The organism is Pseudoxanthobacter sp. M-2, assembly GCF_046156265.1.
GTDB lineage: Bacteria > Pseudomonadota > Alphaproteobacteria > Rhizobiales > Segnochrobactraceae > CAMDHY01.
Map to the genome: position 1 here is coordinate 57672 of NZ_JAWDIR010000002.1, position 115343 is coordinate 173014.

A 115343-nucleotide genomic window follows, 5' to 3' on the forward strand; every position below is an offset into this window, starting at 1 on the left:
ACCACTGGGGCAGCGGCCGCAACTACCCGGCCGACTTCCACGACAGCTTCCGCCTGATGATGGACGACCCCGACACGGCCCTCGGCGCCCTGGTCCTCGACCGCTGGGTCGGCGGCCAGATCATGCCGCACTACCGCACGGTGGCGCTGGACGTGCAGGCGGCGACGGGCAAGCCGGTGTTCATCGTGTCGAACCACCAGGGTTCGTGCGGGGACGCGAGTGCCGTCGAGACGACGCGGGCGGGCGTGCCCGTGCTCGACGGCGTGCCGGCGTTTCTCACGGCAGTGCGGCTGGCGCTGGCGTGGCGGGACTTTCGGGGTCGGAGAGGGACCGAGACGTCAACGGATTTGCAGTCCGCTGATCCCTCCACCGTCGCCCGCTGGCGCGCGGTGCTGGGCAGTCCATCCGAGGAAAGGCAAGACACAACCCTCCCCCCTCGCGGGGGAGGTCGGCGCGCCGAAGGCGCGACGGGAGGGGGGGGCGCGCGGGAGCGCGGCGAACAGGACTCTCTCCACGAGCACGGCGCTGCCGAGGGACACACGACTGACGAGCTTGCGGCCGCCCCCCCTCCCTACCCTCCCCCGCGAGGGGGGAGGGTTCGCTCCGAGGGTGGGGAAACGGCTGAAGTTCACCTCGACGAAGCCGCCGCCCTCGCCCTGCTCGCCGACTTCGGCCTCCCCGTCGTCCCGCACGCCCTCGCGGAAACGGAGGACGACGCCACAGCTGCCGCCGCCCGCCTCGGCTTCCCCGTCGTGCTGAAGACCGCCACCCCCGGCATCGCCCACAAGTCGGACGTCGGTGGCGTCATCCTGAAGCTCGCCGACGAAGCCGCCGTCCGCACGGCCTACTGCGATGTTTCCGCCCGCCTCGGCCCCCGCGTGCTCGTCGCGGCGATGGTGACCGGCCCCGCCGTCGAGATGATCTTCGGGATGACGCGCGATCCGGACTTCGGGCCGATCGTGCTCGCCGGCTTCGGCGGCATCCACGCCGAGGTGCTGAAGGACGCCGCCGTCGCCAAGCCGCCGTTCGATGCGGCGGAGGCCCGCCGGCTCATGGACGGGCTCCGGCTCCGCCCGCTGCTCGACGGCGTGCGCGGCGCGCCGGCGTCCGACATCGACGCCCTTGCCACCGCCCTCGCCCGCTTCTCCGTCCTCGCCGCCGCCATCGGCGACCGGGTCGAGGCGATCGACGTCAATCCCGTGCTGGTGCGGCAGGACGGCGTCGTCGCCGTCGACGCGCTGATCGTGCCGCGGCGCGACTGAGCAGCGCCCGGCACTCGGCCGGAGCGCAAGGAACCGGGTTCAGGCCGGCCAGCCGCCTCTCACAAGGAACACCCCATGCACCTCGCCAAACTGCCGGACCTCGACAAGGCCGCCTGGGTCTCCCGCGCCGCCGCGCTTGGCTTCGAGACGCGCCTCTTCATCGACGGTGCCTTCGTCGACGCCGCCGACGGCGGCCGCTTCGCCACGGTGAACCCGGCGACCGGCGAGACGCTGGCGGAGATGTCCGCCGGCACCGGCGCCGACATCGACCGCGCCGTCGCCGCCGCCCGCCGCGCCTACAAGAGCGGCGTCTGGTCGAAGCTCGCGCCGCGCGACCGCATGGCGGTGCTTTATCGCTTCGCAGACCTGATCGAGGACAACGCCGCCGAACTCGCCCTCCTCGATACCCTCGACATGGGCAAGCCGATCGCCGACATGGTCGGCGTCGACCTGCCGGAGGTGGTGAAGACCATCCGCTTCATGGCCGAGTGCATCGACAAGATCGACGGCAAGGTGACGGCGACCGAGGCGGGCGTCCTCCATTGCGTGCTGCGCGAGCCGTTCGGCGTCGTCGGCGCCATCTCGCCTTGGAACTACCCGCTGCTGATGGCGGTGTGGAAGATCGCCCCGGCGCTTGCCGCCGGCAACACGGTGGTGCTGAAGCCGGCCGAGCAGGCGCCGCTGTCGTGCCTCCGCCTCGCCGCCCTGTTCGTGGAGGCCGGCGGCCCGCCGGGGGTGCTCAACGTCGTCAACGGCCTCGGCGAGGTGGCGGGCCGCGCCCTGGCGCTGCATCCGGACGTCGCCAAGGTGTCGTTCACCGGCTCGACCGAGGTCGGCAAGCTGATCCTGCAGTATGCCGGTTTGTCGAACATGAAGCAGGTGGCGCTGGAGTGCGGGGGCAAGAGCCCGCAGATCGTGCTCGCCGATGTGAGCGACCTCGAGCGCGCCGTGACGTCGGCGGTCAACGGCATCTTCGGCAACCAGGGCGAGGTCTGCAACGCCGGCTCGCGGATGATCGTCGACCGGAAAATCGCCGGCGACTTCGTCGACCTGTTCAAGGCGCAGGCGCAAGCCGCGTTCGTGCCCGGCGATCCGCTCGATCCGGCGACGCGGCTCGGCCCGCTCGTCACCGAGGAGCACAAGGGCCGCGTGCTCGGCTACCTGCAGGCCGGCCGCGACGAGGGCGCGCGAGTCGTCATGGGCGGCGACGCGCCGGACGGCCAGGGCGCCTACGTCAACCCGACGCTGTTTTCGGACGCGACGCCGTCGATGCGGATCGTGCGGGAGGAGATCTTCGGCCCCGTCGGCGCGGTCATCGCCGTCGATGGGCCGGACGAGGCGATCGCGGTTGCGAACGACACCATCTACGGGCTCGCCGCCGGCATCTGGACGTCCAACATCGACACGGCGCTGCGGCTCGTGCGCGAGATCGAGGCCGGCGTCGTCTGGGTGAACTCGTTCGACGAGGGCGACATGACGCAGCCGTTCGGCGGCTGGAAGCAGTCCGGCAACGCCCGCGACAAGTGCTTCGACAGCGTCGTTTCCTACACCCAGACGAAGTCCGCCTGGATCCGCCACCGCTGAGGGCGGGGCGGCGGCCTTACTCCGCGGCCTGGGGGGAGCGGCGGCCCGCGGGCGTCACCGGAAACGCCGCCGGCAGCGCCTCGCCGCCGTCGACGATGAGGCGCGTCACCAGCCGCGCATAGTCGGCGCGGCTGAGGGCGCCGCCGTCGCGGAACCACAGGTAGCTCCAGTTCAGCATGCCGAAGAGCGACATCGTCACCGGCTTGACGAGGGCCGGACGGTCGGCGAGGCGCGGCACCGCGGCGGCGACGGCGGCGGCGAAGACCGCGACGAGCCGGCGCTCCAGCTCGCGCAGCGCCTCCTGCTTCTCCTGCGGCAGCAGGCGGAGGTTGTTGATCTGCACCTGATGCTCGGCGTCGGCGTCGCGATAGGCGTCGAGCAGCGCGGTGCAGAGGGCGGCGAGCCGCTCCTCGGCAGGCGCGGCGGCCCGGTCGCCCGCGACCTCCTCCACCGTCTGGATGAGGTCTTCCAGGTGGGTGCGGATGACGTCGAAGAGCAGCTCGGCCTTGTCGCCGTAGTAGTGGTAGAGCAGCGCCTTCGACACGCCGCACGCCTCGGCGATCATCGAGATCGACGCTCCGTCATAGCCGTGGCCGGCGAACAGCTCCGCCGAGCGATCGAGGATCGCCTTGCGCTTGTCGTCGTAGTCGAGGGCCCGGCGTCTCGCCATTGCCGCTGGTTCACCTTGTCAGTGGCATCGCGCTTGTCGCGATGCAGCTTCGATACCAGCCGCCGGGGCGCGGCTGTCAACCATGACGCCCGGGCCTCGCCCCGGGCTTGAACGTCAAGTCTTCGGCCGCCGGTCGATGACTCGGCGCGCCTTGCCGGCGGAGCGCTCGAGCTTGCCGGGATCGGCGACGGCCACCCGCACGGTGACGCCGACGATTTCCTTGACGTGATGGCAGAGCAGCGCCGCCGTCGAGGCCCGCTCGGCGGCGTCGTTGTGGTCGGGGCGCGCCTCGACGTGGACGGTCACCTCGTCCATTCGTCCCTCGCGGGTGAGCTCGATCAGGTAGTGGCCGGACAGGCCCGGGCAGCGCAGCACCTGTTCCTCGACCTGGGTCGGGAAGAGGTTGACGCCGCGGACGATCAGCATGTCGTCGGAGCGGCCGGTGATCTTCTCCATCCGCCGCATCGAGCGGGCCGTGCCGGGCAAGAGCCGCGTCAGGTCGCGGGTGCGGTAGCGGACGACCGGCATCGCCTCCTTCGACAGGGACGTGAAGACGAGCTCGCCCTTCTCGCCGTCGGGCAGCACGGCGCCGGTCTCGGGGTCGATGACCTCCGGGTAGAAGTGGTCCTCCCAGATGTGCAGGCCGTCCTTGGTCTCGACGCACTCGTTGGCGACGCCCGGCCCCATCACCTCCGACAGGCCGTAGATGTCGACGGCGTGCATGGCGAAGGCGTCCTCGATCTCGCCGCGCATGGCGTCCGTCCACGGCTCGGCGCCGAAGATGCCGACCTTCAGCGAGGTCGTGCGCGGGTCGATGCCGCGGGCGCGGAACTCGTCGAGGATCGCCAGCATGTAGCTCGGCGTCACCATGATGATGTCGGGCGCGAAGTCCTGCAGGAGCTGCACCTGCCGCTCGGTCATGCCGCCGGACATCGGGATGACGGTGCAGCCGAGCCGCTCCGCCCCGTAGTGGGCGCCGAGGCCGCCGGTGAACAGGCCGTAGCCGTAGGCGACGTGCACCTTCATGCCCGCGCGGCCGCCGCTGGCGCGGATCGAGCGGGCGACGACGTCGGCCCACACCTCGAGGTCGCGCTGCGTGTAGCCGACCACGGTCGGCCGGCCGGTGGTGCCGGAGGAGGCGTGGACGCGGGCGACCTTCTCCTGCGGCACGGCGAACATGCCGAAGGGATAGTTGGCCCTGAGATCGTGCTTGGTCGTGAACGGGAACTTCGCGAGATCGGACAGCGTACGGAAGTCGTCCGGATGGACGCCGGCGGCGTCGAAGGCCTGGCGGTAGTGCGGCACGTTCTCGTAGGCGTGGCGCAGCGTCCAGGCGAGGCGGGTGTGCTGCAGGCCGGCGATCTCGTCGCGCGAGGCGGTCTCGATCGGCTCGAGGTCGCCGGGGCGGGGCGAGAGGTCCGGCAGCGAGCGGGGGGCGGTGGCGAGCATGGCGGTCCTCCTCGGGTGCGGTCCGCTTCTGGCGGCGGGTTCGGCGTCAGGTCGTCTCGGTCGGCAGGAAGCGGCCGCCAATGGTGCGCGAGTGGCCCCGGAACTCGGCGATCACCTCGCCGTCGCGGGAGATGCGCACGTCGTAGAGGCCGCTGCGGCCCTCGCGGACGCGCTCCACCGCCTCGGCCACCAGCCGGTCGCCGCGGCGGCCGGGCTTCAGGAAGCTGACCGAGCAGTGCGCGGCGACGGTGGGCTCGTCATAGGTGTTGCAGGCGAAGGCGAAGGCACTGTCGGCCAGCGCGAAGATGTAGCCGCCGTGGCAGGTGCCGTGGCCGTTCGTCATGTGGTCGGCGACCGTCATCGACAGCGTCGCCCGGCCGGGCGCGACGGCATCGAGGCTGATGCCGAGGCCCTGGCTGGCCTTGTCCTGCGACCACATCAGGTCGGCGCAGGCCCGCGCGACGGCTTGCGGGTCGCGGGCTTCGCTCACGCCTTCCTCCCGGTGAAGTTCGGCGGCCGCTTCTCCAGGAACGCCCGCACGCCCTCGCGATAGTCCGGCGTGCGGCCGGCCTCGCGCTGCAGGTCGCGCTCACGGTCGAGCTGGGAATCGAGGCCGTTGTCGGCGGACGCCGTCAGCGCCCGCTTCAGGAGGGCGTGCGCCTGGGTCGGCTGGGTGGCGAGGCGGGCCGTCAGGGTTTCGGCTTCCGCCAGCACCCGGTCGTCCTCGACTGCCTTCCAGATCATCCCCCACGCTTCCGCGGTGGCGCCGTCGATGGTCTCGGCGAGCATCATTGCGGCGCGCGCCCGGGCGTCGCCGATCAGCCGCGGCAGGAAGAAGGTGCCGCCGGAATCCGGGATGAGGCCGATCTTCGAGAAGGCCTGGACGAACTTCGCCGAGCGGCCGGCCACGACGATGTCGCAGGCGAGCGCGATGTTGGCGCCGGCGCCGGCGGCGACGCCGTGCACGGCGCAGACGACCGGCATCGGCAAAGCCCGCAGCTTGCGCACCAGCGGGTTGTAGAAGCGGTCGACGGTGGCGCCGAGGTCGGGCGTGACGTCCTCGGAGAAGCGGCGGTCGCCGAGGTCCTGGCCGGCTGAGAAGCCGCGGCCGGCGCCCGTCAGCAGGATCGCCCGGCAGTCCGAATCGTTCTCTGCGTCGACGAGGGCGGCCGCGAGCGCGCGGTGCATCGCCTCGTTGAAGGCATTGATCTTGTCGGGCCGGTTGAGGGTGAGGAGCCGCCAGCCGTCGCGCTTCTCGACGCGGACCGTCTCTTCAGTCTGGCCCCCGGACGTCGATCCCTCGGACGTCGTTCCCACGGACATGGCGCCTCTCCTCCTCGCCGGCTGCTCCTCCTCCGGCTTATCGGGGGGCGGCCGTGTCGTCGACGGGTCGGGGGGTCACGACGAACCCTCTTGAATTGACCAATCGTCCGGTTAATTATGTCGGCCATCGGGTGCAAGTCAACGGGATCGTCACCGACGGCTCCGGAGCGGCGCCGGCCCGATCGATGAACTGCCGGATGGCCCGTGGAGGCCCTCCGGCCGCCGGCCCGGCCATGACCGCGCCGGCGAGAAGAGTGAGCCGGGAGGCAGCATGTCGGACTTCTTCGAGGCGCACCGCGCCACCCTCGAGGCCGCCCTGTCGGCCGCCGAGACGCGCGGCTACTGGTCGGCCTATCCGGAATCGCCGAGCCCGCGCGTCTATGGCGAGACGGCGAAGGCCGAGGGCACCGCCGCCTTCGAGGCACTCCTCGACACGCCCTTCGAGCTCGACCAGCCGACCATCGGCGCCCGTGTCGGCGCCGAGGTGTCGCCCTATGGCCGCCCGCTCGGCGTCACCTATCCCGCCGCCGATCCCGATGCCCTCGTCGCCGCCGCGAAGGTGGCCGGCAAGGCATGGGCCGCGGCGTCGCCGGAGGATCGCGCCGGCGTCGCGCTGGAAATCCTCGCCCGCCTCAACAAGCAGAGCTTCCTGATCGCCGAGGCCGTCAGCCACACCACCGGCCAGTCGTTCATCATGGCCTTCCAGGCCGGCGGCCCGCACGCCCAGGACCGCGGCCTCGAGGCGGTGGCCTACGCCTTCGCCGAGATGAAGCGGGTGCCGGGCGCGGTGCGCTGGGAGAAGCCGGCCGGCAAGGGCACGGTGGTGCTCGACAAGGCGTTCCGCCTGGTGCCGCGCGGCGTCGGCCTCGTCATCGGCTGCGCCACCTTCCCGACCTGGAACGGCTATCCGGGCCTCTTCGCGAGCCTCGTCACCGGCAACGCCGTGATCGTCAAGCCGCACCCCGGCGCCATCCTGCCGCTCGCGATCACCGTGAAGATCGCCCGCGACGTGCTGACGGAGGCCGGCTTCGATCCGAACGTCGTGACGCTCGCCGCCGACACGGCCGAGGCGCCGCTGACGAAGGCGCTCGCCACCCACGCCGACGTCGGCATCGTCGACTTCACCGGCTCGCCGGTGTTCGGCCGCTGGCTGCGCGACAACGTCCGCCAGGCCCTCGTCTACACCGAGGAGGCGGGGGTGAACCCCGTCGTCATCGACGGCACGGCGAACTTCAAGGGCCTCTGCCAGAACCTCGCCTTCTCGCTGTCGCTCTATTCCGGCCAGATGTGCACGGCGCCGCAGAACCTGTTCGTGCCCGCCGGCGGCATCGAGACGGACGAGGGGCACAAGAGCTTCGACGAGGTCGCGGCCGGTCTCGCCAAGGCGATCGACGGGCTGCTCTCCGATCCCGACCGCGCCGCCGGCGTGCTCGGCGCGGTGCAGAACCCGGCGACGCTGGAGCGCATCAAGGCCGCCCGCGGGCTCGGCACGGTGGTGCGCGACTCCGCCGCCGTGGACGCGCCGGCCCTCGCGAGCGCCCGCACGGCGACGCCGCTGCTGCTGGCCGTCGATGCGGCGAACGAGGACGCCTACCTGGAAGAGCGCTTCGGGCCGATCGCCTTCGTCGTGAAGACCGCCGACACCGCGGACTCGATCGCCCGCGCCGCCCGTTCGGCGAAGACCCGCGGCGCCATCACCGCCGCGGTCTACTCGACCGACGAGGCGGTGATCGAGGAGGCCTCGGCGGCCTTTGCCGACGCCGGCGTGGCGCTGTCGGTCAACCTCACCGGCGGGCTCTACGTCAACCAGTCGGCCGCCTTCTCCGACTTCCACGTCACCGGCGCCAACCCGGCCGGCAACGCCTGCCTCACCGACACCGCCTTCGTCGCCGGCCGCTTCCGCGTCGTCGGCATCCGCACCCCCGTCGCCGCCTGAGCGACCAAGACCAAAAACAAGGCAAAAACCCCGTTTCGGAGGAAACCCGATGTCCAAGCTCGCTTCCCGCCTCCTCGGCCTCGGCGTCTCGGCGCTCGCCATTGCCGGCCTCGCCACCACGACGCTCGCCGCCGACCCGATCAAGATCGGCTCCGTGCTGTCGGCCACCGGCCCGGCCGCCTTCCTCGGCGATCCCGAGAAGCGGACGCTCGAGATGTATGTCGAGCGCATCAACGCCGCCGGTGGCGTGCTCGGCCGGCCGCTCGAGCTCGTGCTCTATGACGACGGCGGCGACGCCAACAAGGCGCGCACCTTCGCCACCCGCCTGATCGAGGACGACGCGGTCGTCGCCATGGTCGGCGGCACCACCACCGGCACGACGATGGCGATGATCCCGGTCTTCGAGGACGCCTCGGTGCCGTTCATCTCGCTCGCCGGCGCGGTCGAGATCATCGAGCCGGTGCGCGAATACGTCTTCAAGACGCCGCACACCGACCGCATGGCCTGCGAGAAGATCTTCGCCGACATCAAGGCGCGCGGCTTCACCAAGGTCGGCCTGATCTCCGGCACCGACGGCTTCGGCAAGTCGATGCGGGCGCAGTGCATGGCGGTGATCGGCAACTTCGGCATCGAGGTCGTCGCCGACGAGAGCTACGGCCCGACCGATTCCGACATGACGCCGCAGCTCACCAAGATCAAGAACGCCGCTGGCGTGCAGGCGGTGGTCAACCCCGGCTTCGGCCAGGGCCCGGCGATCGTCACCCGCAACTACGCCCAGCTCGGCATCGGCCTGCCGCTCTACCAGAGCCACGGCGTCGCCTCGAAGAGCTTCATCGAGCTCGCCGGCCCGGCCGCGGAAGGCGTGCGCCTGCCCTCGCCGGCACTCGCCGTGGCCGAGAAGCTGCCCGACACCGACGCCCAGAAGCCGGTCGTCGTCGAGTACAAGAAACTCTACGAGGAGAAGACCGGCCAGCCGGTGTCGACCTTCGGCGGCTACGCCTATGACGGCCTGCACCTGCTCGTCGCGGCCATCCAGAAGGCGAACTCCACCGAGCCCGACGCCATCCGCGACGCGCTCGAGGCCACCGCCGGCTTCGTCGGCACCAGCGGCGTCTTCACGATGTCGCCGACCGACCACATGGGCCTGAAGGTCGATTCCTTCCGCATGCTCGAGATCAAGGACGGCGACTGGACGCTCGTCGAGGCCGGCGGCTGATCCCGACGGACTGATCTGACCTCTGCGCGCCGCGGCCGACGCGGCGCGCGCTCCCTCCCGATCCGAATGCGGCGGCGAAACCGGTCATGGCGGAATTCCTGCAGTTCGCCTTCTCAGGGCTGACGGTGGGCGCGGTCTACGCGCTCGTCGCCCTCGGCTTCACGCTGATCTACAACGCCTCCGACGTCGTCAATTTCGCCCAGGGCGATTTCGTGATGATCGGCGGCATGTCGACGGTGTTCCTCTACGCCACCGGCGTGCCGCTGCCGCTCGCCGCCATCATCGCCATCCTGACGGCGGTGATCGTCGGGCTCTTGCTGCACCGCCTCGCCATCGAGCCGGCGCGCGGCGCCTCGCCGGTGACGCTGATCATCATCACCATCGGCGCCTCGATGTTCATCCGCGGCGTCGCCCAGATCGTCTTCGACAAGCAGTTCCACCAGCTGCCCGCCTTCTCCGGCGACCGGCCGATCGAGATCCTCGGCGCGACGCTCCTGCCGCAGAGCCTGTGGGTGCTCGGCGGCGGCCTCGCCGTGTTCGTGGCGCTGTGGCTGTTCCTGGAACGCACCCTCGTCGGTAAGGCGGTGCTGGCGACGGCGGCGAACCGCCTCGGAGCGCGCCTCGTCGGCATCAACACCGCCGTCATCCTGGCGATCGCCTTCGGCGTCTCGGCGGCGATCGGCGCGCTCGCCGGCGTGCTGGCGACGCCGATCACGCTGACGCGCTTCGACCTCGGCACCATCATGACGCTGAAGGGCTTCGCCGCGGCGATGCTCGGCGGCATGGGAAGCCCGCTTGGCGCCGTCGTCGGCGGGCTGCTGCTCGGGCTGATCGAGGCGTTCGGCGCCGGCTACATCTCCTCGGTCTACAAGGATGGCTTCTCCTTCATCGCCATCCTCGTCGTCCTCTTCGTCATGCCGCGCGGCCTGTTCGGCGGCCGCAGCGTCGAGCGGGTGTGAGATGACGGACACCACCGCCACCACACCGCCCGCCCGTCGGACGCTGTCGCCACGCCTGGTCTCCCTCGTCTTCGTGACGGTGGTGGTGGCGGTGCTGCCGCTCGTCTTCCCGTCGAGCTACTACCTCCGCGTCGCCTCGCTGGTGTGGACCTCGGGGCTCGCGGTGGTCGGCCTCAACCTTTTGATGGGGCTCGCCGGCCAAGTCAGCCTCGGCCACGCCGCCTTCCTCGGCATCGGCGCCTATGCCGTGGCGATCGGGCCGACGCACCTCGGCGTGCCGCCGATCCCCTCCGCGCTCGCCGGCATCGCGCTGTCCGCCCTCGTCGCCTGGATCGTCGGCAAGCCGATCTTCCGGCTGAAGGGCTACTATCTCGCCGTCGCGACGCTGGGCTTCGGCCTGCTGCTGGCGCTGGTGCTGACCAGCGAGAGCGCCTGGACCGGTGGGCCGGACGGCATGCCGGTGGAGCGGGTCGAGCTGTTCGGCTGGCGCGTCACCGGCGCGCTCACCTGGTACTGGATCACCGGCGTGGCGCTGATCATCGGCGTCGCGCTGGCGCTGAACCTCGAGGCGAGCCCGACCGGCCGCGCCCTGCGGGCACTGCACGACAGCGAGGTCGCGGCCTCCGTCGTCGGCGTCGACGCGGCGCGCCTGAAGCTCACCGCCTTCGTCGTCGCGGCCGTCTATGCGGCGACCTCGGGCGCCCTGCTCGCGCTGATGAACGGCTTCGTCACGCCGGACACCGCGAGCTTCATGCACTCGGTCGAGTTCGTCACCATGGTGGTGATCGGCGGCATGGGCTCGGTGGTCGGCGCCCTCGTCGGCGCGGCGATCCTGGTCGCCCTGCCGCAGGCGCTGACGGTGCTGCAGGAATACGAGACCGCCGTCCTCGGCCTCCTCATCATGGTGTTCATGATCTTCCTCCGGCAGGGCATCGTGCCGGGCCTCGTCGGCCTCTTCCGCGGGTTGCGGCGATGACGGCGACCCGCACCTCGAACGCTGCCGCCCTGGAGGTCGACGGCGTCGGCATCTCCTTCGGCGGCATCCGGGCCCTCGACGGCGTCAGCTTCCGCGCCCATCCGGGCGAGGTGTTCTCGATCATCGGCCCGAACGGCGCCGGCAAGACGACGCTGTTCAACATCGTCTCCGGTCTCTACCGGCCGACCTCGGGGCGGGTGCGCATCGCAGGCCAGGAGGCGACCGGGCTCGCACCCGCCCGCCTCGCCCGCCGCGGGCTGTCGCGCACCTTCCAGAACTTGCAGATCTTCTTCCGCATGACGGCCGCCGAAAACGTCATGGTCGGCCGCCACATGGCCGAGAAGACCGGCTTCCTCGCCGACCTCCTGTCGCTGCCCTCGGTCGGCCGGCAGAACCGCGCCACGCGCGCCGCCGCCCTTGCGCTCCTCGACCGCGTCGGCCTCGCCGACCTCGCCGACCAGCCCGCCGGCGCCCTTCCCTATGGCGCCCTGAAGCGCCTCGAGATCGCCCGCGCACTCGCCACCGAGCCGAAGGTGCTGCTGCTCGACGAGCCCGCCGCCGGCTGCAACGCGGTGGAGACCGAGGAGATCGACCGGCTGATCCACGCGGTCGCCGAGGGCGGCGTCGCCGTGGTGCTGGTCGAGCACGACATGAAGCTCGTGATGAAGATCTCCTCGCGCATCCTCGTGCTGGTGCAGGGCCGGCCCCTCGTCGTCGGCACGCCGGCCGAGGTGCGCGCCGACCCGCGCGTGGTCGAGGCCTATCTCGGCAGCCACGGGGCGACGGAGGCCGCACGTGCTCACGGTTGAGGGCCTGAAGGCGCGCTACGGCCGCATCGAGGCGCTGAAGGGCGTCGACCTCACCGTCGGCGCCGGCGAGATCGTCGCCCTCGTCGGCGCAAACGGTGCCGGCAAGACGACGCTTCTGCGCACCATCTCCGGCATCGAGCCCGCCGCCGCCGGCCGCATCGTCTTCGAGGGACAGCCGATCGAGCGGCTCGCCTCGCACGTCCGCGTGGCGCGGGGCATCTCGCAGTCGCCGGAGGGCCGGCAGGTGTTCGCGCCACTGTCGGTGGAGGACAACCTGCGCCTCGGTGGCTACCGGCGCCGCGATGGGGCTGCGGCCGCGGCGGCCGACCTCGAGCGCTGCTTCACGCTGTTTCCGATCCTGAAGGAGCGACGGCGGCAGGCGGCCGGTTCGCTGTCGGGCGGCCAGCAGCAGATGCTGGCGATCGGCCGCGCGCTGATGGCGGCGCCGAAGCTTCTCCTTCTCGACGAGCCCTCGCTCGGGCTCGCCCCGGTGATCGTCGACCAGATCCTCGCCGCCATCACCCGCCTGCGCTCCGAGGGCATGACGGTGCTGCTCGTCGAGCAGAACGCCGCCGCCGCACTCGCCATCGCCGACCGCGGCTACGTGCTGGAGCTCGGGCACGTGACGCTGACGGGCACCGGCCGCGCCCTCCTCGACGACCCGAAGGTGCGCGAGGCCTATCTCGGGGTGTGAGGGCGGGGTGGGTGTGAGGGCTGGTTGGTCTCCGCCGCCGACCGCGGCGGAGTCGTGCCCTGGCGGTGCCGACCACCGCCTCGCGCCTCCAACCTCTCCGCCGTCATCGCCCGGCTTGACCGGGCGATCCATCACGCGCGCAAACGCCGGCGTGGCACTTGGGATGGATGGCCCGGTCAAGCCGGGCCATGACGGGTGGGAGGGTTGTGATCGTGGATCACGGTGGACAGGCGCACCTCGTGATCACGGATCACCACCCGTCAGCCGCGGCAACGACAACCCGCTTCCAAACGTGATCATGGATCGCGGATCACGGTTCCACCCGGGTGGCGCCTCGCCCCTGCCGGCGCTAGGAACGTCCGCGAGCGGCGCGCGCGAGACGCCGCGCGAGGACACCCGGAGCCACCCGTGACGAATCCGTCCACCGACCATCCCGACGACGACACCTTCGCCGCCCTGATCGACGCCGTTGACCGCTTCGTCCGCGACCGGCTGGTGCCGATGGAGCGACAGGTCGATGAGGACGACGCGGTGCCGGCGGAGCTGGTCGCCGAGATGCGCGAGCTCGGCCTGTTCGGGCTGACGGCGCCGACCGAATATGGCGGCCTCGGCGTCACCTGCCGGCAGGAATGCGAGCTGATGATGGTGTTCGGCCGCACCTCGCCGGCCTTCCGCTCGGTCTTCGGCACCAACATCGGCATCGGCGCCCGCGGCCTCATCCTCGCCGGCACCGAGGAGCAGAAGCAGCGCTGGCTGACCAAGCTCGCCTCCGGCGAGATGATCGGTTCCTTCGCCCTGACGGAACCGGAAGCCGGTTCGGACGCCGCCGGGCTGCGCACCACCGCCCGCCTCGACGGCGACCACTATGTGCTGAACGGCGGCAAGCGCTACATCACCAATGCGCCGGTGGCCGACCTCTTCACGGTGATGGCGAGGAGCGTGGACAAGCCGGGAGCGGCCGGCATCAGCGCCTTCCTTGTCCCCGCCGGCCTGCCCGGCCTCACGGTCGGCAAGCCCGACCGCAAGATGGGCCAGCGCGGCGCCAAGACCGCCGACGTCACCTTCGACAACGTCCGCCTGCCGGTGGAGAACCGCCTCGGCGCGCCGGGCGAGGGCTTCCAGATCGCCATGCGCGTGCTCGACCGCGGCCGCCTCAACATCGCCGCCACCGCCGTCGGCAATGCCGGCCGCCTGGTCGAGGAGGGCGTGCGCTACGCCGCCGAGCGCAGGCAGTTCGGCAAGCCGATCGCCGAGTTCCAGCTGGTGCAGGCGCTGCTGGCCGACTGCGAGGTCGAGCGCCTCGCCGCACAGGCGCTGGTGCGCGCCTCCGCCGACGCCTACGACCGCGACGGCAAGGCGATCCTCGAGGCCTCGGCCTCCAAGCTCTACGCCACCGAGATGGTCGGGCGCGTCGCCGACCGCATCGTCCAGGTGTTCGGCGGCGCCGGCTACATGGCCGAGTACCCGATCGAGCGCTTCTACCGCGACGTCCGGCTGCTCCGCCTCTACGAGGGCACGAGCCAGATCCAGCAGCTCGTCATCGCCCGCGAGCTCGCGAAACGCCACGGCGTCGCCCCGCCGCGCTGATCGGTCGCCCGGCGGCGAAGGTCTTCCGCCTCACGTCGGGCTTTGCGGCGAACCCGCCGGCGCGCACCATCTTCGCGTGCCGGGCGCCTGAGAGGCGGGCGCTCGCGAGGGATCGTGCCGCCGATGACGCAGCCCCCCGAAACCGCCGACCTCGTGGCGCGTCTGCGCCGCCGCGAGCCGTCGGCGTGGCGGGAGGTGGTGCGCCGGCACCACGCGACGCTGGTGGCGCTCGCCGCCGGCATCGTCGGCAGTCCGGCGACCGCCGAGGAGGTGGCGCAGGACGCCTGGACGGCCGCCGTCGGGGCCATCGACGGCTTCCAAGGTTCGGCGCGCCTCACCACCTGGCTCGCCGCCATCGTGCTCAACGGCGCGCGGACGCGGGTGCGCCGCGATGTGCGGACGGTGCTGGTCGCCTCTTTCGAGGACGACGGCGATCCCCTCGACGGGCGCTTCGGCGACGACGGCCACTGGCAAACACCGCCATCGCTTGTCGACGACCGCGACCCGGAGCGCATCGTCGCCGGCCGGCAGCTCTGGGACCACGTCTCGGAGGCGATCGAGAGGCTCGCCCCGATGCAGCGCGCCGTTTTGCTCCTGTGCGATGTCGAGGAGGTCGAGGCCGCCGAGGTCTGCCGCCTGCTCGAGATCACGCCGCAGAACCAGCGGGTGCTGCTGCACCGTGCCCGCACGCGCCTGAGGTCGGAGGTCGAACGCCTGCTCTCGCCTCCTGCGCCGGCGAGACCACTCCCGGAGGGCTGACAGCGGCGATACCGCGCGGAGTGAGGCCGCCGCGCCTGAAGGCAGCCGGCTCTGCTCCCCGGGAGCAGGATATGCTCTAGGATCGCGCCGAACCGCAGCGGACCCCCTCCGCCACCTTCGAACCGCAGGCCGACGTGGACATCCTGATCTTCGCCGACGCCCGCCCCGGCCACTTCCGCCAGAGCGAAGGCCTCGCCGCCGCTCTGGCGCGACGGTCTGAGGTCCGCGTGCGACGCCTCGAGGTGCGCCCGCGGCCCGTCCTGAAGGGCACGCTGCTGCGCTGGCTCGTGCGGGCGCACATGCCGCTGGCGCTGTTGTTGCGGCTCGCGTGCGGGCTCGGGCCCGGAACGATCGGTCGGCCGGATCTCATCGTCTCCGCCGGGTCGGACACGCTGGCGGCGAACGTGCTCGCCCACCGGCTGACCGGCGCGCCAAACGTCTTCATCGGCACCATCCGTGACCTCGCCGAGGACGACTTCACCGCCGTGCTGACGACGTTCCCGAGCCAGGCGATGCGGCCGCGGCACGTGCTGGCCGCCAAGCCGACGCTGGTCGATCCCGACCGCCTGCCGCCGCCCCGCGCGATCGCCACCGCGAGCGACCTCGCCGGCGCCAGCCTCGCCGTGCTCGTCGGCGGCCCGACCCCGAGCCACCGCTGGAGCGACGATGACTGGACCGCGCTGGCCACCCGCCTCGGCGCCTTAGCCCGAGAGACGGGCGCGCGGCTTCTCATCACCACGTCGCGGCGCACCCCGCCGGAAGCCATCGCGGCGCTCGAGGCGCTCGCCGCGACAGGCGCCGTCGAGACCCTGGCGATCTTCGGCCGGGCTCCGGCGGTGCCGCTCGACCGCTTCTTCGGCGCCGACGCCCTCCTCGTCACGGACGATTCCGCGACGATGGTGTTCGAGGCGGTCGCCGCGCGCCGGCCGGTGGTGACGCTCGCCCCGGCCGACCGGCAGCCGACGCGGGACGACGAAGCCTTCGACGACCTGGCATCGCAGGGCCTGATCCGGCGGCTGGAGGTTGTGGCCGTCGCGCCACAGTCACTGGTGGAAGCGTTCGCCGCAATTCGGCCGAAGGCGGCGCATCCGGCGGAGTTGCTCCTCGCCGCCTTGGCGCCGTTGCTGGCTCCCGCGGGCCTCAACCCCGGCAAAAGCTCCGGAAACGCTGGCAGGACGGACGCCTGACCGCCACGTGTGTGGCAGGAGGTGCCGCAATCGCGCCCTTCTGTGGCCGGACTCCCACGGTCTCTACGACCCGGGCGGTGCCGCGGAACCCTTGCCGTGCGCTCTCGTTCCGGAGTGGCGCGCCGCGCCACAGGCCGAGGCCGATCGGCCGCCGCCGCTCCCGCTGTACCGCGTGCTTGGAGTCGAAGACATGAAACGACTGCTACTTTCCTCGGCCGCCCTGCTCGGCCTCGCCGGCACGGCGCTCGCTGCCGACCTGCCCGAGCCGGCGCTGACCGAAGTCACCCCCGAGGTCTACGGCCCGACCGTCTTCAACTGGACGGGCCCCTATGTCGGCGCCACCATCGGCTACGGTTTCGGCACCGCCGACACCCGCACTGGCGGCCGCTCGCGCGACATCGACCTCAATGGCGTGCTGGGCGGCATCTATGCCGGCTACAACTTCCAGGTTCACCCGAACTTCCTGATCGGCGCGGAGGCGGACTTCGTCTTCACCGGCCAGAGCGGTGACGGTCGCGTCGCCGGTTCGCGCATCACCCAGGACAACACCTGGATGTCCACGATCCGCGCCCGCGTCGGCGGCACCTTCGATCGCTTCCTGGTCTACGGCACCGGCGGTGTCGCCTTCGCCGACCTGAAGACCAAGGTTCGCGGCTCCGGCAGCGAGACGAAGAACAAGGTCGGCTGGACCCTCGGCGCCGGCATCGAGACGGCCTTCACCGACAACATCGTCGGCCGCCTCGAATACCAGTACGTCGACTTCGGCAGCGATTCGTCGAACTTCGGCGGCACGCGGGTGAAGTCGAGCTTCAACGACAACATCGTCCGCGCCGGCGTCGCCTACAAGTTCTGACACCTGCCGGCGGCGCCTAGCGGCGCCGTCACGACGATCCGGAGAGGCCCCGGCGGGAAACCGCCGGGGCCTTTTCCATTGTCGCCCGACGGTCCCGCGGGCGGCGCTGCATTAACTCCCGGTTCACCAAGGCTGCCAGCAATTCAAAGCAAATCTTGCAATGCCCGTTCGGCATCGCTTAATCATACGAAGCAATGGACACGCGTTTGGCAAGATGCTCGCCCGGCTGACACGTCGTGTCAGCTGAATTCTCCGAGCGGAGATTCCGTTCGGCGGGTGCACAGCGAGATCTGGTTCTGCCTATTGGAGTAAATGCTATGAAGCGTCTGATTGCCGCCGTGGCGGCTGCGACCGCGCTGGCGGCTTCGCCGGCGATCTCCGCCGACCTCTATGATCCCGTCGCCCCGGTGGCGCCGGAGGTCTATGGTCCGACGGTGTTCAGCTGGGCCGGCCCCTATGTGGGCGCCCAGATCGGCTACGGCTGGGGCGAGGTGAGCGGCCAGATCAAGGGCAGCCGCCGCGGCATCGACACCGACGGCGTCATCGGCGGCCTCTATGGCGGTTACAACGCCCAGCTGACGCCGAACTTCGTGCTCGGTGGCGAGGCCGACATCTCCTGGTCGGACATCTCCGGTGACCGCACCATTGGCGGCCGCAAGTACGAGGCGCGCACCGACTGGCAGGGCACCATCCGCGCCCGCGCTGGCGCCGCCTTCGACCGCATCCTCGTCTACGGCACGGGCGGTGTCGCCTTTGCCGGCAACAACATCAAGAAGCAGGCTCGCGGCAACGAGTCCCAGACGCACGTCGGCTGGACCCTGGGTGCCGGCGTCGAAGGTGCGATCACGGAAAACATCGTCGCCCGCGGCGAGTATCTCTACGCCGGGTACGGCAAGGAAAACTACAACAAGATCAACGTGAAAAACGTCGATCTCAACACCAATGTCATCCGCGCCGGCGTCGCCTACAAGTTCTGAACGAACTCCCAGTCATCGACGGAACGGCCCGGCGGCACCCCCGCCGGGCCATCTTCGTTGGTGAGGACCACAATGATCGTCCTGCGCGGAGCGATCGGACGACCGGTCAGCCGAGCGGGCTCGTCGCCTCGAAGGCGGGGACCGCGGCGGCGAAGGCATCGAGGAAGCGGACGAGCTTCGGATGGTCGCGGCGCCAGCGGCCGTCGAAGCGCAGGTCGAGATAGCCGAGGGCGCAGGCGAGCGCGATGCGCCCGACATCGGCCCGCTCCGGATGGGCGGGCGGCGCCTTCTCGAGCGCATCGAGCGCCCGGCTGACCTTGCCGTCCTGCCAGCGCACCCACTCGGCGTGGCGGCGCGCCTCGGGTCGGTAGCGGACCTCATAGATCTGCAGCAGCGCGGCTTCCATCATCGCGTCCGCCAGCGCCTGCAGCTTCAGCGTCGCGAAGCGCTCGGACGGGTCGGTGGGGATCAGCCGGCCACCGCCGGCGAGATGGTCGAAGTACTCGAGGATGACGCGCGAATCGTAGAGCGAGCTGCCGTCTTCCAGCACCAGCACCGGCAGCTTGCCCACCGGGTTCTCATTGAAGAAGGCGGGGTCGGGCGCTCGCACATCGGTATTCTCGAGGGTGAAGCGGTCGTCGAGGCCAACGAGAGCGGCGCCGATGCGCACCTTGCGGGCGAACGGCGACGGCGGAGCCGAGCGCAGCACGATCATCGGATCAATCTCCCTCGAAGGCGACGAGCGTGCGCACGGCGACGCCCTTGTCCCGCAGACGGTCCGCGCCGCCGAGATCCGGCAGGTCGACCACGAAGGCGGCGGCGACGACTTCGCCGCCGGACCGCCGGACGAGTTCGATCGCCGCGTCGGCGGTGCCGCCGGTGGCGATCAGGTCATCGACGACGAGAACCCGGTCGCCCGGCTTGATGGCATCGGCGTGGATCTCGATGGTGTCGATGCCGTATTCGAGCTGGTAGTCCTGGCCGATCGTCTTGGCGGGCAGCTTGCCCTTCTTGCGGATCGGCACGAAGCCGCGGCCGAGCTCGTGGGCGACGGCGCCGCCGAGAATGAAGCCGCGCGCCTCGATGCCGGCGACGAGATCGACGCGCGCGGTCAGGAACGGCCAGACGAGGCCGTCGACGGCGGCGCGCAGACCGACCGGGTCGGCGATCAGCGTGGTGATGTCCCGGAACTGGATACCGGGCTTCGGATAGTCGGGAATGGTACGGATCAGGTCCCTGAGATCCATGCCGCGTCCTTGATGGTGCCCTGCCCTGCCGGCGATCGTGGGGAACGACGGCGCCCGACGGGTCGTCCGGCTCCAGACGACACGCTCTTGTTATCGTTCATCCGTTAGACGGTGGCGGCGATGCCCACAAGCGCGGTAGCCGCATTCCCGCTATGCGTCGGCGTGGGTCCGGGCGTCAAGCCGGCCGGCCCGTGGCGTCCATTTCGCGGAAGACTTCCTCGGCGAGATGAAAGGCTGCGTTGGCCGCCGGCACGCCGCAGTAGATGGCCGCCTGCAGGATCACTTCCTTGATCTCGTCGCGGCCGAGGCCGTTGTTGATCGCGGCGCGGACGTGCAGGCGGAACTCGTCGGGCCGGTTGAGCGCGATCATCATCGACAGCGTCATGCACGAGCGGGTCTTGCGGTCGAGCCCCGGCCGCGTCCAGATCTCCCCCCAGGCGTAGCGGGTGATGAGATCCTGGAATTCGCTGGTGAACGGCGTCTTGCGGGTCTCGGCGCGGTCGACATGGGCATTGCCGAGCACGGCCCGCCGCACCGCCATGCCGCTCGCGCGGCGCTCGTCGTCGGTCATCGCTCCTCCCGGCGTGGATGCGGCCTCGCGGCCGCGTTCCAAGTGGAGCAAAGCACCGGCGACTGCAAGCGGCGCGTCACTCGGCGGCGTCGAGGACAGGGGCCGTCGCCCCGACGCCGGCCGGCGAGGCCGCGAGCCGCTGCAGCAGGGCCGCACGCCGTCCCGACGCCACGACCCGGCGCCCCTCCTTCACCGGGCCGTAGCCGCGCACGTCCTGGGGGAGGCGCGCGAGCTCGCACAGCAGGCCGTAATCAGCCTTGCCGATCCGCTCGAGGATGAGGGCGACGTCCACCCGGACCTCGTCGATCGCCGCCCGCTCGGCCCGCCGCTCGGCGGTGTAGCCGAACGGATCGAGGGCAGTGCCGCGCAGGCCCTTGCCCCTGGCGAGCCAGGCGAAGGCGGTGAAGATCCACGGGCCGAAGGCGCGCTTCTTCGGCCGCCCCGTCGCCGGATCGGGCCGCGACAGGATCGGCGGCGCGAGCATGACGCGAAGCCGCCGGCGATCCGAGAACTGCCGCTCAAGCCCGGCGCGGAAGGCGGGATCGGCATAGAGGCGAGCGACCTCGTACTCGTCCTTGTAGGCCATGACCCGGTAGAGGCTCTCCGCCACGTGGCCGGTGAGGCGGCCGCCGCCGGCCCCGTGCGCCGCATCGGCGTCGCGCACCGCGAGGGCGAGCTCGCGGAAGCTCCGCGCATAGGCGGCGTCCTGGTAGGCCTCGAGCTCGGCGGTGAGGAAGTCGATCCGCTCCTCGAGCCCCATCACCGGTACCACCGGCGCCTTCGGCAGGGCCGACAGGATGGCGTCGGGATCGGCGGCCAGCACCCGGCCGGCGTGGAAGGCCTTGATGTTCTTGTCGACGGCGGCGCCGTTCAGGCGGATGGCCGTCTCGATCGCCTCGATCGACAGCGGCAGCGCGCCATTCTGCCAGGCGAGGCCGACGAGCAGCATGTTGGTGAAGATCGCATCGCCGAAGACCGCCTCGGCGACGGCGACGGCGTCGACGCCGATGAAGTCGTGCGTCCCCTCGCGGAGCGTGCGCGCCATCTTGCCGGCGTCGAAGGAGAGCGTCTGGCGCATGGCGAACTCGGCCGTCGGCGCGACGTGGGTGTTGACGACGGCGAGCGTGCGGCGGCGATCGAGCAGCGCCAGGTTCTCGGTGGTGCTGGCGACGACCATGTCGGAGGCCACCAGGGCATCGAGCGTCGTCGGCGGGATGCGCGGCCCCTCGATCGCCGCGTTGCGGGCGGCGAAGCGGACGTGCGAGGTGACCGGTCCGCCCTTCTGGGCGAGGCCGGTCATGTCGAGGGTGGAGGCGTTGATGCCGTCGAGGTGGCCCGCCATGGCGAGCGTCGCGCCGACGGTGGTGACGCCCATGCCGCCGATACCGGCGACGAGCAGGTTGAGCGTGCGGTCGAGGGCCGGCAGCGTCGGCAGCGGCAGCTTGGCGGCGAGCCCCGCGACGTCGAGCGCCGCGCCTTCGGCGGCCCTGAGCTTCGCCCCGTCGACCCAGACGAAGGACGGGCAGAAGCCCTCGACGCAGGAGAAGTCCTTGTTGCAGCTCGACTGGTTGATCACGCGCTTCTCGCCGAAGGCGGTGGCGAGCGGCTCGACCGAAATGCAGTTCGACTGCACCGAGCAGTCGCCGCAGCCCTCGCAGACGCGCGGGTTGATGTAGAGGCGCTTGTCGGGATCGGGATAGAGGCCGCGCTTGCGGCGGCGCCGCTTCTCGGCCGCGCAGGTCTGGTCGTAGACGAGGACGGAGACGCCGGGATGGGCGGCGAGCTCCGCCTGGATCGGCATGAGGTCGTCGCGGTGCGCCACCGGCGTGCCCTCCGGCAGGTCGTGGCGGCCCTCGTAGCGCTCCGGCTCGTCGGTGACGACGACGATCTTCTCGACGCCCTCGGCGGCGAGCTGGCGGGTGAGGATCGGCACCGTCAGCGGGCCGTCGTGGGCCTGTCCGCCGGTCATGGCGACGGCGTCGTTGAAGAGGATCTTGTAGGTGATCGGCGCCTTGGCCGACACCGCCTGGCGGATCGCCAGGATGCCGGAGTGGAAGTAGGTGCCGTCGCCCATGTTGGCGAAGACGTGTTTGTCGTTGGCGAACGGAACCTGGCCGATCCACGGCACGCCCTCGCCGCCCATCGCCACCTGGCCGTCGGTGGTGCGGCCGGGGATCTCCGTCATGGCGTGGCAGCCGATGCCGGGCATTGCGCGGGCGCCGTCGGGCACCTTGGTCGAGGTGTTGTGCGGGCAGCCGGAGCAGAAATAGGGCGAGCGGCCGGCGCGCTCGGCGTGACCGGCCGCCCAGGCCGACTGCTGCACCATGCGGTCGGCGACGGCGCGCATCTCGGGGTCGGCGGCCGCCTCCGGCAGGAAGCTCATCAGCGCCTGGACGAGCTCGGAGGCGGTGAGCTCGAGGAGGTCGGTGAGGAAGGGGATGCCCTCCGGCGTCGTCTTGCCCCACACCGGCGGGCGGTGGTCCGACGGCCAGTGGTAGAGCAGCTCCTTCATCTGCGGCTCGATGAGCGGACGCTTGTGCTCGACGACGAGGACGCGCTCGAGGCCGCGGGCGAAGGCCGACAGCCCCTGCGGCTCGAGCGGCCAGGGCATCGCCACCTTGTAGACGGCAAGCCCGATGGCACGGGCGCGCCTGTCGTCGATGCCGAGCATGGCGAGGGCCTGCAGCAGGTCGCGATAGGCCTTGCCGGTGGCGACGATGCCGACGCGCGGACGCGGCGAGCCGAACGTCACGCGGTCGAGCCGGTTGCCGCGCACATAGGCCTTCACTGCCGGCAGGCGGACGTCGCGCAGGAGCCGCTCGGTCTCGAGCCGGTTGCCGAGCAGCAGCGCGCGGTTCATGTCGCCGCGCCGGCGCGGGTCTGCGTCGACGGGGTGGGCGAAGGCGAGGCGGCCGGCCGAGACGTCGACCATGCCGGAGGCGTCCATGGTGTCGGCGACGCAGATCATCGCCGTCCACAGCCCGGCATAGCGCGACAGCTCGAGGCCGTGCAGGCCGTAGTCGACGACATCCTGCAGGTCGGCCGGGTTGAGCACCGGCATCTCGGCGTGGACGAAGAAGAATTCGCTCTGGGCCGGCAGGATCGAGGACTTCGCAAGATGGTCGTCGCCGGCGAGCGCCAGAACGCCGCCGAGTGCCGAGGTGCCGCTGGCGTTCGCCTGCTTCAGCACGTCGCCGGCGCGGTCGACGCCCGGGGCCTTGCCGTACCAGACGCCGAAGACCCCATCGAAATCGGTGCCCTGGCCGTGCAGGCCGACCTTCTGGGTGCCCCAGACGGCGGTCGCGCCGAGCTCCTCGTTGACGCCCGGCTGGAAATGGATGTCGTGGGCGGCGATGAGCTTGCGGGACCGGGCGAGCTCCTGGTCGAGGCCGCCGAGCGGCGAGCCGCGATAGCCGGAAACGAAGCCGCCGGTGCGTTTGCCCGCGGCGCGGTCGAGCCGCACGCGGTCGAGGGCCACGCGGACGAGCGCCTGGATGCCGTTCAGATAGACGGGGCCGGCGTCGCGCACATACTTGTCGTCGAGAGTGACACTCCGGATCGGTACGGTCACCTGGCACCTCCGTTGCCACCGCGGTTCGCCGACGCCGGGCGAGCCCGACGTCTCCATGGCGAACCAAGATAATGCGGTTCGGCCGCGATTTCCGTGCTAACGTTCCGCCATATCCCTAGTTGCGTGCAAAAACCCTCCCCGATGAAGCCATCTTCCGAACGGATCACCCTCGATGCGGGGGATCTGCGCATCCTGCGTATCCTGCAGCGCGACGCCTCGCTGTCCGTCGCCGACGTGGCGCGCGAGGCCGGCATGAGCGCGACGCCGTGCTGGCGGCGCATCAAGCGGATGAAGGAGGCGGGCGTCATCCGGCGCATCGCCGCCCTCGTCGACCGCGAGGCGGTCGGGCTCGGCTTCGTCTCCTACGCCTTCGTCAAGCTCGCCCTGCCGAGCCGGGACAGCATGGAGCGCTTCGACCGCCTGATCGAGCGCTGGCCGGAGGTGGTGACCTGCGAGCGGGTGACCGGCGCCGTCGACTACCTGCTCAAGGTGGTGACCGACGACATCAAGACCTACGACGACTTCCTGCGCCTGAAGCTGCTCGACAACGAGCTCGTCTCGGACGTGCAGTCGCGCATCGTCGTCTCGACGGTGAAGGACACCGCGGCGCTGCCGATCCACGACCCCTAGCGGCGGCAGGCGGCGGACGGATGCGCGCCCCCGCCGCGGCGGCGGCATGCGCGCGTGCCCTATGATCGCGCCGCGCGATGTGGCATGTAGCCCCCGAGACGCCCTCGTGCGCCGCCCCGCGGCCGGCCTGTTCGGCCGCCCTCCGCCCGGTCGCGCCGCCCTCACCTCGTGGCCCCGGCGAAGACCGGATCAGCGCCATCGGGCGTCGAGGCGTCTCCCTGAGACTGTGCCCCCCGGGATCGCGGAGCGGATCGCCATGGCCTTCAAGCCGAACTATCGACAGCAGCGCAACGAGCGGAGCCGCTCCAAGGAACAGAAGAAGCTCGAAAAGCTTCAGAAGCGCGAGGAGGACGCCGCCAAGCGCAAAGGCGCGCCCGGGGAAGGCGACGTTGAGACCACCGACGACGAGGACGCCCCCGACGCGGGGACGAACTCGGCCAACAACCCGGAGACCTCCGATGGCCCGCAAGAAAACCAAGGTTGATACGAGCAGCGCCGTGCTGTTCGACGTGTTCTACGAGGACGGCCAGCGCACCTCGAACCGCAAGGTTCCCGGCACCGACCTCGGCGGCCTCGACGGCGACGAGCCGGCCCGCACCTACATCGAGGAGCAGGACCGCAAGATCGCCGAGATGAGCGGCAACCCGCCGCGCGTCATCAAGAAGATCGTCCGCTCCGGCAAGTGAGCGACGGCAGTTGAGTGCGCGCGGGCCCTGCCCGCCGCGAGCCCTCGGCTCCCGGGGACGAGGTCCCCGGGGCGCCCGGCGGCGGCGCCTCAGCCCCCGCGCCGCACCATCGCCCCGACGACATTGAGGACGAAGCGGGCGGCGACCATCGCCGACACTCCCGTCACGTCGAGCCGCGGCATCAGTTCCACCACCGACAGACCCAGCACCGGCCGCGTCGCCGCGACGTGGCGCACCAGCGTGGCGATCTCCGGGAAGAGTGGCCCGCCGGGCGTCGGCGCGTTGACGGCCGGCACCAGGCTCGGATCGAAGGCGTCGAGATCGAGGGCGATCAGCACCGGCAGCTCCTCCGGCAGGGCACGCAGCACGGCCTCGACGCCGTCGCGGCGAAAGACGTCCGCCGGCAGGATGCGGGCACCCCAGGCCGCCGCCGCCTCGACCTCCTGTCGCCGCGCGCTGCCGACGCCACGGGCGCCGACCTGCACGATCGACCGGACGAACGGCAACTCCGAGGCTCGGCGCATCGTGCTCGAGTAGCCGTCGCGCTCGCCGCCGATGCTGTCGCGCCAGTCGATGTGCGCATCGATCTGGAGGATCGCCAGCGGCCCCACCTCGGCGAAGCCACGGTGGAAGGGGATCGGCACGGAATCGTCGCCCCCGAGCAGCACCGGCACGGCGCCGCGGGCGACGAGAGCGGCGGTCGCCGCCTCGATCCCCGCCCGGTTGCCGGCGCCGTCCTCGGGCGTCGTTTCGACGTCGCCGCAATCGACGAGGCGCACCGGGCCGTCGCCGAACAGCGGGCCGCCGAGGTCGTAGTCCCAGTGGTCGAGGTTACTGCTCGACTGCACGGCGCCGCGCCGGATCGCCGCCGGCGCGTCGGCGCTGCCGGTGTCGAGGGCGTAGGCGATATCGTCGTCGGCGGGATAGGGCGTTCCGTGGCCGGCGCCGAAGACGGCGAAATCGCCGGCGTTCACCGCGGCGATGTCGCGATGCGGGACGCCGAGGAAGGTCGGATCGGCGGGCCGGAGCGAAGGGTTGGTCAAGACGAGGCTCCCTGAAACGGCGAACGCCCCACCCGCACGTCAGGTGCGAGAGGGGCGTTCAAATCTCACGATGGCCGCCGACAGGTCGACGGCGGCGCGGCGGCTATGTCGCCGCCGGCCGGGCGGCGATCAGGCCGCCTTCTTCTTGGCGGGCGCCCGCTTCTTGGGAGCCGGCGCCGGCGGCGGCTCGACCGGGGCGGCCTTGCGGCTGCGCAGCTGGCCGAGGCCGAGGCTCTTCGCCATCGCCGAACGGGTGGCGGCATAGTTCGGGGCGACCATCGGATAGTCGGCCGGCAGGCCCCACTTCGCGCGATATTCCTCGGGGCTCAGATTGTAGGCGGTGCGAAGGTGCCGCTTCAGCGACTTGTACTTCTTTCCGTCCTCGAGGCAGATGATGTAATCGGGCGTCACCGACTTCTTGACCGGGACGGCGGGAACCAGCGGCGCCGGGGCGGCCGTCGTCTCGCCCTGCACCGTCTTGTGGAGGGCGCTGTGAACCTGTCCGATCAGCGCCGGAAGATCGGCGGACTGGACATTGTTGTTCATCACATAGGCGGCCACGATATTGGCCGTCAGCGCCATAAGGTCGTCGGTATCGTCGGACATTTCAAACTCCGGGTACGAATCGGGACTTCTCGGAGCAGAAAATTGCTGAGGACGTCGCTAAAATCAAGGGTCGATCGTCAACTCTATAAAAATTCTCGAGTGGCGACTTGTTCTGTTTCAGCCCTACCTTGATCGCGCAGAGTTGGAAATCCGGACAATCTCGACGCGAACAGACCGCCAGCAGCGCGTCAAAGTCATGCATGGAAATCGCCGCGCGAACTAATCATGGCGACATCGCGGCTGCGGCACCGGGCGGCGCGCATCGAGGATCACGGACAACAGAATGCGGCCTCAATACTGGTAAGACCAGAAATTCCGTCAACGCGGGTCGGGCGGCGTCAGATACGCTCCGACCATGCCCCCGTCGATCGGGATCGCCTGGCCGGTGATGTAGGAAGCCTCGTCGGACGCGAGGAATGCGGCGAGTGCGGCGATCTCTTCCGGCAGCCCGAAACGGCCCATCGGGATGTGGGCGCGACGGACCTGGTAGGCCGCCTCGTCCCGGACGATCTGCGAGGCCATCGCCGTCGCCGTGACGCCCGGCAGGACGGCGTTGACGCGAATGCGGCGACGGGCGAGGTCGACGGCGAGTTCGCGGCTCAGCGCCACGACGCCGCCTTTGCTGGCGGTGTAGGCGATCTGCGAGGGGTGCGAGCCGAGCAGCGCGACGATCGAGGCGATGGTGATGATCGCGCCGCCGCCCGACCGCTCGATCTCGGGGACGGCGTGCTTCGCCCCCAGGAAGACCCCCTTGAGGTTCACCGCCAGCGTCGCGTCCCAGGCCTCCTCCGACGTCGCCACGGCATCGGCATCGTCGGGGTGGACGATGGCGGCGTTGCAGACGAGCACCTCGAGCCCTCCGAAGGCCGCGACGCAGGCGGCCACCATCGCCGCGGTCGACGTCGAGGAGGCGACGTCGGCCTCCACCGCGACCGCCCCGCCACCCGCCGCCCGCAGCCGCTCCGCGGTGTCCTCCGCGGCCGGCCGGTTGCGATCGGCGATGACGACGCGCGCCCCTTCCGCGGCAAAGCGCGCCGCGATCGCCGCGCCGATGCCGCTCGCCGCGCCCGTGACGATCGCCCGCTTTCCCTGAAGACGCATCTCGAGACCTCGCTCTCCCGGTCCGGGTTGCCGGATCTCGGCAATCAGGATTTCACTGTCGCGCGACGGAAGGGCCGCCCGCGTGTCGGCCCGCTGAAAGCGGGGATTTCACCATGACGGGGCGTTTCGACGGCAAGATCGCGCTGGTGACGGGCGCCGGCGGCGGCATCGGGTTCGCGATCGCCCGCGACCTCGCCAGCGCCGGCGCGACGGTGCACGCCTTCGATCTCAAGCCGGCACCGGCGGCGTTGCGAGGCCTCGACGGTCTCGTCTTCCACCAGGGCGATCTGTGCGACGGGGCCGATGTCGCCGCGCTGATGACGGCGATCGGCGACCGCCACGGCCGGCTCGACGCGGTCGTCAACGCGGCCGGGCTGTGCCTGTTCGAGCGGGACGGCTCGGTGGAGACGGCGGCCGACGACGTCTTCGCGCTGACCTTCGACGTCAACCTCAACGGCGCGATGCGCGTCGTGCGCGGCGCGCTGCCGCTGATGCGGGCGGCGGGGGGCGGCGCCTTCGTCCACATCGCCAGCGTCGTCGGCCTGCGCAACATGGAGAACATCCTCGGCGGCGGTCCGGCAGACGCCTACCAGCTGTCGAAGGCGGCGCTCGTGTCGCTGTCGCGCTCGCTCGCCATGCAGTTCGCCCACGAGAACATCCGCTCCAACACAGTCTGCCCCGGCGCCATCGCCACGCCGATGACGGCCGACATCTATGCCGACCCCGCCCGCGTCGCGGCGATGGAGGCGCGCACGCCGCTGAAGCGCGTCGGCCGCCCGGAGGATGTCTCGGCGGCGACGCTGTTCCTGCTCGGCGAGAGCGCGAGCTTCATCACCGGCACCGACCTCGTCGTCGACGGCGGCCTGCTCGCCAAGCTCTGACCCGAGACGCTGCGCCCCCAAGCCCTCACTCCGAAGCCCTGTCCCCGAACGCCGAAAGCCCTGCCGGCGTCTGCAGCCCCGCACGCCGCGCGCCGCGCGCCGCCGCGCCACCGGGCAATCGACGCTTGACTAATGGAGCATGTGGTCTGAGAAATAGACCAAAGGCAACTGCGAATGTTTCGCGTTGTCGGCCGTCGACCGGGAGGGGTGTCGATCGTGCAAACGCGAACGCCACCGGACCCTCGGGGCCCCGCCCGGCTCGTCGTCTCCGGCGTCAGCAAGAGCTTCGGCGGCCTCTCGGTGCTGCGTTCGGCCTCGCTCGACTGCGGCGGTGGCGAGATCGTCGGGCTGATCGGCCCGAACGGCGCCGGCAAGTCGACCCTGATCAACGCGATCTCCTCGCTGATGCCGGTGGACGAAGGCGAGGTGCGGCTCGGCGACCGCCGCATCAGCAACACGACCCCGCAGCTGTGCGCCTCCGCCGGCGTGGCCCGGACGTTCCAGAACATCAAGCTGTTCGCCCGCCTGACGGTGCGCCAGAACGTCGAGGTAGCCCTGACCAGTTGCCGGCGCGACCGCCCGGACCGCGCCGGTGCCATCGACGTCGACGCGCTGCTCGACGGTTTCGGGCTCCTCGCCATCGCCGACTGGAAGGCCGGCGCCCTTTCCTACGGCAACCAGCGGCGGCTCGAGATCGTCCGCGCGCTGGCACTCGGGCCGGACTTCCTGCTGCTCGACGAGCCAGCCGCCGGCATGAACGCGGTGGAGACGACGGCACTGATCGGTTCGGTGCAGCGCATCCGTGACGCCTTCGGCTGCGGGGTGATCGTCATCGACCACGACCTGCGCTTCATCATGACCGTCTGCGAGCGGATCTACGTGCTCGACATGGGCGAGATCGTCGCCAGCGGCACCCCCGAAGAGGTGCGCCGCAACCCCCGCGTCATCGAGGTCTACATCGGCAACGAGCGCGCCAGGCGCCGACCGGCCACCGCTCACTAAGACAAAAGCAAAAACCACAACCTCAACCAGAGAAGGGAACACGCTATGGCACTGGCTCAGAAGCTCATGGCCTGCAGCGGCGCGATCATCCTGGCCGCCACAGCACTGTCCACCGCGCACGCCGCCGATGAAGGCCTGACCATCGGCTACGCCGCCGCCGTGACCGGCCCGCTCGCCCCCTATGACAGCCCCGACGGCGTCGCCTGCCGGGTCGACCAGATCAACGCCGCCGGCGGCATCCTCGGCAAGCCCGTCACGCTGATCGTCCGCGACACCAAGAGCGACCCGGTGACGGCCGCCAACGCCGCCCAGGAGCTCCTCGATCTCGGCGCCGACGTGCTGCTCGGGCCGCCGACCGACGACGGGCTGATCCCGATGGCGCAGCTCGCCCTCGGCCAGGGCGTGCCGGTGCTGTCGGTCGGCGCAACCCAGCCGGCCTTCCCGATGGCCTCCCCCGACAACGGCTACCTCGTGCCCTACGGCGACAACGCCGCGGCGGCGGCCGCCGCCGAGATCGCCTACGCAAACGGGCTGCGCAAGGCGATCCTGATGATCGCCCACGACGTCGGCGCCTATTCGTCGATCACGCCGGAATACTTCGGCAAGGCGTTCGAGAAGCTCGGCGGCAAGGTGGTCGGACGGGTCAACTACAACCACGGCCTCGCCGACTACACGGCGCAGGTGACGGAGATCAAGAACGCCAGTGATGCGCCCGACATGGTGTTCGCGGCGATCCTCGTGCCGGATGCCGGCGTGCTGGTGCGCACCATGAAGTCGTCGGGCCTCGAGCTGCCGGTCTACGGGACCGACGGCTTCGACGACCCGTCGTTCATCGAGGTCGCCGGCGACGGCGCTGCGCTCGCCACCTTCATCACCCACGGCTTTCCGTCGGAGGGCAGCAAGCTCGAGGCGTTCTACGCGGACTGCGAAAAGGCCGGCAAGAAAGTGCAGAACATCTTCTTCGGCCTCGGCGGCGAGGCGGTCGACATCGTCAAGGCGGCCACCGAGAAGGCCGGCTCGACGGACTCGGCGGCCATCAACGCGCAGATCCGCGAGTTGAGCGGCCTGGAAGGCATCACCACCGGCTCGATCACCTACAAGGACCAGAACGGCGTGCCGCTGAAGGAAGTCACCGTCATCCAGGTGAAGGACGGCAAGTTCACGCCGGTCGGCAAGGTGGTTCCCGCCTGGGTTCCCGCCCCGTGATGCTGGAGGCCTCCGGCATCCACGTCAGCTATGGACCGATCAAGGCAGTTCGCGACGTCTCCATCGCGGTCGGGGAGGGCGAGATCGTCGCCCTCCTCGGCCCGAACGGGGCCGGCAAGTCGAGCCTGATCGGCGCGATCGTCGGCATGGTGGCGAAGGCGAAGGGCACGGTGCGCTTTGCCGGCGAGGACATCGGCGCCCTGTCGGTGGAGGCGATCGTCCGCCGCGGCATCACGCTGACGCCGGAGGGACGGCGCGTCTTCGCGGACCTGACGGTGGGCGAGAACCTCCGACTCGGGGCGGCCTCGCGCCGCGACAAGCAGGGCGTCGCCGACGACATCGAGAAGTATCTTGCGATGTTCCCGATCCTGCGCGCCCGCTTCAACGCGCTGGCGCGCATGCTGTCGGGCGGCGAGCAGCAGATGCTGGCGATCGCCCGCTCGCTGATGTCGCGGCCGAAGCTCCTGATGCTCGACGAGCCCTCGCTCGGCCTCGCGCCGCGGATCGTCGACCAGATCTTCGAGCTGCTGACGCAGCTGCGCGCCGACGGGCTGACGATGCTGGTGGTGGAGCAGAACGTCCACGAGGCGCTCGCTTTCGCCGACCGCGCCTATGTGGTGGCAAGCGGCAAGCTGGTGTTCGCCGGAACCGCCGCCGAGCTGCAGGCCTCGGGCGACGTCATGGAAATGTATCTCGGCCTGGAGGGGACCTGACCCATGTCGGCCGACTACATCCTCCAGCAGCTCTTCAATGCGCTGAGCGTCGGCGGCGAATACGCCCTGCTCGCGCTCGGGCTCGCCATCGTCTTCAGCGTCATGGGGCTCGTGAACTTCGCCCACGGCGACCTCATCACCGTCGGCGGCTACGCGATGTTCCTCGCGGTGGCGATCGGCTTCGGCAATCCGCTGCTGGTGCTGCCGTGGGGCATCCTCGCAACCGTGCTGTTCGCACTGCTGCTCGAGCGTGTCGCCTTCAAGCCGGTGCGCAACGCCCCACCGACGACCGGCATGCTCACCGCCTTCGGCGTCTCCATCATCATCCAGAACACCGCGTTGATCTTCATCGGCACGCGGCCGCAGGCGGTGCCGACGGCGGACTGGCTGACGCAGTCGATCCTGATCGGCTCCGTGCGCATTCCCGTCGTGCAGATCCTCGAGACGGCGGTGACGTTCATCGCCATCGCGGCGCTGGTCGTCCTCCTGCGCACGACGACGATCGGGCTCGCCATGCGCGCCGCCGCCAAGGACGTGATGGTGGTCCGCCTGATGGGCGTGAAGGCGAACCGGGTGATCCTGACGGCGTTCGCGATCTCCGGCTTCCTCGCCGGGCTCGCCGGCGTGTTCCTGCTCGCCCGCCGCGGGGCCGTCGACCCGTTCATGGGCTTCGCGCCGGTGCTGAAGGCCTTCGTCGCCGCGGTGCTCGGCGGCTTCGGCAGCCTGCCGGGGGCGGTGGTCGGCGGCTTCGCGCTGGGCTTTGCCGAGGTCGCCCTGCAGGCGACGCTGCCCTCGCACGTCGCCGGCTTCCGCGACGCCTTCGTCTTCCTGATCGTCGGCGTCGTGCTGCTGATGCGCCCGCAGGGCTTCCTTGGCCAGAAGCCCGACTTCGGGGAGAAGTCATGAGGCTTCCCGTTCAGTCCCTCGCCGGCGCGGCAGTGCTCGCCGTCGTCGTCGCCGCCATCGGTCTCGGGGCCCAGGCGTTCGCCGAGCCCTACTACCAGCGGCTCACCTTCACCTTCCTGGTCAACCTGATCGCGGTGATCGGGCTGCAGGTGTTCATGGGCAACTCCAACGTCACCAACCTCGGCCACGTCTCCTTCATGGGCATCGGCGCCTATGTCGTGGCGATCCTGGCAGCGCCTGTGGCGATCAAGCAGTCGGCGCTGGCGACGGCGCCGTTCGGCCTCGGGACGATCAGCCTCGCCGTCCCGGTCGCCGTCGTCGCGGCCCTTGTGGTGACGCTGGCGATCGCCTTCCTCGTCGGCCTGATGCTGGTGCGCCAGACCGGTATCCCGGCGACGATCGCGACGCTGGCGCTCCTCGTCATCGTCCACGTCGTGCTGCTCAACTGGGTGGACCTGACGCGCGGGCCGCGCGCCTTCTACGGCATCCCGATCAAGGCGACGCTCGGCTGGGCCACCGTCTGCGCCATCGGCGCCATCGTCATCGCGCGGCTGTTCCGCGACAGCCGCTGGGGGCTGCAGTTGCGGGCCTCCAGCGAGAACGTCGCGGCGGCGAGCGCGATGGGCGTGCGGATCCGACGCCTGCGGCTCGCGGCGTGGATGCTGAGCGCGCTGCTTATGGGCGTGGCGGGCGTGCTGTTCGCTCTGTTCGTCGGCACGATCAGCCCGAAGAGCTTCTATTTCGATCTCACCTTCCTGACGCTCGCCATGCTGATCCTCGGCGGCACCCGCTCGGTCACCGGCGCGGTCGTCGGGGCGATCGTCGTGACGCTCGGCTTCGAGACGATGCGCTTCCTGGAAAACGGGCCGGAGCTGCTGTCCTTCAAGTTGCCGCAGATGTTCGGGCTGACCGGCTTCTTCCTCGGCGCCGTCATCGTGCTGTTCATGGCGCTGAGGCCGGAAGGCCTCGTCGGCGACGACGAGGTCGACGAAATCTGGCGCCGGCGCCAGCGGCGCCTCTCGCCCGCCCTCAAAGCCAGCCTCGAGGCCGACTAGAATGACCGCCGTGCCGCCGGACGCCGCATCGCGTCCCTCCCCGCCGCTCGTCGAGCATCCGCTGATGGGCTACGCGATCCGCCCGGGGTCGTTTCACGACCACCAGACCTCCACCTACACCCTCGCCGAGACGGCGGTGCGAGAGGGCCGGTTCGCCGATGCCGCGGACCTTGGCCGCTATACCGTGCGCGAAGCCGTCGAGGCGCACGAGCTCTACCGCGACTGGATCGCCGAGATCCCCGTCTACCTGCGCCGGCACGGCCTGCCCGAGGCCGAGATCGCGGCCGAGTGCGCCCGCGTCGAGGCGCTGGTGGCGCTGCCGGGCGGGCGGCGTTTCGACCCGGAAGCCGGCTGGGCGGCCTATCTGGCCGGCATCGAGGCGTTCGCCACCGCCTGCGCCGCCGGCCGCAGCGACATCGCCCTCGCCTTCCTGGAGGGCGCCCGCGAAATCTGGCGCGACACCCACGACCGCAAGTGCGACTGGGTCTACGGCCTGCTCGACGTCGCCGCCCGCCGCCTCGGCGAAGGCTGCATCGGCGACCTCTGGGACGTGCTGATGGCGCCGATGTACGAGTACTACGGCCGCTACGACGTCGACGTGCACCCGTGGCCGCGCTCGTTCGAGCTGTTGATGCAGATCGCGCTCGAGGCACTGCGCGGGCATCTGAGCGGCCCCGGCCGGCGCGGCGACATCGAGGTTTTCGAGGAGCCAGACCGCTGGGGCATGCGCTTCGACCCCTGCGGCTCCGGCGGGCGCACCTACCGCGACGACCCGGAGGCCGGCGTCGGCCCGCGCATGGAGCCGCCGTTCAACTACGCCGTGACCACGGAAGAGCACGACTGGGCGTGGAACAAGAAGGGCGTCTGCCTCTACTGTGCCCACTGCTGCGAGCTGATGGAGCGGGTCCCGATCAAGAAGTTCGGCTACCCTGCCCGTGTCGTCGATCCGCCGACCTGGCCGGAGGGGCGCGCCGGCCAGAAATGCACGTGGTACGTCTACAAGGACCCGTCGCTGGTGCCCGACGAGATCTACCGGCGCGTCGGCGAGAGGAAGCCGGCGGTGCTCGGCGGCCGCGCGCGCGCCACTGCTGCCGGAGGCGAAGCGTGATGGGGGTCATGCGGTGGGGGAGCGCATGAGCGGAAGTGCCGTCGATCTCGACCGGCTCACGGAGCTCGGCGTCGAGACCGTGCAGATGGAGACGCCCGACCTCGACGGCGTCCTGCGCGGAAAATTTCTCGCAGCCGAGAAGGTCGGAGCCGGAGCGCGCAGCGCCTTCTGCACGATCCTCTATCAGCTGACCTCGGTCGACGACGTCTGGGTGTCCCGGCACTCCTCCTTCGACAACGGCTTTCCCGACATGGTCGCCGTGCCGGACCCGACGACGGCCATCCGCTGGCCGTGGCAGGCGGATACCGCCGCCGTGATCTTCGACATGCACTATCCCGACGGCGCGCCGTTCCCGCTCGCACCGCGCAACGTGCTGAAGCGGACGATCGCCCGCTTCGCCGAAACCGGCTTCGAGCCGAAGTTCGGCATCGAGTTCGAGGCGTTCGTCATGCACGCCGACCGGGACCTGATGGCGGCGGGACGGCATCACGAGATGCGACCGCTCGGCCGCATGCACAACGCCTACCGGCTGAACGAGACGGACGAGGCGCGCAGCCTCGGCGCCGAGTTCATGCGCCGCATGCGCGGCGTCGGCATCCCGGTCGAGGCCTTCCATACCGAGCTCGGCTACGGGGCGGTGGAGTTCGCGCTCGCGCCCACCGCACCCCTCGCCGCCGCCGACAACGCGACGCGCGCCAAGACCTACTTCCGCAAGCTCTGCGCCGAGCGCGGCCTCGCCGCGACGTTCATGGCGAAGTGGAAGGTCGGCGAATCCGGCGCCGGCGGCCACGTCCACCAGAGCGCCTGGAAGGATGGCGCGAACGCCTTCCACGACGCCGCAACGGGCGACCTCTCGGCGACAGCGCTCGCCTATGCGGCCGGGCTTCTCGCCACCATGCCCGATCTCGCGGTGGTGTTCCGGCCCAACATCAACTCCTACCGCCGCTTTGACCACACGGCGTGGTCGCCGGAGAACGCCTCCTGGGGCTTCGACAACCGCAGCGCCGCGCTGCGCGCCGTGCGGATGCCGTCGCCGAAGGCGTTCCGCTTCGAGCACCGCGTGCCCGGCGCCGACGCCAACGTCTATCTCACCCTCGCCGCCATGCTGGCGGGCGGCCACCACGGGCTGACGACCGGGCTGACGCCGCCGCCGGCCGCCGCCGGCAACGCCATGCACGAGGCCCAGTGTGCCGGCCTGCCGCGGACGCTGCCGGAGGCGACCACGCTGTTCCGCCAGTCGGCGCTCGCGAAGGACTATCTCGGCGAGGACTTCGTCGAGCACTATGCCGCCTCGCGCGACGTCGAATGGCAGCACTGGCTCGCCTTCCAGGCCGAGCAGGTGACGGCCTTCGAGTTCCGCCGCTACTTCGACACCCTCTGAGTACCCTTCCGCATGAGCACCCTCCTCACCGTCGACGACCTGAAGAGCCGCATCGCGGCGGGCGAGATCGCCACCGTCATCTGCGCCATGCCGGACCTGTGGGGGCGGCTCGTCGGCAAGCGGCTGACGGCGAAGAACTTCCTCTCCGCCGCGCTCGGCTCCGAGGGCGTGCATGCCTCGGTCTATCTGTTCTGCGTCGACATGGACATGGACCCCCGCCCCGGATACGCGCTGACCGGCTGGGACAAGGGCTTCCAGGATTGCGTGCTGAGGCCGGACCTCGCCACCATCCGCGTGCTGCCGTGGGTGCCGAAGACGGCCTTCGTTCTGTGCGATGCCGTCGACCACGACGGCACCGAGATGGCGGTGGCGCCGCGCACCATCCTGAAGCGCCAGCTCGCCCGCGCCGCAGCCCTTGGCCTGTCGTTCAAGTGCGCGAGCGAACTCGAGTTCTTCGTCTTCCGCGACAGCTACGACGAGGCCTGGGAGAAGCGCTATCGCGGCCTCAAGCCGACGTCACGCTACCGCGCCGACTACCACATGCTGCAGTCGACCCGCGACGAGCCGCTGATCGGCGAGATGCGCGAGATGATGGAAGCCGCCGGCATCGAGGTCGAGAACGCCAAGACCGAGTGGGGCCTCGGCCAGCAGGAGATCGCGCTGCGCTACGCCGATGCGCTGGAGATGGCCGACCGCCACCTCCTCTACAAGAACTGGGTGAAGGAGATCATCAGCCAGCACGGGCTGTCGGCCACCTTCATGGCCAAGCCCTTCATCGACGAGATCGGCTCGTCCTGCCACGTCCACGTCAGCCTGTGGGGCACGGACGGCAAGCCGGCGAGCTTCGACGCCTCGACCGACAGCCACATGGCGCCGCGCTTCGGCTCGTTCGTCGCCGGCATGATCGCCGGCGGGCGCGATTACGCCATGCTGTTCGCGCCGACGATCAATTCCTACAAGCGCTTCCGGAAGGAATCCTTCGCCCCTGTGCAGCTCGTCTGCGGCGGCGACAACCGCACCTGCGGCTTCCGCCTCGTCGGCCACGGACCGAGCTTCCGGGTGGAATCGCGCATCCCCGGCGCCGACGCCAACCCCTATCTGATGCTCGCCGGCATCCTGGCGAGCGGCCTCGACGGCATCGAGGCGGGCCTGCCGACGCCTGAGATCTACGAGGCGAACGCCTATCTCGATGGCTCGCTGCCGCGGGTGCCACCGACACTGCGCGACGCCGTGGACCTGTTCGCCGGAAGCGACGCGGCGAAGGCGTCGTTCGGCGACGTCACGCACGCCCACCTCCTGCACTTTGCCCGCCAGGAGGTGGAGGCGTTCGAGCAGGAGACCGTCACCGACTGGGAGATGATGCGCTACTTCGAGCGCATCTGACGACCGGCGGCACGGCCGCCGGAAGCCTTTGCGCGCCCGCGGCCAATTGGGCCAAAGCTCGGACCACTGACATTCACGGACTTCGAGGAGACTGCAGGTGAGCGACAAGCGGACGGTGTTGGTGACGGGCGGCGTCGGCGGGATCGGCTCGGCGATCTACCGGCGGCTCGCCGGCGAGGGCTGGCGCGTGGTGGCCGCCGACATGGCCGTCGATCCGGGCCGGAACGGCACCCCCGTCGACGGCGGCCTGGCCGATGTGCTGGTGCACCATCTCGACGTGCGCGATCCGGCGAGCGTCGATGCCTGCGTGGCAGCGGCGGTGACGCTCGCCGGCGGTCCCCTCGCCGGCGTCGTCAACTGCCACGGCATCGTCCGCTACACGCCGATCGACGCCGTCAAGGACGAGGACATGGACGCCGTCTGGCAGGTCAACGTCGCGGGTTCCGCCCGGGTCTGCCGCGCCGCCGACGCCCACCTCGCCCCCGGCGCCTCGGTGGTCAACATCTCCAGCGTGACCGGCTCGCTCGGCCGGCTACCCGGCGCCTCGATGTACGGGGCGTCGAAGGCGGGGCTGGAGGCGTTCACGCGCTATCTCTCCTGCGAGCTCGCGCCCCGCGGCATCCGCGTCAACGCCATCGCGCCGGGGTTCATCCTGGCTCTGCCGCTCAGCCCGTCGATGCGTGCCATCGGCTGGGGCGGCAGCGAGGAACAGGTGGTCGCCCGCCTCAAGCAGGAAATCCCCCTCGGCCGCTTCGGCACCTGCGAGGAGATCGCTGACGCGGTCGAGTTCCTGCTGTCCGACCGCGCCTCCTACGTCACCGGTACGACCTTGTTCGTCGATGGCGGGGTGACGGCGCGATGAGCCCGGCCGCCGAGGCCCGCCGCGCGGCCGCGAACGCCGAGGCGTTCCGCCGCCTCACCACGTCTGAGCCGGTGCTCGTCGACGTCCGCCCGGCGATCGAGGTGGTGCCAGGCATGACGGCGAACACGGTGCTCACCTCCGGTCCGCCGCTCGCCTGGTGCGACTATGTCGGCGGCCAGCGAGACGCCTTGATCGGCGGCGCGCTGTTCGAGGGATTGGCTGCCACACGCGAAGAGGCGATCGCGAGGTTCGACCGCGGCGAGATCGTCGTCGGCGGCTGCCACGACCACGGCTGCGTCGGCTCGCTCGCCGGCATCTACACCGCCTCGATGCCGGTGTTCGTCGTCGAGAACGCCCCGTTCGGGACGCGCGGCTTCTGCAACATGTACGAGGGCAAGTCGCCCAAGCGCCTCAACTACGGCGTCTACGACGACACCGTGAAGGCGCAGCTCGAAACCATCGGCACGGTCGTCGGCCCGATGATCGGCGAGGCGGTGCGGGCGCTCGGCGGCGTGCCGCTGAAGCCCCTGATGATCCGCGCCCTCAACATGGGCGACGAACTGCACAGCCGGAACACCGCCGCCTCGCTGATGTTCGCCCGCGAGCTGTTTCCGGCCTTCCTCGACCTCTACGCCGGCAAGCCCGCCGCGGTGCGCCGCACTCTCGAGATCCTCACCGAGGACCACTACTTCTTCCTGCGCCTGTCGATGGCCGCCGCCAAGGCGACGGCGGACGCGGCGCACGGCGTCGAGGGATCGAGCCTCGTCACCGCGATGGCGTTCAGCTGCAAGGAGTTCGGCGTTCGCGTCTCCGGGCTCGACGGCTGGGTGCGCGGCCCGCACGCCTCGGTCGAGGCGAAGCTGTTTCCCGGCCACGACGCTTCGGAGATCACCTGGATGGGCGGCGAGAGCCCGATCACCGAGACGATCGGCCTCGGCGGCTTCGCCCAGGCCGGCGCGCCGACGCTGCAGGCCTACCAGGGCGGCTCCTACGAGGCGATGATCGCCCGCAATCTCGGCCTCTATGCCATCACCGCCGGCGAGAACCCCGACTTCAAGCTGCCCGCCCTCGGCTATCGCGGCACGCCGACGGGCATCGACGTGTTCAAGGTGCTGGACACCGGCACGTTGCCGGTCATGGACATCGGCATCGCCGGGGCCGGCGGCGGCCAGATCGGCGCCGGCATCGTCAGCGCACCCGTCGACTGTTTCCGGCTCGCCGCCGACCGCTATGTGGCGCGCTACGCGTCCTGACCGTTCCTGTGGTCTAAAGAGCTGACCTGCGGCGTATAGGGCGCGGTGCGTCGGCCTTCGGGGCCGGACCGCCCGGCAGGAGATCGCCGCGCGGTTGTGCTAGACCCTCGTCGCCGCCGGTCCTCGGCGGTGACGAATCGGACGGAGGGGTGAGTGACGGCCGTCGACGTGGAGATGCCGCTGATCGGATCGGTGCGCGCCACCGCCACCTACGAGCTGGTGGTGGAGCAGGTGCGCCGCGCCATCTATCTCGGCCGCTTCCTTCCCGGCGACAAGCTGCCGCCGGAGCGCGACCTCGCCAGCCAGATGGGCGTCTCGCGCACGACGATCCGCGAGGCGGTGCGCGTGCTCGAAGGCGAAGGCCTCGTCACCGTGCGCCGCGGCGCCACCGGCGGCCTCATCGTCCTCGGCCAGGCGAAGCTCACGCCCGGTCAGGTGAAGTCCTACATGGAGGCCCAGCGCGGCCTGCTCGACAGCGTCTTCGAGTTCCGCCTCGCCAACGAATGCGCCGCCGCCTCTCTCGCCGCCACCCGGCGGACGGAGACGCATCTGAAGCGGCTCGGGCGGGCCCTCGAGGAGATGGACCGGCTCGGCGCCACGGCGGAAGCCCGCGAGCGCACCGGCAACATCGCCCGCTTCAGCGCCTGGGATTCGGAGTTCCACCTCGGCATCGCCCAGGCATCGCTCAACCCCTTCCTGGTGAAGGCGGTGGAGGATGCCCGCGCGGCGATGTTCCTGCCGATCGGCCGGGTCTTCACCCGCCTCGAGGACCACGCCAACGAGCACCATGCGGCGATCTTCGAGGCGGTCCGCGACCGCGACGCGACCGCCGCCGCCGACCACATGCAGGCGCACATCGAGGCGACGCGCCGGGCGCTGCACGGCCTGCTGCCCAAGGCGAAGAAGGCGATGCGGGAGGCCGGCTGAGCGGGCGCCGTCTTCGCGCCGTGACCGCGGCACCAGCGCATCCAGCGGGTCTCTTGGTCTAACTTATAGACCATTGGTCATCGCCCTGCTATCGTGCCGGGACTTCGGGCCGACAGACTCGGCCTGGGCGCCAGGAGCGCCACGCAGGGAGCGAAACGGATGACTTCCAGCCGGCCACTCGAATTCGGCTTCGTGGCGACCGCGTCCGGCGGCGCCGGAACCAGCGACCGCCAGATGTACCGGGACCTGATCGGCGACGTCGAGATCGGCCTGGGGCTCGGCTACCGCACAGTGTGGATGATCGAGCACCACTTCTCCGACTACTTCCCGACCCCGGATCCGCTCGCCTTCCTGTCGCACATCGCCGGCCGCTTCCCCGAGGCCGGGCTCGGCACCTGCGTGCTGATCGCCCCCTGGTACAACGCGCTGAGGCTCGCCGGCTCGATCGCGCAGCTGCGCCTGCTGACGGACGCGCCGATCCATCTCGGCTTCGGCCGCGGCACGGCGAAGTACGAGTACGACCGCTTCGGCATCGACATGGAGGAGGCGCGCGTCCGCTTCATCGAGACGCTGCGCATCGTCCGTGACGGCCTCAGCAAGGACAGCTTCACCTTCGATGGCCAGATCCTGTCGGTGCCGAAGGAGACGCGGCTGCGCCCGAAGGCGCCCCTCGACAACCTGCACTTCTACGGCGCCATCGGCGCGAGCCCGGAAAGCGCCCAGGTGATGGCCGACGAGGGGCTGCCGCCGATCTGCACGACCATCGGCAATCTAGACGCCCAGGCGGCGACGCTGGTCGAGTGGGCGAAGCGGGCAAAGAGCCACGGCTTCGAGACCAACGTGCCGATGCCGATCATGATCAACTGCGTCATCGAGGACAGCGACGCCGAGGCGGTGCGCCAGGCGCAGACGCACATTCCGCCGTTCATGAAGGCGCAGGTCGACCACTACGAGGCCGACGCCGACCACTACAAGGACATCGCCGGCTACAAGGCCTGGAGCAACGCCTTCGCCGGGATGAAGAAGCGCTGCGACCCGGTCAACATCCCGCCGTGGTGCGAGTGGCAGCTCGTCGGCACGCCGGACACGGCGGCGCGCAAGCTGCAGAGCTACATCGACGCCGGCTTCAACATGTTCCTCATCCACACCGCGACGCCGGGCGTGCCGACCGGACCGCGCCGACGCTGGCTGAAGCGCTTCGCCGAGGAGGTGATGCCGCGCTTCACCAGCGCACCGGCCTCCTTCCACGCCACCGCGGCCGAGTGAGACATCGCCGCATGAACACGCGTCCCGACGAGTTGCACCCGAAGCTGCGCACCATCCTCGCGGCGCCGGAGAACCCGAATGCCACGCCGGTCGAGGTCCAGGACCCGGACGAGGCACGGCAGGAGTGGAAGGCCGACATCCTCGCCGTCGACGCGCCGGCGCCACAGGCCGTCGGCGTCACCGAGACGAGCTTCACCGGGCCGGCCGGACCGATCGCGGCCCGCCTCTACGTGCCGGAAGGCTCGCGGGCCGAGGCGTGGCCACTGCTGATCTACTATCACGGCGGCGGCTACATCCGCGGCGACCTCGACACCCACGACTCGCTCTGCCGGGTGCTGGCCCACGAGACGCCGTGCGCCGTGCTGTCGGTCGACTACCGCCTCGCGCCCGAGCACCGCTTCCCGGCCGCCGTCGACGACGCGCTGGCTGTCCTGCGCGCCGTTGCCGACGACGCCGCCCGCCTCGGCATCGACGCCCGCCGCATCGCCGTCGGCGGCGACAGCGCCGGCGGCAACATCGCCGCCGCCGTCACACTCGCCGCCCGCGACGAGGGCGGCCCGGAGCTCCGCTACCAGCTGCTGATCTACCCGGTGACGGATCTGACCAGCGACACCGAGTCCAAACGGCTGTTCTCGAAGGGCTATCTCCTCAACTCGATGCCCTTCTACATCGCGAGCTATCTCGGTCCCGACGGCGACGGCACCCATCCGCTCGCATCGCCGCTGCTGGCGCCGGACCTCACGCGCCTGCCGCCGGCACTCGTGCTGACGGCTGGCTTCGACCCGCTGCGCGACGAGGGCGACGCCTACGCGGCGCGGCTGGCGGAGGCCGGCGTGCCGGTCGAGCACGTCCGCCACGGCGACATGATCCACGGCTTCGTGTCGCTGCGCGGCCTTCTCGACGAGGCGGACGAGGCGCTCACCGACTGCGCGCGGCGGCTGGCGAAGGCCTTCGCCTGACGGCGGGACGGGCGACGCCGAACGGGACGGACCGACCCATGGACCAGATCGTCGGCGAGGCCGGCACCGTGCAGCCGGAGCTCTTCCGCCAGGGCATGCGGAGCCTGTTCAGCGGCGTCTGCATCATCAGCACGATCGACGGCGGCGAGCGCGTCGGGCTGGTCGCCTCGTCGGTGACCTCGGTCTCGATGGAACCGCCGACGCTGCTCGTCTGCATCAACAAGAACGCCAGCGCCCACGACGTCGTCATGCGCTCGGGCGTCTTCGCCATCACCATCCTGGCGGAGAACCACGCCGAGATCGCCCGCATCTTCTCGTCGAGCCGGCGGCGCGAGGAGCGTTTCGTCACCGGCCGCTGGAAGGCGGCGCCGACCGGCTGTCCGATCCTGTCGGACGCGCCCGCCTCCTTCGATTGCCGCACCGTGCAGGTGATCGACGGCGGCACGCACACGATCTTCCTCGGCCGTGTCCTCGATGTGCAGATGCAGGCCGAGCCGCCGCCGCTTCTCTACGGCTACGGCAACTTCGGCGCCTACGTGCCGCGCACGGTCTTTGCCGCCTCGCGGGATCAGGTGACGACCCGCAACGGCGCCACCTTCGACCTCACCGTCTACAAGAACTCCCTCGACCAGACCGAGCATTTCGCCCTGTCGAAGGGCGACATCGCCGCCGGCGGGCCGGTGCTGACCCGCGTCCAGGCGGTCAACCTCCTGCAGGACGTCATCTTCGACGATTTCGACCACCAGGGCGGCGTCTTCCAGACGGCGCTCGAGATGATCGGGCGGGAAGGTCGCGGCCTCGCCGTGCTGCTCTACGAGGTGGCGCCCTATCCGTCGGAGCGGCTGCGCGCGCGCCGCGAGGGCCAGTCCCGCAGCCTCGACCTCCTCGAGTTCGGCGTCTGCTCGCAGATCATCCGCGACCTGCACGTCGACAGCCTCGAGCTGATCGGCCGCGGCGACGGTACGACGGCCGAGATCCTGCGCAGCTTCGGCTTCAAGGTGACGGGCTGGCGCCCCGCCGGCTGATGCATCGGGGCGGCGGGGCGGCCTCCGCCTCAGCCCGCCATCATCCGCAGCAGCGCCGCCGCGACGACGCCGACGGCGACGACGGCGATGAGTGGCAGGCGCAGCGCGGCCAGCGCCGTCAGCACCGCAGCGATCGTCTCCGGCCAGCCCGTCGCCAGCACCGTCGGGGCGATCAGGGCGGCGAGCACGGCCGCCGGCACCGCCTCGAAGGCGGCCCGGGCTCGCGGATGGCGCAAGGCCGACGCCGGCACCACCAGTCCCGCGAGGCGGGTGAACACCGTCGCCGCCGCCATCGCCAGGATGGCCGCGAGCGTCGCCGGATCGAGGCTCACGGAGCGGTCTCCCGGCGGGTCGGCAGCAGGGCTGCGACGGCGACGCCGGCGGCCGCTCCCACGGCGATCGACACCGGGCCCGGCAGCAGCATGCGCGCCCCGACGGCGGCGACGCCCGCCACCGCAATCGTCGGCAGGAAGCCGCGCGTGTGGCGGAAGCCGGCGATCAGCCCGATGAAGATCGCGGTGAAGGCGAAGTCGAAGCCGTAGGCGGCCGGATCGCCGAGGCGCGCGCCGACGACCGCGCCGGCCGTCGTGAACACCACCCAGTTGACGTAGAGAAGCCCGCCGAGACCGGCATAGAAGGCGGGCGTCAGCGGTCGTGCTGCCGCCCGCCGCTCCGCCATCGCCCAGATCTCGTCGGCCAGCAGCAGCAGCGCCAGCACCCGGGCGATCGGGTGGAACCCCGCCATCTTCGGCGCGATCGAGGCACCCATCAGGATGTGGCGGAGGTTGACCAGCAGCGCCGCCGAGCCGAGCGTCACCCAGGCGGCCGGCGTCGTCCACAAGTCGAGGGCGACGAACTGCGAGCCGCCGGCGAAGACGAGGCCCGACATCAGCGCCACTTCCAGCGGCGACAGCCCCTTCTCGGCGGCGAGCGCACCGAGCAGCAGGGCGAACGGCACCACCGCCACTGTCGCCGGCAGGATGGCCACGGCCCCGGCGCGGGCCTCGTGCCAGGGGGAGGGTTCGGGTGACGCGGCGAGGTCCGGAAGCGCGATCATGGCCGGTGTTTAGCGGGGCGGCCGCTGCCGATCTTGGACGAAAGTGACGCGAGGGCGTGCCGGGCGGCGCGCCTCGGTCGTCTCCCTCACCAACTCGTGAAGGGCTTCGTCGACAGCGCTGCGTTGCGGTAGCGCCGGTCGGCGGTGACGTCCTCGCCCGCCCAGTCCGGAACGGCGACCGCGGTGTCGTCGGTCTCGAGCTCGACCTCGGCGACCACCAGGCCCTCGTTGGCGCCGGCGAAGACGTCGACGGTCCAGTGGCCGCCTGGACGGTCCAGCGTGTGGCGGGTTTTGTCGACGAGACCGCCGCGGCAGAGCGCGAGCATCGCCTCGGCGTCGGCGAACGGAATCTCGTATTCGAACTCGTCGCGTGTGACCGCCGTGTTGTCGGCCTTGATCGTCAGGTAGGCCGTCTCGCCCGCCGTCCGCACCCTGATGGCGATGCGCTCGTCGGCGAAGAGATAGCCCTGGCGCAGCCGCGCCGTCTCGCGGACCTCGGCCCGCCAGCCGTCGCCCGTCACCAGGAACTTCCGCTCGATCTCTTTCGCCATGCCGTTCTCCAGGTTCCCGTCCGCCGCATCCGGGCGCGCACCCTCGGGGCGCCGACCCCATCTACATTGATCCTGCCCGCGTGAGCGGCCAATGTCCTCGCCCCGCCGTTCGAGCGGCGCGGCAATGAGGCCGAGGGACAAGAACACGATGCACATCCTCGTCACCGGCGGCGGCGGCTTTCTCGGCCGTCGTCTGATCGAACGCCTGCTGGCGGAAGGCCTCGACGGCCGGGCCGTCACCGCCATCACCGCCTTCGACGCGGTTCCGCCCGCTCCCTTCGCCGACCGGCGCGTCGCGCTCGCGACGGCCGATCTCTGCGACACGGCCGCCCTTGCCGGCGCGGCCGGCGACGGTGTCGACGTCGTCTTCCACCTCGCCGCCGTCGTCTCCGGCGCCGCCGAGGCGGACCTCGCGCTCGGCATGCGCGTCAACGTCGACGGCACGCGGGCGCTGCTCGACGTCCTCGCGGCCGGCGGCCGCCGTCCCCGTCTCGTCTTCGCGAGCTCGGTCGCCGCCTTCGGGCGCGTCGGGGCGGACGGCTTCGTCGATGACGCGACGACGCCGAAGCCCGCGAGCTCCTACGGCGCAGAGAAGGTGATCGGCGAGTATCTCGTCGCCGACCGGACGCGGCGCGGCGACATCGACGGGCGCTCGGTGCGGCTGCCGACAGTGGTGGTGCGGCCGGGCAAGCCGAACGCCGCCGCCTCGTCGTTTGCGAGCTCGATCCTGCGCGAGCCCCTCGCCGGCGAACGCGCCGTGCTGCCGGTGGCCGAGAGCCTGCGGCTGTGGATCTCCTCGCCGGACACGGTTGTTCGCAACCTCGTCCACGCAGCGGCCCTTCCGCCGGAGGCCTTCGAGGGCGACGCGACGCTGAACCTGCCCGGCATCACGGTGGCGGTGGCGGAGATGATCGCAGCCCTCGGGCGGGCGGGCGGCGACACCGGCCTCGTCGAACGGACGCCGGATGCACGCATCGGGAAGATCGTTGCGAGTTGGCCGGCCGGCATCCGCACCGACCGGGCGAACGCCCTCGGCTTCCGCCCGGACACGGACATCGACGCGATCGTGGCCGAGCACGTCGCGCTGATGAAGGCAGCCTGAGCGGAGACGATGGTGCGTGTCTGCGAGATCTGTCGTCGTCCCCTCGACAGCGAGCAGGATGCGCTGTCGATCGACTGCGGCGGCAACTGCTGGGGATGCGTCGGCCAGATCGAGGCCGACAGCGGCTACGAGCCGTCGGTCCGGCAGGTCGCCGGGGAAATCCGGCAGGGGCTGCGCCGTCAGGACGGGACGCCCCGGCTGACCCCGGAGGCGCCGACGTCTCACCCGAACTGACCAAACGAGAAAGGGCGCCGTCGCCGGCGCCCTTCCGTCATCGTCCGACCGCAGCGGCGATCAGGTCGGGGTCAGCTTCCCCTCGCGCTGCAGGTAGTACATGTACTGGTCGAAGGTGCCTTCGGTGTACTGGAACCACAGGTCCGCCTCGGCGCGATAGGCGACGATGGCGTCATAGATCTTCTTGAAGTTCTCGTTCTTCGCCGTCGTCTCGGCGTAGACTTCCTGCGCCGCGGCGAAGCAGGCGTTCAGCACGTCGAGCGGGAAGGCCGTCACCTTGGCGCCGGCGGCATAGAGCCGCTTGATCGCGGCCGGGTTCTCGATGTCGTACTTCGCCAGCATCCAGGTGTTGGCCTCGGCCGAGGCCGACTGGATCGCCGCCTTGTAGGTATCGGGCAGCGCCTCGAACTTGGCGAGGTTGACGAAGGCGTGCACGGTCGGGCCACCCTCCCACCAGCCGGGATAGTAGTAATAGGGAGCGACCTTGTAGAAGCCGAGCTTCTCGTCGTCGTAGGGGCCGACCCACTCCGCCGCGTCGATCGTGCCCTTCTCCAGCGCCGGATAGATGTCGCCGCCGGCGATCTGCTGCGGCACGACGCCGACCTTCGACATCACCTGGCCGGCGAAGCCGCCGATGCGCATCTTCAGGCCCTGCAGGTCGGCGGCGGACTTGATCTCCTTGCGGAACCAGCCGCCCATCTGCGCGCCGGTGTTTCCGCACGGGAAGCCGACGGCGTTGTAGCCCTTGTAGAACTCGTTCATCAGCTCGTTGCCGCCGCCCTGGTACAGCCAGGCGTTCTGCTGGCGGGCGTTCAGGCCGAACGGCATCGCGGCGCCGAGGCAGAAGGTCGGATCCTTGCCGACATAGTAGTAGCTGACGGTGTGGCACATCTCGACGGTGTCGTTGGAGACGGCGTCGAGCGCCTGCAGGCCCGGGACGATCTCGCCCGCCGCGAACACCTGGATCTTGAACTTGCCGCCGGTGAGCGCCGAGACCCGATCGGCGAAGAACTGCGCGCCGCCATAGATGGTGTCGAGCGACTTCGGGAAGCTCGAGGTCAGGCGCCAGTTGAGCTCGGGCGCGTCCTGGGCGATCGCCGGCATCGGCAGCGCGGCGGCGGTCGTCGCCGCGGCGGCCGAGGCGAGGCCGGCGGACTTCAGAAATTCACGACGCTTCATGAGTGTTTCCTCGGATGGTGTTCTGCAGGAGGCGACCCCTTCGCCCCCGATCGGGATCGGTCACGCCTTCGATCGCGAGCCGGCCGTCGCCGGCCGCCGCGCCGTGGCGCAGTCTCGTTCGTGCCGCCGATAAAGCCCCGGCGCCCCAAGGTTGGCAACTGGAAAGAAGGTGTAGACGCGCCGTCGCCCTGTCCCTCCGGGGTGCGCCGATTTCGCGTCTCCCGGCCGCTTGCCGACGGCGGAGCCATCGGCCACTGTCGCGTCCTCCCGTGGCGGGCGAGGCGCGCATGACGAAGACGAAGGCCGGCAACTTCTTCGAGGACTTCGAGCTCGGCCAGGTGATCCGCCACGCCACCCCGCGCACACTGACGGTCGGCGACGCCGCGCTCTACCAGGCGATCTATGGCGGCCGCTTCGCCGTGCAGTCGTCGGACCGCTTCGCCCGCGACATCGGCTACCCGCAGGCGCCCCTCGACGACCTGCTCGTCTTCCACACCGTCTTCGGCAAGACGGTGCCGGACATCTCGCTGAATGCGGTGGCCAATCTCGGCTATGCCGGCTGCCGCTTCCTGGCGCCGGTCTATCCGGGCGACACGCTGTCGGCGATCTCCGAGGTGATCGGCCTCAAGGAGAATTCGAACGGCAGGACCGGCGTCGTCTATGTCCGCTCGACCGGCTACAAGGACGACGGCACCGAGGTGGTCGACTATGTCCGCTGGGTGATGGTCAACAAGCGCGACCCCGGCACCCCGGCCCCGCCGGGCCACGTGCCGAACGTGCCGGCCGCCGTCGGCGTCGACGTCATCGGCAACGCCGCCCCGCTGATCGACATCGAGGCCTGGGACGACGACCTCTCCGGCTCGCCGCACCGCTTCGCCGACTACGCCGTCGGCGAGCGCATCGACCACGTCGACGGCACGACGGTCGAGGAGAGCGAGCATCAGCTGGCGACCCGCCTTTATCAGAACACGGCGCGGGTGCACTTCAACCAGCATACCGAGGCGGCCGGTCGCTTCGGCCGACGCCTGGTCTACGGCGGCCACGTCATCTCGATCGCCCGGTCGTTGTCGTTCAACGGCCTCGCCAACGCCTTCCACGTCGCGGCGATCAACGGCGGTCGCCACGTCGCACCGGTCTTCGCCGGCGACACCCTCTATGCGTGGTCCGAGGTGCTCGCCGCCGAGGAACTGGAGGGGCGGCCGGATGCCGGTGCGCTCAGGATCAGGACGGTTGCCGCCAAGAACCGGCCGTGCCACGACTTTCCCGACCGCGACGCCGCCGGCGCCTACGACCCGGCCGTCGTCCTCGACATCGATCTCTGGCTGCTGATCCCGCGCTGAGCGCGGACCGGCCAGCCACTCTGGAGCCCATGTCCTTGAAAGCGCAGTCCAAACTCGCCGGCCTCGCCGCCTTCGCCATCGCCGCCACCCTGGCGACGGGCGCGGCGGCGCAGCAGACGCAGTACCTCTTCACCGGCACCTTCCTGGTCACGGCGGCCAACAAGGCATGCAAGAACATGGTCGGCGACACCCGCGCCATGTCTTATGGCACCGTGCTGTGGGGCATGAAGACCCCGGACAAGGTCGCCAAGCCGGGCTTCGTCCTCGTCAATCCGAACGGCACCATCGTCATCGTCCCCACCACCAAGACGTTCAAGACGGCCGGCGAGTACGAACTGACACAGCTCGATCGCTGGAACGGCGTCGCGACCTGGACCTCGACCTACAGCGAGATGAAAATCTCGCCCTCGAAGATCGACGGCTCGACCACCCAGGTGACGATCACCGGCAAGCTCACCAAGCTCAACTTCGACGACAACTGCACGGTGACGTTCCGCGCCGTGGGCCTGCGTAACCCGTAGCAGCAGCAGCCGGGGGGCGGCGGAGGTGAGCGACACATCTGCGCCGGGTGCGCTGCCGTCCGCGTCCCCGCGCGACGACGCCGACCCGTCCGACCGCGAGCGCCTGATCGTCTTCTCGCTCGCCGCCGTCGGCGGGCTCTTCATCGCGGTGATCGTCGCCGCCACCCACACCCTCGTCGGCGAGATCCAGACGCTCTTGTTCGGCGCCGACGTCGACGTCGTCGGCACCGGCGGCGTGCCGCCCTGGCGCATCCTCACGGTCACCACGCTCGGCGGCCTCGTTCTCGGCCTCGTCCTCTGGCTCGCCGGGCGGCTGAACCGGCTGTCGATCACCGATCCCGTCGAGGCGAACGCGCTGGAAGGCGGGCGGATGTCGCTCGGCGACAGCCTGGTGCTCGTCGGCCTGTGCAGCCTGTCGATCTCGATCGGCGGCTCGGTCGGCTTCGAGGCGGCGATGACGCAGATCGGCGCCGGCCTGCTCTCCGTCGCGGGCCAGCGCCTCGGCGTGTCGCGACGGGCGCTGCGGGTGCTGGTGTCGTGCGGCACGGCCGCCGGCATCGCCGCGATCTTCGGCGCGCCGCTCGCCGGCGCGGTCTATGCGCTCGAACTGGTGGTCGGCGGCTACGCCGTCCGGGCGCTCGCGCCGACGCTTCTGGCCGCGGCAGCGAGCGGGCTCGCCACCCACTTCATCATCGGGCCGAACCCGCTTTTCCCGGCCGCCCACATCGTCGGGCCGGCGCTCTGGCACTATCCGTTCGCCGTCCTCGTCGGCATCGCCAGCGCCCTCGTCGGCATCGTCGTGATGCGCGGCACCACCACGGTGGAGGCCGTCCTGGCGCGCCTGCCGGGGCCGAAGGCGCTCAGGCCGGTGATCGGCGGGGCGGCACTCGGCGGGCTCGCGATCCTGGTGCCGGTCGTCACCGGGCCGGGCCACGCCGGCATCAACAACATCCTCGGCCACGACGCCACGATCGGGGCACTGGCGGCGATCGTCGTCGCCAAGGCGGCCGCCTCGATCGTCTGCATCGGCTCGGGCTTCCGCGGCGGCCTGTTCTCGGCCTCGCTGTTCCTCGGCGCCGCCTTCGGCTCGCTGCTGCACGTCGCGGCCGTGGCGCCGCTGCTCGGACCGGCCGAACCGAGCGGGCTCGCCGTGGTGACGGGCATGTCGGCGGTGGCGGCGGCGATCGTCGGCACGCCGCTCGCGATCGTGCTGCTCGCGGTCGAGACGACCGGCATCCACTCCGGCATCGTCTCCGTCGCGATTGCAGTGGTGGTGGCGAACCTCCTGACCAAGCGCTGGTTCGGCTACTCCTTCTCGACCTGGCGCTTCCACGTGCGCGGGCGCGACCTCACCGGCCCACGCGACGTCGGCCGCCTGCGCGACCTCAAGCTGGCGGACGTGCCGCTGGCCGACGTGCCGCGCTTTGCCGAGGGCCTGCCGGTGGGCGAGGCGGCCAACGCAAGCCGCGGCACCTTCGCCCTCGTCGTCGCCGTCGAGGCGGCGGACGGCAGCTTCCGTGGCCTCGTCCGGCGCGACCGGTTGCTCGAGACCTTCCTCTCCGCCCCCGAGACGCCGATCGAAACGCTGATCGAAGCGGTGCCGGCGACCGCCCACGTCGCCGATGCCGTCGCCGACCACGTCGAGACGATCGCCGAGGGCATCGCCGGCGTCCTGCCGGTACTCGACGCGAACGGCCGGCTCGCCGGCACCGTGCCGGAACGGGCGGTGCTGAAACGCTATCTCGACGAGTTGCTCGCCGCCGAGGCCGACGACACCGGGCCGCTGGAGGCGCGCCGCTGAGGCGATGCGCGCCGGAAGCCTCGTCAGAAGCGCCGCCAGACCGCCAGCATGACGCCGTTCTCGGCGAGCGCGCGGCGCCCGGCGACGACCGAGTTGGCCCCGACCTGCACCGACCAGCGGGCATCGAGGTCGTGGACGACGGAAAGCTGCACCCGCGTGTAGGCGCCGGCCTTGAAGCCGCCACTGCCGCCCCCGACGGTGTTGACCTGGAAGACCTGGGCGAGCGCCAGCCAGTCCGGCCGCGGCCGCACGCCGAAGGTGAGGTCGCCGCGCAGTTCGCTCGGCGGGTCGCCGTCGCGCCAGCGGTAGCCGGCCTCGGCGTTGACGAAGCTCGACCACGGGCCGAGCATGAAGCTCGTGCCGAAGAGAAGGCGCCCGTCGATCTCGAAGACGTTGTTGCCGACGAGCAGCGGATCGTTATCGTCGACCGAGCCGGGGATGCGCACCGAGCCCTGCATCGACACCACCGAGCCCTGCCAGACCCCCGGCCTCTCCGCCTCGAAGCGCACGAACCGCGCCCGCGCGCCGATCTCGGTGTAGCCGAGGCCAGTGCGCGCCCCGCCCCACTTCGAGGAATCGTTGACGTCCTCGAACCGCGGCGAGAACAGCACCGTCAGCCCCTCGGCGAGGCCGTATTCGGCGTAGGCGGAGAGCTCGGCCTTGGCGTAGCGGGAGCGCGAGACGCGGTCGCCGCTGCCGTCGAATTCCTGCGTGGCGAGCTTGCTCTCGAGCGTGACGATGACTTGGCCGGTGCCGGGCTCGAGCGTCCATGCCCCGGCCATCACCGCGACCGGCAGCAGCGCCGCGCCGCCCGCGGCCGCCGTGGCGGCGACGCGACATCGCAGTCCCCCGCCCGTGCTCGCCGCGCGCGCCATCCCCCGCCCCACCCGCCGGAGTGGCACGAGCATAGCGCGCACGGTTCGCCGCCGACAATCGGTGATTCGCCCGCGATTCGCTCCCTGCGGCGGGCCTTCTAGCGGCGGCTCGCCAGCATCGGCAGCGGCACCAGCGAGAGCATGAACAGCGCCAGCGCCGTCACCACGATCGAGGGGCCGGACGGGGTGTCGGCAACGAGGGAGAAGACGAGGCCGCCGAGCACCGCGACGGCGCCGGCCAGCGCCGCCACCACCGCCATCGCCTCGGGCGAGGCGACGAAGCGGCGCGCCGTCGCGGCGGGGATGATGAGGAGCGAGGTGATGAGCAGCACGCCGACGATCTTCATGGCGATGGCGATGACCACCGCCATCAGGAGCGTGAAGACGATGCGGCTGCGCAGGACGTCGACGCCCTCCGCCGCGGCGAGGTCGGGGCTGACGGTTGCGGCGACGAGGTCGCGCCACAGCCAGGCGAGCACCGCGAGCACGCCGGCGCCCCCGGCGAGCACGAGCGCCACCTCCCCCCACGACACCGACAGCACGTCGCCGAACAGGTAGGCGAGCAGATCGACCCGTAGCCACGCCATGAAGCCGACCGCCACCAGCCCGATCGACAGCGCCGAGTGAGAGAGGATGCCGAGCAGCGTGTCCGAGGGAATGGTGCGCAGGCGCTCCAGCACCGCCAGCAGCACGGCGACGGTGAGGGCGACGACGAGAACGCCGATCTGCGTCGAGATGCCGAGCGCCAGCCCGAGCGCCACCCCGAGCAGCGCCGAGTGGGCCATGGTGTCACCGAAGTAGGCGAGGCGGCGCCAGACGACGAAGCAGCCGAGCGGGCCGGCCACCAGCGCCACGCCGACGCCGGCGAGTGCCGCGCGCACGAGGAACTCGTCCGGCATGGCTAGGCCCCGCGCGCCGGTGGTGGCGGCGGGGCGCCGGGGTGGTGCGCGTGGCTGCCGTGGGCGCGACCGCCATGGTCGTGGGAGCCGTGGTCGTGGGGGCCGTGGCCGTCCGGATGATCGTCGTGAGGATGGCTGTGGTCGTGCGAGCCGTCGTGATGGTGGTGGTCGTGGGCGTAGACGGCGAGCTTCGCCTCGGCCGAGCGCGGCCCGAACAGGCGCACCAGCGCCGGGTCGGCGGCGATCTCGCGCGGGCGGCCGCTGCACTGAACGCCGCCGTCGAGGCAGATGACGCGGTCGGTCGCCGCCATCACGACGTGCAGGTCGTGGGAGACGAGCAGCACACCGCAGCCGGTGCGGTCGCGCATCTCGCCGATCAGTCCGTAGAGCTCCGTCTCGCCGGTGAAGTCGACGCCCTGCACCGGCTCGTCGAGAACGAGCAGGTCGGGCCGTCGCGCCAGCGCACGGGCGAGCAGCACCCGCTGCAGCTCGCCGCCCGAAAGCGCCTGGACGGCGCGCGCCTTCAGGTGCGCCGCCCCCGTCGAGCGGAGGGCCTCGTCCACCGCGCCCGCAGGCGGCCGGCCGGTCAGCGTCATCAGCCGCTCGACGCTGAGCGGCATCGTCCACTCGAGTTGCAGGCGCTGCGGCACGTAGCCGATGACGAGGCCGGCGCCGCGCTCGACCCGGCCGGCGTCGGCGCGGATCAGGCCGATCAGCGCCTTCAGCAACGTCGTCTTGCCGCCGCCATTGGGGCCGATCACGGTGACGATCTCGCCCGCCCGCACGGCGAGATCGACGTCGCGCAGCAGCCAGCGGTCGCCGCGCCGGATGCCGAGGCCGGTGGCCGAGACGAGCGCTGCGCGCGCGCCGCCGTCTCCCGGCGCCACCGTCCGACCGACCGCCCGTTCCGCGCCCTCAGATCCCACGCCGTCCGTCCCATCGCCGCCGAGGCCGCCCGGCCGAACCCGCCGCCGCCCCGGAGCGCGCATATGGCCGCTTGTCCGGCGCGGGCGCAACGTTATAAAGTTACAGCTTCCCCAACAGACCGAGCGGAGACATCCCATGCGTCGTACTCTCACGAGCGCCACCGTCCGCCTCGCGCTGCCGGCGGCGTGCGCCGTCGGGATCGGCAGCCTCGGAATGCCGGCGCTCCACGCGGAGACCGAGGCACCGTCGCCGCCGCCGAGCGTCGTCGTCTCGATCGCGCCGATGCACTCGCTGGTGTCCGGCGTCATGGCGGGCGTCGGCGAGCCGACGCTGCTCGTCAAGGGCGGGGCGTCGCCGCACACCTACACGATGAAGCCGTCCGACGCGGCCGCCCTCTCTGGCGCACAGATCGTCTTCCGCGTCGGGCCCGGCCTCGAGGCCTTCCTGGACGATCCCCTCGCGACGCTGGCGAGCCAGGCAGACGTCGTCGACCTTTCGGAGGCGCCGGGATTGCGGCTGATGCCGCTGCGCGAGGGCGGCATCTGGGAGGCCCACGACCACGGTCACGATCACGGGAGCACCGAGGCGAAGGCGGATCCGGCGGACGCGGATCATGATCACGACCACGACCATGCAGCGGCTGAGCCGGACGCGGACCATGATCACGATCACGATCACGGCGCTAACGCCGATGGCCCGGCGCACGCCGCGGCCGGGCATGAGGACCACGACGACCACGAGCACGAGGCGGCCGCCCACGGCACGGCGGATGCCCACGATCATGCGGACGATCACGATCACGCGGCTGCGCCAGCGGAGGCCCACGCCGATGCGCACGACCACGCGCACGACGCCCACGGTCACGACGCGCATGCCCACGACGCACACGCCGCGCACGCCAAGGCGGAGGCGCACGCCCACGTCAGCGAGCACGACATGCACCTGTGGCTCGACCCGCGCAACGCGGCGGCGATGACCCGGGCGATCGTCGCCACCCTCTCCGACGCCGATCCCGCCAACGCCGACCGCTACGCCGCGAACGGCGCCGCCCTCGAGGCCCGCATCGCCGCCCTCGACGCGCAGCTCGAGACGGAGCTCGCGCCGGTGCGCGAGAAGCCGTTCATCGTCTTCCACGACGCCTACCAGTATCTCGACGCCCGCTACGGGCTCACGGCGGTCGGCACGGTCACCGTCAGCCCCGACCGCGCGCCGGGCGCCCAGCGCATCCAGGAAATCCGCGCCACCATCGCCGAGCGCGGCGCCGTCTGCGTCTTCACCGAGCCGCAGTTCGAGCCGCGTGTCGTCACCCGGCTGGTGGAGGACACCGGCGTGCGCACCGGCGTGCTCGATCCCGACGCCGCGGCCGCCCACACGCCCGGCGCCGACCTCTATTTCGAGCTGATGGGCGACCTCGCGGCGAGCCTCGTGACCTGCCTCGGCGGCTCCAGCTGAGCTGTCAGGAGCGCCAGTAGATCGGCGACAGCAGGACGAGGATCGTCATGATCTCCAGTCGGCCGAGCAACATGGCGGCCGACAGCACCCAGACGGCGGCGTCGTCGAGGGTGGCGAAGTTGCCGGCCGGGCCGATGATGTCGCCGAGGCCGGGGCCCACATTGCAGAGCGCCGTCAGGGCACCGGTCAGGCTGGTGACGAGATCGAGGCCGGACGTCAGCGACAGCAGCACCGTGATGATCGCCAGGAGGGCGAAGAAGGCGATCAGGAAGGTCATCACCGATTCGAAAACGTCGGCATCGACCCGCCGGTCGCCGTAGCGCAGCGGCACCACCGCGTTCGGATAGACGAGCCGGTGCAGTGACCGGTTGAGGGCGGCGAAGACGATGATGAAGCGGTAGATCTTGATGCCGCCGGTGGTCGATCCCGAACACCCGCCGATGAAGGTGAGGATCAGGAACAGCGCCACCGCGAACGGCCCCCACAGCGCATAGTCGGTCGAGGCGAAACCCGTTGTGGTGATGATCGACGTGACGTTGAAGGCGGCGTGGGTGAGGGCGTCATGGAACGCCATGTCGTGCGTCGCCGTCAGCCAGATCGCCAGCGCGATCGAGGCGGCGACGATGGCGGCGACGAAGACCCGGACCTGGATGTCGTTGAACAGCGTCAGCTTGCCGTTGACGCAGAGGTCGACGAACAGCACGAACGGCAGGCCGCCGAGGATCATGAAGACGATGGCGGCCCAGTGGATCGCCGGGCTCGGAAAGAAGCCGAAGGAGGCGTCGTGGGTGGAGAAGCCGCCCGTCGACACCGTCGCCATGGCGTGCGTCACGGCATCGAAGAAGGTCATGCCGAGGGCGGCATAGACGAGAGTGCAGAGGACGTTGAGGCCGACATAGATGACGACCAGCGCCGTCGTCAGCTGGACGACGCGGGGCAGCGCCTTGTCCGAGCGGTCGGAGGATTCGGCCCGGAACAGCTGCATGCCGCCGATGCGCAGGAACGGAAACAGGAACAGCCCGATCGCGACGATGCCGATACCGCCGAAGAACTGCAGCAGCGCCCGCCACAGCAGGATGCCGCGCGGCACGTTGTCGAGGCCGGCGATCACCGTCGAACCGGTGGTCGTCAGCCCCGAGACCGCTTCGAACACCGACTGCGCGAAGCTGAGGTTCAGCGCCGAGAAGTAGAACGGCAGGGCACCGACGAAGCACGTCGACAACCACAGCACGGTCGTCACCAGGAAGCCGAAGCGCGGCGAGAAGCGCGGCAGCGGCTGGCGCAGCGACAGGATGCCGAGCAGCGAGACGACGAAGACGGCGACGCTCACCCCGACGAAGACCATCCAGTCGGGGCTGCCGTCGGCCAGGTCGACGAAGGCCGGCAGCAGCATCGCGACCGCGACGTGCATCGAGAAGAAGCAGGTCGCGTAGAGCGTCGGCCGGAGGTACTGGAGCGTCTGCATCGGCCTATCGCGGCTCGGCGGTCTGCGGTGCCGCGGCTGTCAGCGTCGGTGTCTGTCAGAAACCCGTCTGCGTCAGGGCAATCGACCACTCGATGTCGCGGATCGCGCGGCCGACCGACTGGCCGATCAGATCCATCTTGCGGATCGTCTCGACACGGTCGCGGACATGCTCGCACTCGTCGGCCGACAGCATCATCGGCAGGAGGTTACACGCCGAGACGAGGCTGATCAGCACGACGTCGCGCGGATCGGGGATCTCGTCGTCGAACAGGATGGCGAACAGGCGCCGCTTCACCTCCCGCTCGGCACGGCCGTCCACCACCGGGTAGGCGCGCGTCTTGAACACCCAGAGGAAGCGGTCGTCCTTCACCTTGAGGACGCCGCGCTCGACCAGCCGGTCGAGCGCCTCGGTGCGGAAGTGCTCGCCGTGGCGCGAGAGCTGCGCCAGGTAGGCGTCGATCGGCTGCCCGTTCGGCATCTCGGCGACGAGCGCCAGGGCCTCGTCGAGCAGAGGCTCGCCGGTCGGCGTCTTGTCGACGACGTCGAGCCGCTTCGGATCGGTATCGACGCGATCCTTGAGCGCGAGGTCCATCAGAAGAGCGCCGGCGCCCGCGGTATCGAGCCACGGCGCGAACGCGGGCCGGAGCAGGCCCGTCTCGTCGTCGAGGCACAACAGCAGAAGCTCTTCGAGGAACGTGAGATTCACGGCAGGCGACTCCCCAGCATGATGCATCGCGACGGCCTCCGGGCTCGACACGCGTACCCGCGCGACACTACCGGATCAGTGCTCGAAGTGCAGTAGCAGATAGGAGCCACCGTCGCGCGATCCGCTCGAGACCCGGTCGGTGAGGCGCGTCAGGATCGCGGCCGATGCCGCCTCCTGGAACGCCGCCTCGTCGAGGTCGGCGCCGGGGGCCACCGGGGCGGGGGCATGGATGACGGCCGGATCGCCGGAGTGCACGAGTTCCACGGTCAGGTCGGTTTCATCGAACCACGCCGTCACGGCCGTGAGGCGCCGCGGCGATCCGCCACGTTCGAGCAGCTCCACGGCCTCGCCGGCGGCGAGCTTGGCGTGGTTCAGCACGTCCCGGCGCACGCCCCAGGCCGAGCCCTGCTTCTCGAGCATCGCCGTCACGGCGGCCGAGCCGCCCTCGCCCGTCGGCACATAGGTGGCCGTCTGCCGCGAATTCAGGCGGAACAGCAGGTTGAGGCCGACCGCGCTGACGCCCGCGACGATCACGGCATCCTCGAAGAGCGCGCGTACGAGATCGGGCGCCGTCGACACCATGTCCTCGTAGGCGATGCCGATCAGGCCGAGGCTGACGGAGACGCCGACCAGGAAGACGCCGCGGCTGTCGAGGGCGCGGCTCGCGACGAGCTCGATGCCGGAGGCGATCAGGAACGACGCGGCATAGAGCGCCACCGCCCCCATCACCGGCCCCGGCATCAGCGTCAGGGTGACGGTTAGCTTCGGCATCAGGGCGAGCGCCAGCATCATCGCCGCGACGACGAGCCCGATGACCCGCGAGGTCGCTCGGCTCGCGTGGGCGAGGCCGATGTTGGCGGAGGACGGCGCCACCTGCATGCCGCCGAAGACGCCGGAGGCGATGTCGCCGATGCCGTTGGCGGTGATGCCGCCGGCGACGCGGCGCATGTCAGGGCGGCGCCACGCCGCGTCGTCCATCTTGTCGATGATGACGACGCAGGCGAGCGTGTCGAGGCCGACCATGATCGCCATCACCGAGAGGGCGGCGAGGGTGCCGACGCCGACGTCGAAGGCGGGCAGACTGATCGCCGGCAGGCCGAACAGCGGCGCGGCGGCGATCCGGTCGCCCCCCTCCAGGATGCCGAAGCCGGCTGCCGTGGCGACGCCGAGGGTGAGGCCGACGAACAGGGCATAGAGCTTCAGCGCGCGCGAGCCCCACACCGACAGTGCCGCGATGGCGCCGAAGGTCACGAGGAAGACAATGAACTCCGGCAGCTGCACTGCGCTCGCGTGGTCGAGGCCGAGGCCACCCTCGAAGGCGTATTCGACGAGCGACAGGCCGGCCACGAGCACGACGACACCGGCGACCTGCGAGGGGAAGACCGAGCGGAGATAGGGGATCGCGCGCGCCACGAAGAGCTGAACGACGCCGCTCGTCAGCCCGATCATCACCAGCGCCGAGGGACCGGCGACCTTCATCGCCCCGCTGACGATGCCGATGTAGAAGGGATTGGGGATGTGGACGATCAGGCCGCCGGAGCCGACACCGCGGCCGACCGCCTGCAGCAGCGTCGCGACCGCCATCGCCAACACCGTCCCCGACAGGATGAGGCGCGTCGCCTCCGCCCCCACCCCCGCCGACCGGCAGGCGATCAGCACGTAGGCGGAGAGCGACAGGGCCATCACGGCGTGTTGCGTGGCGAGACTGAGGAGCGCCACCAGTGGCGGCCGCTCGTCGGCGGCGTAGCTGAGATCGGGCGGGCGCTGGCGGGGCGGGCCCGGGACGAGCAGCAGACGCGACAGATTCATGCTGGCCCGGTCCTCTCTCGCGCAGCGGCGCCGGCCGGACCGGCACACCCCAAAGGTCCGGCCCGGAGCCCTGCCGGACCTCGCACCGGTTCCGCATCGTTCATGCCACAGCCGGCGCGGGCTGGACAGGCGGCGGCGGGGTCGGTATCCGTTCTTGCGCGCGAACCCTGCCGCGCGCGCCCTCCCGATCGCGTCCCGATCCGGGTGAGGGCGGCGGCCCAACCGACGGAACGATCATGACGATTGCGACGGAACGCTCGGGCGATGTGCTGGTGCTGCTCCCCCAGGGGCGCCTCGACAGCAACAACGCGGCGGCGGTCGAGAGCGAAATCCTCGCCCACGTCACGGCGGGCACGAACCGCATCGTCGTCGACTTCTCGGGCCTCGACTACATCTCCAGCGCCGGCCTGCGCGTCGTTCTCGTCGTCGCCAAGCGGCTGAAGCAGGCGGGCGGAGCCCTGGTGCTGTGCCGGCTGCCGGCGCACATCCGCGAGGTCTTCGAGATCTCCGGCTTCCTGTCGATCCTGAAGTCGGCCGACACCCGCGAGGACGCACTGGCCGCCGTCAGCGCCTGAGCCGGGGCCGGGGCGGTCGTCCCGGCTGCGCACAGGCCGCGGTGCCACGTCGGCCGCCGGCGCACACGCCGTTGACGGGCGGCGGGTTTTCCGTCATCACCACCGCCGAGTTCCAGCGTGACGCGGCCTCGCATGTCCTTTGCCCATCCTCTCGCCTCGCATGACGCCCGCCGCTTCGGTGGCGGCGACCGCGTGCGTCAGGGTGCGGCCGGGCGGCCTGCGTCGAAAACGACCACGACGACGCGCTGATCCTCTCCTCGCCCCCGCCGCACTCCCCGGGGACGGGGAGGGACGGACGCCCGCGCGGGTCGCCGCCACGCCGGGCGCCATCGGGAGGCAGGAGCTGAGAACCATGGGCTATTCCGTCGCCGTCGTCGGCGCGACCGGCAACGTCGGTCGCGAGATCCTCGACATCCTCGACGAGCGCGGCTTCCCCGCCGACGAGGTCGTCGCCGTCGCGTCCCGCCGCAGCCAGGGCACCGAGGTCTCCTTCGGTGACAAGACGCTGAAGGTGAAGGCGCTCGAGACGGTCGACTTCTCCAAGATCGACATCTGCCTGATGTCGGCCGGTGGTGCGATCTCGAAGGAGTGGTCGCCGAAGATCGCCGCTCAGGGCTGCGTCGTCATCGACAACTCGTCGACCTGGCGCATGGACCCCGACGTGCCGCTGATCGTGCCGGAGGTGAACGCCGACGCCATCGCCGGCTTCCGCAAGAAGAACATCATCGCCAACCCGAACTGCTCGACCGCGCAGCTCGTCGTGGCGCTGAAGCCCATCCACGACCGCGCCGGCATCAAGCGCGTCGTCGTCGCCACCTACCAGTCGGTGTCCGGCGCCGGCAAGGACGCGATGGACGAGCTCTTCGAGCAGACGCGGGCGATCTTCGTCTCCGACCCGGTGGAATCGAAGAAGTTCACCAAGCGCATCGCCTTCAACGTCATCCCCCACATCGACGTCTTCCTGGACGACGGCTTCACCAAGGAAGAGTGGAAGATGACGGTGGAGACCAAGAAGATCCTCGATCCGAAGATCAAGGTGGTCGCCACCTGCGTGCGCGTGCCGGTGTTCGTTTCGCACTCCGAGGCCGTCCACCTCGAGCTCGAGAACCCGCTGTCGGCCGACGAGTGCCGCGAGATGCTGCGCGAGGCGCCGGGCTGCCTCGTCGTCGACAAGCGCGAGGACGGCGGCTACGTCACCCCGCACGAGGCGACCGGCGAGGACGCCACCTACATCTCCCGCATCCGCGAGGACCCGACGGTGGAGAACGGCCTCGCGATGTGGGTCGTCTCCGACAACCTGCGCAAGGGCGCGGCGCTGAACGCCGTGCAGATCGCCGAGGTCCTGGTCAACCGCAAGCTGATCCAGGCGAAGCGCCAGGCCGCGTAGGGTCCGGCCGCTGACGGTCCGGTCGCCGACGACCGGCGGCCCCACCCGGCTGCCCGAGGCGTCGCCCCGGGCGGCACCGGCTCAGACCTCGCCGGGGGCCTCGCCGGCCTCCCTGAGCCGCTCGTCGACCTCCGCCGCGCGCGGCAGGTCGGCGCCGGCGCGGCCGCAGGTGATCGCCGCGGCGGCGCTCGCATAGCGCAGCACGCGGCGGAGCGTCTTCTCGTCGATCGAGGCGAGCGCTGCCGGCGCCATGGCGTTCTCCTCGGCGAGCCGCCACAAGAGCGCCGCCTGGAAAGTGTCGCCGGCGCCGACGGTGTCGACCACCGCCGTCGGCATCGCCGGCACGAAGGTGCGCAAGGACGACGTGAAGGCGTGGGCGCCCTCGCCGCCGTCGGTGACGACGACGAGCCTCGCGCCGCCCTTCAGCCAGCCGGCGGCGACGTCGGCCATCGCGGCACCGCCATAGAGCACGCCGAGATCCTCACGGCTGACCTTGACGAGGTCGGCGATCGCCAGCCACTCGGCGAGGCGGGCGCGCCAGATGTCGAGATCCGGCTCCACCGACAGCCGCACGTTCGGATCGACGGAGACCACCACGCCCGGCGACCGCGAGCGCGCCAGCGCGAGTTCGCTCGTCCCGGTCGGCTCGGTGACCAGCGAGAACGAGCCGGCGTGGATGACGCGGGAGCCGAGCGGCAGGCGGGGCAGGTCGGCCGTCTCGAGCGAGCGGTCGGCGGCGCGGTGGCCGTGGAAGGCGTAGGCGGGCACGCCATGGGCATCGACGCCGACGAGGCTGATCGTCGTCGGCCCGCCCTTGCGGACGATCATGCCCGTCCCGACGCCTTCCGCCTCCAGGCGCTTCAGCAGCTTCGCACCGAGGAAGTCGATGGAGATGCCGGTGACGAGCGACACCTCGGCGCCGAGGCGCGCGAGGCCGACGGCGACGTTGTAGGGCGAGCCGCCAGGGTGGGCGTCGAAGCGCAGCGACGCGCCGCCTTCCCCGGCGACGAACAGGTCGAACAGCGCTTCGCCACAGACGATGAACATCGAGAGCATTCCCGGCCCGGACCGGGCGGACCTTGCACCGACGACCCGCCGCAAGTCCAGCCGGACGCCCTCAGCCCGGCGGGTGCGCCAGCCGCACGCCGGGGCCCTCGCCGTCGGCGGCAATCAGGCGCACGCCCGCCTCGGTGAGCGCCCGCACGATCTGCGCCTCGCTGGCACGGTGCAGCTCGTGCCGGCCGCCTTCGAAGTCACGCACGGTCGAGCGCGACACGCCGGCGTGCTCGGCGAGCTCGGCCTGGCTCCAGTCGAGCAGCCCACGGGCGGCACGGCTCTGTTCGGGGCGAAGATTCATGGTGCTCGGCACTTGCCCAATGTGGTCGTAATCAACCATATTATATGAATATAGACAAGCCGGGGCTCCGTGCCCCTCTCCGGACCTCCAGTTCCACGAGGCCCCGCCCGCTCCATGCCGCACGACACGCCCCTGATCGCCACCATCGTCGTCGGCCTTGGTCTGGCGTTCGTCTTCGGCGTGATCGCCCAGCGGCTGCGGCTGTCACCGCTGGTCGGCTACCTCGTTGCCGGCGTCGTCGTCGGGCCGTTCACGCCGGGCTTCGTCGCCGACCAGCATCTTGCCACCGAACTCGCCGAAATCGGCGTCATCCTGCTGATGTTCGGCGTCGGGCTGCACTTCTCGCTGAAGGACCTGTTGTCGGTGCGGGCGATCGCCGTGCCCGGCGCGGTCGTGCAGATGGCCGCCGCCACCGCGATGGGCTTCGGCCTCGGCACGATGATGGGCTGGCCGGTCCCGGCGAGCCTCGTGTTCGGCCTCGCCCTGTCGGTGGCGAGTACGGTGGTGCTGCTCAGGGCGATGCAGGAGCGTCGGCTGATCGAGACCGAGCGCGGCCGCATCGCCGTCGGCTGGCTGATCGTCGAGGATCTCGCGATGGTGCTGGCGCTGGTGCTCCTGCCGGCGCTCGCGAGCCTCATCAGCGGCGGCGAAGAGATGGTCCGGTCCGATCCGATCGCCGCCCGGCTCGGGCTGGGGCTTCCCGGCGTGATCGGCCTGACGCTCGCCAAGGTGGCGGCCTTCGTCGCCGTCATGCTGCTGGTCGGACGGCGGGTGATCCCGTGGGTGCTGCACTACGTCGCCCACACCGGCTCGCGCGAGCTGTTCCGCCTCGCCGTGCTGGCGATCGCGCTCGGGGTCGCCTTCGGCGCGGCGAAGCTGTTCGGCGTCTCGCTGGCGCTCGGCGCCTTCTTCGCCGGCATGGTCTTGAGCGAATCCGAGCTCAGCCACCGCGCGGCGGAGGAATCACTGCCGCTGCGTGACGCCTTCGCGGTGCTGTTCTTCGTCTCGGTCGGGATGCTGTTCGACCCCTTCAGCGTCATTCAGGATCCGCTGCCGCTGCTGGCGACGCTGTTCATCATCGTCGTCGGCAAGTCGATCGTCGCCTACCTGATCGTCCGGATGTTCCGCCATCCGGTGGGAACGGCGCTGACGATCGCCGCGAGTCTCGCCCAGATCGGCGAGTTCTCCTTCATCCTGGCGAGCCTCGGCACCCGGCTCGACCTTTTGCCGGACGAGGCGAGCGACCTCATTCTCGCCGGCGCCATCCTGTCGATCATGCTCAATCCGCTGATCTTCGCCATCCTCGACAGGCTGCGGCCCCGGCTCGAGCCGCGCGTCGAGCGCTACGCCCCTGCTGCGGCGGCGCCGGCCGCGCCGGTGCCCGCACCCGGCGCCCCGCCCGCGCCGGTGCCGTCGGCAGCAAGCGACGGAAAGGTCGAGGCGACTGCCAACGACGCCTCCGACGAGCCGCGCCTGCAGACCGACCTCGCCGGCCACACCATTCTCGTCGGCTACGGCCGGGTCGGCAGCCTCGTCGGCGCCGCGCTCAAGGACGGCGGCACGCCCTTCCTCGTCATCGAGGACGCCGACAAGGCGGTGACGCGCATCCGCGACAGCGCGGTGGAGGTGATCGTCGGCAATGCCGCGAGCCCCGACGTGCTGGCGGCCGCCAACCTCGCCGGCGCCCGCCGCCTCGTCGTGGCGATTCCGAACGCCTTCGAGGCGGGCCAGGTGGTCGGCCAGGCGCGAACCGCGAGCGCCGCGATCGAGATCATCGCCCGCGCCCACTCCGACGCCGAGGTCGAGTACCTGAACGATCTCGGCGCGAACACCGTCATCATGGGCGAGCGCGAGATCGCCCGCGGCATGATCGAGCAGCTCGGCACCGCCCACCCGTCGGTCGAGGAATTGATGCCGGGGGCGCCGACAGCTGGCGGGCCGGTCACGCCGGCCACCGCTGACCCGCCAGACTTGCCGCCGGACCCGGCAGCGGATGTCGCCTCGCCCGACGCTCCCGCGGCGGGCGACCCGCGCGCCGGGAGGACGGACGCAGACGGCCCCATCGTCAGATCGTGATGCCGCCGTCGATGACGAGCGCCTGGCCGGTGGTGAAGGCCGATTCGTCGGAGGCGAGGTAGACGGCAAGCGCCGCCACTTCCTCGGCCTTGCCGATGCGGCCGATCGGCTGGCGGGCGATGAAGGCCTTGCGCGCCGCCTCGGCGTCGGCCGCCGCCGCGACACGGCCGTGCCAGGACGGCGTCTCGACGGTGCCCGGGCAGATGGCGTTGCAGCGGATGCCGCGGCCGACGAAATCGGCGGCGACCGACTTCGTCAGGCCCACCACCGCCGCCTTGGTGACGCCGTAGGCAAAGCGGTTGGGGAAGCCCTTCACGCTGCCCACCACCGAGGCCATCTGGACGATCGAGCCGCCGCCGGCGGCCAGCATCGCCGGCAGGAAGGCCCGCGTCATCCGGTACATGGAGCGCACGTTGAGCTCCATGGAGAAGTCGAAATCCTCTTCCTCGCAGTCGAGGATGGAGCCGTGGTGGACGAAGCCGGCGATGTTGGCGAGCACGTCGACCGCTCCCACCTCCTCGGCGAAGGCCGTGATCGCATCGCCATCGAGCACGTCGAGATGGCCGACGGCGAGAGCGGGATTATCTTTCTTCAGCGCCGCCAGCGCCTCCTCGTCGATGTCGGTGGCGAGGACGCGCGCACCTTCACGCGCAAACGCCAGCGCCGTCGCCCGGCCAATCCCCTGCCCCGCCGCCGTCACCACCGCCCTCTTTCCCGCCAGCCGTCCCGTCACGTCACGTCTCCATTCTTCTACCGTCTTGTACCGATCGCCTGATGATTGACGATTACGACCTCTGGGTCCCGCAAAAATTGAATTAAGTCGGACAAGCAAATTATCTCGAATTTCATTTGTCTTTCGTACCAAAGCGCATGAGTACTACCAAAATAGCGCCGTGACGAACCTTCCTCTCCTACTAGTCGGCTAGAAAGGTTATATCGCGATTCATAAGCTTTACCGATTTCCCAACACACAACCAACTGAACATCCGTGTCAAATTTCTCCTCCTTCTCAAAATCCGCTATTAGACCATCAAGATTAAACTTGTACTCTAGAACATTCGGCATTGAGAGCTTGCCCGCTATATTTGCCCTAGCTACTCCAAGCGGATTAATAGAAGGTGAGAATCTAAACCTTTCATCATCAATGTAATAAGTTCGAAAACAGCTATCGTATCGATCATACTGCGACGTTGAAATAAAGTCAAATCCTCTTATAATCTCCATTCCAACCAGTTCATGAAAAATCGCCACGACATCCTGCTCACTACGAGGGGTAGATGCATAGGACAACCTTCTTCCAGCAATCGCTAATTCCAACGGATTCTCTTCAACATGCTTCTTTTGCATCAGCTTCCACTCAAATAAATCAGTCTCATCAACTGCGGGTGGAGAGCCAGAATCCTCACGCATCAGGTGTATGTAGCGCTTAAATATATTAACCGCCTGTCTACTAGTTTTCTCAGCCAAAGCCTTAATCTCTGGCTGAAATACCTTCCTACCCATATCTGGATTTCCATCTCGAAAGTGGATGAGGATGTGCGTATTCGCCTGATATCCAATTGTTGACGTCAGCGGAATTACATTCAGATCGCCCTGGACCATGAAATCGCTAGCTATCTGCATTCCACCCCTCAAAAGAAGGGGACTCCTGCGAATCTTCAGTACTTCTGCCTGGTACTGAGTCCATGACTTGGCTGAGGATGCAAAGCATCCATATATCGCAACGTCATGCAGTCTAATTAACCTCTCTTCAGCTTCATCAAAAATCTTTGACCAGGATGGATCCGACTCGTCAAGCAGATTATCTTTTGTCCAAATCTCGTACATGGCTGACAAATTCTTGAATTCTGCGGCAATTCTGCTTGAATCGCCATCACTAGCCCTTACGTGACGGGCGACCTCGTCGACAGATTTAACCTTAGGCAATATCGAACCCCCAATCTCGTGGGGCCAGGGGTACTCCACATTTTCGCTTTCAATCACAGTCCTCTGACCAGCACGATCGACAACAGAGACAGTTGCGCGTGTCTTAGGTGCCGGCGCTCCGGCCAGGTAGACACCTCCAAGCGGCGTCCTTATTTTCAACATCTCAAGCCACTGATAAGCTGAAGTGGCATTCCACCATGTCAAATCTGGCCGATTTCCATTTCCAATATGAATCGTTATAGAGGTACCGGACGCCAGGCCATCTAACTCGGGATCATCTCCATCTATTTCAACAAATCTAGGACGAGAATGAGTATGGCCGATTTCCTCCGCCCAGGCTCTCCCACCACTCAATTTGATAGCGTGCTTAGTGCCGCCCTTCTTTGTTGCAACGCTAATACTTGAAAACCCGTACGCTAGAAATGTCGCCCCCACCCCCTTGTGGCCGCGTGACTCACGCCTATTTTTGAAGCTTACGGATGGCCGAAAGCAATATCTCAGCTCCCTTGCATCCATCCCTATTCCGTTGTCGACGACATTGATCGTATTCTCAATGCAGTTTATATTTACTGAGATGTGGCCGGTATCTGGCTGACCTGCCTTAACGCGGGCATCAATTGCATCCAGCCCATTCTGAATCAACTCAGAAAATACATCGAAGTAGTTCGTGTAACTCTTTAAAATGTTTGATACAATTCTCTTTGTCGCTTCCTGGAATATGCTTCTATCCTCCAAGTCGTCCTGCATATTCTCACTGAGGGGATCAAAGCCATCCAAATAGCGCGGCATCCCTTGCGAGTTTTCTATCACTTGCTACCCTCCCGCGTCCGCAACGGTCCCCGTCCGGAGTTTCGCACGAAATGGTAGAGAAGCTTCACTCTCTAGTCAAAACTGAGCCTAGGCCAGCTGGCCATATAGGTGGGACGGGCAAGAGAAAAGCTAGGGATTCGGCACGCAGAGCCAAGTAGCAACGCTGATACGTAATTCTATTCGGCAATCGCCCGCTTCCGGCCTCGCATCAGGCGCCGAGCCGCGAGTTCGGCTGCCGCGGCGCTCGGGAAGGTCACGCCTTCCAGGGCGGAGAACATGTTCTCGACGGCGTGGAAGACGAAGGCGCGGCCCGAGCGGATGAGGATTCCGGCGGCGGTCTCTTCGATCTCGACGACGTAGGCATCGAACATGGCGTGCAACTCCTCACTCGACCGATCACGCGGACGTGAAAACGCCGCGGGAGGCGATGGGTTGCCCGGCGCCGGCGGAAAAGCTGGTGCCTGTCCCTCATCCGGATAAGCAAGTTGCGGGCCGAATCGCGTCGGGCTGCCCGGAGCCGGTCGCGCGGCCTCCGGCTGGTCCGCGCCGCGCCGGTCGCGGGGCGCGTCGGACCTGAGGGGGATGACGGGGGCGAGCGCGCCCGGCTCAGCCGGAAGGTGCCGGACAGGGCGCGTCTCCGACCTCGCCGGCAACCGCCTCACCATTGCGCCGCCGACGCGGCGGGATGACGCCGAGATGGGCGAGCTGCGTGCGGAAGGCGTTGCGGCTGAGGCCGAGGCGTTCGGCGGCCCGCACCTGGTTTGCCTGCGACAGATCGAAGGCGGAGCGCACCAGAAGCCGGGTGACGCGGTCGAACAGCTCCGGCTCGCCGTCCACCAGCGCCCGCTCGAACAGCGCCCGCAGGGCGTCCTCGAGACCGGCCGGGGCGTCTGCGACCGGCCGCAGCGAGCGCGTCAGCCTGAGCTCGTCGGCCTCGATGCGCGGCCCGCGGGCGAGGAGCACGGCGTTGTGGACGACATTCTCGAGCTCGCGGATGTTGCCCGGCCAGCCGTAGCCGGTGAGGGCTGTGAGCGCTGCCGGCGCGAAGGAGAGCTCCGGGCGGCCGAGGCGACGCCGGTAGAGGTCGAGGAAGTGCGCGGCGAGCGGGCGAATGTCGCCGGTTCGTGCCCGCAAAGGTGGCAGCGTCACGGTCGCGACGTTGAGGCGGAACAAGAGGTCCTCGCGGAAGCGGCCGCTCGCCACGGCGCCGTCGAGGTCGACATTGGTGGCGGAGACGACGCGGACATCGACCGGGATAGGGGTGCGGGCGCCGACCCGCACGACCTCGCGCTCCTGCAGGACGCGCAGCAGCTTCACCTGCATCGGAAGCGGCAGGTCGCCCACCTCGTCGAGCAGCAGCGTGCCGCCGTTCGCCGCCTCGAACCACCCGGGCTGCGTGCGCAGTGCGCCGGTGAAGGCACCCTTCTCGTGGCCGAACAGCTCGGCGTCGACGAGGCCGTCGGCGAGCGCACCGCAGTTCACCGCAACGAACGGGCCGGTCCGGCGCGCGGAGAGCTGGTGGATCTGCCGTGCCACCAGTTCCTTGCCCGTCCCCGTCTCGCCGACGACGAGGACGCTGGCGTCACTCGGCGCGAGGCGCGCGAGCTGGGCTTCGAGGTCCCGCGAAACGGGATCCTCGAACACCATCGCGGTGGCGCGCACCGTCTGCGGGTGGACGCGGCCGCCGGTCGCATCGAGCGACAGGACGCGCGGCGACGGGTTCGGCGGCACGTACGCGTGCCGGTGATAGGCCTCTCGCACGGGCGACTCCTTTCACGATAAAGACGAGTGTTTTTATCGTGTAAAAGCGCTGAAGGCGAGACGCTGTGATGCGTGAGGAGCCCTCGCGGCGGAAAATTCGCCGCCCCAGGGCCGCGTTTTCGGGGCACGCGCCCAGCCGGAGGCCGGAACAGCAGGAACGGCGCGGCGCTCGCGCTCGGTCCAGGCGGTCTCAGCCCGCAACGTCGCAACGTCGGCCACGAGCCTCGGCGGCAGGGGAATGCCGCGCGCCGCGAGCGTGTCGATGACCACGGTCGGATCCGGCACCTGCTCCGCCTCGGCGACGAGCGCCAGGGCCGCGGCGTCACGGCCGAACCCGCAGTGGAGATAGAGCGGTCGCGGCAGCACGCGCACCATCTCCCGGAAGGCCCGCACCATCTGCGGGGTCACCGCGCCGGGCGATGGCAGGCGAAGGAACGCGAGCCCCGCCGCTTCGGCCGCGGCCCTTTCCCGATCTTCGGTGGCGTCCGGGATGTCGGCACCAGTGGCAGAGCTGCTCGGGTCGCGCGTCAGGCAGACGATTGAGCGGAAGCCGCTGGCGGCGAGAATGGCGATGTCTTCATCGTCGGGCTCCTCGCCCACGAAGACCCGACCGATGGCGACTGGGGGGATCATGCCCATGATGGCCTCCGACATGGCGGACGATGGTCCGCACTTGCAGAAGCACTCGCAGAAGGCGTGCCAGGTTAAATGGCGCGCAATCTCAGCAACTTGGCTCGGTCTGCCTGGTGCCACGTGTGGCATGGGCAACCGGGCAGCTGCCGAACCGCTGCACCGGAAGCAGCACGCGCTTTCGTCAGAACAGCAGGTAGATCAGGATGATGATCGGGATCGGGATGCCGATCATCCAGAGCAGGATACCCTTCATGTCACTTCTCCGTGCGTGAGCGTTGTCACGGTGGAGAACGCAGCAGTTGGAAGCGGGTTCCGGCGCCTGACTCACACGTCGGCCGGCTGGACGTCGCTCAGAGCGGTGCGGTCGCCGCCGCAAGCCACGCCCGCGTCTCGTCGTCGACGAACGGGCCGATGCGGGCCATCACCTCGGCGTGGTAGCCATCGAGCCAGGCGCGGTCGGCCGGCGACAGCAGCGCCGGCTCGATCAGGCGGCGGTCGATCGGGGCGAAGGTCAGGGTCTCGAAGCCGTGCATCGGCCGCTCACCGCCGGCGAGCGGTTCGGCGGGCGTGACGAGCAAGAGGTTTTCGATGCGGATGCCGTATTCGCCCGCCTTGTAGTAGCCGGGCTCGTTGGAGAGGATCATCCCCGCTTCGAACGGCGTCGTGCCGAGCTTGGAGATCCGCTGCGGCCCCTCGTGCACCGAGAGATAGACGCCGACGCCGTGGCCCGTGCCGTGGTCGAAGTCGAGCCCCGCCTTCCAAAGCGCCATCCGCGCGAACGGATCGAGCTGGGCGCCGCTGGTGCCGACCGGGAAGCGGGCGGTCGAGATCGCGATCATGCCGGCGAGGACGCGGGTGAAGCGGTCGCGCATCTCCGCCGTCGGCTCGCCGACGATCACCGTGCGGGTGATGTCGGTGGTGCCGTCCTCGTACTGGCCACCGGAATCGATCAGATAGATCTCGCCCGGCTTCAACGGTGCGCTGGAGGCGCGCGTCACCCGGTAGTGCGGCAGCGCCGCGTGGGCGCCGGCGCCGGAGATGGTGTCGAAGGAGATGTCCTTCAGCGCCCCGGTCTCGGCGCGGAAGCGCTCCAGCGCCTCGGCGACCGCGATCTCGTCGAGGTGGCCCGCGGGCGCCGTCTTCTCCAGCCAGTGCAGGAAGCGCGTCACCGCCGCCCCGTCGCGCAGATGGGCACGGCGCGTGCCGGCGATCTCGGCGGCGTTCTTCACCGCCTTCGGCAGCAGCACCGGGTCCTGGCCCTCGACGATCGTTCCGCCGGACGCGGTGATGCGGCGGGCGATGGCGTCGGCGGTGAGCTCCGGGTCGACGAGGACGCGTGCCGCCTTCGCGCCGAGCGCCGCCAGCGCCGGCGTCAGTCCCGACGGCTCGGCGATCTCGGCGACGTCAGCCACCGCCGAGCGGACGGCATTCGACAGCTTGCGGCCGTCAATGAAGAGCTGCGGTGGCGCGCCCTTGCGCAGGATGGCGAAGGCGAGCGGCACCGGGTTGTGGGCGACGTCGCTGCCGCGCACGTTGAACAGCCAGGCGATCGAATCCGGCTGCGTCAGCACCGCAGCGTCCACGCCGGCCTTCGCGAGCGCCGCGTCGAGGCGGGCGATCTTCTCGGCCGCAGAGGCGCCGGCGAGGTCACCCGGCTGCAACTGGACGGCGCCGACCGGCAGGTCCGGCCGGCCGTCCCACACCGCATCGACCGGGTTCTCCGCCACGGCGACGAACTCCGCCCCGGCCTCGCTGCACACCTTCTCCAGCCGCCGCACCTGCGCCACCGTGTGCAGCATCGGGTCGTAGCCGAGGCGCTGGCCCGGCTTCAGCCGGCCGGCGAGCCACTTCGAGGGCGGCATGTCGACGAGGTGGCAGCGCTCGAAGGCGCGGCCGTCGGTCTGCTCGCGCACCTGGAGCGTGTAGCGCCCGTCGACGAAGACGGCGGCCTCGTCGCCGAGCACCACGCAGGTGCCGGCGGACCCGGTGAAGCCGGTGAGCCAGGCGAGCCGCTCGGCCGCCTTCGGCACGTACTCGCCCTGGTGCTCGTCCGCGCGCGGCACGAGGAAGCCGTCGAGGCCTTCGGCCGCGAGCCGGGCGCGCAGGCGGGCGAGCCGGGCGGGGCCGGCGGCGGGTTCGGACGCGTCGTCGAAGCTCTGGAACATCCGGCGTTTCTAGTGGCGCGGCGGTCGGCCCGCAACGGGGCGCGCCGGCGGCGGGGTTAAGATCGGGTTTATGCCGCGCCGCACCATTTCAGTGTGCACATGCAAAATGCGCAGGGCCGGCATGCGGCCGGACCGCTACCGCGACGCGGCGCCGGTGCCTAGGTTCGCCTGGTCTAGGGAGGACGACGACAGACCGAACGGAAGGAAATCGTTCATGGCCAATGTCTCGTCCTCCGGTCTCGCGGCTCCCCTCCCCGGCGCCCGGATCGGAATCATCACAAGCCTGATCAACCAGGCCCGCAGCGCCTTCGCCGCCCGCCGCGCCGCGGCAGCGGAGATCCGCGCTCTCGCCGAAGTGCTGGCGCTGACGTGCCCGGCCGATCGTCGCCGCCTGCTGGCGGAGTACGACATCGCCGTGACCCGCCAGACGCTCCGCGGCAACGCGCGCTGAACGTTCGCGGCGCCGGACCTTCCGCGGCCGCGACGGTCGAGGGCCGGGCCCGCGGCCGGCGCATGGCCGCCCTGCACGGACCGGCCTGACCGGGCCGCACCGCCACCCCGATATCACACCCGACGCGGTCCCCCCGCCGCACGAGGAACCAACCGATGGCCTATGTTTCCGCTTCTCCCGACCTGTCGATCGGGACCACCCGCTCCGCCCGCAAGGGCCTGTTCTCGCGCGCCCTCGACCGGCTGATCGAGGCCCGCACGCGCGAGGCGCAGCGCGTCGTCAACGGCTACCTGCTGACGCTCGACGACCAGACGCTCGCCGAGCTCGGCCACGACCGCGCCGCGCTGCGCCGTGTCGGCGCCGTCGCCCGCGCCCCGCTCTGAGCCTCGACGAACGCTGCGGGCGCACCCCACCGGGCGCGCCTGACGACGCCGGGTGCCCCGCCGCCGCTCAGCCGCGCTCGAAGGTGAGCGTCAGCCAGCCGTCGCGGGCATCGCGGCGGGTGAGCACGAGGCCCCGGCGGCGGTAGGCCGCCTCGACGCGGCGCCCGTCGGGCACACGCAGGCCCGAAAGAATGACGGTGGCGCGCGGCGCGAGCGCCCGTCCGATCGCCGGCGCCAGCCGCTCGAGCGGCCGCGCCAGGATGTTCGCCACCACGAGATCGAAGCCGCCGGCGGAAAGCCGCCGGTCGGCCATCCCGGTCGCCACGAACGGCCGGACGAACGGGCCGGCGCCGTTCGCGCGCGCATTGGCCGCCGCCACCCTCACCGCCACCGGATCGATGTCGCTCGCCACCACCGCCACCTTGGCGAGCCGGGCGATGGCGATCGCCAGCACGCCGGTGCCGGTGCCGAGGTCGAGCGCCCGCCGCGGTCGCCCGCGCCGCAGCACCCGCTCGATGGCGGCGAGGCAGCCGACGGTGGTCGCGTGATGGCCGGTGCCGAAGGCGAGGCCCGCCTCGATGTCGATCGTCACGATGCCCGCCGGCTCGCCGCCGCGCGCATGCCGGCCGCGCACGAGGAAGCGCCCCTCGCGCACCGGCGGCAGGCCCTCGAGGCTTTTCGCCACCCAGTCCTCGTCGCCGAGCGGCTCGACGGTGATCAAGGATCCGAAACCGTCGCCGCCGACGGCATCGAGGATGCGCGCCCGCGCCTCAGCCGCGGTGCCGCCGAACACCAGCACCTCGACGGCCCACGGCCACTCCTCGTCGCGCACGAGCCGCGCCGCGAACGCCGGCGCGCCGGCGCCGGCCTCCACCGCCACGGAGCGCTCCGCCGCCGGTGGCCGTCCGCTCGGCGCGGAACCGCTCGCCCCAAGACCAGCCGTGACCGGCCCTGCCGGCCCACCGGCCGCGGGTGGCAGTTCGTAGCGCGTCACCGGCCAGCCGTCGGCCTCGACGGCGCGCTCGACGAGCGCCGCGATGCGCTCCGCCTCGAGTTCGGCCGCGACAAGGCAGACGCGCCAGGTGATGTCGGGTGCAGGGTCGGTGTCGGCGGACTCGTCGGACGGGAGGTCGTCGAACGTAACGTGGTCGGGCGGGACGTCGTCGAAGGGGAGATCGTCGGACGGTATGCCTGCGCCCGCGGTCGCGGTGAGCAGCCCGTCGACGCTCCGGTCGGCGGCGTCCGTTCGCGCGGAGACGGAACCGGCCGGACCGGAGGCGGGCTCTCCGCCGTCGCCACTGGCACGGCCGCGCGACTGCGCCTTGCGACGCTTGAGGTTCTCGCGCAGCGCAGCCGCCAGGCGCCGCTTGCGCGCTTCCTCGCCGCCGCCCGTCACCCGTCCGCCCACCGTCCGCCTCTCCGCGCCTGATCGTCTGGGCGGACTTATGCGACGCCACCCGGCCCCTGCCAACCCATCGACCCGAGCCGGGTCACTCAACCGTGGACGGCGGCGCCCCGGCCGGGCGGCTCAACTCCCCTGATCGGACCGCCGCGCCCCGCGACACCGGCGCAATCGCCGTCGCGCGCGGTGAAGTCGGGGGTAAAGCTTGCGCCCCCCCGGCCGCTATGGCACAAGGCCCCGCGACGAGCCGCCCCCCTGCGGGCGCCCGCCGGACGCTGCGGTAGCTCAGTGGTAGAGCACTCCCTTGGTAAGGGAGAGGTCGAGAGTTCAATCCTCTCTCGCAGCACCAGGCCAACTCCCTGACGAACCTGAACCATCCTGATTTTGCGGGGGTCCGCCCTGCTTCTCGCTGCGGGCATTCTACAAGGCGGGAGCAGCGTCCACTTCATTGCGGATGCGGCCTCGGTCGAGGTGAATGACGCGAGCGGAGGCGCGGATCGTGTCGGGACGGTGCGCCACGACGATCCGGGTGATGGCGAGGCCCGAGAGCGTCTCGTTCACCGTCTGCTCGCGCGCGACATCGAGGTGGCTCGTCGCTTCGTCGAGCAGCAGCAGACCCGGCCTCCGATAGAGCGCCCGGGCGAGCAGCACCCGCTGCTTCTGCCCGCCCGACAGGCTCGTGCCCATGTCGCCGATCAACGTGCCATAGCCCATCGGCATCGCCGCGATGTCGTCGTGCACCGCGGCCCTGCGGGCGCTGTCCTCGACTTTGTCGGCATCGGCGTCGGCGGCAAAGAAGGCGATGTTATCGGCGATCGAGCCGGCGAAGAGCACATCGTCCTGCATGACGACGCCGATCCGCGCCCGCCATGCCTCCGGGCCGATCCGCGCCAGGGAGACGCCGTCCACCAGGATCTGGCCGGAGGTCGGCTCGAGCAGCCCGCAGAGGAGCTTCAACAGGGTCGTCTTGCCGCAACCAGACGGGCCGGCAATGGCGACGGAGGCCCCCGCTTCGATGGTGAAGCTGACGTTCTCCAGCACGAAGGGCTCGTTCGGTCCGTAGCGGAAGGAGACTTCGCGCGCTTCGATCCCGATCGGCGTGGCTTTCCCCTCCCGCAGGACAGGATCCGACACCGGCTCCGGTGCGGTCAGAGCGATGTCGGCGAGACGCTCGGCATGCAGCCCGAGCATGCGCAGATCCACGACCGTGTCGATGAGACCGCTGGCACGGCGCAGGAACATGTCCATGTAGGCGAGGAAGGCGACGAGCAGCCCGACAGAAAAGACATTGTCGAGGACCATCCGGGCAGCGAGATAGACCACGAGAATGCCGAGCGTCCCGAGCAGCAGGGCGTTGGCCGTCTTGAACAGCAGCTTCAGCCGTTGCGTCGCCAGTTGCCGGTTGGTCGTCTCGACGAGGAGATTGAGCCAGTGCGCCCGCCGATCCCGCTGTCCATTGAACAGCTTGACGGTCTTCATGCCGCGCACGGTCTCGAGGAAATGGCTGTCTCGCCGGGCCGCCCAGACGATCGCTTCGAAGGAAGCCTGCCGCAGCGGCGCGTAGAAGGCCCAGCGCAGCAGCCCATAGAGGACGGCCCCCGCCAGCGCGAGGGTCGCGAGCGCCGGGGCCAGCACGAACATCACGGCCACCGTCACGACGCACATCAGCCCATCGAGCAGGGCGACCACCAGATCCGTGGTCAGGGCCTGCAGGATCGTGTCCTGGCTCTCGAAGCGTGACATCACGTCGGCGACGTGCCGGGTCTCGAAGTAGCGGGCCGGAAGCGCCACGAGATGGGTGAACAGGTTCTTGCGGGACTGCACCTTGATCGAGGCGCCGAGGGTCATCAGCATCCAGTCCCGCAAGAAGCCCACGCCGGTCCGCAGCATGAGCAGCAGACCGAAGGCGACGGCGAGCGTCAGCAACAGGTCCCGGTCGGCGGAGACGATCGCCTGATCCACCGTCAGCGCGAGGAACATCGGCGCCAGAAGCGCCATGACCTCGAGCGCGAAGGCGAGCAGCAGCAGATGGCCGAGCGCGCGCCGCATCCCGATCACGCGGCCGAGGAGCGCGCGGATCCGGACGCGCGGCGGCGCCTCCGCCGCCTCGAAGCCGCCGGTGGGCGTCAGTTCCAGCGCCACGCCGGTGAAGTGCCGCGAGACGTCGGCGAGCGAAAGCCGGCGCAGGCCCTCGGCGGGATCGTGGATCGTCACGCCGGACCGCCCGACCGACTTCAACACCACGAAGTGATTGAGGTCCCAGTGCAGCACGCACGGGGTCTGGAGCATGGCGAGTTCGTGCAGATCGAGCCGCAGCGGCCGCGACGCGAGGCCGAGCCGGTCGGCCACAGTGATCACGTCCTTCAGCGTCGCGCCCTTCAGCGAGAAGCCGTGGCGCCGGCGAAGCGCGCCGGGATCGGCATGGTGGCCGTGATAGCCGGCGATCATCGCGAGGCACGCAAGCCCGCACTCCGCCGCCTCGGCCTGCAGGATGACCGGCAGCCGCCGGCCCCAGCCGAACTGGAGCCCCTCCACGTTCATGCGTCGCCCCGGCCGGTCAGCGAATAGAGGGGATCGAGGATCCACTCGTAGAGCCGCCGGGTCTCGATCAGCACATCCGCCTGCAACTGCATCCCGGGCTGCAGCGGCGCGATCTCGCCATAGGCGCGCGCGGTCTGTGCGGCGAGCGTCACCGTGACCCGGTAGAGCGCGTCCGATGCCACCCGAGCGCCATCGGCGACGGCGGGGCGGTCCGGGCTCTCCGCCTGCGCCACCGGGGCGCGGGAGACCGAGGCGACGGTGCCCTCGTAGGCTCCGAATTTCTGATGGGGATAGGCCTCATAGCGCAGGAGCACACGCTGACCGGCGCGCACGAAGCCGATGGCGCTGCTCGGACCATAGAGCTCCGCCTGCAGTCTGGTGCCGGCGGGAACGAGGGTCATCAGGGCGGAACCGGGCGGAACCGTTCCCCCGACGGACGCGCGCAGCGCCGTGACCGTTCCCGCCTGCGGCGCGGTCACGACGAATTCGCGCTGCGCCTCCGCCTCTGCGATGTCCTGATCGACGGCAGCGATGGCACGGGCGATTTCCGCGCGCTTCTGATCCGCCAGCAGCGGCGCCTCCCGCAGCGACGCCTCGATCTCGCGGATGTCGCGCGCCAGCGCGTTGCGCTGCCGTGCCAGCTGCTGGAGGGCCAGTCCTTCGTCGAGGAGGTCCTTTTCGGCGTCGTAGAGGGCGGCTTCGGTCGTCAGTCCCCGGGCGCGCAGATCGCGGAGACGCGCGGCCATCGATTCGGCCAGCGCCTGCTGCGCGCGGATCAGCTCCGCCTCCGCCTCGACATCCAGGACCTCGCGGCGCAGGGCGGCGAGACGCGTCGCCTTGGCCTCGGCGTGGACCTGCACGAGGGCCTGATGGCGCTCGCGCTCGGCGACGAGGCTGTCGCGGCGTTCCCGCAGCGACCGAACGACTTCTTCCTGGGTGGCCCCCAGTGCCTCGCTGCGGCGCTCGCCGGACAGCACCGCCAGACGGGTACCGGCGGCGACGTCCTGCCCCTCCCGCACGGGCAGCGCGGTCAGAGTGCCGCCCTGGGCGGCGACGATCTCGATGAGCCCGGTCTCCGGCACCAGGAACCCGCTGAGACGGGCCTTGCGGGTGTACTGACCGAAGGCGAGCAGACCGAGAATTCCCGCCACCAGCAGGGTGACGACGATCGTCTGCAGGGTGTGCGACAGCTTCGGCACGACGAGGACCGTGCCGAGCCAGCGGTCCTGTTGTTCGGCCACGGCTTCCGCCCGGAACAGCGGCGCCGGTGTCGTCTCGCTCCTGGCAGGAGCAGGGGCCCGAGCGTTCACTCGTGATAGACCGTGTAGTCCCGGACGGCGATCGTCACCTCGAGATAGCGCTCGGCGCGGCGGGACGGCAGGAACGTCCGGATACGTGGGTCGAAGAAGTCCTTGAGCACCGGTGGGCGCGCAGCGCGCAGGTAGAAGGCTGCATCCTCCGCCACCGCAGAGGCGGCCGTCAGCTCGAGTTCGTCTCGTCGGGTGACCGTCTGGATGATGCAGGGCGCATGGGTGAAGCCGGCCGCGCGCAGGGCGACGGCGCGATGATAGCCGTTGTGCAGCACCATTCGGTCGTCCGAGCGGATGACGCTGAGGAAGTTCGAACCGTAGCCGACCACCAGGGCGAGCACCGCACTGATCGGGCCGAACGGCTCGTAGTCCGCGAGTTGCTCGGGCCGCAGCTGCGCCGTCTCGTGGAAGCGCAGATCGTTGGAGTCGGACATGAACAGGAAGCGTTGCCCGTCGAGGCGGCGCATCCGCACCGGCGGATCCCGGCGCTCCGCCGGATGGCAGAACCGGAACAGATCGGCCGGGCCGGGTCGCGGCGCCAGCCGTGCGGCGAGGGCGTCGACGAAGTGGCGCGCGACGCGCCGCTGCGACACCACGATCTTGTCCAGCTCGACCATGCCGAAGGTCGTGGGCATCTTGTCGAACGCCCGCCGGAACGGCGCGGTCCGCGACAGGTCGGCGGCGAGGGGGGCCATCGCGTCCGGAAGATCGAGACATTCGACGGCGTCGGCGATCCCGGCCTCGCTCTTCTCGAGGTCGGCGTAGACGTCGTTGGCGGCGCGCCAGCCATCGACGAGCGCGGCCGTCTCCAGATCGCCGCCGCCCACGACCGCCTTGCGGACATGGCTCAGATAGTCGGAGAGGCTCGGCTGGCCGAGCAGCCAGATCTCCTCCTCGACGCGCGGACCGTCGCAGGAGACCCGTCCGGCGCCCCACGCCGACCCGACGCCGCCGGCGGACGCCGTCGCTGTCGGGGCGCTGTGGATGTTTCCCTCAGGCATGGGTCTGCACGTCCCTCGATCACGCCTCGACCGTGCGCCCCGGTCATTCCCGAGAGGCGCACGGTCGGACGTCCCAGTCCGGCCGTTTCGCGGCCGGCGCTGCCCCTGAAATCAACTGCGGCTGACAGTCCGCGACACGCTGCGGCTGACCGAGCGCGACACGCTCCGGCTCGCGCCGCCGCGGCCCCGGCCCTTGCCCTTGCCCTTCTTCCGCTCGCGACCCGAGCCGCCGGCGCCGTAGACATGGGCGAGTTCTTCGACCTTCAGGTCCCGCATCTCGTCTCTCCTCCTGTTGCGGCCGCGCCCGCGGCCGGACATCGAACGCCTGACGAGGACTTGGCCCCTCATGCGTCTGACGGTGACAGGTAGAGGTCGTTTCTGACGGGTCTCTGACGAGCTTCGCGCCCGGTCAGGCGGCGCGATAGGACAGGCGGAACTCGGCACCGCCACCGGGGGCATCGCTGGCCTCGATCCCCCCGCCGTGGGATCGCTGGATGCGCGCCACGATGGCCAGTCCGAGCCCGGCCCCGCCGCGCTCGGCGCGAGGCCCCCGCCAGAACGGCTTGAAGAGCGCTTCACTGTCGCCCGGCGGCAGACCCGGGCCGCGGTCGCGAACGCTGATCTGCGGTCCCGGCCCCACCGTCACCGAAACCAGCGCCGAACCGCCGTGGTAGATCGCGTTCTCGACGAGGTTGGTGAGCGCCAGCGCAATGGCGTTCTTCGAGCCGTGCACGAGGCAGGGCGCCTCGTGCACGACGACCTCGATCTCGGTGCCGCGCCGCAGAGCGAACGGGGCGAGATCGGCGACCACGCCCTCGGCGACTTCGCCGAGATCGGCCCGATCCGCCTCGTCCAGCTCGAGCCGGTCGGCGCCCGCCGACGACAGGAACTGCGTCACCGTGCGGGAAAGCGCGAGCACATCCGCACGAAGCTGGTCGGTCTGCGGACCGTCACGCAGCTCGTCGAGACGCGCGACGAGAACGGCCACCGGCGTGCGCAGGGCATGTGCGGCCTCGCCCGCCCGTCGCTGCTCGGCATCGAGCTCCGAGTTCAGGCGATCGAGACTGCGGCGGACCGCATCCATCAGATCCTCGATCTCCGTCGACCGTCCCTGGTCGGGGAAGGGTGGCAAGGGCTTTCCCGGGCGGATCGAGCGCGCCCAGCCGGCCGCCTCGGCGACCGGCGCGAGGACACGTCGCATCATCAGCCAGGTCCCGCCGATCAGCAGGATGGTGATCGGCGCGAGCGGCAGCAGCACATGGCCGCTGAACTCGTCCCAGATCTCCCACCGGATCAGGTTGGCGGGGTCGGAGCGCATCATGAACAGGATCGTCGCGCTGCTCGTGCCGCCGGCGGCCGCGTCGGCGCCGGTGCCGGCCACGATGGTGTGCGAGGCGATGACGGGCAGCGTATCGGACTTGTTCGGCCATGCGAGCCAGTCGGGCGCCAGCGCGACCCCCTTCAGGGCACCGTCGGGGAACAGGTCGACATTCGCGCCGGCGATCGGCCTGCCGCCCGCATCCACCACAACGAAGGCGTAGGCCTCCGGATGGCGCTCATAGATGTCGGACACCCGGGCATTCAGGTCGCCACCGCCCTCGGGATCGGCCTTCAGGGCGAGCTCGAGGCGTCCGAGTTCGTTGGTCGTGACGTCGCTGATCAGCGACGACCGGTCGGACGCATCGAAGAACGCGACGAAGGCGATGTTGGCGAGGATCACCGCTGCAGCAATGATGATCAGGCGCCGCCCGAGGATCGTCTTCAGGCTCTGCAGCTGTCTGGTTCTCATGGGTCGGAAGCATCCATGAGCATCCACCCGACGCCGCGCACCGTCTGCAGGTCGACGCCGCTCTCCGTGCCGAGGGCGCGGCGGACCCGCGACACCGCGGCATCGATCGCATTCGGCGACACCTCTTCATCGCGGTCGTAGATCGTCTCGAGCAGCAGTTGACGCGGCACCACCCTGTTCTTCCGCCGCATCAGGAGTTCGAGGACGCCGAGCTCCCGGCGGCTGAAGCCGAGCACCTCGGTGCCGCGGCGTGCCTCGCGGTGAACCGTGTCGAGCAGAAGATGCCCGGCCGTCAGGATGGCGCTGGTCCGGTTGCCCGGACGACGCAGCACGGCGCGGCAGCGCGCGATCAGTTCCGGGATTTCGACCGGCTTGACGACATAGTCGTCGGCACCGCTGTTCAGGCCCTCGATCCGGTCGCCCAGCGCGCCGCGCGCCGTCAGCAGGATCACCGGCGTCGCATGTTTTTCGCGCAGGTCGGGGATCAGGTCGGTGCCGCTGCCGTCGGGCAGGCCGACGTCGAGCAGCGCCAGGTCGTACTCGGCCAGCGCCAGCGCCTCCCGCGCCTCGAGCAGCGTGCCGACCTGGTCGACGGCAAAGCCCGCACGACGCAGCGCCCCGCCGATCGCCTGCGCCAGGGCCTCATGGTCTTCGATGAACAGGACCCGCATACCGGATCCATCTAGTCAACGCCGCGCAGAATCTCAACGCGCGCCCCGGGCGTCTCTGTGGCTGCGTGCGTCGGCGACGGTGTCGCGGCACTCGGCTGGCCTGAAGAGTTCGACGATGCGGCCGACGGCGGCCCAGGAGGCGGCCAACGATACCGGTGACGACAGTGGTGGTTCTCCAGAGCCCGTGGGGTGCGCCGAACCACAGGCGTTCGCCGCACCGGCAGCGCCCACCGCGAGGCGACGCGTTGGCCGGAGACCGCAGCCTGCCCCGGCGTTGACCCGGGGTGTCGACCAGCATCTGGCGGAGTTCCTCGAACGTCAGGTCCAGTGTCGCCCCAGCAGAGCCAGGATCACATCCATGTGGACCTCGATCCGCCCGGAGCTGCGGTCCCGGCCGGCGAAAAGCGCCCGCACATCCTCTTGCTCGCGCGGCGTCCGGTTTGCCACATGCATGGCACCAGGCCGGCGCCGAGCCTGCGCACGCGGGGCCGAGGAAGCCGCGGCAGATCAGGGGAGGGTCAAATCCTTGGCATGGGAGAGGGCGAAAGTCTTTTCTCGCAGCACGATCAAAGGTCGAAGCACCGCAGACGGCCAGTTCGGCTTGAGCCCGCTCCACATCTTAAACGACGCGGCTGGCTCCCAGGCATTTCTCGAGCGCATGAGGATTGTTGCGGCCGCCTCAACACCGGACTCACGATGCCATCCCGGAGCAGTCTGCTTCGCGCCCAAAAGTGAGGTCTTCGCATCAGACATTTCACTTGAGGTAGTACAGCTCGGACCCTACAATCCCTGTTATTGTACGGTTTGGCGTCCGGCCGGTCCGAACCTAACGGTAACTTTCACGCAGTAAGGTCTGAAACGATATGGCTCAAGATACAATTGCAACGAGTTACCGAAAAGCTATAGCCGGTAACTCAAAGCAGTCTTCACCATTCAAAAGGGTGAGGATGAACCAGTTTCCCGACATCCCCTTGTTCGGTTGCAACGCCTTTGAACTCTATAAGAAATTTGGCGGAGGGGGCGGTCTAGACTACACTTCGGAGAGTGGCACATCGATTGCGATAAGGGGGCCAATTTTTGATGAGTCGCTAAAGAGAACAAGATTATTTTTGACGGGGCGAGGCAACTCAATCGTCATCGAAGGAATCAGAAGTACCAAGCGGCTTGATATTGCCTGCGCCAATGGTTCTAATGTGGTCGTAAAGTCGCCTGAAACGATCCGCGGCCTGACCATATTTTGCTCGCACGGCAGTTTCGCCAGGATAGGTGCAGGATGCATGATTGCCCGCGACGTTCTGATTTACTCGTCACGAGCTCATGGATTGTACAGCGTCGCCGACGGCGTCAAGCGCAGCAAGGATGGCGTCGACATCGGAGAAAGAGTCTGGCTCGGGCAGGGGGCAAGGATTTTGGCGGGCGCGAGAGTAGGCAACGGCTCCGTGATTGGCTCATATAGCGTGTTGGCCGGCAAGATCTTCAACAATTGCGCGGCGGCTGGAAACCCATGCCGAGTGACGACTAGAGACGTTTTTTGGACGGGCAGGACAATTGCCACCAAAGAAAGCTACTTCGAGACGCTAAAGAGGGAACGGAAGCCCGTTCCTGCGTTCATCAAATATACAGAGCAGGAGGGTTAACCGCCTCGGAGGAGCCGGCGAAGGCGTGATGCCAACCATCATGTTACAGGCGATCGCAAGCATCCGGCAAAGACAGCGGCGAAGCCCTACCGAAAGCCATCCGCCCACCGGTGTCAGTGGGCCGCAGAGGCAACGTGGTGAGTCAGCACCTCGTCGACTGGGTACCGCACCGAAACCGGCGTCAAAACCGTTGGCACGAAGTGACCGACGGCAACAAATGAAATGAAGACCTCAGTTTCGGGGATCTTCACAACTTTACGAATTGCGTTCTCTCGCTCCGCATTCATCGCCGTATTCAGACAGCACGAACCGAGTCCCACCTGCTCCAGCCCGAGCAAAAGTGACATCATGAAGAGTCCACCATCAATGAAAGCTTGATTGCGCTCGTTTGGTGATAGCATAGCAGTCAAATCACTTGTCACCAATAACAGGTTCGGCGGCATTTTATAACCGCGGAAGCCGCGCTGCAAATCGACAGCTGCCCGAATTGTAGCGGGATCCGTAAACCGGTGGACGCGTGGTGCCTGTCTGTTGCAAACCGATGGCGCCAGCTGGGCGATCTGGACGGCAAATCTGATATGCTCGTCCTTTACTGGCTCGGATGTAAACTCACGAACGCTGCGTCTGCCATAAACAACGTCCAGAAAACTACGCTCCCGGCCGGCGTACACCCTCGCCTCGCGCACAACGGATGCGGCCAGAACGCCGCCATGGCTGACGCCAGCCTTAGCGATCAGGCCTTTCGCCGGGGCACTGAAAAACTCCTTCACATCTGACACGTCAATCCCGAGACCGTCGTGCCGTGTGAAATAGAAATGCATCACTGACGCCGCCGCCCGAAAGAACTGATCATCCGACGGGCGCCCGGCTGCAAGCCACGCCTCCATTTCATTCGCAAGTTTCTGGATGGCAGCCTTACCGAATCCCGCGCGGAAGTCTGCATGGCTCAGCCCCTTCTCAACCGCATGAGCGAGCCACATAAGGCGGGCCCGGGCACCACTGCTGCTCCCGACGCCCTCCTCGTAAGCGTTCACAAATCGCTCGTTGTCCTGCAGTGCCAGTCTTTCCGAATTTCTGGCGAAGTTCGATGTAGGTTTGCGCTCAGATTCGTCCGTTACCGCTGCACTCTTGCTTGTCTCTTGCAGCTTCTGAACTGTGATACTGAAGATTTCTGCACCAGCTTGCTCGCCAGAAAAATTAAGTGCGCTGAGCATGATCTGCGAGTAGTCATCCTCGGGCAGGATGAACTCGATCAGATCAGTTCGACCTAGATTTGTTGGCTCATCCCCAACAGAAACAGACCCAATCTGATGGAATTTACCAGTCTCCCTGCTTCTAACATACAGATTTATAGAACGCCTCTTCGTGCGTACCGCCCATCTGATTGTGAGCCTATACGAACTCTGCTTTTCTAGCGCACGGGGTAGTTCGCACCAGACGAAATTTCCGCGAACGGCTCCCCCCTGGGCGACTTTCAGTTCAACTGAATTCTCTAGGTTCCTAACAAGCCAGGCATCGGAGTTCGACGCGAACGTGGGCTGGGAGACTGGAGGGGCATCAACCTTTGCTCGGGCCTGAGCGACAACCGGTTCGCCGGCCGCTGCGCCTGAAAGGGCTGAGGTGAGGAATTCCTGCGACTCCCCGCGCAGTCTCTCGAGGCGCCGATTGACCGCCGCCCAATCGATCGGCTGCAGCATCCGATCGACATCGATATCGCCGCGCTGGACGACCAGTCGATCCTCCAACCCCAGCATCCTCATCAAGGAGACGAAGCGGGCCATTCCCCGTTTCGGGTTGCCGTAGGCGATGAAGGGCTTGTTGAAGAGAATCGAGAACACCGCCCCGTGGAAGCTGTCCGTCACGACAAAGGCGGCCTGCTGGATCGCCGCAAGCCATCCTTCGACCGACGCGTCCCCCTCGTCGCCTTCAGGCGGGATCGCAGGGCCGAACGGGAGACCCGTCGTCGAATAGGGGCTGATGGAAAGCCTCCTGGACAGTTCCTCGACGACCCGTGTCTTGTCCTCGTTGCGATCCAGGATGTAGGCCAGAAGCTGTCCCGACTGCTGCTGCCGCTGCGCGGGCGAGAAGAGACGCGCATAGTGCTCCGGCGTCAGCAGCAGCGTCGGGTCGAGGACATGGCGGGCTTCGACCCCGAGATGGTCGCGGCACAGGCCTACGCCACTGTCCTCCCGCACGGATACGGCGCTGAAGCGCTTGATCAGAGACGCCACCTCTGCCGTCTGATCAGTGTCATACTCCCAGTCATCGGTTCCGAATGACGCCGCGTAGCTTATCCGCTTGACCCTCTTGTTTTCTTCCGGAAGGAACTTCATGAAGAAATCGAACAGGATCGACTTCGCATATTTCGGCCGCCAGACCTGATCACTGCCGACGACGATGGCATCGAATTCATACTGGTCGACATTATTCCCGAGATGGGCCGTCGAATAGAATTCCCGCGAGATCGGAGCGATATGCTTTTCGATGAAGGCGCGATTGGGAGCGTGACTCAATGCGATGGTGTCGGACAACAGCGGCGCTTCGGTGTCTGTCTTGGTGAGGGCATCATCGACCCGCACACCCTTGGGGGCGCGCCGCCGGTTGATGAGGACCGGCTGGTGCCCCATCCGCCTCAGCACCTCGATGAGGGCGTATCCCTGCAGATTGCCGCCGATGTTCGCATTGAAGGGCAGGGTCAGGACGCCGACCTTCATCGGCTCGGGGCGTGCGGGGCGCTTGGGGGTTGGCGCCGACGCGAGTCCTGTGGCGTCCTCGGCGCCCAATGACGGGCCGCCGAGCGGTACTCCGGTGTCGATCGTCTTCAGGACATCATTCACGGAGGTTCGCATGCGCTCCAGCGCCTGCCGCAAGGGCACCTCCGCCGCGAGTGTCCGCTTCCTGTCACCGCCGCCCATGATCCGGAAGGCGGAATCCTGGTTCTTCTGAAGGATATCTATCGAGACCGCCCCGTCCTTGGACGGAGTAATGTCAAAGGAAAATCTGATCTTCTTGTACAAAAAGTCCGCAACCACACACCGGTCTTTGTATACCCACACCTTCAGAAGGTGCCTATCGAGCTTGCAAGATTCAATAAAAAGCACCGTCAGGTCAGATATATTCTGCAGCATATGATACTACCGTACATTTAGCGCGACGAAACCATGGCGGGGTGCTCCGCGCTTCACAATTCGCGCGGCGTCCGCTCTGCGCAGTGCCAATCGAAACGACGTTGATCCAAGTTATCACTCGGCCATGCCTCTGAGAAGCACGCCCTCCCCAGGCAGGGGGCGGCACCCCGCCGCCATCACGATCCGGCCACCGGCGCGGCTGGCAGTGAAAATTCCTGGCTGAGTTCCGGTGTGACTGGCAGCTTCCGCTTGGCAATCCGCAACGGCACCTCCTCCTGGCGCATGGCCTTGATCGAGTAGTGCAGGTTGTTGCTGTGGTTCAGGACGTAGACCGCCGCCGGAAAGGGAATCACAGCCAGGGGCCGACCGAGATCGCTCATGACGTGCTTCCACTGGGAATGCTGTTTGAGTTGCATCGCCAGGTGGCGGGCGCCTTCCTCCGTCTCCGCGCTTCGCGCAGGTGGCAAGTCGTCCACGCCGTACTTGATGACGGAGCAGCTGCCGCAGACCGAATCGAAGGTCTTGGACCAGGCCCCCGGGATAGGCGCGATGCACCCGTTTCCCCAGTCGTAGGCATAGCCCCTCTCGATGATGTAGCCATTCGGGTTGCGATCCGTCAGAACGTATTCAACCAACTGGTTGCTGACGAGATCATCAGCATCGAGCATCATCACGTAGCCACCGCCGGCCTCTCGCACGGCTCGCAGCAGGATGATGCGCTTTCGGCGCTTGTCCCGCAGCTTCTCGTTGTTTGCATTCTGCACGGTCCAGTCCGCTTGAAGCCAGTTCACCTTGACCTTGATGTCTGGCTCGATATCCGGACGATCCTGGCCGGCCAGAAAGACCGTGAAATTCTGGTTCTTCTGATTCTGGATGGATCTCAGAGTCTGATTAAGAACGGCGCAGACCCGCTCCCAATTGTTAGCGTTCGCCTTCGGCTGCAGGGGGATACAGAAGAAAAACGAGGCGTGACCTGCTTCGGCTGACATTGTATCGACCTCTAGTGCCCTTTGGCTGATTTGTTCAACCGAGATTTAGGACAGGCATGCCACTATCCGGCTACAGGCGCTGTTGAAGAAGCCGTGATCGGTGCCGCCTACCACGCCTTCTTTCCCTATGGGATAATCTGGGTTCCGCCGCGTGCAGGCCAGAGCGATAGCTCCCATGCCATGCTTTCACGACCGGATCACGTCGGGCACCTTGAACGGCCGCCTCCCCCCGTCCTTGAGGGCGATCGGCAGGCCCTTCTCGAGACGCTCGAGGTGCCAGGCGAGCCAGGCTTCGGTGTAGGCGAGGCGGACGGGGGAGTAGCGGTACTCGTCGAAGGCGGTGGCGCCGGACTGGGTCAGCGAGGTCTCCGAATGGAGGCCGACGCCGAGGCAGGTGGTGAGCGTCGGCGCCGAATCGCGGCCGTAGTGGTTGCGGATGCGCGACAGGATCTCCGAATCCGCCCCCGTCCGCACCGTGTCGAACGGGCCGATCGCCTCGAACACCTCCCGGCGGATGAAGGTCGAGGCGGGGTTCAGGTGGAGATAGGGCCCGCCGCGCCGCACGATCGAGCGGCCCGCGAGGTCCATGCGGATCCACTGCGAGGCCGTGCAGGCGACGCCGCCCTGCATCGCCGCGACGTGGGTGGCGATGCGGTCGGGGTGCATCCAGTCGTCGGAATCGTGGAAGGTGACGAAGGCGCCGCTCGCCGCCGCGATCGCCTGGTTCTTCGAGGCGTAGGTGCCCATGTTGCGGGTGTTGAAGATCGGCTTCACTCGCTCGTCGCGCGCCGCCAGCGCCTCGATCAGCGCGCGCGAGCCGTCGGTCGAGACGTCGTCGACGATGAAGAGCTCGAGGTTGCCGGCGCTCTGGGCGAGCACGCTCGTGGCGGAAGCCTCCAGCGTCTCGGCGCCGTTGAAGCAGGTGGTCACCACGGTGACGAGCGGACCGTCGCGGCTCTGCTCCGTCGTGGCGGTGAGGGCGAAGGGGTGGCCGATCGCGGCCGCGCCGTCGCCGCCGTCGAGGCGCAGGCCGGAGAGCTGCCCGAAGCGCTGCAGCGCCCCCCACCACAGCGCCGGCCGGCCGCGCACCGCCGCGACATTGGCGAGGCCGAGGAAGCCGTCGGCATAGGTCGGCTCGTCGCGCAGCACGCGCAGGAAGGCTGCCTCCGCCTCGTCGAGACAGCCGCGCGAGAGCAGCACGTCGCCGATGAAGACGAGGTCGTTCTGCGCCACCTGGATGCCGTTCGACAGGATCGCCTTGCCGATCGAGACGGCCGCCTCCGGCTCGGTGCCGAAGATCGAGGTGAAGTAGTTGACGATGGCGTCCGCCCCGTCGGGGTGGAGCAGGAAGGTCTCGCGATAGAGGCGGGCGGCCTCCTCGACGCGACCGGAGCGCAGCGCAGCGCGGGCGATGAGGTTCGTCAGCCGGCGCTGCTCGCCCTCCGGCAGCTGCGCGTGGAGCGGCCCGTCGCGCAGCGTGCGGGCGACGCGGTAGGCGGTCTCGGCGGCGTTGTTGTTGGTGTAGACGCGCACCGCCGTCATCGCGAGGTCGGGGGAAAGGCGCGGATCGACCGGCAGCGTCCCCGCCTCCGTGAGGCGGTGCAGCAGGCAGAGCATCAGGCCGCGGCCGGAGGCGACGAAGCCGGTCATCGCCGCCCGCGTGATGCCGGGCTCGGCGGGGTCGGCGAGCGCCGCGACGAAGTCGGCGACGGTGGTCACCACCGTCTGACCGCGCGCCTTGTAGGGGAAGCGGTCCGACAGCTGCGCGGCGATGCCCTTCGGCAGGTCCTTCGCCGCCGGCAATTCGGCGGTACGGCCGCGCAGGCGGCCGGCCTCGGCGGCCGCCGCCGTCGCCCGGCGGGCGCCGTTGACGCCGCCGCGGATGACGCGGACCATCGGTTCGGCCGGCCGGCCCGCGACGGCTGCACCGCCCTTGCGCGCCACCGCCTGCGGCTGCCAGGCGGCGGGCGGGCGCTCGCTCGCCTTGACCACCGAGCGCTGCAGCGCCTCGGCCTGCTGGGCCACCGCCATCGGCATGTCGCTCGCGAGCGAGATCATCCGGTTGACCGGCGACAGCCGTCCGGTCTTGCCGGCGCGCTCGCGCAGGAGCGCGCGGAAACCCTTGTCGGAGAAGAGACGGGAGATGCTCTCGTAGAGCGTCGGCGCCTCGGCCACGGCGCGGCGGCCGCCACCGGTGAGGCCCGGCATCAGTGCGAGGCGCGCCGCGAGTTCGGGCGGCAGGTCGGCGTCGGTGACGCGGCGGCCCGCGGTCGGCGAGGCGCCGGCGACCTTCATCAGGGCGGTGGCCACGAAAGCCTCCGCCTCCTCGGGCTCTGCGGCACCGCCGAGGGCGGGCGCGACCTCACCCAGAAGCACGTCGATCAGTTGCGCCAGCATCCCCGCGTCGCCCTCGCCCGCTCACTCACCCCCGAAGCGGGGCCAGCATAGCGTCGCGCGGCGGCGCCCGCCACGGCGCGTTGGCGGGCCGGCGGGCGCCACGTGGCGCCGCCGGCCCACGCTTGCGTGGATCAGAAGTCGAACCAGTCCTTCTTGACGTCGTTCTTGTCGAAGCCCTCGATGAGGATCTTCACCTTGCTGCCCTTGACCTGGACGAGCACGCCGTCGCCGTCGTTCTGCAGCTTGAGGTCGCCGAACTTGGTGTTGAAGTCCTTGAGGTCGATGGTGTCCTGCTTGGGGTCGAAGTCGCCGATCGTCTGCTTCGTGCCCTTGCCGGTATCGTCGATGTCGAAGACGTCCTTGCCCTTGCCGCCGACGAGCTCGTTCTTGCCGCTGCCGCCGTTCAGCGTGTCGTTGCCGCTGCCGCCGAACAGGGTGTCGTTGCCGCTGTCGCCGAACAGCTTGTCGTTGCCGCCGAGGCCGAACAGCGCGTCGTGGCCGCCGTCGCCGTGCAGCCGGTCGGCACCGCCGCCACCTTCGAGATCGTCGTTGCCGGCACCGCCGTGAATGGTGTCCTTGCCGGAGCCGCCGGTGATGGTGTCGTTGCCGTCGCCGCCGCTCAGGCTGTCGTTACCGGCATCGCCCGAGATCGAATCGTGGCCCTTGCCGCCGTTGATGGTGTCGTCGCCGTTCTCGCCGCGCAGCAGGTCGGCACCGTCACCGCCCTTGATCGAATCGCTGCCGTTGCCGCCGAAGATCGAGTCGCTGCCCTTGCCGCCCTCGAGCGTGTCGCGTCCATCGAGACCGAACAGCAGGTCGTTGCCGTTGCCGCCGTCGACCGTGTTGTTGCCGATGTTGCCGAGCACGAGGTTGTCGAGATCGTTGCCGGTGATGTTGGCGTTGCCGGTCTCGCCGAGCGTCAGGCCTTCGAGATTGTTACCCATCTCGTAGGACTTGCCGAAGTTGACCGTGAAGATGCCGTAGTTGTACTCGGAGCCCGGGAAATTCGGGGCGTCCCGCGGATCGAACTCGACGACATTGATGTCTTTGTTCTTCTCCGGAAGGAAGTCGGCAATGATCTGCTTCTGCTCGCGCGTGAACTCTACGTTCTCGCTGCCGGGGACTGTGGCCATCGACGGGGCTCCCTCTACAAACGCACCCCACGCACCGCCGGCTTGAAAACGCCGACCGACACACTGGGAACAAAGTTGGCCCCCGCCGAGGGCAAGACACCACAACCTCCCGCGATGCACAAGCTGCAATGATCGTCGCCATGCGTCCAGGCACGTGGCGGGGCGAGTACGTCGGCGGGGCAGGCGTGGTGAGTTCGCTGCCGTCGGTCGACTCTTCCACGTTATAATACAGCCGCTTAATCAAATTTTGCGGCGCACAATCAGGCGTTCTGCGGTGTCGGCGCCGCCCGCGGGGCTAGTAGCCTGTTTTTTCTTATTGTGCGATGCAGCGGAATGAATCGTCCGAAACGCGTGTGCGCGCTCGGAAGCGCCGGGGTTTCCCGGCAGTAAGCCCAGGCCCGGCCTGCATTGCGGTGGGCTCCGGAATGCCTACATCAGGCCCGCGCCGTCCCCCTCCGGAGCGCGCGTCGCCGTCCCTCCCGCAGAGGCAGTAACAATTTCGTGAGCTTGCGGTCCCTCGGCGACGACGCCCGTCTCGCCCTCGCCACGCTCGCCGACCGGGCGATCGAGATCGGCACGCCCACCGTGCGGCTCGGCGTCACCGGCCTGTCGCGGGCGGGCAAGACCGTGTTCATCACCGCCCTCGTGCACGCGCTGACGCGCGGCGGCCGGCTGCCGCTGTTCGAGCCCGCCGCCTCCGGCCGCCTCGCCCGCGCCCGCCTCGAGCCGCAGCCCGACGACACCGTGCCGCGGTTCGAGTACGAGGCCCACGTCGCCGACCTCGTCGGCGCGCGCATCTGGCCGCAATCGACCCGCCGCGTCGCCGAGCTGCGCGTCACCCTCGACTACGAATCGGCGACCTTCCTCGGCCGCACCCTCGGCCGCGGCCGACTGCACCTCGACATCGTCGACTATCCCGGCGAGTGGCTGCTCGACCTCGCCTTGATCGACCGCAGCTATGCCGCCTGGGCGGGTGAGGCGATCGCCCGCGCCCGCGCCCATGCCGACGCCCCAGAGACCCAGCGCTTCCTCTACGCCCTCGACGGCGCCGACGCCGCCGGCCCCGAGGACGAGGCGGCCGCCGCCGGCCTCGCCGCGCTGTTCACCGCCCACCTGTCCGCCCGCCGCGCCGATCCCGAGGCACTCGCCGCCGAGCCGCCCGGCCGCTTCCTCATGCCCGGCGATCTCGCCGGCTCACCGGCACTGACCTTCGCGCCGCTACCGCTGCCGGAGGGCGCGACTCCGGTGCGCGGCACGCTCAGTGGGCTGATGGAGCGCCGCTACGAGGCCTACCGCACGCAGATCGTGAAGCCATTCTTCCGCGACCACTTCGCCCGTCTCGATCGCCAGATCGTGCTGGTCGACGCACTCGCCGCCCTCGACCGCGGCGCCGCCGCCACCGCCGAGCTCGAGCGGACGCTCGCCGACGTGCTCGCCGCCTTCCGACCGGGCCGGCTCTCCTTCCTCGGCCGTCTCGTCGACCGCCGCATCGATCGCATCCTGTTCGCCGCCACCAAGGCCGACCACCTGCACCACCGCGACCACGACCGCCTGGAGGCGATCCTGCGCCGTCTCGTCGGCCGCGCCATCGAGCGCGCCTCGTTCGCCGGCGCCGAGGTCGACGTGCTCGCCATCGCCGCGGTGCGGGCGACGCGCGAAGCCACCGTCCGGCGCGGCGGCGAGCGCCTGCCGGCGATCCTCGGCACGCCAATCGCCGGCGAGAGCGTCGACGGCACGGTCTATGACGGCGCCACCGAGATCGCCCTCTTCCCCGGCGACCTGCCGGACGATCCCGAGGCGGTGTTCGGCCGCGCCGAGGGCGACGGAACCTTGCGCTTCCCGCGCTTCCGCCCACCGAAGCTCGAGCCGGACCCGGACGGCATCCGCCTGCACCTGCCGCACATCCGCCTCGACCGCGCCCTGCAGTTCCTGATCGGAGACCGGCTGGCATGAGCGATTTCCGAACGGGCGATCCGCGCCCGGGCAGCGCACGCTCCGAGCCACCGCGGCGCCGGCCGACGGCGATCCGCCTCGACGAGGCGGAGTTCGTCGGTGCCGCCCCGCCCTCCGGCGACCGGCCGGTGATCGTGCCGGAAGCCGAGGACGAGCCGCCACCGCCGCCCGCACCGCGCCGGCGCGGCATCAGCTGGGGCACGCTGTTCACCGCCGCCGCCGGCGGCCTCGTCTCGCTCGCCCTCGGCCTCGCCCTCGATGCCCTGATCCGCGACCTGTTCACCCGCGCCGAGTGGCTCGGCTGGCTCGCCGCCGTGCTGACGGCGCTCGCCGTCGTGGCGGCGCTCGCCGTCATCGGCCGCGAGGTGCTGGCGCTGACGCGGCTGTCGGCGATCGAATCGCTCAGCGCCGACGCCGCCCTGGCCGCTGCCGCCGACGACCGTCCGAAGGCGGAAGCCGTCGTCGCCCGGGTGACCGCCCTCTATGCCGGCCGGCCGGAAACGGCGCGCGGCCGCGCCGCCATGGCCGACCATCTCGCCGAGGTGATCGACGGGCGCGACCTGTTGATGCTGGCCGAGCGGGAAGTGCTGGCACCGCTCGATGCGCGCGCCCGTGCCATGGTCGTCGCCTCGGCGCGGCGCGTCTCGGTGGTCACCGCGCTGTCGCCGCGCGCCCTGATCGACCTCGTCTACGTCGCGGCGGAGGCGGCCTCGCTGACGCGCCGGCTGTCGACGCTCTACGGCGGGCGGCCGGGCACGCTCGGCTTCTTCCGCCTCGCCCGCCACGTCCTCGGCCACCTCGCCGTCACCGGCGGCCTCGCCGCGACCGACGGGCTGGTGCACGAGATCGTCGGGCGCTCCGTCGCCTCGCGGCTGTCGGCGCGCCTCGGCGAGGGAATCGTCAACGGGCTGATGACCGCCCGCGTCGGCCTCGCCGCCATCGACGTCTGCCGTCCGCTCCCCTTCATGGGCACGAAGCGGACGACCATCTCCGAGATCGTCGGCGACGTCGCCAAGCTGACGACCCCGCCAGACGGCGAGCCCGGCAAGGGTCCGCCCATCCCCTGACTTCACCTTTGGTTGTTCTATTGCACTTTAGCACTTGATAGTTGCATCTGGCGTGCGAGCGATGCACTGTTTCCCCTCAGCCAGGGGGTTGCAGACATGCCCACTTTCACGCGCCCGGACGGTGCTCCGGTCCAGATTTCCGCCGCCCATGTCGTGCGTGCCCGGCGAACCATCGCCGGTGAAGATCATCCGGGCGGCACGCGGATAGACTGGGCGGAGACGCAGATCGTCCGTGAATCGATCGACACGGTCGGACCCGCCATCAAGGCCGGGCACCCGAGCTTCACCTTCATCACCACCCACGATGGGTCGAAGGTCTGGTTCGATGCGAAGAAGGTGCAGGGACCGCTGGAGCCGCCGCCGTCCCAGATCGCCCATGGCTACCTGTCGTCGATGACGCTGATGGGCTACCGTCAGTACGCCTGCGAGACGATGCAGGAACTGGCGGATATCATCAGGGCGGCAGGCACCGAGCCGCTCCCCTTCTAGGGCGGCCGACGCCAGTTCGACGCGCGAGCCGTGGCCAAGGGAGGCGCCCCCCGCGCCGCGTCTCCCGGCGCCTTCGGCGTGTCCGCCGTTGCGGCCCTCACTCCTCCGACGGGAACACCTCGGCCACCTGCATCATGCCGAGGTCCTCGTGGATGAGGATGTGGCAGTGGTAGACGAAGCGGCCCTGCTCGGGGAACTTCACCTTCACCACCACCTTGCCGTTCGCCGGAAGGGGCGCCGTGTCACGCTCGACCGGCACCATCTCGCCGCTCGCCTTCACGTCCTTGAAGAAGCCGGCCATCACCCGGTTCGGGCGCTCGTCCGGCCCGCCGGTCTCGTACTTCACCTTCTCGACGATGAAGCGCGACTGGTGGATGTGCAGGTTGTGGAAGATTGGAGAGGAATTCTCGACCTCGAAGCGCACCGTCGCACCCTTCTCGATGCACAGGTTGATGCGCTCCATGTCGAACGCCTTGGCGCCCTGGCCGTTCGTGTTGATGAAGAACTTGTCGAAGTTGGGTGAGTTGCCGAAGCGCAGCGGGATCACCGCCGTCTGGCCGCTGCTCTGGCTGTGATCCTCGTCCGGGCCCATGACGGTGCCGTCCTTGAAGACGACCGTGGGGTTTCCCAGACCCTTCTTGTTCTTGCAGGCCTCCGGGCGCTTGTGCTTCTTGCCGACCGGGCCGACGGCGTCGTCTGCCATCAGGGTGGCGATGCGCGCCTCCGCCGTCGCCGGGTCGAGGCCGAACTCCGCCATCTCGGTGGCCTTCGCCTGCGGGTCGCCCTTCATCACCACCTTCGCCAGCGCCACCGCCGGGAAGGTCGAGGTACCCGACAGCACCTGGCGCTGCACGAACTGGAAGGTCTTGTCCTTTTTGAACGGCTGCAGCTTGCCCTTGCCGTCGATGCGGCCGGAGGAGACGACGATGTCGGCGCGGGTCCCCGGCATCATCAGGAGCGAGCCCTTCGTCACCGACTTCGCGACATAGTTGCCGTCGATGTTGATCACCTGGAAGTCGGTCTTGTTGCCGTCCTCGTCCAGCAGCACGAGGTCATAGGAGGCGTTGGCGCCGATGTTGGCGATCCGCCAGATCTCCTGCGCCCCCGGCTTCATCTCGACCGTCGGGTAGCGGGCGCCGTTGACGAGGAACAGCCAGAGGTCGGTGTCCTTGCCGGCCGCGCCATTGATCTTGCAGCCGCCCTTCACCTTCGAATAGTCGATCGGCTTCCCCTGCCCCGAGCAACCGAGGAAGATGTCGTAGGGGCGCAGCTCGGCCGTCTTCGCCTTCTCGTCGATCTTGGTCAGCTGCACGTCCTTGAGCAGCATGAAGCGCTCGCGGATCTGCGGGCTGCCGTTCTTGCAGAGCCTCTCCTGGTCGGACGGCATCAGGTGCTTGCCGTCGCAGAGCGAGCCGATCTGGATGCCGCCGGAGAGGCCGGCGTTGACCATCTTCTGCGAGAAGCCGTGGATGTGCGGGTGGAACCAGAACATCCCGCTCTGGCCGTTGTCCTTGACGCCGATGCGGTAGTCGGCCGAGCCTTTCAGGGTGACGAGCTGGCCCTTGCCGCACTCGCTCTTCGCCTGGGGTTCGATGTCATCGCCGGCCGCCGCCGCGCCGTGGCCACCGTGGCCGGCGTGCCCTCCGTGCCCACCATGTCCGGCGTGGGCGTCGCTCTGCTTCGCCAGCGCCCCGGACTGGATGGTGAGGAAGATGTTGTCGCCCTGCTTCTTGCCCGAGCACGGACTGGTGATCAGCCCGTGCGTGTGCATGTTGAGGTCGGTCGGCACCATCATCTGCTCGCCTTCGAGCTCGCCGGCCGTGACGTTCGAGGGCGGAGCGTCGATCTCGTTGACGAGCTTGAAGCGCAGCGCCTCCCCCGGCTTCGCCTTGATCACCGGCGGCACGTAGAGGAAGTCGGCCTTCTTGCCGAAGGCGTAGGCGAGGGCGCCCGACACCTTGTAGCCGCCAATCTCCACCGGCGCCTTTTTCGACGACCGCCGCACCTTGACGACGGTGTCGTCCCTGGTGGCGAGCGAGCGGTCGACGCCGGGATCCGGGAGCGTGTCGGCGGCGTGGGCGAGGGGCGCGGCCGCGAGGGCGGCGAGCGAAAACGCGACGGCCACTGCCGCGGCCGACGTCCGGCGCACCCGATGGCGCATGCTGAAGCCCTCCCCCGTCGGCCCGCCGGTTCGTTCGACGCGGCCCGATCTCGTCGCCCGACCACAGGGAAGCGCGTCGCGCGGGCGGCGGCAAGCCGGAATGTCGGAAACGCGTCATCCGCACCAAGGTGGGACTCGGCTTCACCCGGCCGACGGGCTGGCCTACCATCCGCCCGTCATCCGGAGCGCACGGCCCTCATGTTCATCACCTTCCTCGGCGAACTGCGTGCCGCCGGGCTGCCGGTGTCGATCACCGAGTACCTGACGCTGCTTGAGGCCACCGAGGCCGACCTCGCCGGGAAAGGGGTCGAGGATTTCTACTTCCTGGCGCGCACCTGCCTCGTCAAGGACGAGACGCGCGTCGACAAGTTCGACCGCGTCTTCGCCCACGTCTTCAAGGGGCTCGACACCCTGCCGGAGGCGATCGAGGCGGAGGTGCCGACGGAATGGCTCCTCAAGCTCACCGAGCGCTGGCTCTCCGAGGAGGACAAGGCGAAGATCGCCGCCCTCGGCGGGCTCGAGAAGCTCCTCGAGACGCTGAAGGAGCGCCTCGCCGAGCAGAAGGGCCGCCACCAGGGCGGCTCGAAGTGGATCGGCACCGGCGGCACCTCGCCCTTCGGCCATGGCGGCTACAACCCGGAAGGCATCCGCATCGGCGGGCCGGGCAGCCAGCGCCGGGCCGTGAAGGTGTGGGAGAAGCGCGAGTTCAAGGACCTCGACGATACGGTCGAGATCGGCACGCGGGCGATCAAGATCGCGCTTCGGCGGCTGCGCCGCTTCGCCCGCACCGGCGCGGCCGAGGAGCTCGACCTCGAGGGCACCATTGGCGCCACGGCGCGGCGCGCCTTCCTCGACGTGCGCATGCGGCCGGAGCGTCACAATGCCGTGAAGGTGCTGCTGCTGCTCGATATCGGCGGCTCGATGGACGACCACGTGCGCGTCGTCGAGGAGTTGTTTTCCGCCGCCCGCTCGGAGTTCAAGCACCTCGAGCACTACTACTTCCACAACTGCCTCTACGAGGGCCTGTGGAAATCAAATCGGCGGCGGCGCAGCGAGCAGACGCCGACCGCCGAGGTGCTGCGCACCTTTCCCCCCGACACCCGCGTCGTCGTGGTCGGCGACGCGTCGATGTCCCCCTACGAGATCAGCCATCCCGGCGGGGCGGTGGAGCACTGGAATGCCGAGGCCGGCGCCGTCTGGCTGCAGCGCCTGACGCGCGCCTTCCCGAGGCTCGCCTGGATCAATCCGCTGCCCGAGCGCCACTGGGCCTACACCCACTCGGTGGGCATGATCCGGGATCTTGTGGGTGGCCGGATGTATCCGATGACGCTGGATGGCCTCGACGAGGCGACCCGGGCGCTCTCCCGCTGAGCCGAGCCGCCGCCTCGTGGGGCGCACGCATTGCGCTCGAATTGCGGCGCCCCGCCACACTTCCGCGCCGATCGCATCCCGAAGCCGACACGATCCGAGGCTAGTTCCGCCGGCACTGCTTGCCGACGGGGCGTGAATGGCGCACGCCGGCAAGTAACCCATGACGCTGACGAGGTTCAATCTTGGGTTATTCTATAACATTCGCCGTCGACGATCGCTGGTCCACCGGGTTCGTCGGGTCGATGTCGATCACCAACACGGGCGACCGGGCCGCCAACGGGTGGACGGTCGGCTTCGATGCTCCGTTCGATATTACGAACATCTGGAACGGCACGCTCGTCAGCCGCGACGACGACCGTTACACGGTCAGCGCCCCGGACTGGGCGAGCCGCCTCGCCCCCGGCGAGACCGTCACCTTCGGCTTCGAGAGCGCCCACACCGGCCCGATCGGCGAGCCCGCCGGCCTGACCGTCAATGGCGAGACCGTCGTGGTTGAGGATGCCCCGCCGGCGATCTCGGTCGAGGATGCGCTGATCGTCGACGGCGCCGACGGCGTCTCCGTCGCGTCGTTCACGGTGTCGCTGTCGGCGCCGTCGGACGAGACGGTGAAGGTCGGCTTCGCCACCGAGGGCGGCAGCGCCATCCTCGGCCACGACTATCTCTCGACCGCCGGCACGCTCACCTTCGCGCCGGGCGAGACCGAGAAGACGGTTCTCGTCACGCCCTCGGCCGAGGACCTCGACGTGCTGTCGCTGACCCTCGCCGGCCCCGTCGGCGCGACGATCGCCGACGCCTACGCGATCGCTGCCGCCGCCGGAGACAAGGCCGCGGCGACCGGCCCCCTGGCGACGCAACCGACCGTCTCGATCGGCGACGCCAGCGTCGTCGAGCGCGACGTCGTCGGCACCACCGGACCCGTCGGCGCCCTCTCCACCGAGGGCAACCGCATCGTCGACGAGGCCGGCAACACGGTGAAGATCGCCGGCGTCAACTGGTTCGGCCTCGAGTCCGGCCGCTTCGCGCCGGACGGGCTGCATGCCCGCAATCTCGAGGACATGATGGACCAGATGGGGGAGCTCGGCTTCAACACCATCCGGCTGCCGTTCTCCCAGGACCTGTTCGACGGGGCGATGCCGAGCGGCATCAACTACGATCTCAATCCGGAGCTCCGCGGCCTCACCGGCCTCGAGATCATGGACCGCGTCATCGAATACGCCGGCGAGATCGGCCTCAAGGTGATCCTCGACCACCACCGCCCGACCGCCGGCGCCGGCGCCTCGGAAAACGGGCTCTGGTACGACGCGAAGCACAGCGAGGCCGACTGGATCGACACCTGGAAGATGCTCGCCGACCGCTACGCCGGCGACACCGCGGTGATCGGTGCCGACCTGCACAACGAGCCGCACGCCGCCTCCTGGGGCGGCGGCGGGGCGAAGGACTGGGCGGCCGCCGCCGAGCGCGCCGGCGACGCCATCCACTCCGTCAACAAGGACTGGCTGATCTTCGTCGAGGGCGTCGCCAACGAGGACGGCGACTACTACTGGTGGGGCGGCAACCTCAAGGGCGTCGCCGAGCGGCCGATCGACCTCAAGCAGGACGGCAAGGTCGTCTACTCGCCGCACGACTACCCGAACTCGATCTACGAGCAGCCGTGGTTCTCCGACAAGGATTTCCCGGACAACCTGACCGCCAAGTTCAAGGAGTTCTGGGGCTACATCCACGAGCAGAAGATCGGCCCGGTGATGCTCGGCGAGTTCGGCAGCCGCCTCACCGACCCGAAGGACATCGCCTGGTTCGAGAAGATCACCGCCTACCTGTCGGGCGACTTCGACGCCGACGGCGACCGCGACGCCGGCGCCAGGGATCCCGGCATCAGCTGGACGTGGTGGTCGTGGAACCCCAACTCCGGCGACACCGGTGGCATCCTCAAGGACGACTGGACGAGCGTGCATGAGAACAAGCTCGAGGGCCTGAAGGACCTGATGTTCGACTGGCCCGACGGCACGAAGCCGCAGAAGTCGAAGGCCGAGTTCGACGTGACGCTGTCGCATGCCAGCGACGAGAAGGTGAAGGTCGACTACAAGATCGTCGGCGAGACGGCCGACGGCGACGACTTCGTCGTCAAGACCGGGCGGGTGAAGTTCGCGCCGGGCGAGACGGAGAAGACCATCAAGGTCGGCATCCTCGGCGACCTGAAGGTCGAGGGCGACGAGACCTTCCGCGTCGTGCTCAGGGCACCGAAGAACGTCGAGATCGAGGACGGCCGCGGCATCGGCACCATCATCGACAACGACGGCCGCACCGCCATCAAGGTGCAGCAGGCCCTCGAATTCGAGCTCTGAGCGGAGCACCGCGAACAAGCAGAAACGGGCGGGCCATCGCGGCCCGCCCGTTCTTGTTTCAGCAGGAAGGCGGACCGATCGGCCCGCCCGTCCCTCCCAGCCTCAGCCGACCGTGCCCAGGTCGAAGGGCAGCGAGCGCAGGCGCTTGCCGGTCGCCTGGAACACCGCGTTGCCGATCGCCGGCGCGAGTAGCGGCACCGCCGGCTCGCCGATGCCGGACGGCGGCGCGTCGACCTTGGCGATGTGCACCTCGACCTTCGGCATCTCCGACATGCGGGTCGGCTCGAAGCCGTCGAAGTTCGACTGGTCGACGATGCCGTCGGTCAGCGTGATGGCGTTGCGCAGCACCGAGGACAGCGCGAAGCCGACGGAGCCTTCCACCTGCGCCGCGATGATGTCGGGGTTCACCGCGATGCCGCAGTCGACGGCGGCGACGATGCGATCGACCTTGATGTCCGCCCCGTCCACCGTCACCTCGGCGACCATGGCGACCCGCGTGCCGAAGCTCTCGTGCACGGCGATGCCGCGGCCCTTGCCGGCCGGCATCGGCTTGCCCCAGTCGCCCTTCTCGGCGGCGAGCTTCAGGACGTCCGCCATGCGCGGATGCTCGGAGAGGAGCTCCAGGCGGAACTCGACGGCGTCGCGACCGGCCATGGTCGCGAGTTCGTCCATCATCGTCTCCATCACCTGGGCGGTGTGGGTGTTGCCGACCGAGCGCCACCACAGAACCGGCACCTCGGAGGTCGGGTTGTAGGCCTCGACCGCGAAGTGCGGGATCTTGTAGGGGCTGTCCTTGACGCCCTCGACGCTGGTGTCGTCGACGCCGTCGTGCACCACCATCTGCTCCATGGCGGTGCCGAGGAAGATCGACTTGCCGATCACCTTGTGGCGCCAGCCGGCGATCTTGCCGTCCGCCGTCACGCCGGCCTCGACCGCGTGCAGGAACATCGGCCGGTAGTAGCCGCCCTTGATGTCGTCCTCGCGCGTCCACACCAGTTGGACCGGGTCCCTCCGGCCGAACGCCTTGGCGACCGCCGCGAGCTCGAAGGTCCAGTCGGCGTTCGGCACGGCGCGCCGGCCGAAGCTGCCGCCGGAGATCAGGATGTTGATCTTCACCTGCTCCGGCTTGATGCCGAGGACGGCCGAGGTGACATAGAGGTCGATGCTCGGGAACTGGCTGCCGGACCAGATCTCCGCCCCTTCGTCGGTCAGCTGGATGACGCCGTTCATCGGCTCCATCGGCGCGTGGGCGAGGTAGGGGAAGGTGAACTCGGCCGTCGTCGTCTTGGCCGCCCCGGCGATGCCCGCCGCCGCGTCGCCGCGGGTGTCGGCGGGAAGCCCGGTCTTCTTCAGCTCCTCGCGGTAGCTCGCGAAGATCGCGTCGGTCGAGCGCGTCTCGGCCTTGGCGTCATCCCACTCGACGGTGAGCGCCTCGCGGCCCTTCATCGCCGACCAGGTGTCCTTCGCGATGACCGCGACGCCGGTCGGGATCTGCACGACGTCGACGACGCCGGCAACCGCCTTCGCCGCCGTGGCGTCGAACGACTTCACGATGCCGCCGAAGCGGTCCGGCCGGCGGATCACCGCCACCAGCATGCCCGGCCGGCGGATGTCGAGGCCGTAGACCGCCGTGCCGTTCGTCTTCGCAAAGCTGTCGAGGCGGGGCAGGCGCGTGCCGATCAGCGTCCACTGGTCGGGCGTCTTCAGGGCCGGATCGGCGGGCACGGCCTCGGCCATCGCGGCGCCGGCGAGGTCGCCGAAGGTCGCCGTCTTGCCGGACGCATGGGTGAGCGTGCCCTTCGCGACGGTGATCTCGCCGGCCGGAACGTTCCACTGCTTGGCCGCGGCGGCGACCAGCATGGCGCGGGCGGCAGCGCCGACCTTGCGCATCTGCGTCCACGAGTTGGCGGTCGAGGTCGAGCCGCCGGTGCCCATGTAGGTGCCGAAGAACAGGTTCGCGTAGAGGGCGGGGTTGGCGGGCGCCATCTCGTAGCGCATCTGGCCCCAGTCGGCGTCGAGCTCCTCGGCGACGAGCGTGCTGAGGCCGGTGGTGATGCCCTGGCCCATCTCGAAGTGCTTGATCAGCACCGTGACGGTGTTGTCGGGTGCGATCTTCAGGAAGACGTTGGGCTCGAAGATGCCGGCCGGCGGGCCGCCAGCGGCCGCCTCCTGGGCGAGCGGGCCGCGGCCGAGCGGCACGAAGGTCGCCAGCACGAAGGCGCCGGTAACGGTCGCGGCACCCTTCAGGAAGTCGCGGCGGGAGGCGCCACGGGTGGCGGGGCGGGGCATCAGCGGATTGACGGGCAGGTCGGTGCGAAGCATGGCCGTTCTCCTCACGCGAGCTTGCCGGCGGCGTCGTGGATCGCCGCCCGGATGCGCTGGTAGGTGCCGCAGCGGCAGATATTGCCGTCCATGGCCGCGTCGATGTCGTCGTCAGTCGGCTTGGTGTTCTCGGACAGCAGCGCGATCGCCGACATGATCTGGCCGGACTGGCAGTAGCCGCACTGCACGACGTCGAGTTCGCGCCAGGAGGCCTGCACCGCCTCGGCGACCTTGCCGTTCGCCCCCTCGATGGTGACGATCTGGCCGCCGGCGGCGTCGCCAACGGGGGTCTGACAGGAGCGGACGGCGGTGCCGTCGAGGTGGACGGTGCAGGCGCCGCAGAGCGCCTGGCCGCAGCCGAACTTGGTGCCGGTCATGGCGAGCGTGTCGCGCAGCGCCCAGAGCAGCGGCATGTCGGGTGGCACGTCCAGCTCGTGCGCGACGCCGTTGACGGTAAGCGTGATCATCGGAAGGCTCCCTGAAGCAGGGTGGACGGGGTGCCGCGCCCGCACGGCGGGGGGTCGATGCGGGCGGCACGACAAGGGCCGCTGCTGCCACGGCAGCGCCGAAACGGCGCGCTCTGGCGGAGCAGCTGACGAACCAACCTTCACATGGTTGCTGCCCGTCCGTCTTTCACCTTCCGTGGAACCATTGCAAAATCCCCGGCGCGTCATACCTCCTCCCGTTACGGGCCTCGGCCGGGGGGCGAGGGTGGGGACGACGATGCAGGACGACGGTCGATTGCATCTCTTGCGCGCTGAGGTCCCGGTGACCCCGGATGCCGTCCGCGCCGGCGAGATCCCGAACAGTTGCGGCGTGGAGGGCGAGTGCGCCGTCCCGCTCGACGTGCAGTGCGAGGAGATCATCGCCGACTGGCCGCTCGCCCGCGTCGTCATCCGTCGGGAATCGGTGGATCGCGAGCGGTCGTGGAACGCCGTCAAGCGCGACCACACGGTGATGGTCAACCTCGGAAGTGGTGGCGGACGCTTCGCCATCGAGGTGGGCGACGTCAGCGCCCTCTACACACCGGCGACCGGCGACCTGTCGATCCTGCCGGCCGGCCGCACCTTCGTCGGCATGTTCCAGGGCCGCACCCTCGACTATGCCGTCTGGATGATGCCGGCGGCGACGATGGACCGTCTCGCCGCCGAGGCGGGGCTCGCTGTCCCCGTCGAATTCGGCGTGCGGTTGTCGCACCGCGACGAGTTCCTCTACCGCACCCTCGAGCGCCTCGCCGTCCTCGCCCGCTCCGCCGACCCGGCGGCGGCCACCGTCGCCGACGGCCTCAACCGTGCCGTCGCGCTGCATCTCGCGACCGTCTACGACGGCGTCGCCGCAGCGCCGGCGGCCGGCCTGCCCGACGAGACCGCCGCCGCCCTGATCGACTATGTCGAGGCGCGGCTGTCGGCCAAGATCAGTGTCGAGGAACTGGCGGCGGTGGCCGGCCTCACGCCGCATTCCCTGCTCGCCGCCTTCCGCGCCCGCTTCGGGCGCTCTCCGCTGCAATATGTCATCGACCAGCGGCTCGCCCGCGCCCGCCGCCTGCTCTCGGAGACCCCCCGCCCGATCGCCGAGATCGCCTACGAGGTCGGGCTCTCCAGCCAGAGCCACCTGACCAACCTGTTCCGCTCCCGCTTCGGCGTGACGCCGGCAGCCTACCGCCGCGCGCCGCGCTGAGACCGTAGGCTCAGCGGGCGATGATGGCGCGGCCGCGGCCGCCGTCCTTGGCGCGGTAGAGGGCGCGGTCCGCCGCGCGCAGCAGGCGATCGGCCTCGAGCCCCTCGACCTCTGTCAGGGATACGCCGACGCTGAGACCGATCCGCACCGGCACGCCGGCACAGTCGACCGGCTCGTCGAGGGTGGCGGCGAGCCGCGCGGCCAGCGCGGCCGCGGCCGGCGCGCCTTCGCTCTCCCGGGCGGCGCGCAGCACGACGAACTCGTCGCCGCCGATGCGCGCCACCGTGTCCTCGTCCCGCACCGCCGCCTTCAGGCGCTCGGCGACGGTCTTGAGGACGGTGTCGCCGGCCTCGTGGCCGAGACGGTCGTTGACCTCCTTGAAGCGGTCGAGGTCGAGCCAGAACAGCGCGAAGTGCGCGCCGGTGCGCCGGCAGCGGGCGATCTCCAGGTGCAGCCGGTCGCGGAACAGGGTGCGGTTGGCGAGACCGGTGAGCGGGTCATGCAGGGCCGCGTGCTCGAGCCGCGCCTCGGTCGCCTTGCGGTGCGAGACGTCCCGCACCGAGACGACGTAGCCATCCGGTTGGCCGGACGCGCCGTCACGGGTGAGGCGGATGTGCGCCTCCATCCACACCCAGCGACCGTCCCGGTGACGCTGGCGATGCTCCGTCGTTGCGTGCTCGATGCGCCCGGCGCGGATGTCGGCCATCACCCGGGCGAACGTCTCGGCGTCGTCGGGATGGGTGATCTCGAGCGCCCGCCGCCCGGTCATCTCCTCCGGCTCGTAGCCGAGGAGGGTACGCACCCCCGGCGAGATGTAGAGGCGCACACCGTCGAGGGTGCCGCGGACCAGGGTGTCGGTGGAGTGCTCGGCGATCATCCGGAAGAAGTCCGCCTGCTGCCGCGCCGCCACCGCCCGGGCCTCCGCCTCCACCAAGGCCGCAGCGAGGCTGGCGAGTTCGACGAGCCGGGCGCGGTCCTCGGCAGTCAACCGGCGCGGTCGCGGATCGGCGAGGCAGAGCGCGACGGCGCCTCGATCGTCCTCCGCACCGATCGGCGCACAGGCGACGAGCCCCGACGAGCCATGCCCCGCGAGCCATGCCTCGGTCGCAGCGTCCTCGACGACGAGGCAGCCGGCGTCGAGGTCGACATCGCCGCGCTGCCATCGCTCGATGAGGGGCAGGCAGGCCCGCGCCGCCCCTGCCGGCGTTGCGCCGTCGCGGTGCACGGTCGCGTCAGCGACCCCGAACAGCGCCTTCGCGGTTCGGCAGAGCGCCTCGAAGGGCGACAACGAAAGGGCTTCGTGATCGGACAAGGCGCGGTCTCGACGACGGAACGTGGCAACCCGGGGACGTGAGCACGGGAGGGAGCGGACCAGCAGAATTCAGGCGTGTGAGTCGGCGGCGCGGGGAGGCGGCAGACCGAGGAGATAGCAGACCGCCGCGCCTAACCCTAGCGTGCCGGCCCGGCCGAGCGGCGGGCCATCAGCACCACGAAGGCGACGGCGAACGCGAACGCCCACGTCACCGGGCCGACGGTCTCGCCGAGGATCAGCGCCGCCAGCGCGATGGTGACGAAGGTCTGCATCAGCTGCACCTGTGCAACCCGCGCCACCCCGCCGATCGCCATGCCGGCGTTCCAGAAGAAGAAGCCGATGAAGACGGAGAACAGCGCCGTGTAGAGCAGCCCGAGCACCGCCGGGACTGGCGCGTCGAGGTACTCGGGTCGCCAGATGATCGCACAGACGGTGACGGTCAGCGGCGTCGTCAGCACCAGCGCCCACGAGATCGATTCCCAGCCGCTCACCCACGGCGCGATGCGGGCGTAGTGGGCGTAGCCGATCGCCGCCGAGGCGCCTGCTAGGACGAAGAAGACGTCGCCCCAGCCCGGCACCGTCTCGGCGTCGCGCACCGCCATCGCGATCACCAGCACGGCCCCGAGCGTGCTCCACGCCCAGAACGCCCGCCGCGGCCGCTCGCCGTTGATGACGACGGCGGCGATCGCGGTGGCGAGCGGCAGGAGCCCGAGCACGATGGCGCCGTGGGCCGCTGGCACGGTCTGCAGGGCGAAGGCGGAGAAGGCCGGGAAGCCGATCACCGTGCCGGCGGCGGCGATCGCCAGCGAGCCGCGGGCGACGCGCGGCGGAAACGGCCGGCGAAACAGGAGAAGCAGCAGCGCCGCCGGCACGGCTGCGATCGCCGCGCGGCCGAGCGCGATGAACCACGGGTCGAAGGCCTGGAGCGCCAGGCTCGTCATCGGCAGCGTGCCGCCGAACATCACCACGCCGACGAAGCCGAGACCGAGCCCGAGCAACTGTCTGAGCCCGTCGCTCCTCGGAGGCTTCATGTGTCGGATCCACTCGTCGTCGAAGGCGTGCCGACGCCTCTGGTTCGGGCCGGCCGCCGGGGCGCCGCGACCGGCGTCGCCGGGCCGCGCGCAAGGTCGCGCACAATGGTGGAGGACCGCGCCGCTGTCGAATGGGCGGGGCCACCTGCCGCTTCGTTCGACCGTCGCCGGCTTCGCCCCGCCCTGCCGGCATGCCAGCGCCAATGGAGGCTTCGACGCGCTGGCGGCACCGCACGCCGCGGACCTCGTCGCGCAACGCGTGGCTCAGCCCGGACTGCGGCGCGACCCGCGACAGCCTGACCCCATCAACCGCATTGACAGGGACGGGACCGGATGAAAACTTGGCATGCGGAGAGGCATTCTTGGTATGCCTGACCTTCCCCACCTGCCGCGGAGGACGACGTGACGGCTGCGATCCCGACCCGCGCGGCACCCTCCGGATCGGAGCACAGCGCCCCCGACGAGCCCGTCCCGGTCGCCGGCTTCGAGCAGCGCAACCGCCATTTCGACCGGCTGGTCGCCACGCCCGGCCTCAGGTGGATGGGGCAGAACACCAACCACATGCCGGCCCACCCGGACGTGGTGCTGGCGATGCACGCCTCGATCGCCGCCGGCGAGTACCAGATCTACGCGCCGCCCTCGGGCCTCGAGGCGCTCAGGGCCGGCATCGTCGCCGACCTCGGCCTGCCCGGCGCCGTCGCCCATGTCACCGATGGGGCGGTCTCCGCGCTCTACCACATCGTCCGCACGCTGCTGTCGCCCGGCGACGAGCTCGTCACCACCGACCCGACGTGGAAGTGGCCGGTGAACTTCGCCACCGAGGCCGGCGCAACGGTCCGCCAGATCCCGATCTACGGCGCCGAACATGGCTACCGGCTGTCGCCGGAGCGGCTCGCCGAGGCGATCGGCCCGCAGACCCGCCTCGTCTACCTCGTCGACCCGAACAACCCGCTCGGCACCGCCGCGACCGCGGAAGAGATCGAGGGCTTCGTGGACGTGCTGCGCGCCCGCGGCATCTACCTCATCCACGACTGCACCTACCGCGACTTCGCCTGGGACCACCACCTCGCCGCCCGGCTCTATCCCGAGCGCACCATCACCACCTACTCGTTCTCGAAGTGGCTCGGCCTCGCCGGCCTGCGCGTGGGCGCGATGGTGGGCGATCCCGGGCTGATCGCGCGCCTCGCCGCCGCCCCGCCGAACAACCTCGGCTCCAGCCTGATCGCCCAGCGCGCCGCCGTCGCCGGCCTCGCCATCAAGGCGGAGTGGTTCCCCGCCGTGCTGGCGGCGAACCGCGAGAACCAGCGCCGCATTATCGAGGCCGCCGAGAGCCTGCCGGGCCTGTCGGTGCCGATCCCGCGCTCGAACGGTAACTTCCTCGTCGTCGAGACGGCCGAGGACGCCCCGTCGCCGGAGGCGATCTGCGCCGCGCTCGCCCGCCGCAACATCCTGATCCGCCAGGGCGCCTACCACACGCCGGCCTTCGGCCACCGCTTCGTCAAGATCTCGACCAGCGTGCCGGCCGCCTGGGCGGATGCGCTGATCGAGGCGCTGCCGGCCGCCCTCGACGAGGCCCGCAAGGCCCCCGCCGGCGGCAAGCTGTTCTGACCGCAGACCCGCGGCGCCTCCCGCCGCGGCCCACCCAAGAGACCGGCAGCAAGCCGACGGAGAGCTGATCGATGGATCTCGGACTGACGGGACGGCGCGTGCTGATCACCGGCGCGTCGCAAGGCATCGGCGAGGGCCTCGCCCGGGCGTTCGCCGAGGAGGGCTCAGACCTCCACCTCGTCGCCCGCGCCGGCGACCGCCTCGCCACGCTGCGCGAGGAGATCGTCGCCGCCTATCCCGTCACGGTCACCATCCAGCCGCTCGACCTCACCGAGGACGGCGCCGTCGAGGCCGTCGTCGCTGCTGCCGGCGACATCGACATCCTCGTCAACAACGCCGGTACCATCCCGAGCGGCAACCTCGCCGACGTCGACGAGGCGCGCTGGCGCCAGGGCTGGGAGCTCAAGGTCTTCGGCTACATCAACCTCTGCCGGGCCTACTACGCCCGCATGAAGGCGAAGGGCGCCGGCGTCATCGTCAACAACATCGGCAACGGCGGCGAGATCTTCGATCCCGAGTACATCGCCGGCACCACCGGCAACGCCAGCCTGATGGCCTTCACCCGCGCCCTCGGCGGCTACAGCCTCGACGACGGCGTCCGCGTCGTCGGCGTCAATCCCGGCCCGGTCGACACCGACCGCATCTATGCGATGCTGAAGAAGCGGGCGAAGTCCTGGCTCGGCGACGAGGCGCGCTTCGGCGAACTCGTCGAGCGCTATCCGCTGAAGCGGCCGGCGACGGTGCGCGAGATCGCCGACCTCGTGCTCTTCCTCGCCTCCGACCGCTCGGCCTACACGACGGGCACCATCATCACCGTCGACGGCGGCATCTCCTCCCGCCGCTCGATCATCTGAGGGAGCAGCCCGTGCCCTTCGCCACCACCGACGACGGCGTCCGCCTCTTCTACGACAGCGTCGGCGAGGGCGTGCCGATCGTCTTCGTGCACGAGTTCGGCGGCAACCACTGGAGCTGGGAGCCGCAGGTCGCAGCCTTCGCCCGCCGCCATCGCTGCATCACCTACGCCGCCCGCGGCTATCCGCCGTCGGACATTCCCGCCGACGTGTCGTCCTATAGCCAGGCCCGCGCCGCCGACGACATCATCGCCGTCATGGACGCTGCCGGCATCGACAAGGCCCACATCGTCGGCCTGTCGATGGGCGGCTTCGCCTGCCTGCACGCCGGCCTGCGCCACCCCGGACGGCTGCTGTCGATCGTCGCCGCCGGCGCCGGCTACGGCGCCGAGAAGGCGCACGAGGCCTATTTCCAGGGCATCTCCAACACCGTCGCCGACAATTTCGAGCGCCAGGGCTCGGCCGCCTTCGCCCCCGTCTATGCCGAGGGCGCCTCGCGCGTGCAGTTCCAGGCGAAGGACCCCGCCGGCTGGCGCCTGTTCGCCGAGCGGCTCGCGAAGCACGATGCCCGCGGCGCCGCCAACACCATGCGCGGCGTGCAGGCGAAGCGGCCCTCGCTCTACGATCTCGAGGACGACTTCCGCCGCCTCGCCCTGCCGGTGCTGATCCTCGTCGGCGACGAGGACGACCACTGCCTGCAGCCGGGAATTTTCCTCAAGCGCACGATCCCGCGCTCCGGCCTCGCCGTCTTCCCGAAGACCGGCCACACGCTGAACCTCGAGGAACCCGCGCTCTTCAACACCCTCGTCGCCGAGTTCCTCGCCCAGGTCGCAGCCAACCGCTGGGGACCCCGCGACCCGCGCGCCGACCCGGCGCAGATCATGCGGACGAAATGACCGCCGCCGCCGCCCTCGCCACTGCCGATCCGGCCGCCCACGTCGATGCCGGCCGGCTGCTCGCCCGCCTCGACGCCCTCGCCCGCCACGGCGCGCGGGCGGACGGCGGCGTCGACCGGCCGGCACTCGGGGAGGCCGAGATCGCCGCCCGCGCCGAGCTCGTCGCCTGGGGCCGTGCGAGCGGCCTCGAGCCCGCCACCGACGCCCTCGCCAACCTCTTCCTGCGCCTGCCGGGCCACACCGACACGGCGCCGGTCCTCGCCGGCTCCCACATCGACAGCCAGCCGACCGGCGGCCGCTTCGACGGCACCGTCGGCGTGCTCGCGGCGCTCGCCGCCGTCGAGGCGATCCAGGCGGCCGGCATCGTGCCGAAGCGGCCGATCGAGGTGGTCGCCTGGATGAACGAGGAGGCCTGCCGCTTCGCCCCCGGCATGATGGGCTCGGAAGCCTTTGCGGGCCTCAAGACCGCCGATGAAATCTTGCCGATCACCGATGCTGCCGGCATCACCGTCGGCGAGGCCGCCGCGGCGGTGCTGGCCGCCGACGACGATGTGCCCCTGCGCCCGCTGCCGGGCACCGCCCACGCCTTCGTCGAGGCCCACATCGAGCAGGGCACCGTGCTGGAACAGGCCGGCGTTCCGCTCGGCGTCGTCACCGGCATCCAGGGTACCCGTCGCTACCGCGTCCGCGTCACCGGCGAGGCCGCCCACGCCGGCACCACCGCCCGCGCCGACCGCCGCGACGCGCTGATGGCAGCGATGCGGATGATCGCCGCGGTCGAGGACCTGACGCGGGAGGCCGCCGACACCCTCTTCACCGTCGGCCTGTTCGAGGTGAAGCCGAACGCCCCCTCCGTCATCCCGGCGGAAGCCTTCTTCTCGATCGATATCCGCCAGGCCGACGACGCCGTGCTCGACCGCCTCGGCACCGCCATCCCCGAGACGCTCGCCGCCAACGCCGGCCCCTGCGCCGTCGAGGTCCGCCAGATCGCCCACGCCCCCTCCGTCGCCTTCGACGAGGGCCTGCGCCGCACCCTCTACGACGCCGCAGCCAACCTCGCCGCGCCGGCGATCGACGTCTTCTCCGCCGCCGGCCACGACGCCCGCTCGCTTGCCCGGGTCTGCCCCACCGCCATGGTCTTCATCCCCTGCCGCGGCGGCGTCAGCCACCACCCGTCGGAGCACGCCGAAGCCGAGCACATCGTGCTCGCCGCCCGCGTTCTCGCCACCACGCTCGCGAGGCTCGCCGATGGCTGAGCCGCGCCCCACCCCGGCACCCCCGGCGGACGCCCCGGTCGTCGACGTCCGCGATGTCTCCCTCGTCTATGCCGGTGACCGCGGCGCCGCCGGCCTGCGCGCCCTCGACCGCGTCTCGCTCGCCGTCGCCAAGGGCAGCTTCGTCTCGCTCATCGGCCCCTCCGGCTGCGGCAAGAGCACGTTGCTGCGCATCGTCGCCGACCTGCTCGCCCCCACCGCCGGCACCGTCACCGTCGGCGGCGCCACCCCGAAGGCCGCCCGCCTCGCCCGCCAGATCGGCTTCGTCTTCCAGGATCCCGCCTTGCCGGAGTGGCGGCGCATCCTCGACAACGTCGTGCTGCCGCTCGAACTGCGCGGCGTCGACCGCGCCGCCCGCGAGGCGCGCGGCCGCGAGCTGATGCGCGTCGTCGGGCTCGAGGGCTTCGAGCGGTCGTGGCCGCGCCAGCTCTCCGGCGGCATGCGCCAGCGCGCCGCCATCGCCCGGGCGCTCTCCACCGAGCCGCGCGTGCTCCTGATGGACGAGCCCTTCGGCGCGCTCGACCAGATCACCCGCGACCGCCTCAACATGGAGCTCGCCGCCATCCACGAGCAGACCGGCGTCACCGTCCTCTTCGTCACCCACTCGATCCGCGAGGCGGTGCTTCTGTCCGACAAGGTGGTGGTGATGACGCCGCGGCCGGGCCGCATCACCCGCGTCATCGATGTCGACTTGCCGCGCCCGCGCCGGCTCGCGACCCGTGACGACGACGCCTTCCAGGCCCTGGTGCGCGAAGGCAACCGCGAGCTCGAGCGAGGCTATGCCGATGCCCTCTGAGCCCGTGGCCCTCGCGCGTCCGCCGCTCGCCCGCTGGTTCCCGCTGGTCTGGCCGCCGATCGTCACCTTCGTGGTGATCGTCTCGCTCTGGCAGGGCGCCGTCACCTTCTTCGAGATCCCGGTCTACGTGCTGCCCTCGCCGGTGCGCGTCTGGGAGGCGTTCTGGGCGGCGCCGACGACGCTGCTCGGCCACGCCGGCATCACGCTGTTCGAGGCGATGTCGGGCTTCGTGCTCGGCTCGGCGCTCGGCGCGCTGCTCGGCGTCGCCTTCGCCTATTCGCCGTTCATGGCGCGCGGCTTCATGCCCTACGTCATCGCCGCGAACACGATTCCGGTGGTGGCGATCGCGCCGATCATCATCATCTGGTTCGGCCACGGCCTCGGCTCGAAGATCGCCGTCACCACCTTCCTGTCGTTCTTCCCGCTCGCCCTCAACATGATGAAGGGCCTGCAGTCCTACGACCGGGTGGTGATGGACGTCTTCCACGTCGCCGCCGCGACCCCGGCCCAGCGCTTCTTCAAGATGCGGCTGCCGAGCGCGCTCCCTTATGTCTTCGTCGGTCTCAAGATCAACGTCACCTTCTCGGTGATCGGCGCCATCGTGGCGGAGTTCGTGCAGGCCGACCGCGGCCTCGGCTTCGTCATCATGACCACCTACCGGATGCTGGCGATGCCCCGCCTGTGGGCGGCGATGATCATCTCGGCGCTCATCGGCATTCTGTTCTTCGCGCTCGTCGCCCTGATCGAGCGCTTAGCGATCCCCTGGCACGCTTCCATGCGCGAGCCGCAATGACGGGGACGACAATACCGACGGGGAAGGTCCTTCCGGAAAGTCACCAGCAGAGGGGACTGCAACCATGAAGAAGTCGCTCACCACGCTCATCGCCGGCGCCGCGCTCGCCGCCGCCTTCGCCACATCCGCCGCCGCCGAGACGCTCCGCCTCGAGTGGATCATCCAGGGCCAGTTCGCCGGCCCGCTGATGGCGCTCGAGAACGGCTGGTACAAGGAGGCCGGCGTCGATATCGAACTCGTCCCGGCCGGCCCGGACATCAAGCCGGCCGTCACCGTCGCGCAAGGGTCCGACACCTTCGGCATCGGCCACCCGAACCAGATCATCGCCGCCCGCTCGAACGGCGCGCCGCTCGTCATGGTCTCGCAGTACGGCCAGAAGAGCGTCACCACCTACATCGCCCGCAAGTCGTCCGGCATCACCTCGATCAACGACATGAAGGGCCGCAGCGTCGGGCTGTGGTTCGGCGGCGACGAGCAGGAGTTCCTCGCCATGCTGGCGAAGGCCGGCATCGACCAGGGCGACGTCAAGATCGTCAGCCAGGGCTACGACATCGTCGGCTGGCTGAACGGCGACTACGAGGTGATGCAGGTCACCCTCTACAACGAGCTGCAGCAGGTCTACGCCCAGGGCATCAAGAAGGAGGACCTCGTCTTCATCGACGCCTCCGAGCAGGACCTGGCGATGGTCTCGACCGGCCTGTTCACCACCGAGGCGGTGATCACCGAGAAGCCCGAAGCCGTGCAGGCCGTCGTCGACGCGACGCTGCGCGGCTGGCAGGCGGCCTTGGCCGACCCGCAGAAGGCGGCCGAGGTGGTGGTGAAGTACAACAGCGAGCTGAAGGTCGAGGAGCAGGTCGCCCAGATCAAGGCGATGGGCGAGCTCTTCTGCACCGGCCCGACCTTGAAGGGCGAGTTCGGCATCTCGGTGCTGAAGGACTGGGAGACGGTCCAGCAGATTCTCCTCGACGCCAAGCTGATCGACGCGCCGATCGACCTGACGAAGGCCTTCACCAACGCCTTCTGGCAAAAGGCCCCGGCGGCCTACAAGACGATCCCCTGCGCGGGGTGAGCCGAGGCGGGGCGGCGGTGACCGCCGTGACGCGGGCACCTGGGTACCGGTGCGCGCGCCCTCCCCCCTTCGTGGGGGAGGTGGCGGGCGAAGCCCGCCGGAGGGGACCGCCGCGCGAACGCGCGGCGGTGCGGCAGGCTCGGCGGCGTCTTCCCTTCTCCCGGCCCTGCCGGGAGAAGGTGGCGCGAAGCGCCGGATGAGGGCGCCGCGCAAAGCGCGGCGGGCGGCAGGCGAAGACGTCCAACGCCCCACCCGCGGCGGCCCCCCCTCCCTACCCTCCCCCGCGAGGGGGGAGGGTTCGCGTCGTGGGTGGGGGAACGGATTTTCCCTGACGTCAGGGACGCCAAAAGACCTACGAAAACCCTCCCCCCTCGCGGGGGAGGTGGCCGGCGAAGCCGGTCGGAGGGGGGGAGCCACGAACTCGGCGCAGGCGGTCGTGCACCCTCCCCGCTCTGCTGCATCGCCGCACCGCCGACGGCTGACGCCGCCGGCGGCCCTCCCCGGACCGCTGACGCGGTCCGACCCTCCCACAGGGGGAGGGTCAAGCACTCGCCGGAGCCATTCCCTTGCCCCGCACCGTCCGCATCCGGCTCCTCTGGCACAAGCAGGCGCAGTTCGCCGGCTACCTGCTCGCCGAACAGCTCGGCCTCGCCCGCGCCCGCGGCGTCGAGATCGAATGCCAGGGCATCGACTTCTCCTGCGGCCCGATCGAGGCGGTGCTGACCGGGGCGGCCGAGATGGCCGTCGCGAGCCCCTCGCACATCCTCGAATGCCGGCGGCCGCGCGACCTCTCGCTGGTGCTCGCCATCCAGCAGCAGAGCCCGCTGGTCTATCCCGTCCGCCGCGACGCCGGCGTCGCGACGCTGGCCGACCTCGCCGGCCGGCGCGTCGGCGTCTGGCCGGGCGGCGAGGACCTCGAGCTCCGCTTCATGCTGGCGACCGCCGGCCTCGCCCGGGACGCGGTCACGCGCTTGCCGATGAACGACACCGTGCCGGCGTTCCTGGCCGGCGACATCGCCAGCGCCCAGATGACCGCCTATCACGAGCTCCACGAGGTCGAGGCCGCACTGGGCAAGGACGCGATCACCGTGTTCACCGCCGGAGCCCTCGGCTGTAGCCTGCTGAAGGACGGCCTCGTGGTGTCGCGGACGCTGATCGGCGAGGACCCCGCCACCGTACAGGCCGTCGTCGACGCCGTGCTGGAGGGCTGGACGATCGCCTTCGACGACCCCGACCGCGCCGTCGCCGCCTGCCTGGCGGCCCGCCCC

General features: G+C 69.8%; 102 protein-coding genes and 1 tRNA gene (2 of these 103 cut by a window edge). 58 read left to right on the forward strand and 45 right to left on the reverse strand.

Features of this window, described 5'->3' with window-relative positions:
* Together RUR49_RS01245 and RUR49_RS01250 are read left to right on the forward strand one after the other, a co-directional pair.
* A protein-coding gene (locus RUR49_RS01245; RefSeq protein ID WP_409144511.1) for an acetate--CoA ligase family protein crosses the window boundary here: on the forward strand, positions 1-1262 show its 3' portion. The gene continues 1138 nt to the left of window position 1, outside the view; 1262 of the gene's 2400 nt are visible here — the last part of the coding sequence; its start codon lies off the left edge, out of view; it ends in the stop codon at positions 1260-1262.
* A 75-nt stretch (positions 1263-1337) separates the two neighbouring features.
* The gene (locus RUR49_RS01250; protein WP_409144512.1) at positions 1338-2846 is read left to right on the forward strand and encodes an aldehyde dehydrogenase family protein; all 1509 of its coding nucleotides are present in this window, start codon (positions 1338-1340) and stop codon (positions 2844-2846) included.
* A 16-nt stretch (positions 2847-2862) separates the two neighbouring features.
* Here the strand turns inward: RUR49_RS01250 and RUR49_RS01255 are convergent, their stop codons facing one another.
* The 4 genes from RUR49_RS01255 to paaG all read right to left on the reverse strand — a co-directional run bounded on the left by RUR49_RS01255 (position 2863) and on the right by paaG (position 6288).
* Positions 2863-3516, reverse strand: a complete 654-nt coding sequence (locus tag RUR49_RS01255) for a TetR/AcrR family transcriptional regulator (protein ID WP_409144513.1) — start codon at positions 3514-3516, stop codon at positions 2863-2865.
* 114 nt (positions 3517-3630) lie between these two features.
* Positions 3631-4941, reverse strand: a complete 1311-nt coding sequence (gene paaK, locus RUR49_RS01260; RefSeq protein ID WP_409144636.1) for a phenylacetate--CoA ligase PaaK — start codon at positions 4939-4941, stop codon at positions 3631-3633.
* 70 nt (positions 4942-5011) lie between these two features.
* On the reverse strand, positions 5012-5404 hold the full coding sequence (gene paaI / locus RUR49_RS01265) for a hydroxyphenylacetyl-CoA thioesterase PaaI (RefSeq protein WP_409144637.1): 393 nt from the start codon (positions 5402-5404) through the stop codon (positions 5012-5014).
* Between the two features lie 47 nt (positions 5405-5451).
* Positions 5452-6288 carry a 2-(1,2-epoxy-1,2-dihydrophenyl)acetyl-CoA isomerase PaaG gene (gene paaG / locus RUR49_RS01270; RefSeq protein WP_409144514.1) on the reverse strand — a complete coding sequence of 279 codons (837 nt, stop codon included), beginning with the start codon at positions 6286-6288 and terminating at the stop codon, positions 5452-5454.
* A 271-nt stretch (positions 6289-6559) separates the two neighbouring features.
* On the opposite strand from paaG, the gene paaN reads away from it, so the two are divergent.
* The 11 genes from paaN to RUR49_RS01325 all read left to right on the forward strand — a co-directional run bounded on the left by paaN (position 6560) and on the right by RUR49_RS01325 (position 18241).
* Positions 6560-8224 (forward strand): phenylacetic acid degradation protein PaaN, encoded by a 1665-nt coding sequence (paaN, locus tag RUR49_RS01275; protein WP_409144515.1) that lies wholly within the window; start codon positions 6560-6562, stop codon positions 8222-8224.
* A 49-nt stretch (positions 8225-8273) separates the two neighbouring features.
* Complete coding sequence (locus RUR49_RS01280; protein WP_409144516.1) at positions 8274-9440, forward strand: ABC transporter substrate-binding protein; 1167 nt, start codon at positions 8274-8276, stop codon at positions 9438-9440.
* 86 nt (positions 9441-9526) lie between these two features.
* Positions 9527-10399 carry a branched-chain amino acid ABC transporter permease gene (locus RUR49_RS01285; protein ID WP_409144517.1) on the forward strand — a complete coding sequence of 291 codons (873 nt, stop codon included), beginning with the start codon at positions 9527-9529 and terminating at the stop codon, positions 10397-10399.
* Position 10400: 1 nt separating this feature from the next.
* Positions 10401-11375 (forward strand): branched-chain amino acid ABC transporter permease, encoded by a 975-nt coding sequence (locus RUR49_RS01290; RefSeq protein WP_409144518.1) that lies wholly within the window; start codon positions 10401-10403, stop codon positions 11373-11375.
* Entirely contained in the window at positions 11372-12184 is an 813-nt protein-coding gene (locus tag RUR49_RS01295; protein ID WP_409144519.1) for an ABC transporter ATP-binding protein, read from the forward strand. The genes RUR49_RS01290 and RUR49_RS01295 overlap by 4 nt, the downstream gene beginning before the upstream one ends.
* Positions 12171-12878, forward strand: a complete 708-nt coding sequence (locus tag RUR49_RS01300) for an ABC transporter ATP-binding protein (RefSeq protein WP_409144520.1) — start codon at positions 12171-12173, stop codon at positions 12876-12878. The genes RUR49_RS01295 and RUR49_RS01300 overlap by 14 nt, the downstream gene beginning before the upstream one ends.
* Before the next feature lie 408 nt (positions 12879-13286).
* Complete coding sequence (locus RUR49_RS01305; RefSeq protein WP_409144521.1) at positions 13287-14465, forward strand: acyl-CoA dehydrogenase family protein; 1179 nt, start codon at positions 13287-13289, stop codon at positions 14463-14465.
* A gap of 123 nt (positions 14466-14588) precedes the next feature.
* Positions 14589-15224 carry a sigma-70 family RNA polymerase sigma factor gene (locus RUR49_RS01310; protein ID WP_409144522.1) on the forward strand — a complete coding sequence of 212 codons (636 nt, stop codon included), beginning with the start codon at positions 14589-14591 and terminating at the stop codon, positions 15222-15224.
* A 134-nt stretch (positions 15225-15358) separates the two neighbouring features.
* Complete coding sequence (locus RUR49_RS01315; protein ID WP_409144523.1) at positions 15359-16411, forward strand: ELM1/GtrOC1 family putative glycosyltransferase; 1053 nt, start codon at positions 15359-15361, stop codon at positions 16409-16411.
* A 190-nt stretch (positions 16412-16601) separates the two neighbouring features.
* Positions 16602-17264, forward strand: coding sequence for an outer membrane protein (locus tag RUR49_RS01320; protein WP_409144524.1), 663 nt, complete (start codon positions 16602-16604; stop codon positions 17262-17264).
* Positions 17265-17581: 317 nt separating this feature from the next.
* Positions 17582-18241 carry an outer membrane protein gene (locus RUR49_RS01325; RefSeq protein ID WP_409144525.1) on the forward strand — a complete coding sequence of 220 codons (660 nt, stop codon included), beginning with the start codon at positions 17582-17584 and terminating at the stop codon, positions 18239-18241.
* A gap of 106 nt (positions 18242-18347) precedes the next feature.
* Here RUR49_RS01325 and RUR49_RS01330 read toward each other — a convergent pair whose 3' ends face one another.
* The 4 genes from RUR49_RS01330 to RUR49_RS01345 form a co-directional block, all read right to left on the reverse strand.
* A complete protein-coding gene (locus RUR49_RS01330) occupies positions 18348-18956 on the reverse strand; it encodes a glutathione S-transferase family protein (protein ID WP_409144526.1) in 609 nt (202 codons plus the stop codon).
* Between the two features lie 4 nt (positions 18957-18960).
* Positions 18961-19488: an adenine phosphoribosyltransferase gene (locus RUR49_RS01335; RefSeq protein WP_409144527.1), complete on the reverse strand. Its 528-nt coding sequence runs from the start codon at positions 19486-19488 to the stop codon at positions 18961-18963.
* A 175-nt stretch (positions 19489-19663) separates the two neighbouring features.
* Complete coding sequence (pcaC, locus tag RUR49_RS01340; protein ID WP_409144528.1) at positions 19664-20059, reverse strand: 4-carboxymuconolactone decarboxylase; 396 nt, start codon at positions 20057-20059, stop codon at positions 19664-19666.
* Positions 20060-20135: 76 nt separating this feature from the next.
* Positions 20136-23630 (reverse strand): indolepyruvate ferredoxin oxidoreductase family protein, encoded by a 3495-nt coding sequence (locus tag RUR49_RS01345; protein ID WP_409144529.1) that lies wholly within the window; start codon positions 23628-23630, stop codon positions 20136-20138.
* Between the two features lie 141 nt (positions 23631-23771).
* Here RUR49_RS01345 and RUR49_RS01350 point away from each other — a divergent pair, with 141 nt between their 5' ends.
* From RUR49_RS01350 to RUR49_RS01360, 3 genes are all read left to right on the forward strand, one after another.
* Positions 23772-24260, forward strand: a complete 489-nt coding sequence (locus RUR49_RS01350) for an Lrp/AsnC family transcriptional regulator (RefSeq protein WP_409144530.1) — start codon at positions 23772-23774, stop codon at positions 24258-24260.
* 256 nt (positions 24261-24516) lie between these two features.
* The gene (locus tag RUR49_RS01355; protein ID WP_409144531.1) at positions 24517-24744 is read left to right on the forward strand and encodes a hypothetical protein; all 228 of its coding nucleotides are present in this window, start codon (positions 24517-24519) and stop codon (positions 24742-24744) included.
* Entirely contained in the window at positions 24719-24946 is a 228-nt protein-coding gene (locus tag RUR49_RS01360) for a hypothetical protein (RefSeq protein ID WP_409144532.1), read from the forward strand. The genes RUR49_RS01355 and RUR49_RS01360 overlap by 26 nt, the downstream gene beginning before the upstream one ends.
* A gap of 89 nt (positions 24947-25035) precedes the next feature.
* Here the strand turns inward: RUR49_RS01360 and RUR49_RS01365 are convergent, their stop codons facing one another.
* From RUR49_RS01365 to RUR49_RS01375, 3 genes are all read right to left on the reverse strand, one after another.
* On the reverse strand, positions 25036-25989 hold the full coding sequence (locus RUR49_RS01365; protein ID WP_409144533.1) for an arginase family protein: 954 nt from the start codon (positions 25987-25989) through the stop codon (positions 25036-25038).
* A 129-nt stretch (positions 25990-26118) separates the two neighbouring features.
* Positions 26119-26595, reverse strand: a complete 477-nt coding sequence (locus tag RUR49_RS01370; RefSeq protein ID WP_409144534.1) for a MucR family transcriptional regulator — start codon at positions 26593-26595, stop codon at positions 26119-26121.
* 318 nt (positions 26596-26913) lie between these two features.
* A complete protein-coding gene (locus RUR49_RS01375; RefSeq protein ID WP_409144535.1) occupies positions 26914-27696 on the reverse strand; it encodes an SDR family NAD(P)-dependent oxidoreductase in 783 nt (260 codons plus the stop codon).
* A gap of 113 nt (positions 27697-27809) precedes the next feature.
* Here RUR49_RS01375 and RUR49_RS01380 point away from each other — a divergent pair, with 113 nt between their 5' ends.
* From RUR49_RS01380 to RUR49_RS01450, 15 genes are all read left to right on the forward strand, one after another.
* Positions 27810-28577, forward strand: a complete 768-nt coding sequence (locus RUR49_RS01380) for an SDR family NAD(P)-dependent oxidoreductase (protein ID WP_409144536.1) — start codon at positions 27810-27812, stop codon at positions 28575-28577.
* Between the two features lie 216 nt (positions 28578-28793).
* The gene (locus tag RUR49_RS01385) at positions 28794-29579 is read left to right on the forward strand and encodes an ABC transporter ATP-binding protein (protein WP_409144537.1); all 786 of its coding nucleotides are present in this window, start codon (positions 28794-28796) and stop codon (positions 29577-29579) included.
* Between the two features lie 45 nt (positions 29580-29624).
* Positions 29625-30785, forward strand: a complete 1161-nt coding sequence (locus RUR49_RS01390; RefSeq protein WP_409144538.1) for an ABC transporter substrate-binding protein — start codon at positions 29625-29627, stop codon at positions 30783-30785.
* Positions 30785-31498, forward strand: coding sequence for an ABC transporter ATP-binding protein (locus tag RUR49_RS01395; protein WP_409144539.1), 714 nt, complete (start codon positions 30785-30787; stop codon positions 31496-31498). The genes RUR49_RS01390 and RUR49_RS01395 overlap by 1 nt, the downstream gene beginning before the upstream one ends.
* Before the next feature lie 3 nt (positions 31499-31501).
* Positions 31502-32404, forward strand: a complete 903-nt coding sequence (locus tag RUR49_RS01400; RefSeq protein WP_409144540.1) for a branched-chain amino acid ABC transporter permease — start codon at positions 31502-31504, stop codon at positions 32402-32404.
* Entirely contained in the window at positions 32401-33459 is a 1059-nt protein-coding gene (locus RUR49_RS01405) for a branched-chain amino acid ABC transporter permease (RefSeq protein WP_409144541.1), read from the forward strand. Before RUR49_RS01400 ends, RUR49_RS01405 begins: the two co-directional genes overlap by 4 nt.
* A gap of 1 nt (position 33460) precedes the next feature.
* Positions 33461-34567, forward strand: a complete 1107-nt coding sequence (locus RUR49_RS01410) for a hypothetical protein (RefSeq protein ID WP_409144542.1) — start codon at positions 33461-33463, stop codon at positions 34565-34567.
* A gap of 25 nt (positions 34568-34592) precedes the next feature.
* On the forward strand, positions 34593-35948 hold the full coding sequence (locus RUR49_RS01415; protein ID WP_409144543.1) for a glutamine synthetase family protein: 1356 nt from the start codon (positions 34593-34595) through the stop codon (positions 35946-35948).
* A gap of 12 nt (positions 35949-35960) precedes the next feature.
* The gene (locus RUR49_RS01420) at positions 35961-37331 is read left to right on the forward strand and encodes a glutamine synthetase family protein (RefSeq protein ID WP_409144544.1); all 1371 of its coding nucleotides are present in this window, start codon (positions 35961-35963) and stop codon (positions 37329-37331) included.
* Positions 37332-37428: 97 nt separating this feature from the next.
* Positions 37429-38193: an SDR family NAD(P)-dependent oxidoreductase gene (locus tag RUR49_RS01425; protein ID WP_409144545.1), complete on the forward strand. Its 765-nt coding sequence runs from the start codon at positions 37429-37431 to the stop codon at positions 38191-38193.
* A complete protein-coding gene (locus RUR49_RS01430; protein WP_409144546.1) occupies positions 38190-39446 on the forward strand; it encodes a DUF1116 domain-containing protein in 1257 nt (418 codons plus the stop codon). Before RUR49_RS01425 ends, RUR49_RS01430 begins: the two co-directional genes overlap by 4 nt.
* Positions 39447-39599: 153 nt before the next feature.
* A complete protein-coding gene (locus RUR49_RS01435) occupies positions 39600-40373 on the forward strand; it encodes a FadR/GntR family transcriptional regulator (protein WP_409144547.1) in 774 nt (257 codons plus the stop codon).
* A 159-nt stretch (positions 40374-40532) separates the two neighbouring features.
* The gene (locus RUR49_RS01440; RefSeq protein ID WP_409144548.1) at positions 40533-41639 is read left to right on the forward strand and encodes an LLM class flavin-dependent oxidoreductase; all 1107 of its coding nucleotides are present in this window, start codon (positions 40533-40535) and stop codon (positions 41637-41639) included.
* 11 nt (positions 41640-41650) lie between these two features.
* Complete coding sequence (locus RUR49_RS01445) at positions 41651-42598, forward strand: alpha/beta hydrolase (protein ID WP_409144549.1); 948 nt, start codon at positions 41651-41653, stop codon at positions 42596-42598.
* 38 nt (positions 42599-42636) lie between these two features.
* A complete protein-coding gene (locus tag RUR49_RS01450) occupies positions 42637-43623 on the forward strand; it encodes a flavin reductase (RefSeq protein WP_409144550.1) in 987 nt (328 codons plus the stop codon).
* Positions 43624-43652: 29 nt separating this feature from the next.
* Here the strand turns inward: RUR49_RS01450 and RUR49_RS01455 are convergent, their stop codons facing one another.
* The 3 genes from RUR49_RS01455 to RUR49_RS01465 all read right to left on the reverse strand — a co-directional run bounded on the left by RUR49_RS01455 (position 43653) and on the right by RUR49_RS01465 (position 45231).
* Positions 43653-43955 (reverse strand): AzlD domain-containing protein, encoded by a 303-nt coding sequence (locus RUR49_RS01455; RefSeq protein WP_409144551.1) that lies wholly within the window; start codon positions 43953-43955, stop codon positions 43653-43655.
* Complete coding sequence (locus RUR49_RS01460; RefSeq protein ID WP_409144552.1) at positions 43952-44680, reverse strand: AzlC family ABC transporter permease; 729 nt, start codon at positions 44678-44680, stop codon at positions 43952-43954. Before RUR49_RS01460 ends, RUR49_RS01455 begins: the two co-directional genes overlap by 4 nt.
* 86 nt (positions 44681-44766) lie before the next feature.
* Positions 44767-45231, reverse strand: coding sequence for a CYTH domain-containing protein (locus RUR49_RS01465; RefSeq protein ID WP_409144553.1), 465 nt, complete (start codon positions 45229-45231; stop codon positions 44767-44769).
* Between the two features lie 124 nt (positions 45232-45355).
* Here RUR49_RS01465 and denD point away from each other — a divergent pair, with 124 nt between their 5' ends.
* Together denD and RUR49_RS01475 are read left to right on the forward strand one after the other, a co-directional pair.
* Complete coding sequence (gene denD, locus RUR49_RS01470) at positions 45356-46333, forward strand: D-erythronate dehydrogenase (protein WP_409144554.1); 978 nt, start codon at positions 45356-45358, stop codon at positions 46331-46333.
* A gap of 12 nt (positions 46334-46345) precedes the next feature.
* Positions 46346-46567, forward strand: coding sequence for a hypothetical protein (locus RUR49_RS01475; protein ID WP_409144555.1), 222 nt, complete (start codon positions 46346-46348; stop codon positions 46565-46567).
* 60 nt (positions 46568-46627) lie between these two features.
* Here the strand turns inward: RUR49_RS01475 and RUR49_RS01480 are convergent, their stop codons facing one another.
* Positions 46628-47746 (reverse strand): TRAP transporter substrate-binding protein, encoded by a 1119-nt coding sequence (locus tag RUR49_RS01480; RefSeq protein ID WP_409144556.1) that lies wholly within the window; start codon positions 47744-47746, stop codon positions 46628-46630.
* A 287-nt stretch (positions 47747-48033) separates the two neighbouring features.
* Between RUR49_RS01480 and RUR49_RS01485 the strand changes: the two genes are divergently transcribed.
* The 3 genes from RUR49_RS01485 to RUR49_RS01495 are packed head-to-tail and all read left to right on the forward strand — an operon-like array spanning position 48034 to position 51408.
* Positions 48034-49086 carry a MaoC family dehydratase gene (locus RUR49_RS01485; RefSeq protein WP_409144557.1) on the forward strand — a complete coding sequence of 351 codons (1053 nt, stop codon included), beginning with the start codon at positions 48034-48036 and terminating at the stop codon, positions 49084-49086.
* Between the two features lie 35 nt (positions 49087-49121).
* On the forward strand, positions 49122-49607 hold the full coding sequence (locus tag RUR49_RS01490) for a hypothetical protein (RefSeq protein ID WP_409144558.1): 486 nt from the start codon (positions 49122-49124) through the stop codon (positions 49605-49607).
* Between the two features lie 25 nt (positions 49608-49632).
* Positions 49633-51408 (forward strand): chloride channel protein, encoded by a 1776-nt coding sequence (locus tag RUR49_RS01495; protein ID WP_409144559.1) that lies wholly within the window; start codon positions 49633-49635, stop codon positions 51406-51408.
* Positions 51409-51431: 23 nt separating this feature from the next.
* Here the strand turns inward: RUR49_RS01495 and RUR49_RS01500 are convergent, their stop codons facing one another.
* The 3 genes from RUR49_RS01500 to RUR49_RS01510 form a co-directional block, all read right to left on the reverse strand.
* Positions 51432-52283 carry a hypothetical protein gene (locus tag RUR49_RS01500; protein WP_409144560.1) on the reverse strand — a complete coding sequence of 284 codons (852 nt, stop codon included), beginning with the start codon at positions 52281-52283 and terminating at the stop codon, positions 51432-51434.
* A 98-nt stretch (positions 52284-52381) separates the two neighbouring features.
* On the reverse strand, positions 52382-53182 hold the full coding sequence (locus RUR49_RS01505) for a metal ABC transporter permease (RefSeq protein ID WP_409144561.1): 801 nt from the start codon (positions 53180-53182) through the stop codon (positions 52382-52384).
* Between the two features lie 2 nt (positions 53183-53184).
* Positions 53185-54108, reverse strand: coding sequence for a metal ABC transporter ATP-binding protein (locus RUR49_RS01510; RefSeq protein WP_409144562.1), 924 nt, complete (start codon positions 54106-54108; stop codon positions 53185-53187).
* 136 nt (positions 54109-54244) lie between these two features.
* On the opposite strand from RUR49_RS01510, the gene RUR49_RS01515 reads away from it, so the two are divergent.
* Positions 54245-55561: a zinc ABC transporter substrate-binding protein gene (locus RUR49_RS01515; protein ID WP_409144563.1), complete on the forward strand. Its 1317-nt coding sequence runs from the start codon at positions 54245-54247 to the stop codon at positions 55559-55561.
* A gap of 4 nt (positions 55562-55565) precedes the next feature.
* Here RUR49_RS01515 and RUR49_RS01520 read toward each other — a convergent pair whose 3' ends face one another.
* From RUR49_RS01520 to RUR49_RS01530, 3 genes are all read right to left on the reverse strand, one after another.
* Entirely contained in the window at positions 55566-57026 is a 1461-nt protein-coding gene (locus RUR49_RS01520; protein WP_409144564.1) for a TrkH family potassium uptake protein, read from the reverse strand.
* Positions 57027-57081: 55 nt separating this feature from the next.
* A complete protein-coding gene (locus RUR49_RS01525) occupies positions 57082-57732 on the reverse strand; it encodes a GOLPH3/VPS74 family protein (protein ID WP_409144565.1) in 651 nt (216 codons plus the stop codon).
* A gap of 75 nt (positions 57733-57807) precedes the next feature.
* Positions 57808-59541 (reverse strand): solute carrier family 23 protein, encoded by a 1734-nt coding sequence (locus RUR49_RS01530; RefSeq protein ID WP_409144566.1) that lies wholly within the window; start codon positions 59539-59541, stop codon positions 57808-57810.
* Between the two features lie 236 nt (positions 59542-59777).
* Between RUR49_RS01530 and RUR49_RS01535 the strand changes: the two genes are divergently transcribed.
* Together RUR49_RS01535 and RUR49_RS01540 are read left to right on the forward strand one after the other, a co-directional pair.
* Entirely contained in the window at positions 59778-60116 is a 339-nt protein-coding gene (locus RUR49_RS01535) for an STAS domain-containing protein (RefSeq protein WP_409144567.1), read from the forward strand.
* Between the two features lie 352 nt (positions 60117-60468).
* Complete coding sequence (locus RUR49_RS01540; RefSeq protein ID WP_409144568.1) at positions 60469-61503, forward strand: aspartate-semialdehyde dehydrogenase; 1035 nt, start codon at positions 60469-60471, stop codon at positions 61501-61503.
* Positions 61504-61584: 81 nt separating this feature from the next.
* On the opposite strand, the gene RUR49_RS01545 is transcribed toward RUR49_RS01540, so the two are convergent.
* Both RUR49_RS01545 and RUR49_RS01550 read right to left on the reverse strand, forming a co-directional pair.
* Entirely contained in the window at positions 61585-62550 is a 966-nt protein-coding gene (locus tag RUR49_RS01545) for a carbohydrate kinase family protein (RefSeq protein WP_409144569.1), read from the reverse strand.
* A gap of 70 nt (positions 62551-62620) precedes the next feature.
* Positions 62621-62860, reverse strand: coding sequence for a helix-turn-helix transcriptional regulator (locus RUR49_RS01550; RefSeq protein ID WP_409144570.1), 240 nt, complete (start codon positions 62858-62860; stop codon positions 62621-62623).
* A gap of 114 nt (positions 62861-62974) precedes the next feature.
* Between RUR49_RS01550 and RUR49_RS01555 the strand changes: the two genes are divergently transcribed.
* Positions 62975-64936, forward strand: coding sequence for a cation:proton antiporter (locus RUR49_RS01555; RefSeq protein ID WP_409144571.1), 1962 nt, complete (start codon positions 62975-62977; stop codon positions 64934-64936).
* On the opposite strand, the gene RUR49_RS01560 is transcribed toward RUR49_RS01555, so the two are convergent.
* The 6 genes from RUR49_RS01560 to RUR49_RS01585 all read right to left on the reverse strand — a co-directional run bounded on the left by RUR49_RS01560 (position 64926) and on the right by RUR49_RS01585 (position 72231).
* A complete protein-coding gene (locus RUR49_RS01560; protein ID WP_409144572.1) occupies positions 64926-65669 on the reverse strand; it encodes an SDR family oxidoreductase in 744 nt (247 codons plus the stop codon). The genes RUR49_RS01555 and RUR49_RS01560 overlap by 11 nt on opposite strands.
* A 17-nt stretch (positions 65670-65686) precedes the next feature.
* Positions 65687-67672 (reverse strand): ATP-binding protein, encoded by a 1986-nt coding sequence (locus RUR49_RS01565; RefSeq protein ID WP_409144573.1) that lies wholly within the window; start codon positions 67670-67672, stop codon positions 65687-65689.
* Positions 67673-67848: 176 nt separating this feature from the next.
* A complete protein-coding gene (locus RUR49_RS01570) occupies positions 67849-68043 on the reverse strand; it encodes a hypothetical protein (RefSeq protein WP_409144574.1) in 195 nt (64 codons plus the stop codon).
* Positions 68044-68278: 235 nt separating this feature from the next.
* Positions 68279-69433 (reverse strand): sigma-54 interaction domain-containing protein, encoded by a 1155-nt coding sequence (locus RUR49_RS01575; protein ID WP_409144575.1) that lies wholly within the window; start codon positions 69431-69433, stop codon positions 68279-68281.
* 33 nt (positions 69434-69466) lie between these two features.
* Positions 69467-70087, reverse strand: coding sequence for a hypothetical protein (locus tag RUR49_RS01580; protein ID WP_409144576.1), 621 nt, complete (start codon positions 70085-70087; stop codon positions 69467-69469).
* 329 nt (positions 70088-70416) lie between these two features.
* On the reverse strand, positions 70417-72231 hold the full coding sequence (locus tag RUR49_RS01585) for an aminopeptidase P family protein (RefSeq protein ID WP_409144577.1): 1815 nt from the start codon (positions 72229-72231) through the stop codon (positions 70417-70419).
* A gap of 214 nt (positions 72232-72445) precedes the next feature.
* On the opposite strand from RUR49_RS01585, the gene RUR49_RS01590 reads away from it, so the two are divergent.
* Together RUR49_RS01590 and RUR49_RS01595 are read left to right on the forward strand one after the other, a co-directional pair.
* Positions 72446-72682 (forward strand): hypothetical protein, encoded by a 237-nt coding sequence (locus tag RUR49_RS01590; RefSeq protein ID WP_409144578.1) that lies wholly within the window; start codon positions 72446-72448, stop codon positions 72680-72682.
* Between the two features lie 155 nt (positions 72683-72837).
* Positions 72838-73065: a hypothetical protein gene (locus tag RUR49_RS01595; protein WP_409144579.1), complete on the forward strand. Its 228-nt coding sequence runs from the start codon at positions 72838-72840 to the stop codon at positions 73063-73065.
* Between the two features lie 67 nt (positions 73066-73132).
* Here the strand turns inward: RUR49_RS01595 and RUR49_RS01600 are convergent, their stop codons facing one another.
* On the reverse strand, positions 73133-74473 hold the full coding sequence (locus tag RUR49_RS01600) for a 50S ribosomal protein L11 methyltransferase (RefSeq protein ID WP_409144580.1): 1341 nt from the start codon (positions 74471-74473) through the stop codon (positions 73133-73135).
* Positions 74474-74741: 268 nt separating this feature from the next.
* Between RUR49_RS01600 and RUR49_RS01605 the strand changes: the two genes are divergently transcribed.
* Positions 74742-74816, forward strand: a tRNA-Thr gene (locus RUR49_RS01605).
* 71 nt (positions 74817-74887) lie between these two features.
* On the opposite strand, the gene RUR49_RS01610 is transcribed toward RUR49_RS01605, so the two are convergent.
* The 6 genes from RUR49_RS01610 to RUR49_RS01635 all read right to left on the reverse strand — a co-directional run bounded on the left by RUR49_RS01610 (position 74888) and on the right by RUR49_RS01635 (position 81779).
* The gene (locus RUR49_RS01610) at positions 74888-77008 is read right to left on the reverse strand and encodes a peptidase domain-containing ABC transporter (protein WP_409144581.1); all 2121 of its coding nucleotides are present in this window, start codon (positions 77006-77008) and stop codon (positions 74888-74890) included.
* Positions 77005-78207 carry an HlyD family secretion protein gene (locus tag RUR49_RS01615; protein ID WP_409144582.1) on the reverse strand — a complete coding sequence of 401 codons (1203 nt, stop codon included), beginning with the start codon at positions 78205-78207 and terminating at the stop codon, positions 77005-77007. Before RUR49_RS01615 ends, RUR49_RS01610 begins: the two co-directional genes overlap by 4 nt.
* Positions 78208-78314: 107 nt before the next feature.
* Positions 78315-79319, reverse strand: coding sequence for a hypothetical protein (locus RUR49_RS01620; RefSeq protein ID WP_409144583.1), 1005 nt, complete (start codon positions 79317-79319; stop codon positions 78315-78317).
* A gap of 111 nt (positions 79320-79430) precedes the next feature.
* Complete coding sequence (locus RUR49_RS01625; RefSeq protein ID WP_409144584.1) at positions 79431-79595, reverse strand: hypothetical protein; 165 nt, start codon at positions 79593-79595, stop codon at positions 79431-79433.
* Positions 79596-79728: 133 nt separating this feature from the next.
* Positions 79729-81108, reverse strand: a complete 1380-nt coding sequence (locus RUR49_RS01630; RefSeq protein WP_409144585.1) for a sensor histidine kinase — start codon at positions 81106-81108, stop codon at positions 79729-79731.
* Positions 81105-81779 carry a response regulator transcription factor gene (locus RUR49_RS01635; protein ID WP_409144586.1) on the reverse strand — a complete coding sequence of 225 codons (675 nt, stop codon included), beginning with the start codon at positions 81777-81779 and terminating at the stop codon, positions 81105-81107. The genes RUR49_RS01630 and RUR49_RS01635 overlap by 4 nt, the downstream gene beginning before the upstream one ends.
* A 947-nt stretch (positions 81780-82726) precedes the next feature.
* Here RUR49_RS01635 and RUR49_RS01640 point away from each other — a divergent pair.
* A complete protein-coding gene (locus RUR49_RS01640; protein ID WP_409144587.1) occupies positions 82727-83416 on the forward strand; it encodes an acyltransferase in 690 nt (229 codons plus the stop codon).
* 113 nt (positions 83417-83529) lie between these two features.
* On the opposite strand, the gene RUR49_RS01645 is transcribed toward RUR49_RS01640, so the two are convergent.
* From RUR49_RS01645 to RUR49_RS01660, 4 genes are all read right to left on the reverse strand, one after another.
* A complete protein-coding gene (locus RUR49_RS01645; RefSeq protein WP_409144588.1) occupies positions 83530-86433 on the reverse strand; it encodes a polysaccharide pyruvyl transferase family protein in 2904 nt (967 codons plus the stop codon).
* A gap of 287 nt (positions 86434-86720) precedes the next feature.
* Positions 86721-87533 (reverse strand): glycosyltransferase family A protein, encoded by an 813-nt coding sequence (locus RUR49_RS01650; RefSeq protein WP_409144589.1) that lies wholly within the window; start codon positions 87531-87533, stop codon positions 86721-86723.
* 186 nt (positions 87534-87719) lie between these two features.
* Entirely contained in the window at positions 87720-89930 is a 2211-nt protein-coding gene (locus RUR49_RS01655) for a glycosyltransferase (RefSeq protein WP_409144590.1), read from the reverse strand.
* Between the two features lie 131 nt (positions 89931-90061).
* Entirely contained in the window at positions 90062-91063 is a 1002-nt protein-coding gene (locus tag RUR49_RS01660) for a calcium-binding protein (RefSeq protein ID WP_409144591.1), read from the reverse strand.
* A gap of 501 nt (positions 91064-91564) precedes the next feature.
* Between RUR49_RS01660 and RUR49_RS01665 the strand changes: the two genes are divergently transcribed.
* From RUR49_RS01665 to RUR49_RS01675, 3 genes are all read left to right on the forward strand, one after another.
* Positions 91565-93016, forward strand: coding sequence for a YcjX family protein (locus RUR49_RS01665; protein WP_409144592.1), 1452 nt, complete (start codon positions 91565-91567; stop codon positions 93014-93016).
* Positions 93013-94083 (forward strand): YcjF family protein, encoded by a 1071-nt coding sequence (locus tag RUR49_RS01670; protein ID WP_409144593.1) that lies wholly within the window; start codon positions 93013-93015, stop codon positions 94081-94083. The genes RUR49_RS01665 and RUR49_RS01670 overlap by 4 nt, the downstream gene beginning before the upstream one ends.
* 96 nt (positions 94084-94179) lie before the next feature.
* A complete protein-coding gene (locus tag RUR49_RS01675; RefSeq protein ID WP_409144594.1) occupies positions 94180-94572 on the forward strand; it encodes a hypothetical protein in 393 nt (130 codons plus the stop codon).
* A gap of 97 nt (positions 94573-94669) precedes the next feature.
* Here the strand turns inward: RUR49_RS01675 and RUR49_RS01680 are convergent, their stop codons facing one another.
* Positions 94670-96733, reverse strand: a complete 2064-nt coding sequence (locus tag RUR49_RS01680) for a multicopper oxidase family protein (protein ID WP_409144595.1) — start codon at positions 96731-96733, stop codon at positions 94670-94672.
* A 198-nt stretch (positions 96734-96931) separates the two neighbouring features.
* On the opposite strand from RUR49_RS01680, the gene RUR49_RS01685 reads away from it, so the two are divergent.
* Together RUR49_RS01685 and RUR49_RS01690 are read left to right on the forward strand one after the other, a co-directional pair.
* Complete coding sequence (locus tag RUR49_RS01685; protein ID WP_409144596.1) at positions 96932-98104, forward strand: vWA domain-containing protein; 1173 nt, start codon at positions 96932-96934, stop codon at positions 98102-98104.
* Between the two features lie 182 nt (positions 98105-98286).
* Positions 98287-100446, forward strand: coding sequence for a cellulase family glycosylhydrolase (locus tag RUR49_RS01690; RefSeq protein ID WP_409144597.1), 2160 nt, complete (start codon positions 98287-98289; stop codon positions 100444-100446).
* Positions 100447-100548: 102 nt separating this feature from the next.
* Here RUR49_RS01690 and RUR49_RS01695 read toward each other — a convergent pair whose 3' ends face one another.
* Together RUR49_RS01695 and RUR49_RS01700 are read right to left on the reverse strand one after the other, a co-directional pair.
* Positions 100549-102768 carry a molybdopterin cofactor-binding domain-containing protein gene (locus RUR49_RS01695; RefSeq protein ID WP_409144598.1) on the reverse strand — a complete coding sequence of 740 codons (2220 nt, stop codon included), beginning with the start codon at positions 102766-102768 and terminating at the stop codon, positions 100549-100551.
* Between the two features lie 11 nt (positions 102769-102779).
* The gene (locus RUR49_RS01700) at positions 102780-103235 is read right to left on the reverse strand and encodes a (2Fe-2S)-binding protein (RefSeq protein ID WP_409144599.1); all 456 of its coding nucleotides are present in this window, start codon (positions 103233-103235) and stop codon (positions 102780-102782) included.
* Between the two features lie 301 nt (positions 103236-103536).
* Here RUR49_RS01700 and RUR49_RS01705 point away from each other — a divergent pair, with 301 nt between their 5' ends.
* Positions 103537-104445 (forward strand): helix-turn-helix domain-containing protein, encoded by a 909-nt coding sequence (locus RUR49_RS01705; RefSeq protein WP_409144600.1) that lies wholly within the window; start codon positions 103537-103539, stop codon positions 104443-104445.
* A gap of 10 nt (positions 104446-104455) precedes the next feature.
* Here RUR49_RS01705 and RUR49_RS01710 read toward each other — a convergent pair whose 3' ends face one another.
* Positions 104456-105757 carry a diguanylate cyclase domain-containing protein gene (locus tag RUR49_RS01710; RefSeq protein WP_409144601.1) on the reverse strand — a complete coding sequence of 434 codons (1302 nt, stop codon included), beginning with the start codon at positions 105755-105757 and terminating at the stop codon, positions 104456-104458.
* Positions 105758-105894: 137 nt separating this feature from the next.
* Positions 105895-106788 (reverse strand): DMT family transporter, encoded by an 894-nt coding sequence (locus tag RUR49_RS01715; RefSeq protein ID WP_409144602.1) that lies wholly within the window; start codon positions 106786-106788, stop codon positions 105895-105897.
* A 402-nt stretch (positions 106789-107190) separates the two neighbouring features.
* Here RUR49_RS01715 and RUR49_RS01720 point away from each other — a divergent pair, with 402 nt between their 5' ends.
* The 8 genes from RUR49_RS01720 to RUR49_RS01755 form a co-directional block, all read left to right on the forward strand.
* Positions 107191-108396: a pyridoxal phosphate-dependent aminotransferase gene (locus RUR49_RS01720; RefSeq protein ID WP_409144603.1), complete on the forward strand. Its 1206-nt coding sequence runs from the start codon at positions 107191-107193 to the stop codon at positions 108394-108396.
* A gap of 71 nt (positions 108397-108467) precedes the next feature.
* Entirely contained in the window at positions 108468-109250 is a 783-nt protein-coding gene (locus RUR49_RS01725; RefSeq protein WP_409144604.1) for an SDR family oxidoreductase, read from the forward strand.
* A gap of 11 nt (positions 109251-109261) precedes the next feature.
* On the forward strand, positions 109262-110143 hold the full coding sequence (locus tag RUR49_RS01730; protein ID WP_409144605.1) for an alpha/beta fold hydrolase: 882 nt from the start codon (positions 109262-109264) through the stop codon (positions 110141-110143).
* Positions 110140-111399 (forward strand): M20 family metallo-hydrolase, encoded by a 1260-nt coding sequence (locus RUR49_RS01735; RefSeq protein WP_409144606.1) that lies wholly within the window; start codon positions 110140-110142, stop codon positions 111397-111399. Before RUR49_RS01730 ends, RUR49_RS01735 begins: the two co-directional genes overlap by 4 nt.
* Entirely contained in the window at positions 111392-112213 is an 822-nt protein-coding gene (locus tag RUR49_RS01740; protein ID WP_409144607.1) for an ABC transporter ATP-binding protein, read from the forward strand. The genes RUR49_RS01735 and RUR49_RS01740 overlap by 8 nt, the downstream gene beginning before the upstream one ends.
* Complete coding sequence (locus tag RUR49_RS01745; protein WP_409144608.1) at positions 112203-113006, forward strand: ABC transporter permease; 804 nt, start codon at positions 112203-112205, stop codon at positions 113004-113006. The genes RUR49_RS01740 and RUR49_RS01745 overlap by 11 nt, the downstream gene beginning before the upstream one ends.
* A 64-nt stretch (positions 113007-113070) precedes the next feature.
* Positions 113071-114075, forward strand: a complete 1005-nt coding sequence (locus tag RUR49_RS01750) for an ABC transporter substrate-binding protein (protein WP_409144609.1) — start codon at positions 113071-113073, stop codon at positions 114073-114075.
* A 566-nt stretch (positions 114076-114641) separates the two neighbouring features.
* Positions 114642-115343, forward strand: the 5' portion of a protein-coding gene (locus RUR49_RS01755) for an ABC transporter substrate-binding protein (protein WP_409144610.1). The gene runs 234 nt beyond the window's last position; only the first 702 of its 936 coding nucleotides appear in the window; the start codon lies at positions 114642-114644; its stop codon lies beyond the right edge, outside the window.

Coding starts and splice junctions, on each gene's coding strand:
- RUR49_RS01715 (WP_409144602.1), bottom strand. CDS start 106,788: ATGAAGCCTCCGAGGAGCGACGGGCTCAGACAGTTGCTCGGGCTCGGT.
- RUR49_RS01430 (WP_409144546.1), top strand. CDS start 38,190: ATGAGCCCGGCCGCCGAGGCCCGCCGCGCGGCCGCGAACGCCGAGGCG.
- RUR49_RS01725 (WP_409144604.1), top strand. CDS start 108,468: ATGGATCTCGGACTGACGGGACGGCGCGTGCTGATCACCGGCGCGTCG.
- RUR49_RS01570 (WP_409144574.1), bottom strand. CDS start 68,043: ATGTTCGATGCCTACGTCGTCGAGATCGAAGAGACCGCCGCCGGAATC.
- RUR49_RS01460 (WP_409144552.1), bottom strand. CDS start 44,680: ATGATCGCGCTTCCGGACCTCGCCGCGTCACCCGAACCCTCCCCCTGG.
- RUR49_RS01545 (WP_409144569.1), bottom strand. CDS start 62,550: ATGTTCATCGTCTGTGGCGAAGCGCTGTTCGACCTGTTCGTCGCCGGG.
- RUR49_RS01535 (WP_409144567.1), top strand. CDS start 59,778: ATGACGATTGCGACGGAACGCTCGGGCGATGTGCTGGTGCTGCTCCCC.
- paaG (WP_409144514.1), bottom strand. CDS start 6,288: ATGTCCGTGGGAACGACGTCCGAGGGATCGACGTCCGGGGGCCAGACT.
- RUR49_RS01515 (WP_409144563.1), top strand. CDS start 54,245: ATGCGTCGTACTCTCACGAGCGCCACCGTCCGCCTCGCGCTGCCGGCG.
- RUR49_RS01670 (WP_409144593.1), top strand. CDS start 93,013: ATGAGCGATTTCCGAACGGGCGATCCGCGCCCGGGCAGCGCACGCTCC.
- paaI (WP_409144637.1), bottom strand. CDS start 5,404: ATGTGGTCGCAGGACAAGGCCAGCCAGGGCCTCGGCATCAGCCTCGAT.
- RUR49_RS01625 (WP_409144584.1), bottom strand. CDS start 79,595: ATGCGGGACCTGAAGGTCGAAGAACTCGCCCATGTCTACGGCGCCGGC.
- RUR49_RS01650 (WP_409144589.1), bottom strand. CDS start 87,533: ATGTCAGCCGAAGCAGGTCACGCCTCGTTTTTCTTCTGTATCCCCCTG.
- RUR49_RS01630 (WP_409144585.1), bottom strand. CDS start 81,108: ATGAGAACCAGACAGCTGCAGAGCCTGAAGACGATCCTCGGGCGGCGC.
- RUR49_RS01500 (WP_409144560.1), bottom strand. CDS start 52,283: ATGGCGCGCGCGGCGAGCACGGGCGGGGGACTGCGATGTCGCGTCGCC.
- RUR49_RS01620 (WP_409144583.1), bottom strand. CDS start 79,319: ATGCCTGAGGGAAACATCCACAGCGCCCCGACAGCGACGGCGTCCGCC.
- RUR49_RS01520 (WP_409144564.1), bottom strand. CDS start 57,026: ATGCAGACGCTCCAGTACCTCCGGCCGACGCTCTACGCGACCTGCTTC.
- RUR49_RS01320 (WP_409144524.1), top strand. CDS start 16,602: ATGAAACGACTGCTACTTTCCTCGGCCGCCCTGCTCGGCCTCGCCGGC.
- RUR49_RS01420 (WP_409144544.1), top strand. CDS start 35,961: ATGAGCACCCTCCTCACCGTCGACGACCTGAAGAGCCGCATCGCGGCG.
- RUR49_RS01390 (WP_409144538.1), top strand. CDS start 29,625: ATGGCACTGGCTCAGAAGCTCATGGCCTGCAGCGGCGCGATCATCCTG.
- RUR49_RS01350 (WP_409144530.1), top strand. CDS start 23,772: ATGAAGCCATCTTCCGAACGGATCACCCTCGATGCGGGGGATCTGCGC.
- RUR49_RS01610 (WP_409144581.1), bottom strand. CDS start 77,008: ATGAACGTGGAGGGGCTCCAGTTCGGCTGGGGCCGGCGGCTGCCGGTC.
- RUR49_RS01700 (WP_409144599.1), bottom strand. CDS start 103,235: ATGATCACGCTTACCGTCAACGGCGTCGCGCACGAGCTGGACGTGCCA.
- RUR49_RS01505 (WP_409144561.1), bottom strand. CDS start 53,182: ATGCCGGACGAGTTCCTCGTGCGCGCGGCACTCGCCGGCGTCGGCGTG.
- RUR49_RS01695 (WP_409144598.1), bottom strand. CDS start 102,768: ATGCTTCGCACCGACCTGCCCGTCAATCCGCTGATGCCCCGCCCCGCC.
- RUR49_RS01685 (WP_409144596.1), top strand. CDS start 96,932: ATGTTCATCACCTTCCTCGGCGAACTGCGTGCCGCCGGGCTGCCGGTG.
- RUR49_RS01415 (WP_409144543.1), top strand. CDS start 34,593: ATGAGCGGAAGTGCCGTCGATCTCGACCGGCTCACGGAGCTCGGCGTC.
- RUR49_RS01410 (WP_409144542.1), top strand. CDS start 33,461: ATGACCGCCGTGCCGCCGGACGCCGCATCGCGTCCCTCCCCGCCGCTC.
- RUR49_RS01335 (WP_409144527.1), bottom strand. CDS start 19,488: ATGGATCTCAGGGACCTGATCCGTACCATTCCCGACTATCCGAAGCCC.
- RUR49_RS01380 (WP_409144536.1), top strand. CDS start 27,810: ATGACGGGGCGTTTCGACGGCAAGATCGCGCTGGTGACGGGCGCCGGC.
- RUR49_RS01485 (WP_409144557.1), top strand. CDS start 48,034: ATGACGAAGACGAAGGCCGGCAACTTCTTCGAGGACTTCGAGCTCGGC.
- RUR49_RS01580 (WP_409144576.1), bottom strand. CDS start 70,087: ATGTCGGAGGCCATCATGGGCATGATCCCCCCAGTCGCCATCGGTCGG.
- RUR49_RS01550 (WP_409144570.1), bottom strand. CDS start 62,860: ATGAATCTTCGCCCCGAACAGAGCCGTGCCGCCCGTGGGCTGCTCGAC.
- RUR49_RS01655 (WP_409144590.1), bottom strand. CDS start 89,930: ATGCTGGCGCAACTGATCGACGTGCTTCTGGGTGAGGTCGCGCCCGCC.
- RUR49_RS01675 (WP_409144594.1), top strand. CDS start 94,180: ATGCCCACTTTCACGCGCCCGGACGGTGCTCCGGTCCAGATTTCCGCC.
- RUR49_RS01395 (WP_409144539.1), top strand. CDS start 30,785: ATGCTGGAGGCCTCCGGCATCCACGTCAGCTATGGACCGATCAAGGCA.
- RUR49_RS01280 (WP_409144516.1), top strand. CDS start 8,274: ATGTCCAAGCTCGCTTCCCGCCTCCTCGGCCTCGGCGTCTCGGCGCTC.
- RUR49_RS01660 (WP_409144591.1), bottom strand. CDS start 91,063: ATGGCCACAGTCCCCGGCAGCGAGAACGTAGAGTTCACGCGCGAGCAG.
- RUR49_RS01295 (WP_409144519.1), top strand. CDS start 11,372: ATGACGGCGACCCGCACCTCGAACGCTGCCGCCCTGGAGGTCGACGGC.
- RUR49_RS01680 (WP_409144595.1), bottom strand. CDS start 96,733: ATGCGCCATCGGGTGCGCCGGACGTCGGCCGCGGCAGTGGCCGTCGCG.
- RUR49_RS01360 (WP_409144532.1), top strand. CDS start 24,719: ATGGCCCGCAAGAAAACCAAGGTTGATACGAGCAGCGCCGTGCTGTTC.
- RUR49_RS01465 (WP_409144553.1), bottom strand. CDS start 45,231: ATGGCGAAAGAGATCGAGCGGAAGTTCCTGGTGACGGGCGACGGCTGG.
- RUR49_RS01290 (WP_409144518.1), top strand. CDS start 10,401: ATGACGGACACCACCGCCACCACACCGCCCGCCCGTCGGACGCTGTCG.
- RUR49_RS01750 (WP_409144609.1), top strand. CDS start 113,071: ATGAAGAAGTCGCTCACCACGCTCATCGCCGGCGCCGCGCTCGCCGCC.
- RUR49_RS01590 (WP_409144578.1), top strand. CDS start 72,446: ATGGCCAATGTCTCGTCCTCCGGTCTCGCGGCTCCCCTCCCCGGCGCC.
- RUR49_RS01330 (WP_409144526.1), bottom strand. CDS start 18,956: ATGATCGTGCTGCGCTCGGCTCCGCCGTCGCCGTTCGCCCGCAAGGTG.
- RUR49_RS01555 (WP_409144571.1), top strand. CDS start 62,975: ATGCCGCACGACACGCCCCTGATCGCCACCATCGTCGTCGGCCTTGGT.
- RUR49_RS01585 (WP_409144577.1), bottom strand. CDS start 72,231: ATGTTCCAGAGCTTCGACGACGCGTCCGAACCCGCCGCCGGCCCCGCC.
- RUR49_RS01310 (WP_409144522.1), top strand. CDS start 14,589: ATGACGCAGCCCCCCGAAACCGCCGACCTCGTGGCGCGTCTGCGCCGC.
- RUR49_RS01285 (WP_409144517.1), top strand. CDS start 9,527: ATGGCGGAATTCCTGCAGTTCGCCTTCTCAGGGCTGACGGTGGGCGCG.
- paaN (WP_409144515.1), top strand. CDS start 6,560: ATGTCGGACTTCTTCGAGGCGCACCGCGCCACCCTCGAGGCCGCCCTG.
- RUR49_RS01375 (WP_409144535.1), bottom strand. CDS start 27,696: ATGCGTCTTCAGGGAAAGCGGGCGATCGTCACGGGCGCGGCGAGCGGC.
- RUR49_RS01635 (WP_409144586.1), bottom strand. CDS start 81,779: ATGCGGGTCCTGTTCATCGAAGACCATGAGGCCCTGGCGCAGGCGATC.
- RUR49_RS01400 (WP_409144540.1), top strand. CDS start 31,502: ATGTCGGCCGACTACATCCTCCAGCAGCTCTTCAATGCGCTGAGCGTC.
- RUR49_RS01735 (WP_409144606.1), top strand. CDS start 110,140: ATGACCGCCGCCGCCGCCCTCGCCACTGCCGATCCGGCCGCCCACGTC.
- RUR49_RS01445 (WP_409144549.1), top strand. CDS start 41,651: ATGAACACGCGTCCCGACGAGTTGCACCCGAAGCTGCGCACCATCCTC.
- RUR49_RS01405 (WP_409144541.1), top strand. CDS start 32,401: ATGAGGCTTCCCGTTCAGTCCCTCGCCGGCGCGGCAGTGCTCGCCGTC.
- RUR49_RS01530 (WP_409144566.1), bottom strand. CDS start 59,541: ATGAATCTGTCGCGTCTGCTGCTCGTCCCGGGCCCGCCCCGCCAGCGC.
- RUR49_RS01595 (WP_409144579.1), top strand. CDS start 72,838: ATGGCCTATGTTTCCGCTTCTCCCGACCTGTCGATCGGGACCACCCGC.
- RUR49_RS01640 (WP_409144587.1), top strand. CDS start 82,727: ATGAACCAGTTTCCCGACATCCCCTTGTTCGGTTGCAACGCCTTTGAA.
- RUR49_RS01480 (WP_409144556.1), bottom strand. CDS start 47,746: ATGAAGCGTCGTGAATTTCTGAAGTCCGCCGGCCTCGCCTCGGCCGCC.
- RUR49_RS01355 (WP_409144531.1), top strand. CDS start 24,517: ATGGCCTTCAAGCCGAACTATCGACAGCAGCGCAACGAGCGGAGCCGC.
- RUR49_RS01540 (WP_409144568.1), top strand. CDS start 60,469: ATGGGCTATTCCGTCGCCGTCGTCGGCGCGACCGGCAACGTCGGTCGC.
- RUR49_RS01440 (WP_409144548.1), top strand. CDS start 40,533: ATGACTTCCAGCCGGCCACTCGAATTCGGCTTCGTGGCGACCGCGTCC.
- RUR49_RS01250 (WP_409144512.1), top strand. CDS start 1,338: ATGCACCTCGCCAAACTGCCGGACCTCGACAAGGCCGCCTGGGTCTCC.
- denD (WP_409144554.1), top strand. CDS start 45,356: ATGAGGCCGAGGGACAAGAACACGATGCACATCCTCGTCACCGGCGGC.
- RUR49_RS01370 (WP_409144534.1), bottom strand. CDS start 26,595: ATGTCCGACGATACCGACGACCTTATGGCGCTGACGGCCAATATCGTG.
- RUR49_RS01255 (WP_409144513.1), bottom strand. CDS start 3,516: ATGGCGAGACGCCGGGCCCTCGACTACGACGACAAGCGCAAGGCGATC.
- RUR49_RS01325 (WP_409144525.1), top strand. CDS start 17,582: ATGAAGCGTCTGATTGCCGCCGTGGCGGCTGCGACCGCGCTGGCGGCT.
- RUR49_RS01450 (WP_409144550.1), top strand. CDS start 42,637: ATGGACCAGATCGTCGGCGAGGCCGGCACCGTGCAGCCGGAGCTCTTC.
- RUR49_RS01740 (WP_409144607.1), top strand. CDS start 111,392: ATGGCTGAGCCGCGCCCCACCCCGGCACCCCCGGCGGACGCCCCGGTC.
- pcaC (WP_409144528.1), bottom strand. CDS start 20,059: ATGACCGACGACGAGCGCCGCGCGAGCGGCATGGCGGTGCGGCGGGCC.
- RUR49_RS01745 (WP_409144608.1), top strand. CDS start 112,203: ATGCCCTCTGAGCCCGTGGCCCTCGCGCGTCCGCCGCTCGCCCGCTGG.